The 107,173-nt window shown below is 66.8% G+C and carries 97 protein-coding genes, 1 tRNA gene and 1 pseudogene; 62 read left to right on the forward strand and 37 right to left on the reverse strand.

The genetic code is table 11. The features are described from left to right. Positions 1-207: 207 nt before the first annotated feature. From AAHH99_RS17230 to AAHH99_RS17240, 3 genes are all read right to left on the reverse strand, one after another. Positions 208-1,038, reverse strand: coding sequence for an SDR family NAD(P)-dependent oxidoreductase (locus tag AAHH99_RS17230; protein WP_418769816.1), 831 nt, complete (start codon positions 1,036-1,038; stop codon positions 208-210). Positions 1,039-1,151: 113 nt separating this feature from the next. Next, positions 1,152-1,994 carry a class I SAM-dependent methyltransferase gene (locus tag AAHH99_RS17235; protein WP_418769817.1) on the reverse strand — a complete coding sequence of 281 codons (843 nt, stop codon included), beginning with the start codon at positions 1,992-1,994 and terminating at the stop codon, positions 1,152-1,154. Beyond that, entirely contained in the window at positions 1,994-2,641 is a 648-nt protein-coding gene (locus tag AAHH99_RS17240; protein WP_418769818.1) for a hypothetical protein, read from the reverse strand. The genes AAHH99_RS17235 and AAHH99_RS17240 overlap by 1 nt, the downstream gene beginning before the upstream one ends. A gap of 62 nt (positions 2,642-2,703) precedes the next feature. Here AAHH99_RS17240 and AAHH99_RS17245 point away from each other — a divergent pair, with 62 nt between their 5' ends. After that, positions 2,704-3,315 (forward strand): TetR/AcrR family transcriptional regulator, encoded by a 612-nt coding sequence (locus AAHH99_RS17245; protein ID WP_418769819.1) that lies wholly within the window; start codon positions 2,704-2,706, stop codon positions 3,313-3,315. A gap of 100 nt (positions 3,316-3,415) precedes the next feature. Here the strand turns inward: AAHH99_RS17245 and AAHH99_RS17250 are convergent, their stop codons facing one another. Further along, complete coding sequence (locus tag AAHH99_RS17250) at positions 3,416-7,222, reverse strand: multifunctional oxoglutarate decarboxylase/oxoglutarate dehydrogenase thiamine pyrophosphate-binding subunit/dihydrolipoyllysine-residue succinyltransferase subunit (RefSeq protein ID WP_418769905.1); 3,807 nt, start codon at positions 7,220-7,222, stop codon at positions 3,416-3,418. 195 nt (positions 7,223-7,417) lie between these two features. Beyond that, positions 7,418-8,170: a hypothetical protein gene (locus AAHH99_RS17255; protein ID WP_418769820.1), complete on the reverse strand. Its 753-nt coding sequence runs from the start codon at positions 8,168-8,170 to the stop codon at positions 7,418-7,420. Positions 8,171-8,312: 142 nt separating this feature from the next. On the opposite strand from AAHH99_RS17255, the gene AAHH99_RS17260 reads away from it, so the two are divergent. Together AAHH99_RS17260 and AAHH99_RS17265 are read left to right on the forward strand one after the other, a co-directional pair. Beyond that, positions 8,313-9,605 (forward strand): multidrug effflux MFS transporter, encoded by a 1,293-nt coding sequence (locus tag AAHH99_RS17260; RefSeq protein ID WP_418769821.1) that lies wholly within the window; start codon positions 8,313-8,315, stop codon positions 9,603-9,605. 86 nt (positions 9,606-9,691) lie between these two features. Next, positions 9,692-11,563, forward strand: coding sequence for an MFS transporter (locus tag AAHH99_RS17265; RefSeq protein ID WP_418769822.1), 1,872 nt, complete (start codon positions 9,692-9,694; stop codon positions 11,561-11,563). Here the strand turns inward: AAHH99_RS17265 and AAHH99_RS17270 are convergent. Further along, on the reverse strand, positions 11,560-12,912 hold the full coding sequence (locus tag AAHH99_RS17270) for an FAD-binding oxidoreductase (protein WP_418769823.1): 1,353 nt from the start codon (positions 12,910-12,912) through the stop codon (positions 11,560-11,562). The genes AAHH99_RS17265 and AAHH99_RS17270 overlap by 4 nt on opposite strands. Continuing rightward, positions 12,912-16,337 (reverse strand): TM0106 family RecB-like putative nuclease, encoded by a 3,426-nt coding sequence (locus AAHH99_RS17275; protein ID WP_418769824.1) that lies wholly within the window; start codon positions 16,335-16,337, stop codon positions 12,912-12,914. The genes AAHH99_RS17270 and AAHH99_RS17275 overlap by 1 nt, the downstream gene beginning before the upstream one ends. 199 nt (positions 16,338-16,536) lie before the next feature. On the opposite strand from AAHH99_RS17275, the gene AAHH99_RS17280 reads away from it, so the two are divergent. Next, positions 16,537-17,442 (forward strand): hypothetical protein, encoded by a 906-nt coding sequence (locus AAHH99_RS17280; RefSeq protein ID WP_418769825.1) that lies wholly within the window; start codon positions 16,537-16,539, stop codon positions 17,440-17,442. A 121-nt stretch (positions 17,443-17,563) separates the two neighbouring features. On the opposite strand, the gene AAHH99_RS17285 is transcribed toward AAHH99_RS17280, so the two are convergent. After that, positions 17,564-18,142, reverse strand: a complete 579-nt coding sequence (locus AAHH99_RS17285) for an LppP/LprE family lipoprotein (RefSeq protein WP_418769906.1) — start codon at positions 18,140-18,142, stop codon at positions 17,564-17,566. A 93-nt stretch (positions 18,143-18,235) separates the two neighbouring features. Between AAHH99_RS17285 and AAHH99_RS17290 the strand changes: the two genes are divergently transcribed. The 3 genes from AAHH99_RS17290 to AAHH99_RS17300 all read left to right on the forward strand — a co-directional run bounded on the left by AAHH99_RS17290 (position 18,236) and on the right by AAHH99_RS17300 (position 21,914). Next, the gene (locus AAHH99_RS17290; RefSeq protein ID WP_418769826.1) at positions 18,236-19,921 is read left to right on the forward strand and encodes a DEAD/DEAH box helicase; all 1,686 of its coding nucleotides are present in this window, start codon (positions 18,236-18,238) and stop codon (positions 19,919-19,921) included. Next, complete coding sequence (locus AAHH99_RS17295; protein ID WP_418769827.1) at positions 19,918-21,057, forward strand: acyltransferase family protein; 1,140 nt, start codon at positions 19,918-19,920, stop codon at positions 21,055-21,057. Before AAHH99_RS17290 ends, AAHH99_RS17295 begins: the two co-directional genes overlap by 4 nt. Before the next feature lie 140 nt (positions 21,058-21,197). After that, on the forward strand, positions 21,198-21,914 hold the full coding sequence (locus AAHH99_RS17300) for a siderophore-interacting protein (RefSeq protein ID WP_418769828.1): 717 nt from the start codon (positions 21,198-21,200) through the stop codon (positions 21,912-21,914). A gap of 34 nt (positions 21,915-21,948) precedes the next feature. On the opposite strand, the gene AAHH99_RS17305 is transcribed toward AAHH99_RS17300, so the two are convergent. The 3 genes from AAHH99_RS17305 to AAHH99_RS17315 all read right to left on the reverse strand — a co-directional run bounded on the left by AAHH99_RS17305 (position 21,949) and on the right by AAHH99_RS17315 (position 25,251). Next, positions 21,949-22,533 carry a TetR/AcrR family transcriptional regulator gene (locus AAHH99_RS17305; RefSeq protein WP_418769829.1) on the reverse strand — a complete coding sequence of 195 codons (585 nt, stop codon included), beginning with the start codon at positions 22,531-22,533 and terminating at the stop codon, positions 21,949-21,951. Further along, a complete protein-coding gene (locus AAHH99_RS17310; protein ID WP_418769830.1) occupies positions 22,533-23,774 on the reverse strand; it encodes a cytochrome P450 in 1,242 nt (413 codons plus the stop codon). Before AAHH99_RS17310 ends, AAHH99_RS17305 begins: the two co-directional genes overlap by 1 nt. Before the next feature lie 112 nt (positions 23,775-23,886). Continuing rightward, positions 23,887-25,251: an FAD-binding oxidoreductase gene (locus AAHH99_RS17315; RefSeq protein WP_418769831.1), complete on the reverse strand. Its 1,365-nt coding sequence runs from the start codon at positions 25,249-25,251 to the stop codon at positions 23,887-23,889. 100 nt (positions 25,252-25,351) lie between these two features. Here AAHH99_RS17315 and AAHH99_RS17320 point away from each other — a divergent pair, with 100 nt between their 5' ends. Beyond that, the gene (locus AAHH99_RS17320; RefSeq protein WP_418769832.1) at positions 25,352-26,233 is read left to right on the forward strand and encodes a hypothetical protein; all 882 of its coding nucleotides are present in this window, start codon (positions 25,352-25,354) and stop codon (positions 26,231-26,233) included. Here AAHH99_RS17320 and AAHH99_RS17325 read toward each other — a convergent pair. After that, a complete protein-coding gene (locus AAHH99_RS17325) occupies positions 26,230-27,459 on the reverse strand; it encodes an MFS transporter (RefSeq protein ID WP_418769833.1) in 1,230 nt (409 codons plus the stop codon). The genes AAHH99_RS17320 and AAHH99_RS17325 overlap by 4 nt on opposite strands. A 74-nt stretch (positions 27,460-27,533) precedes the next feature. Between AAHH99_RS17325 and AAHH99_RS17330 the strand changes: the two genes are divergently transcribed. Continuing rightward, positions 27,534-28,361, forward strand: coding sequence for a uracil-DNA glycosylase (locus AAHH99_RS17330; RefSeq protein WP_418769834.1), 828 nt, complete (start codon positions 27,534-27,536; stop codon positions 28,359-28,361). Here the strand turns inward: AAHH99_RS17330 and AAHH99_RS17335 are convergent. Further along, positions 28,336-28,929 (reverse strand): TetR/AcrR family transcriptional regulator, encoded by a 594-nt coding sequence (locus tag AAHH99_RS17335; RefSeq protein WP_418769835.1) that lies wholly within the window; start codon positions 28,927-28,929, stop codon positions 28,336-28,338. The two genes, AAHH99_RS17330 and AAHH99_RS17335, sit on opposite strands and share 26 nt — an antisense overlap. Before the next feature lie 90 nt (positions 28,930-29,019). On the opposite strand from AAHH99_RS17335, the gene AAHH99_RS17340 reads away from it, so the two are divergent. Both AAHH99_RS17340 and AAHH99_RS17345 read left to right on the forward strand, forming a co-directional pair. Then, entirely contained in the window at positions 29,020-30,258 is a 1,239-nt protein-coding gene (locus AAHH99_RS17340) for an FAD-dependent oxidoreductase (protein ID WP_418769836.1), read from the forward strand. Between the two features lie 5 nt (positions 30,259-30,263). Continuing rightward, positions 30,264-31,301: an LLM class flavin-dependent oxidoreductase gene (locus AAHH99_RS17345; RefSeq protein WP_418769837.1), complete on the forward strand. Its 1,038-nt coding sequence runs from the start codon at positions 30,264-30,266 to the stop codon at positions 31,299-31,301. 7 nt (positions 31,302-31,308) lie between these two features. Here AAHH99_RS17345 and AAHH99_RS17350 read toward each other — a convergent pair whose 3' ends face one another. Next, positions 31,309-31,770, reverse strand: coding sequence for a nitroreductase family deazaflavin-dependent oxidoreductase (locus AAHH99_RS17350; protein WP_418769907.1), 462 nt, complete (start codon positions 31,768-31,770; stop codon positions 31,309-31,311). Positions 31,771-31,780: 10 nt separating this feature from the next. Then, positions 31,781-32,218, reverse strand: coding sequence for an HIT family protein (locus AAHH99_RS17355; protein ID WP_068194338.1), 438 nt, complete (start codon positions 32,216-32,218; stop codon positions 31,781-31,783). An 85-nt stretch (positions 32,219-32,303) separates the two neighbouring features. Between AAHH99_RS17355 and AAHH99_RS17360 the strand changes: the two genes are divergently transcribed. After that, the gene (locus AAHH99_RS17360; protein ID WP_418769838.1) at positions 32,304-33,683 is read left to right on the forward strand and encodes an amidase; all 1,380 of its coding nucleotides are present in this window, start codon (positions 32,304-32,306) and stop codon (positions 33,681-33,683) included. On the opposite strand, the gene AAHH99_RS17365 is transcribed toward AAHH99_RS17360, so the two are convergent. Next, positions 33,680-34,183: a DNA-deoxyinosine glycosylase gene (locus AAHH99_RS17365; RefSeq protein WP_418769839.1), complete on the reverse strand. Its 504-nt coding sequence runs from the start codon at positions 34,181-34,183 to the stop codon at positions 33,680-33,682. The two genes, AAHH99_RS17360 and AAHH99_RS17365, sit on opposite strands and share 4 nt — an antisense overlap. A 34-nt stretch (positions 34,184-34,217) precedes the next feature. Between AAHH99_RS17365 and AAHH99_RS17370 the strand changes: the two genes are divergently transcribed. Beyond that, the gene (locus tag AAHH99_RS17370; RefSeq protein WP_418769840.1) at positions 34,218-35,336 is read left to right on the forward strand and encodes an adenylate/guanylate cyclase domain-containing protein; all 1,119 of its coding nucleotides are present in this window, start codon (positions 34,218-34,220) and stop codon (positions 35,334-35,336) included. A gap of 103 nt (positions 35,337-35,439) precedes the next feature. Beyond that, positions 35,440-35,850 (forward strand): hypothetical protein, encoded by a 411-nt coding sequence (locus tag AAHH99_RS17375; protein ID WP_418769841.1) that lies wholly within the window; start codon positions 35,440-35,442, stop codon positions 35,848-35,850. Between the two features lies 1 nt (position 35,851). On the opposite strand, the gene AAHH99_RS17380 is transcribed toward AAHH99_RS17375, so the two are convergent. The 3 genes from AAHH99_RS17380 to AAHH99_RS17390 are packed head-to-tail and all read right to left on the reverse strand — an operon-like array spanning position 35,852 to position 39,181. Further along, a complete protein-coding gene (locus tag AAHH99_RS17380) occupies positions 35,852-38,065 on the reverse strand; it encodes a heavy metal translocating P-type ATPase (RefSeq protein ID WP_418769842.1) in 2,214 nt (737 codons plus the stop codon). Continuing rightward, positions 38,055-38,975: a hypothetical protein gene (locus tag AAHH99_RS17385; RefSeq protein WP_418769843.1), complete on the reverse strand. Its 921-nt coding sequence runs from the start codon at positions 38,973-38,975 to the stop codon at positions 38,055-38,057. Before AAHH99_RS17385 ends, AAHH99_RS17380 begins: the two co-directional genes overlap by 11 nt. After that, positions 38,975-39,181, reverse strand: a complete 207-nt coding sequence (locus AAHH99_RS17390) for a heavy-metal-associated domain-containing protein (protein WP_418769844.1) — start codon at positions 39,179-39,181, stop codon at positions 38,975-38,977. Before AAHH99_RS17390 ends, AAHH99_RS17385 begins: the two co-directional genes overlap by 1 nt. Positions 39,182-39,266: 85 nt before the next feature. Here AAHH99_RS17390 and dtd point away from each other — a divergent pair, with 85 nt between their 5' ends. Further along, on the forward strand, positions 39,267-39,698 hold the full coding sequence (dtd, locus tag AAHH99_RS17395) for a D-aminoacyl-tRNA deacylase (RefSeq protein ID WP_418769845.1): 432 nt from the start codon (positions 39,267-39,269) through the stop codon (positions 39,696-39,698). On the opposite strand, the gene AAHH99_RS17400 is transcribed toward dtd, so the two are convergent. Continuing rightward, positions 39,699-40,580, reverse strand: coding sequence for an AIM24 family protein (locus AAHH99_RS17400; RefSeq protein ID WP_418769846.1), 882 nt, complete (start codon positions 40,578-40,580; stop codon positions 39,699-39,701). A gap of 95 nt (positions 40,581-40,675) precedes the next feature. Between AAHH99_RS17400 and AAHH99_RS17405 the strand changes: the two genes are divergently transcribed. After that, positions 40,676-40,879: a hypothetical protein gene (locus tag AAHH99_RS17405; protein ID WP_064418846.1), complete on the forward strand. Its 204-nt coding sequence runs from the start codon at positions 40,676-40,678 to the stop codon at positions 40,877-40,879. 109 nt (positions 40,880-40,988) lie between these two features. Further along, entirely contained in the window at positions 40,989-41,555 is a 567-nt protein-coding gene (locus AAHH99_RS17410) for a hypothetical protein (protein ID WP_418769847.1), read from the forward strand. Here AAHH99_RS17410 and AAHH99_RS17415 read toward each other — a convergent pair. From AAHH99_RS17415 to AAHH99_RS17425, 3 genes are read right to left on the reverse strand one after another with little or no spacing between them, the layout of a single operon-like run. After that, the gene (locus AAHH99_RS17415; protein WP_418769848.1) at positions 41,552-43,720 is read right to left on the reverse strand and encodes a molybdopterin-containing oxidoreductase family protein; all 2,169 of its coding nucleotides are present in this window, start codon (positions 43,718-43,720) and stop codon (positions 41,552-41,554) included. The genes AAHH99_RS17410 and AAHH99_RS17415 overlap by 4 nt on opposite strands. A 19-nt stretch (positions 43,721-43,739) precedes the next feature. Continuing rightward, positions 43,740-45,644: an ABC transporter ATP-binding protein gene (locus AAHH99_RS17420; RefSeq protein WP_418769849.1), complete on the reverse strand. Its 1,905-nt coding sequence runs from the start codon at positions 45,642-45,644 to the stop codon at positions 43,740-43,742. Positions 45,645-45,652: 8 nt separating this feature from the next. Next, a complete protein-coding gene (locus AAHH99_RS17425) occupies positions 45,653-47,392 on the reverse strand; it encodes an ABC transporter ATP-binding protein (RefSeq protein WP_418769850.1) in 1,740 nt (579 codons plus the stop codon). A gap of 77 nt (positions 47,393-47,469) precedes the next feature. Here AAHH99_RS17425 and AAHH99_RS17430 point away from each other — a divergent pair, with 77 nt between their 5' ends. Further along, entirely contained in the window at positions 47,470-48,033 is a 564-nt protein-coding gene (locus tag AAHH99_RS17430) for a DUF3558 domain-containing protein (RefSeq protein WP_418769852.1), read from the forward strand. Next, entirely contained in the window at positions 48,030-48,587 is a 558-nt protein-coding gene (locus AAHH99_RS17435; protein ID WP_418769853.1) for a DUF3558 domain-containing protein, read from the forward strand. The genes AAHH99_RS17430 and AAHH99_RS17435 overlap by 4 nt, the downstream gene beginning before the upstream one ends. Before the next feature lie 3 nt (positions 48,588-48,590). On the opposite strand, the gene AAHH99_RS17440 is transcribed toward AAHH99_RS17435, so the two are convergent. After that, entirely contained in the window at positions 48,591-49,100 is a 510-nt protein-coding gene (locus AAHH99_RS17440) for a SixA phosphatase family protein (protein ID WP_418769854.1), read from the reverse strand. Between the two features lie 104 nt (positions 49,101-49,204). Here AAHH99_RS17440 and AAHH99_RS17445 point away from each other — a divergent pair, with 104 nt between their 5' ends. From AAHH99_RS17445 to AAHH99_RS17460, 4 genes are all read left to right on the forward strand, one after another. Then, a complete protein-coding gene (locus AAHH99_RS17445) occupies positions 49,205-50,353 on the forward strand; it encodes a metallophosphoesterase family protein (RefSeq protein WP_418769855.1) in 1,149 nt (382 codons plus the stop codon). Continuing rightward, the gene (locus AAHH99_RS17450) at positions 50,350-52,971 is read left to right on the forward strand and encodes an AAA family ATPase (protein WP_418769856.1); all 2,622 of its coding nucleotides are present in this window, start codon (positions 50,350-50,352) and stop codon (positions 52,969-52,971) included. Before AAHH99_RS17445 ends, AAHH99_RS17450 begins: the two co-directional genes overlap by 4 nt. A 100-nt stretch (positions 52,972-53,071) precedes the next feature. After that, entirely contained in the window at positions 53,072-54,607 is a 1,536-nt protein-coding gene (locus AAHH99_RS17455) for a GMC family oxidoreductase (RefSeq protein ID WP_418769857.1), read from the forward strand. A gap of 26 nt (positions 54,608-54,633) precedes the next feature. Continuing rightward, on the forward strand, positions 54,634-55,098 hold the full coding sequence (locus tag AAHH99_RS17460; protein ID WP_418769858.1) for a DUF309 domain-containing protein: 465 nt from the start codon (positions 54,634-54,636) through the stop codon (positions 55,096-55,098). Here the strand turns inward: AAHH99_RS17460 and AAHH99_RS17465 are convergent. The 4 genes from AAHH99_RS17465 to AAHH99_RS17480 are packed head-to-tail and all read right to left on the reverse strand — an operon-like array spanning position 55,095 to position 60,509. Further along, a complete protein-coding gene (locus AAHH99_RS17465) occupies positions 55,095-56,765 on the reverse strand; it encodes an ABC transporter family substrate-binding protein (RefSeq protein WP_418769859.1) in 1,671 nt (556 codons plus the stop codon). The two genes, AAHH99_RS17460 and AAHH99_RS17465, sit on opposite strands and share 4 nt — an antisense overlap. A gap of 11 nt (positions 56,766-56,776) precedes the next feature. Beyond that, on the reverse strand, positions 56,777-58,618 hold the full coding sequence (locus tag AAHH99_RS17470) for a dipeptide ABC transporter ATP-binding protein (RefSeq protein ID WP_418769860.1): 1,842 nt from the start codon (positions 58,616-58,618) through the stop codon (positions 56,777-56,779). After that, the gene (locus tag AAHH99_RS17475) at positions 58,615-59,535 is read right to left on the reverse strand and encodes an ABC transporter permease (protein WP_418769861.1); all 921 of its coding nucleotides are present in this window, start codon (positions 59,533-59,535) and stop codon (positions 58,615-58,617) included. Before AAHH99_RS17475 ends, AAHH99_RS17470 begins: the two co-directional genes overlap by 4 nt. Next, the gene (locus AAHH99_RS17480; protein ID WP_418769862.1) at positions 59,532-60,509 is read right to left on the reverse strand and encodes an ABC transporter permease; all 978 of its coding nucleotides are present in this window, start codon (positions 60,507-60,509) and stop codon (positions 59,532-59,534) included. Before AAHH99_RS17480 ends, AAHH99_RS17475 begins: the two co-directional genes overlap by 4 nt. A 623-nt stretch (positions 60,510-61,132) precedes the next feature. Here AAHH99_RS17480 and AAHH99_RS17485 point away from each other — a divergent pair. The 6 genes from AAHH99_RS17485 (at position 61,133) to AAHH99_RS17510 (ending at position 67,760) form a co-directional block, all read left to right on the forward strand. After that, positions 61,133-61,378 (forward strand): hypothetical protein, encoded by a 246-nt coding sequence (locus AAHH99_RS17485; protein WP_064418708.1) that lies wholly within the window; start codon positions 61,133-61,135, stop codon positions 61,376-61,378. Between the two features lie 120 nt (positions 61,379-61,498). Continuing rightward, positions 61,499-62,203, forward strand: a complete 705-nt coding sequence (locus AAHH99_RS17490; protein WP_418769908.1) for a response regulator transcription factor — start codon at positions 61,499-61,501, stop codon at positions 62,201-62,203. Next, a complete protein-coding gene (locus tag AAHH99_RS17495) occupies positions 62,181-63,782 on the forward strand; it encodes an ATP-binding protein (protein WP_418769863.1) in 1,602 nt (533 codons plus the stop codon). The genes AAHH99_RS17490 and AAHH99_RS17495 overlap by 23 nt, the downstream gene beginning before the upstream one ends. Before the next feature lie 215 nt (positions 63,783-63,997). After that, positions 63,998-65,278 carry a glycosyltransferase gene (locus AAHH99_RS17500; RefSeq protein ID WP_418769864.1) on the forward strand — a complete coding sequence of 427 codons (1,281 nt, stop codon included), beginning with the start codon at positions 63,998-64,000 and terminating at the stop codon, positions 65,276-65,278. Continuing rightward, on the forward strand, positions 65,275-67,185 hold the full coding sequence (locus tag AAHH99_RS17505) for an ArnT family glycosyltransferase (RefSeq protein WP_418769865.1): 1,911 nt from the start codon (positions 65,275-65,277) through the stop codon (positions 67,183-67,185). Before AAHH99_RS17500 ends, AAHH99_RS17505 begins: the two co-directional genes overlap by 4 nt. An 83-nt stretch (positions 67,186-67,268) precedes the next feature. Beyond that, a complete protein-coding gene (locus AAHH99_RS17510; RefSeq protein ID WP_064423409.1) occupies positions 67,269-67,760 on the forward strand; it encodes a beta-class carbonic anhydrase in 492 nt (163 codons plus the stop codon). A 92-nt stretch (positions 67,761-67,852) separates the two neighbouring features. On the opposite strand, the gene AAHH99_RS17515 is transcribed toward AAHH99_RS17510, so the two are convergent. Then, on the reverse strand, positions 67,853-68,278 hold the full coding sequence (locus AAHH99_RS17515) for a PaaI family thioesterase (RefSeq protein ID WP_418769866.1): 426 nt from the start codon (positions 68,276-68,278) through the stop codon (positions 67,853-67,855). 231 nt (positions 68,279-68,509) lie between these two features. Between AAHH99_RS17515 and cysD the strand changes: the two are divergent. From cysD to AAHH99_RS17535, 4 genes and pseudogenes are all read left to right on the forward strand, one after another. After that, a pseudogene (gene cysD, locus AAHH99_RS17520) lies at positions 68,510-69,480 on the forward strand (sulfate adenylyltransferase subunit CysD). Next, positions 69,480-71,360 carry a sulfate adenylyltransferase subunit CysN gene (gene cysN, locus AAHH99_RS17525; protein WP_418769867.1) on the forward strand — a complete coding sequence of 627 codons (1,881 nt, stop codon included), beginning with the start codon at positions 69,480-69,482 and terminating at the stop codon, positions 71,358-71,360. Before cysD ends, cysN begins: the two are co-directional and overlap by 1 nt. Next, positions 71,357-72,088 (forward strand): 3'(2'),5'-bisphosphate nucleotidase CysQ, encoded by a 732-nt coding sequence (locus AAHH99_RS17530; protein ID WP_418769868.1) that lies wholly within the window; start codon positions 71,357-71,359, stop codon positions 72,086-72,088. The genes cysN and AAHH99_RS17530 overlap by 4 nt, the downstream gene beginning before the upstream one ends. Positions 72,089-72,096: 8 nt before the next feature. Beyond that, entirely contained in the window at positions 72,097-72,573 is a 477-nt protein-coding gene (locus AAHH99_RS17535; RefSeq protein ID WP_064425764.1) for an Rrf2 family transcriptional regulator, read from the forward strand. 15 nt (positions 72,574-72,588) lie between these two features. Here the strand turns inward: AAHH99_RS17535 and AAHH99_RS17540 are convergent, their stop codons facing one another. After that, positions 72,589-72,981: a VOC family protein gene (locus AAHH99_RS17540; RefSeq protein WP_418769869.1), complete on the reverse strand. Its 393-nt coding sequence runs from the start codon at positions 72,979-72,981 to the stop codon at positions 72,589-72,591. A gap of 39 nt (positions 72,982-73,020) precedes the next feature. Here AAHH99_RS17540 and AAHH99_RS17545 point away from each other — a divergent pair, with 39 nt between their 5' ends. Beyond that, entirely contained in the window at positions 73,021-74,049 is a 1,029-nt protein-coding gene (locus AAHH99_RS17545; protein ID WP_418769870.1) for a nitronate monooxygenase, read from the forward strand. A gap of 4 nt (positions 74,050-74,053) precedes the next feature. On the opposite strand, the gene AAHH99_RS17550 is transcribed toward AAHH99_RS17545, so the two are convergent. After that, positions 74,054-74,467 carry a VOC family protein gene (locus tag AAHH99_RS17550; protein ID WP_094289532.1) on the reverse strand — a complete coding sequence of 138 codons (414 nt, stop codon included), beginning with the start codon at positions 74,465-74,467 and terminating at the stop codon, positions 74,054-74,056. 48 nt (positions 74,468-74,515) lie between these two features. On the opposite strand from AAHH99_RS17550, the gene AAHH99_RS17555 reads away from it, so the two are divergent. Both AAHH99_RS17555 and AAHH99_RS17560 read left to right on the forward strand, forming a co-directional pair. Continuing rightward, positions 74,516-75,400 (forward strand): LLM class flavin-dependent oxidoreductase, encoded by an 885-nt coding sequence (locus AAHH99_RS17555; RefSeq protein ID WP_418769909.1) that lies wholly within the window; start codon positions 74,516-74,518, stop codon positions 75,398-75,400. Between the two features lie 133 nt (positions 75,401-75,533). Then, the gene (locus AAHH99_RS17560) at positions 75,534-75,794 is read left to right on the forward strand and encodes a hypothetical protein (RefSeq protein WP_233151508.1); all 261 of its coding nucleotides are present in this window, start codon (positions 75,534-75,536) and stop codon (positions 75,792-75,794) included. 16 nt (positions 75,795-75,810) lie between these two features. Here AAHH99_RS17560 and AAHH99_RS17565 read toward each other — a convergent pair whose 3' ends face one another. After that, positions 75,811-76,254, reverse strand: coding sequence for a nuclear transport factor 2 family protein (locus AAHH99_RS17565; protein ID WP_418769871.1), 444 nt, complete (start codon positions 76,252-76,254; stop codon positions 75,811-75,813). 74 nt (positions 76,255-76,328) lie between these two features. On the opposite strand from AAHH99_RS17565, the gene AAHH99_RS17570 reads away from it, so the two are divergent. Continuing rightward, positions 76,329-77,219, forward strand: coding sequence for an SDR family NAD(P)-dependent oxidoreductase (locus AAHH99_RS17570; protein WP_418769872.1), 891 nt, complete (start codon positions 76,329-76,331; stop codon positions 77,217-77,219). Between the two features lie 361 nt (positions 77,220-77,580). On the opposite strand, the gene AAHH99_RS17575 is transcribed toward AAHH99_RS17570, so the two are convergent. Continuing rightward, positions 77,581-78,126, reverse strand: coding sequence for a TetR/AcrR family transcriptional regulator (locus AAHH99_RS17575; protein WP_418769873.1), 546 nt, complete (start codon positions 78,124-78,126; stop codon positions 77,581-77,583). 187 nt (positions 78,127-78,313) lie between these two features. On the opposite strand from AAHH99_RS17575, the gene AAHH99_RS17580 reads away from it, so the two are divergent. After that, entirely contained in the window at positions 78,314-79,522 is a 1,209-nt protein-coding gene (locus AAHH99_RS17580) for a cytochrome P450 (RefSeq protein ID WP_418769874.1), read from the forward strand. 26 nt (positions 79,523-79,548) lie between these two features. On the opposite strand, the gene AAHH99_RS17585 is transcribed toward AAHH99_RS17580, so the two are convergent. Then, positions 79,549-79,624: transfer RNA gene (locus AAHH99_RS17585), tRNA-Arg, on the reverse strand. 100 nt (positions 79,625-79,724) lie between these two features. Here AAHH99_RS17585 and argS point away from each other — a divergent pair. The 6 genes from argS (at position 79,725) to rho (ending at position 88,384) form a co-directional block, all read left to right on the forward strand. Beyond that, on the forward strand, positions 79,725-81,377 hold the full coding sequence (gene argS / locus AAHH99_RS17590; RefSeq protein WP_418769875.1) for an arginine--tRNA ligase: 1,653 nt from the start codon (positions 79,725-79,727) through the stop codon (positions 81,375-81,377). A 35-nt stretch (positions 81,378-81,412) separates the two neighbouring features. Further along, positions 81,413-82,792, forward strand: coding sequence for a diaminopimelate decarboxylase (lysA, locus tag AAHH99_RS17595; RefSeq protein WP_418769910.1), 1,380 nt, complete (start codon positions 81,413-81,415; stop codon positions 82,790-82,792). Positions 82,793-82,794: 2 nt separating this feature from the next. Next, positions 82,795-84,120: a homoserine dehydrogenase gene (locus tag AAHH99_RS17600; RefSeq protein ID WP_418769876.1), complete on the forward strand. Its 1,326-nt coding sequence runs from the start codon at positions 82,795-82,797 to the stop codon at positions 84,118-84,120. Then, positions 84,117-85,199 carry a threonine synthase gene (gene thrC / locus AAHH99_RS17605; RefSeq protein ID WP_418769877.1) on the forward strand — a complete coding sequence of 361 codons (1,083 nt, stop codon included), beginning with the start codon at positions 84,117-84,119 and terminating at the stop codon, positions 85,197-85,199. The genes AAHH99_RS17600 and thrC overlap by 4 nt, the downstream gene beginning before the upstream one ends. Positions 85,200-85,202: 3 nt before the next feature. Continuing rightward, positions 85,203-86,147 carry a homoserine kinase gene (gene thrB, locus AAHH99_RS17610; RefSeq protein WP_418769878.1) on the forward strand — a complete coding sequence of 315 codons (945 nt, stop codon included), beginning with the start codon at positions 85,203-85,205 and terminating at the stop codon, positions 86,145-86,147. Positions 86,148-86,443: 296 nt separating this feature from the next. Next, positions 86,444-88,384 carry a transcription termination factor Rho gene (rho, locus tag AAHH99_RS17615; protein ID WP_418769879.1) on the forward strand — a complete coding sequence of 647 codons (1,941 nt, stop codon included), beginning with the start codon at positions 86,444-86,446 and terminating at the stop codon, positions 88,382-88,384. A gap of 60 nt (positions 88,385-88,444) precedes the next feature. On the opposite strand, the gene AAHH99_RS17620 is transcribed toward rho, so the two are convergent. Further along, entirely contained in the window at positions 88,445-88,894 is a 450-nt protein-coding gene (locus AAHH99_RS17620) for a MarR family winged helix-turn-helix transcriptional regulator (RefSeq protein WP_418769880.1), read from the reverse strand. Between the two features lie 68 nt (positions 88,895-88,962). Between AAHH99_RS17620 and AAHH99_RS17625 the strand changes: the two genes are divergently transcribed. Then, positions 88,963-89,571, forward strand: a complete 609-nt coding sequence (locus AAHH99_RS17625; protein ID WP_418769881.1) for a maleylpyruvate isomerase family mycothiol-dependent enzyme — start codon at positions 88,963-88,965, stop codon at positions 89,569-89,571. A 10-nt stretch (positions 89,572-89,581) separates the two neighbouring features. Here AAHH99_RS17625 and AAHH99_RS17630 read toward each other — a convergent pair whose 3' ends face one another. Then, complete coding sequence (locus AAHH99_RS17630; protein ID WP_418769882.1) at positions 89,582-90,187, reverse strand: TetR/AcrR family transcriptional regulator; 606 nt, start codon at positions 90,185-90,187, stop codon at positions 89,582-89,584. A 101-nt stretch (positions 90,188-90,288) separates the two neighbouring features. Between AAHH99_RS17630 and fadD1 the strand changes: the two genes are divergently transcribed. The 16 genes from fadD1 to AAHH99_RS17710 all read left to right on the forward strand — a co-directional run bounded on the left by fadD1 (position 90,289) and on the right by AAHH99_RS17710 (position 104,973). Beyond that, positions 90,289-91,857, forward strand: a complete 1,569-nt coding sequence (gene fadD1 / locus AAHH99_RS17635; protein WP_418769883.1) for a fatty-acid--CoA ligase FadD1 — start codon at positions 90,289-90,291, stop codon at positions 91,855-91,857. 215 nt (positions 91,858-92,072) lie between these two features. After that, entirely contained in the window at positions 92,073-92,351 is a 279-nt protein-coding gene (rpmE, locus tag AAHH99_RS17640; RefSeq protein WP_066842455.1) for a 50S ribosomal protein L31, read from the forward strand. Positions 92,352-92,437: 86 nt separating this feature from the next. After that, positions 92,438-93,529 (forward strand): peptide chain release factor 1, encoded by a 1,092-nt coding sequence (gene prfA / locus AAHH99_RS17645; RefSeq protein ID WP_418769884.1) that lies wholly within the window; start codon positions 92,438-92,440, stop codon positions 93,527-93,529. Next, entirely contained in the window at positions 93,526-94,389 is an 864-nt protein-coding gene (gene prmC, locus AAHH99_RS17650; protein ID WP_418769885.1) for a peptide chain release factor N(5)-glutamine methyltransferase, read from the forward strand. Before prfA ends, prmC begins: the two co-directional genes overlap by 4 nt. Positions 94,390-94,411: 22 nt before the next feature. Continuing rightward, positions 94,412-95,065 carry an L-threonylcarbamoyladenylate synthase gene (locus tag AAHH99_RS17655; protein ID WP_418769886.1) on the forward strand — a complete coding sequence of 218 codons (654 nt, stop codon included), beginning with the start codon at positions 94,412-94,414 and terminating at the stop codon, positions 95,063-95,065. 2 nt (positions 95,066-95,067) lie between these two features. Further along, the gene (locus AAHH99_RS17660; protein WP_418769887.1) at positions 95,068-96,285 is read left to right on the forward strand and encodes a glycosyltransferase family 4 protein; all 1,218 of its coding nucleotides are present in this window, start codon (positions 95,068-95,070) and stop codon (positions 96,283-96,285) included. Positions 96,286-96,521: 236 nt separating this feature from the next. Continuing rightward, a complete protein-coding gene (locus AAHH99_RS17665) occupies positions 96,522-96,974 on the forward strand; it encodes an ATP synthase subunit I (protein ID WP_418769888.1) in 453 nt (150 codons plus the stop codon). After that, complete coding sequence (gene atpB, locus AAHH99_RS17670) at positions 96,974-97,729, forward strand: F0F1 ATP synthase subunit A (RefSeq protein WP_064397804.1); 756 nt, start codon at positions 96,974-96,976, stop codon at positions 97,727-97,729. The genes AAHH99_RS17665 and atpB overlap by 1 nt, the downstream gene beginning before the upstream one ends. A 65-nt stretch (positions 97,730-97,794) precedes the next feature. Further along, a complete protein-coding gene (locus tag AAHH99_RS17675; protein ID WP_064347125.1) occupies positions 97,795-98,043 on the forward strand; it encodes a F0F1 ATP synthase subunit C in 249 nt (82 codons plus the stop codon). A gap of 8 nt (positions 98,044-98,051) precedes the next feature. Further along, entirely contained in the window at positions 98,052-98,570 is a 519-nt protein-coding gene (locus tag AAHH99_RS17680; RefSeq protein WP_418769889.1) for a F0F1 ATP synthase subunit B, read from the forward strand. Positions 98,571-98,573: 3 nt separating this feature from the next. Beyond that, complete coding sequence (locus AAHH99_RS17685) at positions 98,574-99,905, forward strand: F0F1 ATP synthase subunit B/delta (protein ID WP_418769890.1); 1,332 nt, start codon at positions 98,574-98,576, stop codon at positions 99,903-99,905. A 79-nt stretch (positions 99,906-99,984) separates the two neighbouring features. Next, a complete protein-coding gene (atpA, locus tag AAHH99_RS17690) occupies positions 99,985-101,631 on the forward strand; it encodes a F0F1 ATP synthase subunit alpha (RefSeq protein ID WP_064397810.1) in 1,647 nt (548 codons plus the stop codon). A 13-nt stretch (positions 101,632-101,644) separates the two neighbouring features. Beyond that, on the forward strand, positions 101,645-102,571 hold the full coding sequence (locus AAHH99_RS17695; protein ID WP_064397811.1) for a F0F1 ATP synthase subunit gamma: 927 nt from the start codon (positions 101,645-101,647) through the stop codon (positions 102,569-102,571). A 21-nt stretch (positions 102,572-102,592) separates the two neighbouring features. After that, positions 102,593-104,119, forward strand: a complete 1,527-nt coding sequence (gene atpD, locus AAHH99_RS17700; protein ID WP_418769891.1) for a F0F1 ATP synthase subunit beta — start codon at positions 102,593-102,595, stop codon at positions 104,117-104,119. Between the two features lie 2 nt (positions 104,120-104,121). Then, complete coding sequence (locus AAHH99_RS17705) at positions 104,122-104,487, forward strand: F0F1 ATP synthase subunit epsilon (RefSeq protein WP_064397815.1); 366 nt, start codon at positions 104,122-104,124, stop codon at positions 104,485-104,487. 39 nt (positions 104,488-104,526) lie between these two features. After that, positions 104,527-104,973, forward strand: a complete 447-nt coding sequence (locus AAHH99_RS17710) for a DUF2550 domain-containing protein (protein ID WP_418769892.1) — start codon at positions 104,527-104,529, stop codon at positions 104,971-104,973. On the opposite strand, the gene AAHH99_RS17715 is transcribed toward AAHH99_RS17710, so the two are convergent. Continuing rightward, complete coding sequence (locus AAHH99_RS17715; RefSeq protein WP_418769893.1) at positions 104,970-105,548, reverse strand: cob(I)yrinic acid a,c-diamide adenosyltransferase; 579 nt, start codon at positions 105,546-105,548, stop codon at positions 104,970-104,972. The two genes, AAHH99_RS17710 and AAHH99_RS17715, sit on opposite strands and share 4 nt — an antisense overlap. 69 nt (positions 105,549-105,617) lie before the next feature. On the opposite strand from AAHH99_RS17715, the gene murA reads away from it, so the two are divergent. Continuing rightward, positions 105,618-106,871: a UDP-N-acetylglucosamine 1-carboxyvinyltransferase gene (murA, locus tag AAHH99_RS17720; protein ID WP_418769894.1), complete on the forward strand. Its 1,254-nt coding sequence runs from the start codon at positions 105,618-105,620 to the stop codon at positions 106,869-106,871. The last annotated feature ends 302 nt before the right edge of the window (positions 106,872-107,173 follow it).

The raw sequence follows: 107,173 nt of genomic DNA on the forward strand, positions 1-107,173 counted from the left end.
GCCCCGCCGCCCTGATGAACTCGATTGAACGCAGTCGGGAAGAACCCGTTTGACGAACTACGTTGAGACCAGGACCCAGCGGGCCACCCCAACCACCCTTGACATCAACCAGTTACGAAGGTGTCTGCCCACGACACGCCGCGATTCCTTGACAGTTTGCGCACGCTCGCGCGCGCTCGAGCGTGCACTTAGCGAGGGCGGCTCAAGTCAGTGGCTGTTGGGCACCAGACGCTTCATCACCGACAGGAACAGTCGCTGATAGCCCGAACCGGTGAGACGCACGATCGCGTCGAGGAATTTCGCGTCGGCCCCGACCAACACCCGCGCCCGGTTCTTGCGGACACCGTCGAGGATGATCTTCGCGGCCTCCTCGGGCGTGGTCCGCGTCAGCCTGGTGTCGAACGTCTTGGTCAGGCCCTCACGGTCGACGCCTTCAGCGGCCGTCGAATTGCGCATGATCGCGGTCTTGATCCCGCCGGGGTGGATGGTGGTGACCTTGACCGGATGGCCCGCGGCCTGCATCTCCTGGCGCAGCGCCTCGGTGAACCCGCGGACCGCGAACTTCGCCGAGTTGTATGCCGCCTGACCCGGAACCGAAAAGATGCCGAACAGGCTCGACACATTGACGACGTGCCCGTCGCCCGACGCGATCAGATGCGGCAGGAACGCCTTCGTGCCATTGACGACGCCCCAGAAGTCGACGTCCATCACCCGTTCGATGTCCTTGTACGGGGTCACCTCGACATCACCGACATACGCGATGCCTGCATTGTTGTAGATCTGATTGACCTTGCCGAAGTGCTCGACCACCGCGTCGGCGTACAGCTCGAAGGCCTCACGCTCGGTGACGTCGAGGCGGTCCGTCTTAACCGGCGCGCCGATCGCCTTGAGCCGCTCCTCGGTCGCCGCCAGACCTTCGGCGTCGACGTCGCTGATCGCGACGCTCGCGCCCGACTTGCCCAGCTCGATCGCCAGCGCCTGTCCGATACCCGACCCGGCACCGGTCACCACAGCGACCTTTCCGGCGAAGCCCTGCATAACCACATCCTTTGCTAATGCGCTCAGCGCACGGTTGTGACACACGAGTTGCGAGTAGACGGGTCAATAGCCGTACGTTCCTGGTCGAGGCTAGCCGGTACCGCAGGTCTCGACTACAGGGGGCTGTGCGGCCTCCTCGCGGTGTACAGCCATCCGTGGGCCGGAAAGAGCACCGCGTCGTCTTGCTCGTTGCCCCGTATCGATGCGATGACGGCCGCACGAGCGCAGCGACGACTCGGACTGTCGGCATGTTCGAGGATCGACCGAAGGGGTCCGTCAAACAGAAAGTCCGCGGCCTCCGCCGCGTCCCGACCGACGAAACTTTGAGCCTCAACCGGCGTCGCCGTCGCTCCAACGAAGCCCGCGGCGGACAGCAGCGGCCGAACTCGGTGCGGCTCAGAGAACAGATCCACGCCCGACTCGGTCAGGTGGTCTCCGGCAACGACATGCTCAGTCACGGCCGCGAGAACAGCCTCGAAGGGCCTGCTCGCCTGGCGATGCGTCAGGAACACCAGCCGGCCTCCGCGCTTCAGCGCTTGCTGGATGTTGACGAATGCTGCGAGCGGGTCGGCGAAAAACATCACCCCCGCACGGCTAATCGCCACATCGTAGAAATCCCGACAAAATGGGTGGGTCTGAGCGTCTCCTCGGATGAAGGTGACGTTGCCAATCCGCTCCTCACCGGCGCTCCGACGTGCGTGCTCCAGCATCGGTACCGACAAATCAATCCCCAGCGCGTGACCCTGCGGCGACTGCCGCGCGGCGAGCCGCGTGATTTGTCCGGTCCCACAGCCGATGTCGAGGACCTGGCTGGCTTGTGTCAGCGCCGCCGCGGCAAGAAGGTCGGCGTTGAAGCCCATCGCCATCGCGTCGTAACGGTCACAGTGGTTTGCCCAATGCATCCCGTCGGGGCCGTTCCAAACCTCGTTCTGCTCGGTGTTGACGATCTCCGACATCACTCGCCGGCGACCTTGTTGCGCTGGCGCTTCAGAAAAGTTCCACGGCATTGGGGGCAGCAGAATTGGAAAGTGACTCCGTCGACCTCTGCCGTGACGGCTCCCGGTTCCGTCATCGAAACCGTCGTGCCGCACACTGGGTCGACGCCCATCCCTTCCGGCACTTCAGCAATGCCACTGGTGGCGTCACTAATCATGTCCATCAGGATGGAGTCGTCGATGACGCGCCCGAAGGCGCCGTACCCACCGTCCGGAACCCCCAACACGTGGACTTCGCAGTCGGGTCGCTCGTAGAGCCGTCCCGGATCGCCTTGTGCGTCTGCGAGCGCGCGCGTGATCCGCGCGATGAGATGCTCGCTCAGCGGTTTTCGCCAGGGGCCGGGTACGTAGACGCGCACGACATAGCGAGGTACGGCGCCCGCATCCTGCCGGCGACCCCCGGCGATCCACACGTCGACCTCGTGCACGACCACATGGGTAATGCTTTCCAGAAACTCAAGAACTCCGGGATCGGCGCGTTCGGCGGCGGGTTCGCTCAGCGCATGCGGGCTGTCGTGCAATCCGTGCGTGGTGAGGCGTTGCGCGAGCTGATCCAACTCTTCTCGCGTGTGTGCGCCCTTCGGCACGAACAATTCGGTGAACATCATCTCGTGCTCCTTCCGGTCGCGTTGCTGCGGCACAGCTTAGGCGTACGTCGTAAACTTTCAAGATGCCACGAAGCCGAACGCTCACTCAAGGGGCGATCGCCGATGCAGCACTAGCGGTGCTTGATCACGGCGGCCTGGCCAGCCTGACAATGCGAGCCGTCGCCGCAGACCTCGGGGTTAGTGCGATGGCTCTATATCGATATGTCGATAGTCGCGAAGGACTCGAGAGGTGGATCGTCGATCGTGTCCTTGAACCAGTCGACGTCGCCGTGCCCGCCGATGAGCCATGGACGCAGCGGATCGTGAAACTGATGACACGTCTTCGAGGTGCGATCGTCGCCCATCCCGCGGCCGTTCCTCTCATGCTCATCCATCGCCATAGCTCGCCCACGTCGCTGCGCTGGATCGAAGCTGTGCTGAGCGCGCTGAGCGAGGGCGGATTGACCGGGGTAGATCGCGCGATTGCACAACGCAGCCTGCTCAACTACCTACTCGGCAGCCTTAATACCCAGCATCTCAGCTCTCTGTCGGGTTCGGGCACGGCAACGATGGCCACCCTCCCCAAGACTGACTTTCCCTATATCGCTGAAACTGCTCGAGTAGCGCGTCGCCTATCACCCGACAAGGAATTCCGCCTCGGCCTCGCCGTCGTACTGCGCGGCCTTGAGCGCTGAGTCTCCTCGCCCGTAGTACCGCGAGCGTGCGCAAAGTACTGACAGCGACCGACGTGTCGCGCGCAGACACGCACCTTCGCGCATGAAGGCGCAAAAAGGCTCAGGCGAACGCCTCGTCGATGATTTCCTGTTGCTCGACGGCGTGCACCTTCGACGAGCCCGACGACGGCGCCGACATGGCCCGCCGCGAGACGCGCGTGATGCCGCTCAACTTCTCCGGCAACACCTCCGGCAACGTCAGCCCGAACGTCGGCCACGGACCCTGGTTCGCCGGTTCCTCCTGCACCCACAGGTACTTCTCGACGTTGGGGTAGCGGTCCAGCGTCTCTGCCAGCCGGCGCCGCGGCAGCGGAGCGAGCTGCTCGACGCGCACGATCGCCACGTCGTCGCGCTGTTCCTTGTTCTTGCGGGCGGCCAGCTCGTAGTAGAGCTTGCCGCTGCACAACAGCATCCGCTTGGCCTCGTTGCGATCCCCGTCGCCGTCGGTGTAGGTCGGCTCCTCGAGCACCGAACGGAACTTCTGCTCGGTGAAGTCGCGGATGTCGCTGACGGCGGCCTTGTTCCGCAGCATCGACTTCGGCGTGAACACGATGAGCGGCCGGTGGATGCCGTCCAGGGCGTGACGCCGCAGCAGGTGGAAGTAGTTGGCCGGCGTGGACGGCATCGCGATCGTCATCGACCCCTCGGCCCACAACAGCAGGAACCGCTCGATGCGGCCCGACGTGTGGTCCGGGCCTTGACCTTCGTGCCCGTGCGGCAGCAGCAGCACGACGTCCGAACGCTGGCCCCACTTGGCCTCACCGGAGCTGATGAACTCGTCGATGATCGACTGCGCACCGTTGATGAAGTCGCCGAACTGCGCCTCCCACAACACCATTGCATCGGGGTTGCCGACGGAGTAGCCGTACTCGAAGCCGACGGCCGCGAACTCCGACAGCGGGGAGTCGTACACCATGAACCTGCCGCCGGTCGGGTTGCCGTCCTTGTCGACGGTCAACAGATCCAGCGGGGTGAACTCCTGACCCGTCTTGCGATCGATGATCACCGAATGGCGCTGGGTGAACGTGCCGCGTCGGGTGTCCTGTCCCGACAGCCGCACGGTCTTGCCCTCGGCGATAAGCGCGCCGAGGGCGAGCAGTTCGGCGAACGCCCAGTCCACCTTGCCCTCGTAGGCCATCTCGCGGCGCTTCTCCAGCACCGGCTTGACGCGCGGATGCACGCTGAAGCCCTCGGGCACCGACAGATGGGCATCACCGATCCGCGCCAACAACGACTTGTCCACCGCGGTGTTCGTACCGGCGGGCACCATCTGATCGGCTTCCACCGAGGCGCTCGGTTCGATCTCGTGTTTCTCGAGTTCGCGCACCTCGTTGAAGACCCGTTCCAGCTGGCCCTGGTAGTCACGCAGCGCGTCCTCGGCCTCTTTCATCGAGATGTCGCCGCGGCCGATCAGCGCTTCGGTGTAGCTCTTGCGCACACCGCGTTTGACGTCGATCGCGTCGTACATCGAGGGCTGCGTCATCGACGGGTCGTCGCCCTCGTTGTGCCCGCGGCGGCGGTAGCACAGCATGTCGATGACGACGTCCTTGTGGAACTTCTGCCGGAAGTCGACCGCGAGCCGGGCCACCCAGGCTGCGGCCTCGGGGTCGTCGCCGTTGACGTGGAAGATCGGCGCACCGACCATCTTGGCGACATCGGTGCAGTACTCCGAGGACTTGGCGTCGGACGGCGATGTGGTGAAACCGATCTGGTTGTTGACGATGATGTGGATCGTCCCGCCGACGCGATATCCCCGCAGCAGCGCAAGGTTCAGCGTCTCGGCCACCACACCCTGACCGGCGAACGCGGCGTCGCCGTGCAGCATCAGCGGCACGACGCTGAACGCTCCGGCTCCCTCGCCGTCGCCGTCGCCCCCGTCGATCACGTCCTGCTTGGCGCGCACCAAGCCCTCGAGGACTGGGTCGACGGCCTCGAGGTGCGACGGGTTGGCCACCAGCGACACGTCGATGTCGTTGTCGCCGAACATCTGGATGAACCTGCCCGACGCGCCCAGGTGGTACTTCACGTCACCGGAGCCGTGCGCCTGCGACGGGTTCAGATTCCCCTCGAACTCGGAGAAGATCTGCGAGTACGGCTTGCCGACGATGTTGGCCAGCACGTTGAGCCGGCCGCGGTGCGGCATGGCGATGACGACCTCGTCGAGCGCGTACTCGGCGCACTGGTCGATCACCGCGTCCATGGTCGGGATGACCGTCTCGGCGCCTTCCAGCGAGAACCGTTTCTGGCCAACGTATTTCGTCTGCAAGAACGTTTCGAATGCCTCGGCCGCGTTGAGCTTACTCAGGATGTACTTCTGCTCGGCGACGGTCGGCTTCTCGTGCTTCTTCTCGATGCGCTCCTGCAGCCACTGCTGCTGCTCGGGTTCGAGGATGTGGGTGTACTCGACGCCGATGTGGCGACAGTAGGAGTCACGCAGCAGACCCAACACGTCGCGCAGCTTCTTCTCGTCGGCGCCGGCGAACCCGTTGACCTTGAACTCGCGATCGAGGTCCCAGAGCGTCAGCCCGTGGGTGAGGATGTCCAGGTCGGGGTGGCTGCGGAAGCGGTTCTTGTCCAGCCGCAGCGGGTCGATATCGGCCATCAGGTGGCCGCGGTTGCGGTAGTCCGAGATCAGCTCGATGACGCGGGCGTTCTTGTCCTCGATCGAGTCGGGGTTGTCGGTGCGCCACCGCACCGGCTCGTACGGGATGCCGAGTTCGCGGAAGATCTCGTCGAAGAAGTCGTCGTCGAGCAGCAGTCGATGCACGGTGCGCAGGAAGTCGCCGGACTCCGCGCCCTGGATGATGCGATGGTCGTAGGTCGACGTCAGCGTGACCAGCTTTCCGACGCCCAACTCGGCGATGCGCTCCTCGCTCGCGCCTTGGAACTCGGCCGGGTACTCCATCGCACCCACGCCGATGATGGCGCCCTGACCGCGCATCAGCCGCGGCACCGAGTGCACGGTTCCGATGGTGCCGGGGTTGGTCAACGAGATCGTCACGCCGCCGAAGTCATCGGCGGTCAGCTTGCCGTTGCGGGCGCGGCGGACGATGTCCTCGTAGGCGGCGATGAACTGGCCGAACGACATGTTCTCGGCTGCCTTGATGCCCGCCACCACCAGTTGGCGGCTGCCGCCCTTGCCCTGCAGGTCGATCGCCAGGCCGAGGGTGACGTGCTCGGGCGTCACCGCATTCGGCTTGCCGTCGATCTCAGTGAAGTGGCGGTTCATGTTGGGGAACTCTTTGACCGCCTGCACGACGGCGTACCCGATGAGGTGGGTGAACGAGATCTTCCCGCCGCGGGTCCGCTTGAGGTGGTTGTTGATGACGATGCGGTTGTCGATCATCAACTTGGCCGGGATCGCGCGAACACTGGTCGCGGTCGGCACATCGAGCGACGCCGCCATGTTCTTCACGACGGCTGCGGCGGCGCCCCGCAGCACCTGAGCCTCGTCGCCGCCCGAATCCTTGTCCTCGGTGCCCTTGTCTCTGGGGTCCGATTTCTTGGCGGACTCCTTCGCGGGCTCCTTGGGCTTGGCGGGCGCCTTGGTCGGTGCCGACGACTTCGACGCCTTGCTCTCGGAGCCGCCGTCGGATTCCTTCGCCTCGGTCTCCTTGGCGGAAGACTCCTTGGCGGAAGACTCCTTGGCGCGGGTTTCCTTGGCGGGCCGGGCAGCGCCGTTGCCGTCGGACTGCTTGGGCGCCGGCGCGGGGGCAGGCTCCGGCGGGCTCACCGGCCCTGCGCTGCGTTGACCGTTGCCGCTGCGGGCCTGACTCTCGGAGGGGGTCGGCTCAGGGGAGTAGTCGACTAGGAATTCGTGCCAACTGGGATCTACCGACGAGGGATCCTCGCGGAACTTGCGATACATCTCCTCGACCAACCACTCGTTCTGTCCGAATGGTGAAGGTGAGCTCACGGTAGCTACTCGCCTCGATTCTTCGCTTCACGCGAGCGCATCTCAACGCTCGCCAGGTTCTGTACGGATTACCCGCAATCCGCCGACTAAAGGCTAGCGCCGAAGCATCGGCCAGACCACGACAACGACCTTCCCGGCCATGTGCCGCTAGTCCCTGGACGCGGGCAGCACGTGCACCACCGTCGGCCACCGCGGTGGCGGGGGGCCGAACGCGCCGTGCGCGTTGCCGATGATTCGCTTGCCCATCAGGCGGTTGCCCACACCGCCGACGACCGCGCCGACGCCGACGGGCAGCGTCTTGCCGAACGCGAGTGCGCCCCGCTTGAGGGTGTAGCGCTTGACGAAGTACCTCAGCAGGCGAGAGTTCAGCTGCGACAGCGCAGGCAGCGGGAGGGTGGCCGCCCCGTCGGCGACCCAGGCGCCTCTGGTGCGGCCGCGGCCGACCAGGTCGGCGATCGCCCGCTTACTGTCCTCGCCGACCAACACCGCTAGCACCAGCGCGCGTCGCCGCTCCTGATGCTCGGCCGGAATCCCGTGCACCTCGGCCACGGCGAGCACATACAACGCCGTCGCCTCCAGGAAGACGACCGTCTCGCCGGCCACCGACGCCATCGCGGTCAGCGTCCCGATGCCGGGGAACGCCGCAGCCGACCCGACGGCGGCGCCGCTGGCCATCACCGCGCTCAGATAGCGCTTCTCGAGTTTCTTGATCACCTCGGCCGGCGTCGCGTGCGGATCCTGTTCGCGCAACCGGTCGACGTACGCCTTGACCGCGGGAGCCTGTACGCGCGACCCGCGCTCGATAATGCGGGACAGCGCCTTGGCGGCGACGCTCGGATCCTCGGCGGAGCCATCGCTGACCGCCGGTAACTGGCTCTTGGCCTTCGACCGGGCACTCATGGGGCCTCCTGTCCGAACGACTCGTTTCAGGCTATCGCTTCGGCTAACGAACGCCGGCGTCGGTGAGTGCCCCGGCGGTGATCGCGCTCACCTTATGCCGGGCCGGGGAAGAAAAAAATGAGAAGCGACGCTCTTCATTTCCATGGCACCATCATCGGCTGTGGATTTGACGGCTGCCCCGACTCCGCTTTACGAGGGCACGCCTGTCAGCCGCATCCGGATGATCGTCGTCCTGGGCGTGATGGTGGCGCTGGGCCCGCTCACCATCGACATGTACCTGCCCGCCCTGCCGAGGATCGCCGAGGAACTCGGGGTGTCCTCCTCCATCGCGCAGCTGACGCTGACCGGGACCCTCGCCGGGCTGGCGCTCGGCCAGCTGGTCGTCGGTCCGCTCTCCGACTCGCTGGGCCGCCGCCGCCCGTTGATGGCTGGAATCGTGCTGCACATGGTCGCCTCGCTGATGTGCATGTTCGCGCCCAACATCGAGGTGCTCGGGCTGGCTCGGGCGCTGCAGGGGATGGGCGCCGCAGCGGCCTCGGTGGTGGCGGTCGCCGTCGTCGGTGATCTGTTCACCGGCTCGGTCGCCGCCACTGTGATGTCACGGCTGATGCTGGTGCTGGGCGTCGCGCCCGTCCTGGCCCCCTCGTTGGGCGCCGCGGTGCTGCTCAAGGCCTCCTGGCACTGGGTGTTCGCCGCTCTGGTGCTGTTGGCGGGGCTGTTGCTGGTGGTGGCGATGACGGCCCTGCCAGAGACGCTGCCCGTCGCGCATCGTCGCCCGCTGAAGGTGCGGGGCATCGCCGCGACGTACCTGGAGTTGCTGCGCGATACCCGCTTCGTTGTGTTGGTGCTGGTCGCCGCGCTGGGCATGTCGGGGCTTTTCGCCTACATCTCCGCAGCGCCGTTCGTCCTGCAGGGCCGATACGGTCTGGATCAGCAGGGGTTCGCGCTGGTCTTCGCCGCCGGCGCGATCGCGCTGATCGGCGCCACGCAGTTCAACGTCGTTTTACTGCGCCGGTTCCGGCCGCAGACAATCGTGCTTTGGGCCCTGACTGTGGCCTCCCTCGGCGGTGCGGTCTTCGTCGGCATCACGGTTGTCGACGTCGGCGGGGTAGCCGTATTCGTTGTACCGGTGTGGGTGCTGCTGGCCGCCGTGGGCTTCGTCATCCCGAACGCGCCGGCGCTGGCGTTGACCCGGCATCCGGATGCCGCGGGCACCGCGGCCGCTCTGCTCGGCGCGGGACAGTTCGGCCTGGGTGCTGCGATCGCCCCGCTCGTCGGTGCCCTCGGCAACGACGAGTTCGCTCTGGCCGCCGTGATGACGGTGGGTATGGTGATCGCGTTGCTCGCGCTCATGGCCGTCGGTGTGTCGGCGGCCGAACGCGCGGACGACTCCGAACGCGATGTCACCGCCGACGTCGTGCCCGAGCCGGCCTGACGCTTCGCAGCGCGTGGTCCCGCCTAGCCGGGATCGACCACGCTCCGTAGCGTCGGCGGAATCGCCGAGTGCTAGTCGACCCCAGAATGTTGTCAACGCTTTTCACCAGGCAGAACACGTCAACGAACCCGTGGCATGCGCTGTGGGCGATGATGGTCGGCTTCTTCATGATCCTGGTGGACGCGACGATCGTCGCGGTCGCCAACCCGTCGATCATGGCCAGGTTCGGCGCCAGCTACGACGCCGTCCTGTGGGTTACGAGCGCCTATCTGCTCGCATACGCGGTGCCGTTGCTGGTGGCGGGCCGCCTCGGTGACCGGTTCGGCCCCAAGAACCTCTACCTTCTCGGTCTCACGGTGTTCACCGTCGCCTCGCTGTGGTGCGGACTGTCCGACACGATCGGGATGCTGATCGCCGCCCGGGTCGTGCAGGGCGTCGGCGCGGCGCTGCTGACGCCGCAGACCCTGTCGACGGTCACCCGCATCTTCCCCGCTGAACGGCGCGGCATGGCGATGAGCGTGTGGGGGGCGACGGCCGGGGTCGCGACGCTGGTCGGTCCGTTGGCCGGCGGGATCCTCGTCGACGCCCTCGGGTGGCAGTGGATCTTCTTCGTCAACGTGCCGATCGGGGTGGTGGGCGTGGCGTTGGCGCTGCGACTGGTGCCCGAGCTTCCGAGGCAGAGGCAGCGACTCGACGTTGCGGGGGTGATCCTCTCGGCGGTCGGGTTGTTCCTCATCGTGTTCGCCCTGCAGGAGGGTCAGGCGAACAGGTGGACCCACTGGGTCTGGGGCCTGATGGCGTTGGGCACCGGGGTGGTGGCCGCGTTCCTGTTCTGGCAGGCAGCCAACCGCAAAGATCCGCTGCTGCCACTCGAGATCTTCCGCGATCGCGACTTCTCGCTGTCGACATTCGGCGTCGCAACGATCGGGTTCGTCGTGACCGGGATGATCGTGCCGGTCATGTTCTACGCGCAGGCGGTGTGCGGGTTGTCGCCGACGCAGTCGGCGCTTCTGACCGCGCCGATGGCGATCGCCACGGGTGTGCTCGCGCCCGTCGTCGGACGGATCGTCGACCGGTGGCACCCACGCCCGGTGGTCGGATTCGGGTTCTCTGTGTTGGCGATCGCGTTGACCTGGCTCTCGCTGGAGATGGCGCCCGCCACCGCGATCTGGCGGTTGGTGTTGCCGCTGACCGCGACGGGGATCGGTATGGCGTTCATCTGGTCTCCTCTGGCCGCGACGGCTACCCGCAACCTGCCGGCACGGTTGGCCGGTGCGGGTTCGGGCGTCTACAACACCACCCGCCAGGTCGGGGCGGTGCTGGGCAGCGCCAGCATGGCGGCGTTCATGACGTGGCAGGTCAACTCCGAGATGCCGCCGTGGGCCTCCGATCCGGCTCGGGGTGATGCGGGTGCGACGCAATTGCCGTCGTTCCTGCACACGCCGTTCGCGGCCGCCATGTCGCAGTCGCTGTTGTTGCCCGCGTTCGTCGCGCTGTTCGGTGTGCTCTCAGCGGTGTTCCTGGTCGGCTATGCGCGCCGCCCACTCGAGGAGTCTGCCGCCGTCGAACCCAACGACGAGGCCGACGACGACAAGGCGTTCGTCGACGACGATGACGACTACGTCGAGTACACCATCGACTGGGACGGCGGCTCTGCGTCGTGGGTCCCCGCCGAGCGAGAGCCGGCGACCGAGCCAATGCCCGCACGCGACGAGCGTCCGGCCGAGCGGGCCGACGACTCGTGGCGCGCGATTCTCGACCAACTGCTCGCCGACATTCCGCCCGTGCCGCCCGCTAAACCTGCAGCCGATCCGATCGGGTTGTCGCGCAACGGCTTACACGTCGAGAACGAGCGGCGACTCACATCGCTGGAATCGGCCCGGCCGGACGGCGAGGCCTATCGCCGCCGGACGGAGCCCCGTTCCAGCGGCAGGCATGCGCGCGACGACCACAACTAGTCGAACAGCACTGCGGGGTTGAGGTAGCCGGACGGGTCGAAGGCCGCCTTCACTGTCCGCATGGCCGCGATATCGGCGTCGCTGCGCGACATTGCGAGGTACGGGCGCTTGCGGGTGCCGACGCCGTGCTCGCTGCTGACGTTGCCGCCGAGGTGGGCGATGAGGTCCATCATCGCCGAGTACAGGGCATGTTCGGCTTGGCTGTCGAGCGTGCACCGCACGAGGTTCAGGTGCAGGCTGCCCTCGCCGACATGACCGAACAGCACCGGAATCGCTTCGGGCGCATGGCCGACGACGAGTTGGCCGGCATCGGCGGCGAACTGCGCGATGGCCGAAAGCGGAAGCGAGACATCGAACTTCAGCGGCGGGCCGTACACGCCGAGCACTTCGGCGATGGCCTCGCGCACCTGCCAGAGTCGCTGCTGTGTGGCGGTGTCGACGCCGACGGCGGGTTCGCCGCACAGGTCTGTGCCCCCGATCGCGTCGGCGAGCCGATCGGTCTGGTCGGTGTCGCCCGCCAGTTCGATCAGAAGCTGCCAGGCGCCGTCGACGGGCGCGGGCACCCCGGCGTGCTCGGCGGTCAACGCGCTGGCGCGCGCGTCGATCAACTCCAGTGCGGCGATGCCGTCCAGGTCGCGGAAAATCCGCCCGGCGGTGACGAGCGCGTCGAGGTCGGCGAACCCGCAGATCGCGGTCACCCGGTGTGGCGGCGTGGGGTGCAGCCGCAGATCGAGCGCGGTGATGACGCCCAAAGTGCCTTCCGCGCCGACGAACAGCGACGCCAGGTCGTAGCCGGTGTTGTCCATCCGCACCCGGCTGTGCCGGTGCACGACCGAACCGTCGGGCAGCGCCACATCCAATCCGATCACCTGCTCGCCCATGTTGCCGTAGCGGACGGTGCGCAGCCCGCCGGCGTTCGTCGACGCCATCCCCCCGACGGTCGCGGTGTCGCGCGCGGCCAGGTCGACGCCGAACACCAGTCCCGCCTCGCCGGCCGCCCGCTGCACCTCGGCCAGAGTCACGCCGGCCGCCACCGAGATTCGGCGTTCGGTGACGTCGACGTCACCGATGTCACGCAGTCGCTCGGTCGACAGCAGCACGTCGTCGTGCTCGGGAACGGCGCCCGCCACCAGCGATGTGCGCCCGCCCTGCACGGTGACGTAGGCACCGGCATCGCGGCAGGCCCGCAGCACCGCCGCGACCTCGTCGGCCGACCCCGGCCGCACCAGGGCGCTGGCCCGGCCACGGTATCGCCCGGTATGGTCGACGACGCGTGCGGCGAGCACGTCGGGATCGCTGCTGACGTAGGCCTTCCCGACGATCTCGGCCAGCCGCTCGGTCAGGCTCATCACGTCGGAGTGTCGCTCGCGCCCAGCGACAGGAACGCGCCCAACTCGATCAAGCGGTCCGGTGTGCTCGGCAGATACTCGGTGAGCGCCTCCGAACGGACGATCACGCTGAGATACTTCGCGCGGCTGACCGCGACGTTGAGTCGATTCCTGTTGAGCAGAAACGATATTCCGCGCGGCACATCGTCGATGGAGGACGCCGTCATCGATACGAACACCACCGGCGCTTGCCTGCCCTGGAACTTGTCCACGGTGCCGACCGCGACGTCGGGCAGCCCGGCGTTCTCGAAATAGTCGCGTAGCAGCAGTACCTGGGCGTTGTAGGGGGCGACGACCAGGACGTCCTTCTGGGTCAGCGCGCGGGTGCCGTGCTCGTCGGTCCAGTCGCCGCCGAGCAGCGTCAGTGCCGCCGCGACGATGGCTTCGGCCTCTTCGGGGCTGCTCGTGGAGTTGCCGTCGTGGGAGATGGACACCACGCGCACACCGGGAGCCTGGCCGTCAAGGCGGCGCGCTGCCGGCTGGCCCTCCGCGGACTGCAGCCTGCCCTCGTAGGCGAGCCGGGACACCCGGGCGCACACCGCCGGATGCATCCGGTGGGAGCGGTCGAGGAAGTAGCCGAATTGTTCGGGCAGCGTGCGGTTTTCCTGCACCAGCCAGCCTAGCGCCGATGCGTCGACCGGCTCGGGATGGTGGCCCTGGCTGACCTGAGGCAGCTGTTGCGGGTCGCCCAGCAGCATCAAATTGTCGGACGCCCTGGCCACCGCGATGGTGTTGGCCAGGCAGTACTGGCCCGCCTCCTCGATCACCAGTAGGTTCAGGCTGCGGGCCTCCACGCGGGTGTCGTTCGCGAAATCCCATGCGGTGCCGCCGATCACGCAGCCGGGGTGGTCGGCGATAAACGCGGCGTACTCCTCCTTATCGATCGCCTGACAACCGACGTCGTCGGAACAGTCCTTCTTGGCGATGTGCTCAGGGTCCACGCCTGCCTTGATCAGATCGCGAAAGAGGTTCTCCACCACCGCATGTGACTGCGCTACGACACCGACGCGCCACTGGTGGTCGTTGACCAGACGGGCGATGATCCGGGCGACCGTGTACGTCTTACCGGTCCCGGGTGGGCCGTGCACCGCCAGATACGACGAATCCAGGTCGAGCACCGCGGCGGCGATGTCGGCGGTGACATCGCCGGTGCGGGGCAGAAGGGCGCCGCTGCGGGTGCGCGGCGGCCGGCGCAGCAGGATATCGACCACCGCCGTGCGCGGCAGATCCGGTAGCGTAGCGGCGACCTCGGCGGCCGCGCTGTCGATGGCCTCACGTAACTTCTTGTTGGGCACGATGTTTCGCGGCGTCAGGGCGAACGGGGTTTGCGTGAACGTCCCGGCAGGGGTTTCGCGTTCGCAGATCACCACCCGGGTGGGCGGGTCGTCGACTTCGATGACGTCGGCGTTGCCGGCCGCGCGCCGGTCCGCGTTGTCCGCCATGCCCGCGGGCGACGGCGGTTCATACAGTGCGAACACCTCTCTGCTGACGTCACCGCCCTCCAGCGCCCCGGTCAATTCCAGCCAGCGCTGCTGTTTACGGGCCCGCGTCGACGGCAGATGCCAATCCTTGACGATGACCACACCGTCGGCGTCGACCAGGAACACGTCGCTGGTGTCGCCCCACTCGTCGACAGGACTGTTCAACCGGTCGAAATGCGCCCACCAGAACGGCTTGTCCTCGCGGCGGTGATATCCGCGCGCGGCGGCCATCAATGCCACGGCCGTCTGCTCCGGACTGCGCTGGGCCACACCGTCTCCGGCGAAGTCCATCAGCGTGCGCGCCAGTTGATCGGTGTCCTCGACCGCAACGCTCTGGGTGACCGGCTGCGGCCCGAGCGGCGGGACGCTCGACTCGATCGCGATCTTGATCAGCCAGTCGCGCAGCCGGTGTGTCGATCGGCAGTCGTAGCGGTTGTAGTCCTCGATCTTCTTGAGCATGTTGTCGGCTTCGTCGTGACGACCTTCGACACGCAGCTCGCAGAACCGCGCGTACATCGTGATCGATTCCGTGGCGGTGGTGACGTCGCCGGTGCGCAGTTCGGAGCCCATGTACAGCGGCTCCAGGGACTTCAGGCTGTAGTTCTCGGTGCCGACGCGAATGCTCTTGCGCACCAATGGATACAGGTCGACAAGAACACCGCTGCGCAGCAGATCGTCGACCTCGTCCTCGCCGATCCCGTAGCGGCCGGCCAACCTGAGAAGCGCCGTCTTCTCGTACGCCGCGTAGTGGTAGATGTGCATCTTCGGATACCGCTTGCGGCGCTGGCGCACCAGCTTGAGGAAGTCGACAAGGGCCTTACGCTCACTCGCGCGATCGTGCGCCCACAGCGGCCGGAAGCCGCCGCCGACCTCGAGCACTCCCCACATGTACTCCAGGCCCCACTCGTGGCCGTCGGCGCTCCACAGGGGATCGCCTTCGAAGTCGAAGAACAGGTCGCCCTTGTCGGGGTCGGGCAGGAGGGTCAACGGTTGAGCGTCGACGATCTGGTACGGCGGCTTGCCGTCCACCCGCGGCGCCAGCTGCAGCCTGGCCTGCTCGCGCAGCGCGGTAAGGGTCCGGGCCGGAAGCTCGGCGACTGGGCCCTCGTGTCGCGCGAGTTCGGCGACCGTGCTGATGCCCGCGTCGAGCAGGCGCGCCCGCTGGCTCACCCGCATGTTCGCCACCAGCAGCAGGTCGTCGCCGGCGCGGACCTGGGCCTCGCATTCCGGGCAGCGGAAGCACGCGCGCACGGTGTCGTCGGCCCAGTCGACCGGCTCGCCCGACGCGAAGTGGTCGTCGAGCAGCCGCTGCAGGGCTTCGCGCCGCGGGCGATAGACCGGGAGCAGTTCGTCGATGCGGTACCTCGCGGTGGCGCCGTCGCCCAGGACCAGCTCGACCTCCTCGGCCACCGGCACACCCGCGGCCGTGAGCGTTTCGGCGTAGGCGGCCAACTGCAGAAGCGCCTCCACCTTCACCGAGCGCGCGAGCTTGGTGTCGCGCAACCGATACCGCTCACCGTCGGCGTCCCGCTCCAGGATCAGGAAGTCGGCGAAGCCGACGAATCGGCCGTCGAACATCGCGGCCTGGTAGATCACCTCGGCGCGCCGCTCGACAGCGCGACGGGTCTGCTCGGCGGCGGCGGCGAGCCCTTCGACCGTGTACGGAGGCCTGCCGATGATCGCGACGTCGGCCCCGTCGCGCAGCAGATCGAGGTGCCGCTGTTCATGCTCATCGCCGAGCTGAGCCGTCCTGGCCAACAGCTCGTCCTCGCTCGCGACGGCAGGACCACGTCCGAGCTTGGCGTCGAACGCACGCAGCAGCGCGTACTCGCAGCGGGCCGCCGCTGCGAGATCGGATGCGCTGTATACGACGCGGGTTTCGGCGCCCTCGGAGGCCACGAACACGCTGCCACTGTATGTGACCCCGACGACACATCCGGTGCCTCAACCGCCGGCGAACGTGGGTTACCCGCACGCCTAATCGGGCTCGCGCGTGACACGAGGCCACACTCGCCGATTCACAACGACGCGCGTATCCACAGCCCGGGCGTTCAGTGGGCCGCTCCGACCGATTGTTGTGAGACCTCGTACTGACCGTGACCGCATGGATACGAGTTCATCGCCATTCATCGGCACCGAGGGGTTGGCGGCAGGCGGGGTGACCAGGCGAACACTGGTCAGCCGCCACAACATGATCTATCGCAATGTCTACCTGCCGAAAGGGGTGAAGCTGACGCCGGAGAGACGGGCGGTGGCGGCGTGGCTGTGGTCCCGCCGAAACGCCACGATCGCCGGACTATCCGCCGCGGCGTTGTACGGATCCCGATGGATTGACGAGAACCTGCCCGCCGAACTGATTCGTGGCGAGGCCTGTGCTGTCGACGGAATCACCATCCATCGGGCGAAACTGCGAGATGAGGAGTTCGGCATCGTCCACGGAATGCCGGTGACCACGCCGGTGCGAACGGGATTCGACCTCGGCCGCAGGGACAGCCTGGAGACGGCGATCATCAGGGTCGATGCGCTGGCAAACGCTACCGGTCTCAAGCCGGTTGACGTCGAGCGTCTCGCCGAAACGCGTCGTGGCGCCCGCGGCATCGTGCAGCTGCGACGGGTGCTCGAGTTGATGGACGGCGGCGCCGAGTCGCCGCAGGAAACCAGGACACGCCTGCTGCTGCTCGCCGCCGGATTCCCGAGGCCGCAAACGCAGATCCTCGTCGCTGACGAGTACGGCTCGTTCGTCGGCCGCGTCGACATGGGCTGGGAGGAGTTCCAGGTCGGCGTCGAATATGACGGTCCGCAGCATTGGGATGATCCCGCACAGCACGCGCGCGACATCGACCGGCTGGCGGAACTGGCGGCTCAGCGCTGGCTGATCATCCGGGTGAGTCGCGATATTTTGCGCACCCGCCCGCATGTCTTTCTCGCGCGTGTACGGGACGCGATGCAGTCGAGAGGTTGGCCGCATTCGGACGAGGTTCGACTCGACGCGCGAATTGCTTGGCTGTAGCCCGCCGAGCGTGGGCTCGACACACGTCCGCGCCACGAAAAGTGTGCGGGTAACCCACGTTCGGCGGGCGCGGATGGCGACCGGCGGCCCGCGCTCCGGAAGGCGGCCGCCCGCCGATCCCTCAGCCGCCGGTGTTCCCGATCAGCTCGACGCCGTTTCCGTTCCATCGGAACCTGACCACGCTGTCGAGGCCGGGCACGCCGTTCGAGTAGCGCAGCGCGACCGTATCGCCGGTGCTCTCCGAGGTGTCGACGCCGTTGAACCCGTAGGTGTCGGGCGCCCCGCTCGGGATGAACCTGCCGAGGTGGAACATCACCGCCCGCGTGTTCGGATTAGTGGCGTTGGTATTGGCCTTGACGATGACGACCGACAGCTGCGCGCACTCGTTGTAATTGCCTGCGATCGGCTCCGGATTCCAGCCCTGGTCGCTGCGCGGGTCGCGGGGCAACTCGGCCACCGCCCTGGTGATCTCCGGCGCGGCGAGGTTGACCGCGCACGGATCGGCCGCCGCGGGTGCGCTGGACGCCGCCGCGTTCGGAGCCGGCGCCGGTGGCGCGGCCGGGGGAGGCGCGGCGGGGGGCATCGCATCGGGCGTCTTGGAGACCGTCGAGTCGCTCGCTCCGCAGCCGACGGCGACCACCACCACCGCCGAGAGCGCCGCCGCCGATCGTATGAGGCCGTTGAGCCGAACCGTGCACATCACCTGAGCCACCCTTGCAAATCGCGTCGACCAGGTCGCGCCGACACACCGCGTGGCGAATCGGGCTGCTCGCGGGCACTAGACTCGACGCCGATGACCTCCGCCGAGTCGGATGCGAGCCACGACGGCTCGACCGGCGACCTGACCTTCGACGACCTGCAGATTCACCCTTCGGTGCTGCGGGCCGTCGTCGACGTCGGCTACGAGACACCGTCAGCTATCCAGGCGGCCACCATTCCGGCAATGATGACCGGTTCCGACGTGGTGGGTCTGGCCCAGACCGGCACCGGCAAGACCGCCGCGTTCGCGATCCCGATTCTGTCGAAGATCGACACCGACAGCCGGGCGACCCAGGCGTTGGTCCTGGCGCCGACGCGCGAACTGGCGCTGCAGGTGGCCGAGGCGTTCGGCCGCTACGGTGCGCACCTGCCGGAGGTCAACGTGCTGCCGATCTACGGCGGGTCGTCCTACGGTCCGCAGCTGGCGGGGCTCAAACGCGGCGCCCAGGTGGTCGTGGGCACGCCGGGTCGGGTGATCGACCACCTCGAGAAGGGCCGCCTGGACCTGTCGCGGCTCGACTACCTCGTGCTCGACGAGGCCGACGAGATGCTGCAGATGGGCTTCGCCGAGGACGTCGAGCGCATCCTGTCCGACACCCCCGAGTTCAAGCAGGTCGCGCTGTTCTCGGCGACCATGCCGCCGGCGATCCGCAAGATCACCAAGAAATACCTGCACGACCCGGTCGAGGTCACGGTCGAGGCGAAAACCGCCACCGCAGAGAACATTTCGCAGCGCTACATCCAGGTTTCCGGCCACCGCAAAATAGATGCGCTGACGCGCGTGCTCGAGGTGGAAGAGGGCGACGCGATGATCGTGTTCGTCCGCACCAAACAGGCCACCGAAGAGGTCGCCGAGCGGCTCAAGGCGAGGGGTTTCGCCGCAGCGGCGATCAACGGAGATATCCCGCAGGCGCAGCGCGAGCGCACCATCGCCGCACTGAAGGACGGCCGAATCGACATCCTGATCGCGACGGATGTCGCCGCGCGCGGATTAGACGTCGAACGCATCTCGCACGTGTTGAACTACGACATCCCCAACGACACCGAGTCCTATGTGCACCGCATCGGTCGCACGGGTCGGGCGGGCCGGTCCGGGTCGGCGTTGCTGTTCGTCACGCCGCGCGAGCGTCATCTGCTCAAGGCCATTGAGAAGGCCACCCGGTCCAAGCTGGTCGAGGCGGAACTGCCCACGGTCGACGACGTCAACGCCCAGCGGGTGGCGAAGTTCCGCGACTCGATCACCGAAGCGCTCAACGCGCCGGGCGCCGACGTCTTCCGCAGCATCATCGAAGAATACGAACGCGAGCATGACGTGCCGATCGCCGACATCGCTGCGGCGTTGGCCACGCAGGCGCACGGCGGTGACGAGTTCTTCATGGTCGAACCGCCGCCGGAGAAACGACGCGAACGCGAAGAGCGCCCTCGCCGCGACAAGCCCGACCGCAAACCGCGGGAAGGCCTGGCCACCTACCGCATCTCGGTGGGCAAGCGGCACAAGGTCGGACCCGGCCACATCGTCGGCGCCATCGCCAACGAAGGCGGTCTGCACCGCAGCGACTTCGGCCACATCACCATCCGCCCGGATTTCTCGTTGGTGGAGTTGCCCGCTGATCTGCCGAGGAAGACACTCAAAGCCCTTGAGAACACCCGTATCTCGGGGGTGAAGATCAACCTGCAGCCCGACCGACGGCCGGACAAGGGCCGGCACAAGCAGAAATGACGCTGTCGCGCGGCTTGGACGCGCAGGGCGGACTGGAATCCGTCAGCAGGGTCGAACGTGTCTCCTCGCTCACCGGTATCCGCGCCGTCGCCGCGTTATTGGTGATGCTCACCCACGCCGCGTACACGACGGGCAAGTATCCGCAGGGCTATGTCGGCCTGGTGTACTCCCGCGCTGAGATCGGGGTGCCGATCTTCTTCGTGCTCAGCGGGTTTCTGTTGTTCTCGCCGTGGGTGAAGGCTGCGGCGGACGTTAGGCCCGGACCGTCGGTACGCCGCTACGCCTGGCGCCGGGTGCTTCGCATCATGCCCGCGTACGTCGTCACGGTCCTTGCGGCATACCTCGTCTACCACTTCCGCACGGCGGGCCCGAACCCCGGACATACATGGGAGGGGTTGCTGCGCAACCTCACGTTGACCCAGATTTACACCGACAACTACCTGTATTCGTTTCTGCATCAAGGGCTTACGCAGATGTGGAGCCTGGCGGTCGAGGTCGCGTTTTATGCGGTGCTGCCGCTGCTGGCGTGGTTGCTGCTGGTGGTGCTGTGCCGACGGCGGTGGCGTCCGGGCCTGCTGATCGGCGGACTGGTCGCCCTGGCGCTGATCACACCCACATGGCTGATCCTGGTGCACACCACCGACTTTCTGCCCGACGGCGCGCGGCTGTGGCTGCCGTCGTACCTCGTCTGGTTTATCGGCGGGATGCTGCTTTCGGTGTTGCAACCGCTGGGGGTACGGGCCTACGGCCTGGCGTGCATACCGGTGGCGGTGGCGTGCTATTTCATCGCGTCCACGCCCATCGCCGGGGAGCCGACCACCTCGCCCGCCGAGTTGCGCGAGGCGTTGGTGAAGGTGTTCTTCTACACGGTGATCGCGACGCTGGCGGTGGCGCCGCTGGCGCTCGGTGATCGCGGCGTCTACGCCCGGCTGCTGTCCAGTCGGCCGATGGTGTTCCTCGGCGAGATCTCCTACGAGATCTTCCTGATCCACCTGATTCTGATGGAACTGGCGATGGTGGAGGTGCTGCACTATCCGATCTACACCGGTTCGATCGCGATGCTGTTCCTCGTCACCTTCGTGATGACGGTCCCGCTGGCGTGGCTCCTGCACCGGTTCACCCGGGTGCGATCCTGACGGCACCGCGCTGACGGGTTGATCGCACGCATCAGGTGCGTGGGATCAACCCGCTAAGGTCCGCCACGCGGTCTACCTGCCGATTCCGCACAGCCGAAATTAGGGTAGCCTAACCGAGACAGCGACACGGAAGGCTAGCTATGTCGGACAAGAAGCCAACACGAGGTTTCCAGGGCGCGGTGCTCAAACTGCTGCGCGCGGGCGACTACCAGCTGACCGTGACCGGTAAACGCGAGGTCAGCCCCCACTACATCCGCCTGAGTTTCGATGCCGGCGGAATGCTCGCGGACCGGCCCCTGCACCCGACGATGTGGATCCGGATGTGGTTCGCCGACGGCGAGAAGCTGCATCAGCGCGGCTACACGCTGGTCGACCCGAACCCCGCCGCCGACACCGTCGACATTGAGTTCGCATTGCACGACGGCGTCGCCTCGCACTGGGCGGAAAACGCGCAGCCCGGCGACACGATCGAGGTCACGGTGCTCGGCAGCAACTTCACTCTGCCCGAACCGCCGCCTGCCGGTTACGTGATCGTCGGCGACACCGCGTCGCTACCCGCCATCAACTCGTTGCTGACCGCCATCGGTGACACCCCGGCGCGCGTGTTTTTGGAGGCGGCACACGACGACGACCGGCAGCTACCGGTCGCCCGCAGCACCGACGTGATGTGGGTGGACCGCAAGAACGCCGGCGAGGCGCTGGTGGAAGCGGTGGCCGCAGCCGCGTTCGACGCCCCCGACCATTTCGGATGGGTCGCGTGCGACAACCGCACCACCCGCGCGGTGGCCAAGGTCTTCCGCGAGGAGTACAAGATCTCGAAGAAAGCGATCAAGGCCCAGGCTTACTGGGTGGCCTGACGACGGTCGTCGCGTTCACCCCCGGACGCTGAGCCTAGGGCGTCGGCTCCCGCTGGCCCGGCAGCACGATGGGAACGACGAACTCCTCGAGCATCGACCGCTCGTCGTCCTCGTCGTGGCCGGGGAACAGCATCAGCGACGTCATCACCCGCACCAGCCACCGCGCGCGGTGTGCGACCAACTCCGGTGCGTCGGGACCGAGTGAGATGACGAACGCCTCGGTCAGCGCCTTGATCACCTCGGACTCCTCGGCCATCTCCGCACCGATCGGTCGCTGGGTCGTGGCGAACCACGATGCCAGGGCCGGGCTTTCGCGCACGTTGCGCAGTGAGGCCAGCATCCCCTCGATCAACCGCTCACGCGGATCGGTCAGCGCGTTGATCTGTTCGGTCATCTCGCGGTACAGCCGGTAGCTCTCCCGGTGCACGTAAGCGGTGTAGAGCGCCTCGCGGTTCTCGAAGTAGCGGTACAGCGTGGCGCGAGAACATCCTGCCGCCGAGGCGATCTCGTTCATGCCGACGGTGGCGGCCTCTTTCTGGGTGAACAGCTCACCGGCCGCGTCGAGGATGCGGTCCGCGGCCACCTCGGTGCGCCGCGCGGCCAACCAGTCGCCGGCCATCAGGTGACCACCTCGAAAGGGACCGACAGCGGTCGTCGCACATAACTGCCACCGGCCCAGACGATTCCGCTCTCGTCGACCTTGAAGTCGGGGATACGCGTAAGCAGTTCGGTCAGAGCGACACGCGACTGCATGCGCGCGGCCGCCGCGCCGAGGCAGTGGTGTGCGCCGTGGCTGAAGGTCAGGATGTTGCGCGGTCTGCGGGTCACGTCGAGTTCGGATGCGTCATCGCCGAATTGGCGCTCGTCGCGATTGGCCGATGCGTACAGGAACAACACCCGCCTGCCCTCCGGGATGGTGGTGTCGGCCACCGTCACATCGCGGGTGACGGTGCGGGCCAGCCCCTGCACCGGCGAGGTCATGCGCAGGAACTCGTCGACGGAATCCGGTATCAGATCGGGGTTTTCGACGAGAAGGTGACGCTGGTCGGGTCGCTGGTGAAGCAACTGGACCGAGCCGCCGAGCATGCCGGTGGTGGTGTCGTTCCCGCCGGTGACCATGGTGAAGGTGAACGCGAGGATCGACAGCACACCTGCGATGTCGCCGTCGGCACCCACACCCGCGGCCACCAGATGCGACACGGTGTCGTCCTCCGGCTGAACCCGTCGATGCTCGATGAGATCGGTGAAGTAGGCCATCATCTCGCCCAGTTTGTCGCCCAGCGTCTCGAGCGCACCGCCGATCCCGCCGTCGGCGGTGTTGGCGGCGACGATCGCCTCGGTCCAGCCGTCGAACTTGTCGCGATCGGCCTCCGGTACGCCGAGGTAGTGGGCGACCACCATGGACGGCAGCGGTTTGAACAGTTCGGCGACGATGTCGCCGCCGCCGTTGCTCCGGATGCGCTCGATGCGCTCGATGACGTAGTCGCGGACCTTGGGCTCGACCGCCTCCACCTGCCGAGGCGTGAATCCCCGCGACACCAGCTTGCGGAACTCGGTGTGCACGGGCGGGTCCTGCATGACCATCGGCGGGTTGTCGGCCAAGCCGATCAGTTCGAGCTCCCCGTAGTTGACCGTGAGCCCCTGCGCCGAGGAGAACGTCTCGTGATCACGCGCGGCGGCCCAGATATCGGCATGGCGCGACATGACGTAGTAGTCGTGATCGGGCCGGTCACGCGGCACGACGTGGTGTACGGGATCATGGTCGCGCAGCGCCTGATACATCGGCCACGGATCGGCCCACGTGTCGGCGTTGGCGAGCTGGAATCGAACCGGCGTGTCATGAGACAGAGTAGCCGTCATGTCTCATTGGTACGACAGAACCGTGGGCGATGTCAATAGCCTCGACCTCGAAACCGACGAATTGGTCGAAGCCGGCAAGTGATTTCAGCCAAAACGCCGGTCTCGGCGCAAGCTAAATCGCGGCACCCGGGTTGAGGATGTTGTCCGGATCGAGCGCGGCCTTGATCCGCCGGTTGAGCTCCATCGCCTCCGGACCGATCTGGCCGGCCAGCCACGGCCGCTTCAGCCTGCCGACCCCGTGTTCGCCGGTGATCGTACCGCCCAAACTCACGGCAAGGTCCATGATCTCGCCGAACGCCTGGTGGGCGCGTTCGGTCATCGCGGGATCGGCGGGGTCGTAGACGATCAGCGGATGCGTGTTGCCGTCGCCGGCATGCGCGATCACCGAGATCAGCAATTCGTGGTTGGCCGCGATCTTGGCCACGCCGCCGACCAGATCGGCCAACGCGGGCAACGGAACTCCGACGTCCTCGAGCAGCAGCGAGCCCTTCAACTCCACGGCCGGGATGCAGAACCGCCGGGCGGCGACGAAGGCTTCGCCCTCCTCGGGGTCCGATGTCGAGAACACTTCCTTGGCGCCGTGTTCGGTGAAGACGTCGGCCATGAACCGGGCGTCTTCGGCGCCGGACGGACCACGGTCGTCGGAGGCGGCCACCAGCATCGCCGCGGCGCTGCGATCGAGGCCCATCTTCAGCTTGTCCTCGACGGCGTTGATGGCCGCCGAATCCATGAATTCCAGCATCGAGGGCCGGATCCTGGCCGTGATCGCGACGACGGCCGCAGCCGCCGCCTCCACCGAGCCGAAGGCTGCGACCACCGTGCACGCCGCCGACTGTGCGGGCAGCAGCTTCAGCGTCACCTCGGTGACCACCCCGAGCGTGCCCTCGCTGCCGACGAACAACTTGGTCAGCGGCAGTCCGGCGACGTCTTTGAGCCGCGGACCGCCGAGCCGCACCGCGGTGCCGTCGGCGAGCACCACCTGCAGTCCGAGCACGTAATCCGTTGTGACGCCGTACTTCACGCAGCACAGGCCACCGGCATTGGTGGCCACGTTGCCGCCGATGCTGCAGATCTCGAACGACGACGGGTCCGGTGGATACCACAACCCGAACTCCGCGACCGCCTCCTTGACCTCCGCATTGAGCAGACCGGGCTGGACGACGGCGGTGCGGGTCACCGGGTCGACGGTGATATCGCGCATCTTCTCGGTCGTCAGCACGATGGCGCCGTCGAGGGCCGATGCGCCGCCGGACAGGCCGGTGCCCATACCGCGTGGTACCACAGCGATCTTGTTGGCGGTGGCCCAGCGCAGCACGGCTTTTACCTCTTCGGTGCTGCGTGGACGCACCACCGCCAGCGGTGTGCCCGCGTTCGGGTCGAATGCCCGGTCCTGCCGGTATGACCCCAAGATGTCCGGATCGGTGACGACGGCTCCCTCGGGCAGCGCGTCGACCAGATCGGCCAGGGGTGACTCCACAGCGCCATGGTACGAGCCGGCGGGGTCGACAGGTCCGGAGCCGCGTGACGGCGGCTCGAAAGCACGCGCAGGTGGGAGAACTGCGGGATAGGGTTCCGCCGTGATCAGCGGGGATCCGCTGGCAGGACGTGACGGCGAACTGGCATTCATTCGCCGCGCGCTCAGCGGGGGCACATCCGGCGTCGTGATCGTCGGCGCTGCAGGGCTGGGCAAGACCCGGCTCGCACGTGAGGTGCTTCGGCTCGCCGACCGCGCGGGCGACCGTACGAGCTGGATCGTCGGCACCGAATCCGCGAAAGCGCTACCGTTGGGCGCGTTCACCGCCGTCATCGGCGAGGCCGTCGCCGAGCAGGTGCCGAACGTACGCCAACTAATCAATTTCCTTGTCGGGCAACATCATCACGGCCGCGCCCTGATCGGGGTCGACGACGCGCATCTACTCGACGGGCTGTCCGCCCATGTGGTGCACCAGCTTGCGCAGGCCCGGGCGGCTCGCCTGGTCGTCACCCTTCGCGCGGGCGCCGACGAACCCGATGCGATCACCGCACTGTGGAAGGACGGACTGCTCGTCCGCCTCGACCTCGCACCGCTGTCCGTCGATGCGGGCCGCGGAATGATCGAGCAGATCCTCGGTGGTGCGGTTGACGCCCGTAGTGCTCAACGGTTCTGGAAGCTGACCGGTGGCAACGCCCTCTTCCTGCGCCAGTTGGTCATGGACCAGATCGACGCAGGCCGGAGGCGGCAGACGGCTGGGGCATGGATGTGGGACGGCGGCGCGGCGGTGTCGCAGAGCATCAGTGACATGGTCGGGCGCCAACCGCGTGAACTGACCCCGGATGTCGCCCTCGTCGTCGACACCCTGTCGCAATGCGAACCGCTGGCGGTCGACGCCGTGTGCGACATGGTGGACCGAGTTGCGTTGGAGACCGCCGAGCGGTTGCGGCTGTGCGACGAATTCGGCGGCCGACCGTCACCCCGCTAAACCGTTGGCGGGCGGTCGAGTTCGCGCAGGCCGGGCAGGAACACGGCGATGATTCCCAGCAGCAGCATCGGCAGCGCGAGTGCGAGGAACGTGGTATGCAAGCCCGCCGAGTCGGCCAGCGGCCCGGCGATGATCAGTCCCAGCGGACCCGCCGCATACGCCAGCGATCCCATCACGCCCACCACCCGGCCGCGCAGATGCTGCGGTGCCCGCGTCTGCATGACGTAGTTGTAGATCGGTTGGATCGGCCCATAGACCAGCCCGACGATCGCCGAGAGCACCAGGATCAGCGGTAGCGGCGGCAGGAACGCGATGACCGTCATCGCGACTCCCAGCGTCAGGACCGCGGTCAACATCGTCACCCTCCGGTTGATGTACTTCGACGACACCGCATAGCCGAGCGCGCCCACCAGGCCGCCGATGCTCAATGCCATCAGCACCCAACCGAGTTGCACGGGTTCGTCGCGGTCGGTGAAGTACTTGGGGAACAGGACCGACTCCATCGGCATGTAGAGCCCGGTCACCACCAGGTCGACGATCGCCAGCGTGCGAAGGACCCTGTTGTGCCAGACGAACCTCAGCCCCTCCACGACGCCCGCCCATACCCCTTCGGGCAGCGAGGTGCGGTCGGGCGTGCCGGCTCCTTCCAGCCGTAGGACGGCGATCGCGGCGATCGAGAGGACGAACGCCGAGGCGGTGACCCACATCGTGTTGATGCCGCCGAGTGTGGCGATCAGCAGGCCGCCGATGCCTGGTCCGACGATGTAGGCGAGGTTGAACACCGCCTCGTAGACGCTGTTGGCGCGGTCCAGCGTCCACCCGGCGCGAACCGCCGCTTCGGGCAGCATCGTCTCGCGGGCGGTCATCCCCGCCGGGTCGAAGAAGGCGCCCAGCGCGGCCAATGTGGCGAGCACCGCGACGTTGACGGCCTCGACACCGAACGTCAGCGCCAGCACGGGCACGGCGGCCACCGACAGCGCGGAAAGGGCATCGGAGATCATCGAGACCAGCCGCCTGCCCAGATAGTCGACGGCGGCCCCTGCGATCAGCGTCGCTACGAGCAACGGCAGCGAGCCCGCCATCGCCACGATCGAAGCCTCGAGCGCAGAGCCGTTGCGTTGCAACACCAGCCATGGGAACGCGACGAGCGAGATACCGTTGCCGGCACCGGCCGTGAGCGCGGCGAAGAAAATCAGTATCAGGGGACCGCGCCGGCTATCCGTCATGAGTTATCGCGGCAGAATCTAACAGCGCGCAGGCCCGCTCGGCATCAGATTTCCTCACCAGGCACAGTGGTGCTGTGCAGCGCTTGCCTCACCCGCGGACCGGTGGGCGGTTCACGTCGCCGGTTCCTCCCGGCTCAGGCTGGCCGGGTGACCCCGCCACGCCTCGGACCGCCGTCGCGCAGACCGCCGTGCATGTCGTGTCGATGGCCGCGGCGACGCAGTCACTCGCAGAGCTCGACGCCGAGGTGTCGGTGTGCCGCGCCTGTCCCCGTCTGGTCGAGTGGCGTGAGGAGGCCGCCGTCGTCAAGCGCAGGTCATACGCCGACGAGCCGTATTGGGGTCGCCCGGCGCCGGGCTGGGGGTCGTCGCGACCCCGGGTGTTCGTCGTCGGTCTCGCGCCCGCGGCTCACGGGGCCAACCGCACCGGCCGGATCTTCACCGGCGACCGGTCGGGCGATTTTCTGTTCGCGGCGCTGCACCGGGTGGGCCTGGCAAACCAGGCGGTGTGTGTCGACGCGGCAGATGGCTTGGCGCTCAACGAGACCCGCGTGGCCGCCGCCGTGCGCTGTGCACCGCCGGCCAATGCGCCGACACCCACCGAACGCGCGACCTGCGCTCCGTGGCTGGACGCCGAATGGCGGCTGACCGCTGCGCACGTGCGCGTGGTCGTCGCGCTCGGCGGATTCGCCTGGCGCGCGGCGCTGCAGATGCTGCGCACGGGCGGTGTGCCGGTGCCGGTGCCCGCGCCGAAGTTCGGCCACGCCGCCACCGCCGAGATGGGCGGCGTCACGTTGGTGGGCTGTTACCACCCCAGCCAGCAGAACACGTTCACCGGCAAGCTGACCCCGCAAATGTTCGACGACGTGTTCCGCACGGCTAAGGCGCTAGCGTCCGTCGGATAGTCGCGAACTGGGCGATGGCCAACTCCTGCAGGGCCGAATCCGCGAAGTCGTCGTAGTGCGCGATGGTCCATTCGTCGAAGACCTGCAGAATTCGGAAGACGAGTTCGGCCTGCAACGGCTCGGGCAGGTCGGTGCGGACGGCACCGGATCGACGACCGACGTGCAGCACCTCGCGCACCCACTCCCGGACTGCTCCGAGCGCTCCACCGACCGCGGTTTTCGCCGGGTCGGGGGCCTGCAGGTAGAACATCCGTCCCAGGAGCAGGAACGTGTGCTCGCGCTGCGAAACCCTGATGAGCTTCGTGAAGTACAGTTCGATTTTCGACCAGAATTCCGTTCCCGCAAATTCCTGCGGCTCGACGACGTCGATTTCGGCCGCCACCTCAGCGATCAATTCCCCCACGACGAATTCGTAGAGTTCCGCCTTCGAAGACAAGATGTAGTAGAACGAACTCTTGCTCATCGCGCACTGCTCGATGATACGGTTGAGCGACGCGTTTTCATAACCGGCGGAACCGAATTCGAGGGCCGCCGTCTCCACCAAACGCCGCCGCCTCTCTGCGGGCATGCGGGCGATTCTTGCGGAGGTCACGATTCATCATAACAGAGTGGACCGCCCGGTCCACTTAATGGTAGCGTGGAAAACATGTTGAGTCCGATGAGCCTAGAAGAGCAATACCGGCAGGCGACCGCGGACGAATTGCGAGTTTTGGTTGTCGGCGCCGGGATCGCCGGTGTGACGGCTGCGCAACTGCTCCGCGGGGACGGCAGGCACCCGGTCCTGATCGAGCGCGCCGAAAGCGGACCCGCGCAGGGTTACATGCTCGCGTTGATGCCGATGGTCGACGCCGCACTCGACGACCTCGCCGTGCGCGACGCGTACCGCGCGGCGAGCGTGCCGCTGAAGCGGTACGCCGTGCACGGCCACACCGGCCGCATGTTGCGGACGGACTCGACCGTCGACCTGATGTCGCGGTACGGCGACTACCGCGGAATTGCCCGCGGTCGGCTGATCGACGTACTGGCCGATGCGGGCTGCCCGGTGACATACGACTCGGTGGTCACGGACCTGGCGGAGACGTCGGCGGGTGTCGACGTCCGCGTGAGGAGCCAAGGCGCCGATCACCGCATGCATTTCGACCTCGTCGTGATCGCCGACGGAATGCATTCGAAATCACGCGATTTCGTGCTCGACGGGCAATCGGTGCAATGGGTGGACACCGGCTGGGGCGGCTGGGTGGTGTGGGCGCCCGACGAAGGCGACTCCGATCTCGGTGAGGAGTTATGGGGAGCAGGCGGCATGGTCGCGATGTATCCGGTGGCCGGTGCGCTCGGGGTGTTCCTCGGCGGGCCGCGCGAGGACACCGCGGCAGGTCCGGCGTCCTTCGTCACGTCGATGCGCCGTGGCCTCAAGACGGTCAACCCCAGACTGAACCGCGCGATGGCCGCCGTCGCCACCGACCCCAAGCCCTACTACTGGTCGTTGACCGACTGCCGAGCACCGCGCTGGACCACCGAGCACACCGTTCTGCTCGGTGACGCGGCGGCCGGGTTCCTGCCGACCGCCGGCGTGGGTGCGGGCATGGCGATGGAGTCGGCGTGGGTGCTCAGTCGCGTGCTCCGCCACGCACCCCGCATCCGGATCGGTGAGCTTCTGCGCGCCTACGAACGCGGACAGCGTCCCCGCGTCGAGGCGGCCCAGGACAACTCGCGCCAACTCGCCGAGGTGATGTTCCGCCGCAGCCGGACGCTCGCCGTCGCCCGTGAGCTCGCGATGCGCGTGGTGAGCGTCGAACGCGCTCTGCGGCCGATCCAGCGGCTTCTGCAACAGCAGCCCGACCCGGAAGCGCTGGTAGACGCGGTACGGGGAACGTCAACGCGCTCAAACGCGTTGTGACTGCCATGCGTCTCTCAGTCCTCGATCTCGTACCGGTGCGCACCGACCAGTCGACCTCCGACGCGCTGGCAGCGTCGACGCGGCTCGCGCAGACCGCCGACCGCCTGGGCTACACCCGCTTCTGGGTCGCCGAGCACCACAACATGCCGTCGGTGGCGGCCACCAGCCCCCCGGTGCTCATCGCGCACCTGGCCGCGCACACCGAACACATGCGTGTCGGATCCGGCGGCGTGATGCTGCCGAACCACGCGCCGCTGGCCGTCGCCGAGCAGTTCGCACTGCTGGAGGCGGCCCACCCGGGACGCATCGACCTCGGCATCGGCCGCGCGCCGGGCTCGGACCCTGTGACGTCGATGGCGCTGAGAGGTGCCGCCGGTCGCGACGATCGCGACATCGAGGCCTTCCCCGACTATCTCGACGACGTGGTCGCTTTGATGAGCGCGCGCGGCGTGCGGGTGCCGATTCCGAATCAGCGTTACGTCCTCAAGGCGACACCCGCTGCGGTGAGCGAACCGAAGCTGTGGCTTCTGGGGTCGTCGATGTACTCAGCGCACCTGGCCGCCGCGAAGGGACTGCCGTACGTGTTCGCCCACCACTTCTCCGGCCAGGGCACCGCGGAGGCGCTGGAGGTGTACCGCTCGGAGTTTCGGCCCAGTGAGCTGGCGCCCGAACCCGTCACCTTCCTCACCGTCAACGCGGTCGTGGCCGAAACACGCGACGAGGCAGAGGCTTTGGGCTTGCCCAACCTTCAGATGATGGCGCGGCTGCGTACCGGTCAGCCGCTGGGCCCGTTGGATCTCGTCGAGGACGCTCAAGAGCAGGAGCTCGCACCGCAGGCGCAGCGCATCGCCGAAGCCGCCTTCGGACGCGCCGTCGTCGGCGATCCGACCGAGGCGGCCGAGCAGGTGCGTGCGCTTGCCGACCGGTTCGACGTCGACGAGGTCATGATCAACCCAGTGGCCTCGGCCCGCCGCGGCACCGATCCGGCGACCGCGCCCGCCCGCGACAAGACGCTGGAATTGCTGGCCAAAGAGTTGTTCTAGGCCGGCGTCAACCGGCGGGCCGGTTATCAGGCTTGAGCCTGACCACCGGGATCGGACGTGACGTCCGCTTCTGATAGCCGACGTAGCGGTCTTTGTTGCCGCGCATCTCGTTGACGATCTTCCACAGTCGCGGGAAGTCGGGATCATCATGAGTGACGGGAGTCGCGGTGACCTTGATCCGCTTCGGCCCGACGTTGATCTCGACGTTCGGATCGGCCTTGAGGTTGTGATACCACCCGGGCGCTTTCGGTTCGCCTCCCTTGGACGCCACCACCAGATAGTCGTCTCCGTCGCGCGTATAGGCGAGCGAATTGGACCGCTGCAAACCGGTTTTCGCGCCGACCGTGTGCAGGATCAGCATCGACGGTGCGCCAGGGACTGTGTGGCCGATACGGCCGTTGGTGCCCTTGTAGATCTTGTCGTGCAGCAACAGCATCGGGTAACCGATGTACTTCTCGTACCAGGGCATGCTCATGGGCTCAGTCTTGCGCAGCCGAGTCGAGTTCCGCCAGCGCCTCGCGCAGCAGCCGTCCCGACTCCTCACGATCCGGGTCGCGGCGAAGGAGCATGTTCTTGGCGAACGAGAGCTTGTCGCCCTGCTGCCGCGGCAGCACGTGCAGATGGATGTGGAACACCGTCTGAAACGCGGCCTTGCCGTCGTTGATCACCACGTTGTTGCCGTCGGCGTGCAAACCGGACCGGCGTGCGGCGCGCGCGATCCGCTGGCCCACCCGCGCCAAGGTGGCGACGGTCTCCGGCGGCGTGTCGGTCAGGTCCACCGTGTGCCGCTTCGGGATAACCAGCGTGTGTCCGCGGCTGAACGGGCGGATGTCGAGGATGGCGAGGACGTCGTCGTCTTCGTAGATGCGGATGGCGGGGGCCTCGCCGGCGACGATGGCGCAGAACACACAGGACATGCCGCCACGGTAGCGGTTCTCCGTCGGCCTCCGTGATCACGCTGTTCGCCGATCTGCTCACGTGCATCGCGGCTACGCTGCGGCCGTGGACACCAGCGAGCTTGTCTTCGCAGGCGCCGCTGAGCAGGCGCGGTTGCTCGCGTCCGGCGTCATCACCGCTCCGGAATTGCTCGGCCACTATCTCGAGCGGATCGCTCGACTTGACACGACGCTTCGCGCGTACCGCCTGGTGCTCGAAGCCGGCGCACGACGCGAAGCGGAGGCCGCGCAACGGCGGCTTGATGCGGGGGAGCGGGCACCGCTGTTGGGTGTGCCGATAGCGATCAAGGACGACGTCGACATCGAGGGTGAGACGACGACATACGGCAGCGCCGCACACGGGCCCGCCAAGACCCGCGACGCGGACGTGGTGCAGCGGCTACGCGACGCGGGCGCGGTGATCATCGGCAAGACCACGGTGCCGGAGATGATGCTGTGGCCGTTCACCGAGACGGTGACGTTCGGCGCCACCCGCAACCCGTGGAACGTCGACTTCGCGCCAGGCGGCAGCAGCGGCGGAAGTGGCGCGGCGGTGGCCGCGGGCCTGGCGCCGATCGCGCTCGGTTCCGACGGAATGGGTTCCATCCGCATTCCGGCGACATGGTGCGGACTGTTCGGCCTCAAACCGCAACGAGACCGGGTGCCGATCGCGCCGCACGACGACGCGTGGAACGGCCTGAGCGTCAACGGCCCGATCACCAGAACGGTGGAGGACGCGGCGCTGTTCTTAGAGGCGACGACGGGGGAGTCCGGATTCGTCGCGGCCGCCTCCGCGGAACCTCGACGCCTCCGAATTGCGTTGAGCAACAGGCTTCCTCCACTGCTGACGAGCCGGGTGGGACGTGCGCAGCGCGCGGCGCTGAAGGAGTCGGGTGAGTTGCTGCGGGAACTCGGGCACGAGGTGGTCGACCGCGACCCGGATTACCCGGCATCGGTGATGTTCGACCAGGCACTGCCGCGGTATTTCAGGGGTTGCTACGACGACGTCCAGACGCTGACCCATCCGGAGCGGCTGGACGCCAGGACACGCAGCTTCGCGCGGGTCGGCGGAATGATCTCCGATCGGAGGATGGCGGCCATCCGCGACGCGGAAGCCCGTACCGCCGACCGGATTCAGTCCATTTTCGACGACGTGGACGTGGTGGTCACCCCGGGGACGGCCAGGGGCCCCTCGCGCATCGGGGCGTATCAGCGCCGGGGGATGCTGTCGACGCTCTTGTCGGTCGCCTCGCGAGTGCCGTTCCAGGCGTTGTTCAACGTGACGGGTCAGCCGGCGGCGGTGGTGCCGTGGGGTTTCGACGGTGCCGGCGTACCGACGTCCGTGCAGTTGGTGGGCAGGCCTTTCGATGAGGCGACGCTGCTGTCGCTCGCCGGGCAGATCGAGCGCGTACGCCCGTGGGCGCACCGGCGTCCGCCCGTGTCCTAGGTCGCCGCCTCGGAAAGAGCTTCGCGCCAGATCGTGAATTTGTCAGCGAATGGCATGGTCTGCGCTGGGCTGGTCGACGGTAGTCGTCGGTACCGCAGATCATTCGCGACGTTGACGAGTCGCGTGAAGTTCTTCTCGGCCGCCGCGCCGTTGAACAGCACCACTTCGATGCCGCGGTGCTCATCGAAGAAGCGCTGAAAATCGTTCGGCACCATGCTTTCCGGCCGCACTGCAGAGTCGAGGCTGCCCTCGCGTTGACAGGAGTGCAAGACGTCCCAGGCGGCGATCCCGTGAGCCGTCACGGCAGTGCAACGCTGCTCGTACGGTGCGTCGGCCGCGAACCCGAAGACGTCGCCCATGATGCGCCAGAAGGCATTGCTTGGGTTGTCGTAGTACCGCTGGGCGGCGAGCGAGATGACGCTGGGCATATTGCCCAGGATCAAGGTGTGCGCATCATCGCCGACAATCGGCGGCAACCCGTACAGCACCGGTGAATCCATCCTTCGACTATCGCACGCGGTATACGTTGGGCCGGTGGCCGAAGACTTCGACGTCGAAGGGTCCGGTCTGCTCGACGGGCTCGAAGGTGACGAGCGCGCCGAGCGCGCCGAGCTGATCGAGTGGTTGGTGAGCAAAGGCATCGACGTCGAGGTGATCCGGGAGGCGTTCCTGCCGATGCTTCTCGGCGCGCGTCAGGCGCTCGGCGACGACGGGGTCTACGTCTCCGCGCGCGAAACCAGCGAGAAGACCGGTATCGATCTCGAACTGCTACAGCGAATTCAACGCGCAATGGGACTGCCCACAGTCGATGATCCCGATGCCAAGGTCTATCTGCGTGCCGACGCCGAAGCCGCGGCGTACGGTCAACGTTTCATCGAGATCGGAATCCTGCCGGACCAGATCATCCAGATCACGCGCGTGCTCGCAGAGGGGCTGTCGAAGGCCGCCGAGGTGATGCGCTACGCCGGGCTGGCTTTGGCGCTCGACCCGGGCGCATCGGAACTCGTCATCGCCAAGAACGCCGAGGCCGTGGTGCGTACCGCCGATCCGCTGCTCGGCCCGATGATCCAGGACATGCTGCGGTTGCAGCTGCGCCACCTGATGGAGACCGAGGCGATCACCGCCTCCGAACGCGCGAAAGGCCAACGGTTGCCGGGCGCCCGGCTGGTGACGATCTTGTTCGCCGATCTCGTCGGTTTCACCCGACTCGGCGAGGCGGTGCCGCCGGAGGATCTCGAACGACTCGCTCATCGACTCTTCGACCTCGCACACGAGGCGTCGGTCCCGCCCGTGCGGTTCGTCAAGACGATCGGAGACGAGGTGATGCTCGTGAGCCAGGATCCAGTGCCCCTGCTCGAGGCGGCGCTGAGCCTCGTCGAGCAGACCAGCGACGACGAGGACTTCCCGCGGCTGCGCGTCGGCCTGGCCACAGGAATGGCCGTGAGCCGCACCGGTGACTGGTTCGGCGGAGCGGTGAACCTCGCGAGCCGCGTCACCGGAGCCGCGCGGCCCGGCACGGTTCTGGTCTCGGAGTCGACGCGCGATGCCATCGGTGACGATGAGCGGTTTTCGTTCTCGTTCGCGGGGGCGCGGCATCTCAAGGGCCTCAAGTCAGACGTGAAGTTGTTCCGCGTGCGGCGCGCAGGCGACTGAAACTTGGCAGTCGTTTGAACCATTGTTCGAGACAGCGAAGGGCAGTTAGGCGACCGCCGGCATTTCAAGACGGCTGCTGGCGTAGGTGATCTACGATCCAGGAATGAGCCGCGTCGCAAAAGCCGTGCTGGTCACGCTGTTCGTCGCATCATCCGGTCTGCTCGGTGTGGGTCCGGCGAACGGGCAACCGCCGCAGCCGGCGTGCGGCTACACGCTGTCGCCGCCGCAGGTCGTGAACACCGGTGGCGTGAGCAAGGTGACGGCGACGGTCTCGTTCCTCGCTTGCGGCGCGCCGTTCCGGCCCGCGATGAGCGTTGCGTGTGTTCACCTCGCCGGCCCCGATTCGCAGGGGCAGTGCACGCAGGCGCGGGGACCGGGCGCGGCGCAGGTCTTCTTCGAGCCGTATCAGCCCGGCGGGACCTACATCGCGAGCGGACGTGGCTGCGGCAAGGTCTTCGAAGACGCGCTGGAGCCGAACTGCCAGATGCTCGGCCCGATCAACGTGACGCTATAGGTCAACGTGACGCTGTCGCGGTGAACCGGCGCAGCCGAAGGCTGTTGCTCACGACGAACACCGAACTGAAGGCCATTGCCGCACCGGCGATCATCGGGTTCAACAAGCCGGCCGCCGCCAACGGCAACGCCGCGACGTTATAGGCGAACGCCCAGAACAGGTTTCCTTTGATCGTGGCCAGCGTCCGACGAGACAGGCGGATCGCGTCGGGAACCGCGTTCAGGTCGTCGCGCACCAAGGTCAGATCGCTCGCCTCGATCGCGACGTCGGTGCCGCTTCCCATCGCGAGTCCGAGATCTGCCTGGGCGAGCGCCGCCGCGTCGTTGACGCCATCGCCCACCATTGCGACCACCTTGCCGTCGGCCTGCAGGCGCTGGACGGCATCCACCTTATCTTGCGGCAGGACTTCGGCGACGACATCCTCGATGCCTACTTCCGCGGCGATCGTGCGGGCCGCGGCTTCGTTGTCGCCGGTCACCATGATCGGCTTCAGCCCAAGCTCGCGAAGCCGCGAGATCGCTTCTGGTGACGTCGGTTTGATCGCATCCGCCACCACCAACACCCCGCGGGCCTCACCGTCCCACTTCACGACGACCGCGGTGCGACCCTGTGACTCCTCCTGCCGCACCGTGGCTTTCAGCGACACGGGAAGCTCGTGCGACGACAGCAGGCGTTGCCGTCCGACCGTCACATCGCGGCCGTCGACCCGTCCGCGCACCCCGAGGCCGCGCAGATTGGTGAAGTCTTCGACCGTCGGCAGCTCGCCCAGCTTCTCCCGCGCGCCCGACACGATGGCCCTGGCGATCGGGTGCTCGGAACCGTCCTCAACCGCGCCCGCTATCCGTAACACGTCGTCGGGCTGTTCAGCATCGGCGGCGACGACATCGATCAACGTCATCCTGCCGGTGGTGATGGTTCCCGTCTTGTCCAACACGATGGTGTCGATCCGCCGGGTCGACTCCAGCACCTCGGGCCCCTTGATCAGAATGCCCAGCTGCGCGCCGCGACCCGTACCGACCATGAGCGCGGTCGGCGTGGCCAACCCCAGCGCGCACGGGCACGCGATGATCAGCACGGCCACCGCCGCGGTGAAGGCCATCGCTGCTGACGCCCCGGTGCCCAACCAGAAGCCCAGTGTCGCAACCGATAACGCAATCACAATCGGCACGAACACACCCGAGATCCGGTCGGCCAACCGCTGTGCGTCGGCCTTCCCGCTCTGGGCGTCCTCGACCAGCCGCGCCATCTGGGCGAGCTGGGTGTCGGCGCCGATCCGCTTGGCCCGCACGACGAGTCGGCCATCGACGTTGACTGTCGCACCCACGACCTCGTCACCGGGTCCGACGTCCACCGGAACGGCTTCGCCGGTCAGCATCGACGCGTCCACCGCCGAGGCGCCCTCGACCACGACGCCGTCGGCGGCGATCTTCTCACCGGGCCGCACGACGAATTCGTCACCGACACCGAGCTGGTCGATCGGAATCCGTTGTTCGCCGGCATCTCTGCGGACCACGACGTCCTTGACGCCCAACTCCAGCAATGCGCGCAGCGCCGCGCCCGCGCGCCGCTTGGAGCGCGCTTCGAAATATCGCCCGGCCAGGATGAACGTGGTGACGCCTGCGGCGACCTCGAAGTAGACGCTGCCCGAACCGTCGGTGCGTGACAGTGTCAGCTCGAAGCCATGCGTCATTCCCGGGGTGCCCGCGGTGCCCCAGAACAGTGCGTAGACCGACCATCCCAGCGCGGCGAGCGTGCCCATCGAGATCAGCGTGTCCATGGTGGCGCTGCCGTGGCGCAGGTTCACCCACGCCGCACGGTGGAACGGCCACGCTCCCCACACCACCACCGGCGCCGTCAGCGTCAGCGAGAGCCACTGCCAGTTCGTGAACTGCAGAGCGGGGATCATCGCCATCGCGATCACCGGGACCGTCAAGGCGAGTGAGACCAGGAGCCGGTGCCGCAGTGTGGCGGTCGGATCGTCTTCGACGGCGGTCGCCTGTTCGGTGGACAGGTGCGCTTGATAACCGGCGTCCTCGACGGTGGCGACCAGCGCCTCCGGTGTCACGTCTGCGCCGTACTCGACGCGCGCCTTCTCGGTGGCGAAGTTGACGGTGGCCGTCACGCCGTCGATCTTGTTGAGCTTGCGCTCGATTCGGTTCGCGCACGACGCACAGGTCATACCGTCGATGGACAGCTCGATTGTGTCAGTGGCCATGGCCGGCCTCGCTGTGGTCGTGGGTGGGGACGTCCTGCCGCGCGGAGGGATCGACCGACACGGTGAATTCGGCTGTGTGCACGGCGTCGCGGTGTTGGAAGTCAAGGAAAAGGCGGTACTGCCCGGCGCTGGGGAACGTGGTGTGGAACTCGATGGCCGGGCCCGGGCGCGTACCCGCGTCGCCGGGTCCGCCCATCGGATGCACGTGCAGGTACGCGAGGTCGGCGGCCCGCAGCGCGACGAGATGACCGTAGGCCCCTAAGTACGGCTGCAGGTCGTCGACCGGAACGCCGTTGCGGTTGACCGTCAGCGTAAGAGTAGACGCCTCACCGGCTTTCGGCGTTCCGCTGAGCGCGACGGTGTAGTCGTCGACGGTCGCTGACATATCGGCCGCGGGCAGTGGAACGGGGGAGTAGCGTCCCGCGACGTGCACATTGGCACCGAGGGTGAGCGCGGGACCGCCGGTGGGCACGAAGTCGGCGAAGACGCGGTAGTCGCCCGCGCGGCCGAAGTCCACGGGAGTCCGCCATGTGCCGCGGTCGTCGAGCACGGGGTGAAGGTGCTGGAAGGCGGAAAGGTCGTTGCGGACCACGATCAGGTGCAACAGCTTCTCGTGAGTTTCGTCAAAATGCGTCACCGGAGAACCCTGCTGATCGAGGATCCTGAACTCCAGAGGAGACTCTCGGTTCGCCGACGGGAGCGGTTGAGTCACGTCAAGCGTGTAGCCGCTCTCGGTCACCTGTAAGCCGCCGGGAGCCTCGGCGGGCTGCACACGATCTTCGTGTGCGGCAGAGTGCTGCTCTGTAGCGGCATCGTCCTCGGGGCCGAACGAGCCGCCGACCCACATCGACGCCACGAACACCACCGCGAGTGCGGCGACGAAAGCGGCGATCCGAGGGGCGGTCCTCATCAGCTCGCCAACTTATAGCCGGCCTCTTCGACGGCGGCCTTGATCGCGTCGGCTTCGACGGGTGCGTCACTGTCGATGGTCACCGCTCCACTGGAGACGTCCACATCGACCGCTTTCACGCCTGGGATCTCCCCGAGTTCCTCCCGCACCGATGCGGCGCAGTGTTGGCAGGTCATTCCGGTGACTGTGACAGTGGTGGTAGCCATGACGCCAGGGTACCTGATACCCCCTAGGGGTATTGAAGTGGGCTGTGCCGGCCCCCGCGCGACCACCGTGGCAGCATCGGCATCCATGCGTGTTCTCACCCAACGGGTCACTTCAGCAGCCGTCACGGTGGACGGCGAGGTCGTCGGGGCGATCCAGCCCGAGGGGCAGGGTCTGCTCGCGCTGGTCGGCGTGACGCACGACGACGACGCGGCCAAGGCGCGGCGGATGGCCGAAAAGCTCTGGCAGCTCCGGATTCTCGATGACGAGAAGTCCGCCTCGGACGTCAGCGCCCCGATCCTGGTGGTCAGCCAGTTCACCCTGTACGCAAGCACCGCCAAGGGCCGGCGCCCGGCGTGGAACGCCGCCGCGCCGCGCGCGACGGCAGAGCCAGTGGTCACCGCGTTCGCCGATGCGCTGCGCGACCTTGGCGCGTCGGTGTCGACCGGCGTATTCGGCGCTCACATGCAGGTTCAGCTGGTCAACGACGGCCCCGTGACCGTACTGCTCGAACTGTGACTATGTCGTGGCGACCGGCGGGGCGCCCTCCGAGGGCTGCACGATCACGAAACCCTGCCCGTGGAACGCGACCTGGATCGCCTCGCCGGAGCCACGGCCGATGAGCGCGCCGGCCTTGAAGCTGGTCTTGAGCTGAGTCTGAAGATTCGCCGACCACGCCACCACCGCATTGGTGTCGGCGAACGTCGGCGCCTCCGCGGCATTGAGCACGACCGGGGGCCCGTCGGTCGTCAGCGCCACCCAACCGGTTCCGCGCAGGGTGGTGTTGAACAGGCCGCCGGTCGCGATGCTGCCGCCCCGTACGCGCTCGATGTTCCAGTTCAGGTTCGAGGAGAAGGCCAGCACATTCTTGCCGCTGATCGACAACCCGGAGTTGGTCAGCTGCAGTAGATGCACGTCGTACCCCCGCTCGGCGAGGAAGACGTCGCCCTGACCCTGGCAGCGCATCAGCGGGAGCCCTTCACCGGTCAGCGCCTTCTTGATGAATTTCGAGGCGCCGCCGCCCTCGAACGCGAAGTCGACGTTGCCCTGGTAGGCCACCATCGAGCCCTGCCGCGCCATGAACGGCTCCCCGAGGCGCACCCGCAACATCTTGGTGTTCTGGTTGGCGATGGCCTTGGCCTCTTTTTCGCTGAACCGGCCGTCCACCAGATCGCCGCTGATCCCTCCGAAGCCGTCGCCGACCGCCATGGCCTGCGGCGGTGCCGTCTGTTGCGGAGGTGTCTGGGGTGCCGGCGGCGGCCCACCGAGTGACGTCAGCGGTGCCCTGCCGACCTGCCCTTGGTGCGACACCTGGTCGGTCCAGTTGTGCCCGTCCCACCAGCGGTACTCATAGCGACCTTCGGGATCGGGTCGCCAGCTTCCGTTGCTCGGTGCTGTCATGGCTACAAACTAACCGGACGACCCTGATGCGGTGAGGTGCTTTTCGCGCTGATCCCCTCCGCCCGAAACCACTCGACGACTGGCATTCTTGTGCCATGGCAAAGGAAATCGACCGGGTCCGGGCGCAGAGCGCCTTCGCGGTCCTCAAGCAGCATCCGGGGATGGCGCTCTTCGTCGCCTCACCTGCACTCATCGCTGTCGGCCTGGTGTGGTGGTTGGTCAGCCCAACCCTGGCCGTGCTGCTGCTGATCGGTGCGATCGTGGGCGGCGGCGCGCTGCTGCTGCGCAAGCGCGGCTAGTTACAGACGTCATCCGTTTCGTCGGTGTCGACGGCCCGCGTCTGACCTGGATCGTTCGCTCTCAGCGAACAGTCACATCGTAAGGGTGTAACGGTGTAAGCATGTAATCATGCGACACAACATCCATGGCCGGCGCCGCCAAGGCGGCTGGCAACAGGCTCAGCAGCCCGATGCGGGCGACGCCGCCGACTGGTTCGCCGGTCGGCTTCCCGAGAGTTGGTTCGCCGGAGACCCGACGGTGGTGGTCGACCGCGAGGAGATCACCGTCATGGGACGGCTCGCGGAGCCCGAAGGCGACGAGAGCGAGGCCCGCGCATCCGGACGGGCCGCGCGGTTCCGTGAGGAAACCCGCGCCGAACGCATGCGCATCGCCGACGAGGCCGAAGCGCGCTACGGCCGCAAGGTCGCGTGGGGCATCGAGATCGGGGCGCCGGGCGCCGACAACTATGAGCGAATCATGTTCACCAACATGGCCGTTCCGGTGATGACGCGACTGCGCCAACCCGAGCGTCAGGTGCTCGACACGCTGGTCGGCGCGGGTGTGGCGCGGTCACGCTCGGATGCACTGGTGTGGTCGGTGCGGCTGGTCGGTGAACACGCCGAGGAGTGGCTGGGCAAGCTGCGCGAGGCGATGCGCAACGTCGACGAACTGCGCGCCGAGGGCCCGAACCTCTAGCTGGAAACCAGTTCCACGCCAACGTATTGCGAACTCAACGCCGCAGTCTGGGACAGCGGGTCCACCGGCGCGCCCTCGACCAACAGGTTGCGGTTCGCGCCGTAGGAGATCGGTGCGTTGTGTCCGCGTGGGTCGAAAACCCGTGAGCCCCAACCGTGGTCGATGATGATCACCCCTTGACGCGGACGGTCGTCCACCACCGCCGCCAACTCGACCTCGCCGACCGGGGAGAAGACCCTGACCAGGTCGCCGTCGCTCACCCCGAGATCGGCCGCGTCCTTCGGGTGAATGATCACGTCGTTGCCCTTACCGGCGGGATGGAGTCCGGGTAAGTCGTTGAGCCACGAGTTCATCGAGTGCCGGTGCCTGCGGTTGGCCAACTGGAACGGATAGCCGACGGGTGCCGCCGGAAGCGGATCGGCGAGCAGTTCGCGGGCCCGCGCGACGAACTCGGGCGGTGCCGCGTGCACCTTCTTGTCGTGGGTTCTCAGCGCCTCCCGGAAATGCCCGAACTCGCGGGGGCCCAACACCCAGCCGTGCGGGTGCGATATGACGTCTCGCCATTTGATCCTGCGCCCGTTGATCTTTCGTGAGGTCGCCACGACCAGGCGGTCGATCCAGTGCGGTCCGAACTCCAGGGCCGGCCTGCGCATCACACGCGCCGCGGCGCGGGTCGCCTTGATGAATCCGTTGAGGCCCTTGGCGCCGAACAGCGGTCTGCCCATCGCGATCGCGAGGTCGGTGAAGATGCGCCACTCCTGCCGGACTCCCGGCGGCGGCTCGACAACCTTGGCGCCGTACTGCAGATACGGCTCGTCGTGCATGTTGCTGGTGAACGCGAGCAGGTCGTTGCGCTCGAGCCAATGGGCCGCGGGCAGCAGCCAGTGTGCATGGCGGTGGCTCTCCCGCTGGACGAAGTCGATCGCGACCAACAGGTCCAGATCGGCCAGGGCACGGTCCAGCTTGTCGCCGTCGGGGCCGGAGATCACGGGGTTGCCGCAGTTGATCAACAGCGCGCGAATCTGACCGTGGCCGGGCGTGGTGATCTCGTCGGGCAACTCGCTGAGTGCGTGTGCGCCCGCGACCATCTCGCGGCCCAGCAGCCGGCTGTAGTGCGGTTTGGCCTTGACCATCGCCGACATCCTGATCGCGTCGACGTAGCCGGGTTCGAAGCGGCGTCCACCGGGGCGGTCCATTCGGCCGGTGATCACGTTGAGCACATGCCCGAGCCACTCGGCGACGGTGCCCGCCATGTGCAACGACACCCCGGTGCGGGTCACCACCATGGCCCCGCGCGCCGCGGCGAAGTCGCGGGCAACCCGCTCGATCTGGTCGCGGGGGATGTCGCAGCGGGCGGCGAGCTCGTCGAGATCGACGTCGGCGACCAGCGCACGCAGATCGTCGACTCCGGTGGCCAGTTCCGCGCAGTCCTGGCGATGTTCGAGACGCTCGTCGAGGATGACCTTCACCATCGCCAGCAGCAACGCCCAGTCCTGTCCCGGACGCACCGCGAGGTGCAGGTCGGCCTTCTCTGCGGATTCGGTGCGCAGCGGGTCGACCACCACGATCCTCGCGCCCTGTTGTTGGCGTGCCAGCGCACGTCGCCACCCGCCGGGCACCGTCTCGAGCCAATTCCACGCGCTCACAGCGGGATTCGTGCCGACCAGAAGAAAGTAGTCGCAATTGTCGACGTCGGACACGGGCACCATCAGGATCGAGCCGTACATCGCCTCCGCGACGACGTGCATCGCGTTCTGGTCGACCGAGCCCACGGCGTAGCGATTCTGGGTCCCGAGCGCGTCCAGCCAGCCGTTCATGAAGATGACGTTGGACGAGGAGAAACCCGCCGGATTGCCATAATAGATGCCGACCGCGTCGGGTCCACCCGCCTCGATCGCGGCGTTCATCCTGGCGGCGATGTCGGCGATGGCCTCGTCCCAGCTGGCCTCGACGTAGGAATCGCCGACGCGGCGCATGGGGTTGAGGATGCGGCGCGGATGCTCGACGAGCCTGTGTGCGGTGCGGCCCTTGGCGCAGAAGTCCCGCCAGCTGTGCGGATTCTGCTTGTCGGCGGCGATCTTGGTGACGCGGTTGTCCCCGACCGTCACCTCGAGCCCGCAGGAGGCCAGACAAATCCGGCAGAACGTGTAGACCGTTTCGCTCATCGCCTTGAGCGTACGACGCTTAGGCCTGCGTCATGGACCAATAAGCGCCATGCTTAGCGACCAACTCGGCATGGGTGCCGCGTTCGATGATCTCGCCTGCGTCCATCACCACGATGCGGTCGGCGTCCCGGATGGTCGACAGTCGGTGGGCGATGATGAAACTCGTTCGGTCGCGGCGCAACTCGGCCATCGCCTGCTGTATCAGCAGCTCGGTGCGGGTGTCGACCGAGCTCGTGGCCTCGTCGAGGATCAGTAGGCTGGGCTGGGCCAGCACCGCGCGCGCGATCGTGATGAGCTGTTTTTCGCCGGCGCTGATCGAGGCGCCGTCGTCGCTGACGTGGGTCTGATAGCCGTCGGGGAGCATGTGCACGAACCGGTCGACGTATGCGGCCTTGGCCGCCGAGATCACCTCGCCCTCGGAGGCGTCGGGCCTGCCGTAGGCGATGTTCTCGAAGATGGTGCCCGCGAACAGCCAGGTGTCCTGAAGCACCATCCCGATGCGGGATCGCAGCGAATCCCTGCTGACCGTCGAGATGTCCACGCCGTCAACCAGGATCCGGCCGGAGTCGACGTCGTAGAACCGCATCAGCAGGTTCACCAGCGTCGTCTTGCCCGCGCCCGTCGGCCCGACGATCGCCACCGTGCTGCCGGGTTCGGCGGTCAGCGACAGGTTCCGGATCACCGGTGTGTCGGGGTGGTAGCCGAACGTGACGTCCGCGAACTCCACCCGGCCGGCCGGCCGGCCCGTTCCCGGCGCTGCGACCGGCAGCCGATCCGCGGGATCGGGCGCTTCCTCGTCGGCGTCGAGCAGGTCGAAAACCCGCTCCGCACTGGCCACACCGGACTGCAGCGTGTTGTACATTCCGGCGACCTGCGTCAGCGGCTGGTTGAACTGGCGGACGTACTGGATGAACGCCTGGATGCTGCCGAGCGTGATCTGGCCGGTGGCCACCTGCAAGCCCCCCACAACGGCGACCGCGACATAGCTCAGGTTGCCGATGAACGTGGTGGCCGGCCCGACGAGGCCGGAGAAGAACTGGGCGCCGAAGGCGGCGTCGTAGACGTCCTGGTTGCACTCGCGGAACCGCTTCTGCGCCGCGGCGCGATGACCGAAGGTCTTGACGATGGTGAAGCCGCTGTAGGTCTCCTCGATGTGGGCGTTGAGCCTGCCGGTGTTCGCCCACTGCGCGACGAACAGGCGTTGCGACCGGCGTGCGATGACCCGGGTCGCCCACAGCGACAGCGGCACCGTCACCACGGTCAGCAGCGTGAGAAGCGGTGAGATGGTCAGCATCATCACCAGCACCGACAGCACCGTCAGCACGGACGTCAGCAGCTGGCTGATCGTCATCGACAACGAGCCCTGGATGTTGTCGACGTCGTTGGTGACCCTGCTGAGCACCTCGCCGCGCTGACGAGAGTCGAAGTAGGACAGCGGCATTCGGTGCAGCTTGTCCTCGACGTCCGAGCGTAGTGCCGCCATGGTCCGCTGCACCGCGACGTTGAGGAGCAGGGCCTGCAACCAGACCATCAGCGCAGCGACGAGATACAGGCCCAACGCGAGCAGCAGTGTGCGCCCGACGGCCCCGAAGTTCACACCCTGGCCGGGGACCACGTTCATCCCCGACAGCAGATCGGCGAACGTGCCGTCACCGCGCGCGCGGGCGGCGTCGATGGCCTGCTCCTTGGTGATCCCCGCGGGCAGCTGACGGCCGACCACGCCGTTGAACAGAAGATCGGTGGCGTGTCCCAGGATTCGCGGCCCGATGACACTGATCGCGATGCCCGCGACGCCCAGGAGTATCACGCATGCGGTCAGGCCGCGCTGCGGTGTCAGCCGTTTGACCAAGCGGATCGCGGAGCCGGTGAAGTCGCGTGAGCGCTGCGTGGGCGCCTGCTGCATGCCGCGGATGGGGCGGGCCATCGGGCCGCTCACTGGGCGTCCCCGACGATGGCGAGCGACTGCGATTCGGCGAATTCGGCGTACTGCGGGCAGTCCGTCAGCAGGGTTTCATGAGTGCCGATGCCGACGATCCGGCCGTCGTCGATCACCACGATCTGATCTGCCTGGGTGACGGTGGAGATGCGCTGGGCGACAACGATGACCGTCGCTTCTGCCGATGCCTCGCGCAGCGCCGAGCGCACGCGGGCGTCGGTGTGCACGTCGAGTGCGGAGAACGCGTCGTCAAACAGATAAACGGCGGGCCGGCGGATCACCGCGCGGGCGATGGCCAACCGCTGCCGTTGTCCACCAGAGAAATTGGCACCACCCTGGGTGACCTTCATGGCCAGGCCGTCGGGATGCGCGCGCACGAAGTCGTCGGCCGCGGCCACCCGCAGCGCGGCCCACATCTCGTCGTCATCCGCGTCGGCCTTGCCGTACCGCAGGTTGTCGGCGACGGTGCCCGAGAACAGGTATCCGCGCTGCGGCACCAGGCCGAGCGCCGACCACAGCTGCTCGGGGTCGTAGTCGCGCACGTCGACGCCGTCGAGGTACACCGATCCGCTCGTCGCGTCGTACATCCGGCAGATCAGCGACACCAGCGTCGACTTGCCCGACCCGGTGGAGCCGACTACCGCCGTCGTCGTACCCGGTCGTGCCGTCAGGGAAATATCCTGCAGGACAGGTCGTTCAGCGCCGGGGTAGCAGAACGTCGCGGCGTCCAACCGGATCTCGCCCCGGATCCTCGACGGCCGCACCGGATGTTCGGGGCTGACGATGTGCGGTGCGACCGACAGCACCTCGGAGATCCGCTCGGCGCACACCGACGCCCGCGGGATGATGACGAGAATGAACGTCGCCAGCAGGACGGCCATCAGGATCTGCATGAAGTAGGCCAGGAACGCGATCAGCGAGCCCACCTGCATCTGTCCGGCGTCGATGCGCAGCCCACCGAACCAGATCAACGCGACGCTCGAGACGTTGATCACCAGCGTCGTGGTGGGCAGCATCAGCGCCTGCCACCGTCCGGCTTCGAGCGCGGTGTCGGCCAGCGCGTGGTTGGCTTCGGCGAACCGGTTGCGTTCGAACGGTTCCCGCGCAAAGGCGCGGATCACGCGCAGGCCGGCGAGTTGGTCGCGCATCACCCGGTTGATGCCGTCGACCAGTCGCTGCATCCGCCGGAAGATCGGAAGCAGATGTCGCACGATCCAGTAATTGGACAGGGCCAGGATCGGCACGCTCACCAGCAGCAGCCAGGACAGCCCGGCGTCCTGGTGCAGCGCCATGGCGATCCCGCCGATCGACATGATCGGCGCGGTGACCAGCATCGTGCAGGTCAGTTGGACCAGCAGCTGAATCTGTTGCACGTCGTTGGTGGTGCGGGTGAGCAGTGACGCCGCGCCGAACCGTGCGGCGTCCTCGGCCGAGAACCCCGTCACGTGGTCGAACATCGCCGCGCGCAGATCGCGGCCGACACCCATGCCCGCCCTTGATCCGAAGTACACCGCCCCGACCGCGCACACCACCTGCAGCGCGGTGACCGCGAGCATCACACCGCCCAGTTCGACGATCCGGCGCAGATTCCCGACCGCGACGCCGTCGTCGATGATCGCCGCATTGACGGTCGGCAGGTACAGCGAGGCGAGCGTGCTGACCAACTGCAGCGTGGCGACGGTGACGAGCAACGCCCGATATGGCCGCGCGTACTGTCGCAGCAGCGCCCATAACATTCCGTTACTGTCGCACATCCGATATATGGGCAGGTCAACCGGCATGTCGGTGGTTGACCTCACAAGCTGCCGCTACAGTGCATGGCGTGACTCACAGCACGCGCGTGACCCGCTGCCTGGCCCTCGCGGCCGCGGTGGTCATCCCGCTGTCCGCATGCTCGGATTCCGAACCCGCCGGCCCGCAACTGCCTGAGGACACCCCAGCTCCCGCGGAGAACGTCTCGCACGGCCCGTTCTTCCCCCAGTGCGGTGGTATCAGCGACCAGGAGGTCATCAAGCAGACCCGGGTTCCGGGGCTGATCAACACCGCCAAGACCTCCGTGGGGTGCCAGTGGCTGGCCGGTGGCAGCATCCTCGGCCCGCACTTCTCGTTCACCTGGTTCCGCGGCAGCCCGATCGGCCGTGAGCGCAAAACCATGGAACTGTCCCGCACCGCCGTCGAGGACATCAGCATCGAAGGCCACGACGGGTTCATCGGGTACAGCGAGGACCCGATCAACGGCACCAACCTCTGCGAGATCGGCATCCAGTTCGACGATGACTTCATCGAGTGGTCGATCAGCTACGCCAGCAAGCCGTTCCCGGATCCGTGCGAGGTGGCCAAGGAACTGACCCGCCAATCGATTGTGAACTCCGAATGAAAACCGCGTCCGCTCGTCGGCTGATCGCGGGCACCTTCGCCGTGCTCGCTTCGTTGTCCGTGCTCACCGGTTGCACCCAGACGGTCGAAGGCACGGCGGCCAAGTCGGGGTCTGGTGGCGGGCCACGCAACGAAGACTCCGAGCGGCAGTACCCGAACCTGCTCAAGGAGTGCGAGGTGCTGACCGAGGACATCCTCGCCGAGACCGTGGGCGCCGACCCTCTCGACATCCAGAGCACGTTCGTCGGCGCCGTGTGCCGCTGGCAGGCGGCCAACCCGGGTGGCCTCATCGACATCACCAGGTTCTGGTTCGAGCAGGGCGATCTGGACCACGAGCGCGAGGTGGCCCAGCGGTTGGACTATCGGATCGAAGACCGCAGGGTCGCCGGCATCCAGTCCATCGTGATGCGGCCGAACGATCCGAACGGCGCGTGCGGTGTGGCCAGCGACGCGGCCGGTGTGGTCGGCTGGTGGGTCAACCCGCAGTCGCCGGGGATGGACGCCTGCGGTATGGCGATCAAGCTGATGGAGCTGACGCTGGCCACCCGCGCCTGACCGCTAGCGCGCGACGTGGAAGTCCACCAGCGCGGCGCCGTCGAGCGCCACGTCGGCCCACGCTTGCCGCGTGCGCAGCACCGCGATGGACGATGTCGGGAACTTCAGCGAGATCTGTTCGGCCGCAGCGACGTTGGTGCCGTCGGCGGTGGCCAGGCCGAGCGCGACAGCCGACATCGCCGGTTCGTGGCCGATCACCAGCAGGGTCCCCACCTCGAAGTCGAAGTGTGATTGCACTCGGTTGATCTCGTCGATCACCGTGCCCGCAGTCGCGTCGTAGAGGCGGTCCCGGTACTGGACCGGCGCGGCGACCCGGGTGCGCGCGAGCGTCTCGCGGGTGCGGGTGGCGGTGGAACACAGCACGGCGTCGACGGCGGGCACGTTGGCGCGCAGCCAGTCGCCGGCCAACCCGGCTTCGCGCACGCCTCTGGGCGCCAGCGGACGGTCGTGGTCTGCGACCCCTGGCGGATAGTCCGACTTGGCGTGCCGGAGCAACAGCAGCGTGCGGTACACCGGACTAACCGTAAGGCATGCCGCTGCACCTCCCGGGACTTGTCGGCGTCCCGCCCTACACTCGCGGTGCCCGGCAAACACGACGAGGGGAAGGGGGCGCTGAGATGCGATTCGTGCACACCGCCGACTGGCAGCTCGGCATGACGCGGTACTTCCTCAATGGTGAGGCGCAGCCCCGTTATTCGGCGGCGCGCCGCGACGCGGTGGTCGAATTGGGCCGGGTGGCCGCCGACGCGGGCGCGGAGTTCGTCGTCGTCGCCGGCGACGTCTTCGAGCACAACCAACTGGCGCCGCGCGACGTCAGCCTTTCGCTCGAGGCCATGCGCGCCATCGGCGTTCCGGTCTATCTGCTGCCGGGCAACCACGACCCGCTGGACGCCTCGTCGGTCTACACCAGCCCGCTGTTCGTCGCCGAGTGTCCCGGCAACGTGTCGGTGCTCGACCGCGCGGGGGTGCACGAGGTGCGGCCCGGCCTCGAGCTGGTCGCGGCGCCGTGGACCTCGAAGGCGCCGTCGTCGGACCCCGTGGCGGGCGTGCTCGAGGGTCTTTGCGCCGACGGGGTGACGCGGGTCGTCGTCGGCCACGGCGGTGTGGACATCTTCGTGCCGGACAAGGACCGGCCGTCGCTCATTCGGCTGGCGGCGTTGGAGGCGGCCGTCAACCGGGGCGCGGTGCACTATGTGGCATTGGGCGACAAGCACTCTCGTATGCAGGTGGGGTCCACCGGGCGGATCTGGTACTCCGGGTCGCCGGAGGTCACCAACTACGACGACATCGAGGTGGACTCGGGGCATGTGCTGATCGTCGACATCGACGAGGACGCCCCGGGGCGTCCGGTGACCGTGGAACCGCGGAAGGTGGGCCGTTGGCGGTTCGTCACGCTGCGCCGTGGGGTGGACAGCGACCGCGACGTCGCCGACCTGGACATCAACCTGGATCTGTTGCCGGACAAGGAACGTACCGTGGTCCGTCTCGCGTTGACCGGATCGCTGACGGTCACCGACAAGGCCGCGCTCGACGTCTGCCTGGACAAGTACGCCCGGCTTTTCGCCGCGTTGAGGGTGGACGAGAAGCAGAGCGACATCGCGGTCGTTCCGGCCGACGGTGAGTTCGACGACCTCGGTATCGGCGGCTTCGCCGCTTCGGCTGTCGACGAACTGGTCGCGACCGCACGGTCGGACGGTGAGGCGGCCGACGACGCCCGGGCCGCGCTGGCGCTGCTATTGCGGCTGTCGGATCGGGGTGTGGCATGAAACTGCACCGGCTGGTCCTCACCAATTACCGCGGCATCACCCGTCGCGAGATCGAATTCCCCGACCATGGCGTGGTGATCGTCAGCGGCGCGAACGAGATCGGCAAGTCGTCGATGATCGAGGCGCTGGACCTGTTGATCGAGGCCAAGGACCGGTCGGCGAAGAAAGAGGTCAAAGAGGTCAAGCCGACACACGCCGACGTCGGCGCCGAGGTCGAGGCCGAGATCTCCACCGGCCCCTATCGTTTCGTGTACCGCAAGCGCTTCCACAAACGCTTCGAGACCGAACTGACGATCATGGAGCCGCGCCGCGAACAGCTCACCGGTGACGAGGCGCACGACCGGGTCCGGGCCATGCTCGACGAGACCGTCGACACCTGCCTATGGCAGGCCCAGCGGGTGCTGCAATCCGGGTCAACGGCGGCAGTCGACCTGTCCGGATGCGATGCGCTCTCGCGTGCGCTCGACGTGGCTGCCGGTGAGGCCGTGCAGCTTTCGGGTGCCGAACCGCTGCTGGTCGACCGCGTCGAGGACGAATACCTGCGTTACTTCACCCGCACCGGCAGGCCCACCGGTGAATGGGCCGCTGCCACCACCCGGTTGCGCACGGCCGAGGAGGCGTTGGCCGAGGCGGCGGCCGCCGTTGCGCAGGTCGACGACGCGGTCCGCAGGCACGCCACGCTCACCGACGAACTGGCCCGGCTGACCGCACAGTGCACCGATGCGGCACGGCAGGTCGCCGTCGCGCAGCAGGCCGCCGAGGAGGTGGCCGCGTTGAAGGCACAGCTCAAGGAGGCGGAACTGGTTCTCGCGGCGGCGAAGGCCAACCACGACACGTCGCGCGCCGCGGTCGAGGAGCGGCGGCGCCTGCGTGCCGACATCGAGCAGCGGGCCGCCGCGATGGCAGACCTCGAGGCCGAGGCTGTCAAGGCCGACGAGAACCAGGCGACGGCCGCCGAAGTCGCCGAACTCGCCGAGGCGGCAGCCGAGCAGGCACGAAAAGCGTTGGAGGGCAACCAGGCTCGCGTCGAAGCGGCGCGAAGTACCGTTCAACGGCTGGCCGATCGCGACGAGGCAGACCGCATCGCCGCGCAACTGTCGAAGGTCGAGACCGCCCAGCGTGACCTCGAACGCGTGCAGGGCGAACTCGCCGAGATCCGGGTGACCGGCGAGAAGATGCGGGCCATCGACGCCGCCAAGGCGACGGTCGACGCCGTGACGGCACAGGTCGAGCTGGCGTCGGCACACATCGAGGTCATCGCATCGGCGGCCGTCGAGCTCCGCGTCGGGGGCCAGACGGTCACCCTCGGCGCCGGTCAGGCGTGGACGGCCAGCGTCAGCGCTGAGACCGCCATCGAGGTGCCCGATCTGCTGACCGCCCGGCTGGTACCCGGCACGCCGGCGTCGGAAACCCAAGCCAAACTCGATGCGGCACAGGATGTGCTGGCCAAGGCACTGACGGCTTGCGGCGTCGACGACGTCGACGAGGCGCGCGCTCAGGACCAGCGTCGGCAACAGTTGGTCACCACCAGGGACCGGCTCAGCGCGACGGTCGAGGCGCTGACGGGCGACGAATCGGCCGACCGGCTCAGGGGGCGGCTGGCTGACCTCGAGGCCCGTCAACCAGAGGTGGCCGATCTGTTCGAGGTCGACGCCGGCGCCGCGCGGGCCGAGCTCGACGCCGCGACAACCGCGCACAAGCAGGCGATCGCCGACTGCGACAAGCAGCGCAAGGTGGCCGAAGAGGCCGCTAAGCGCCTGGGGGAGTGCGACATTCGGCTGACCGTGCTGCGCGAGAAGCTGGCCGGCGCGCGGTCCGAGCTCACCCTGGCCCGTGAACGGTTGCAGGGGCAGCGTGCCACCGTCGGCGACGACGAGTTGGCGCACCGGGCTCAGATGCACGCCGAGGAAGCGTTGCGGGCCACCAGCCTGGTCGAGGAGTTGAGCGAGGAAGTGAACCGCGCGGCGCCCGATGCCGTGGCCGCGGCCCTTCGGGAGGCAACGCAACGGGCCGACGCCGTGTCGGCCGGGCACCACCAGCTCGCTGAGGAATTGCGGGAGGTCGGCACGCAGCTGAAGGTGTACGGCACCGAAGGCCGCAAAGGCAAGCTCGACGAGGCGGAAACGGAGCGGGAGCACACGCTCGCCGAGTACTCGAGGGTGCAGCGCCGCGCGCGGGCCGCCGAGCTCTTGCGGTCGGTGATCGCACGGCACCGCGACTCCACCCGGCAGCGTTACGTCGAGCCGTTCCGCGGCGAAGTGGAACGGTTGGGCCGCATGGTGTTCGGCGACAGCTTCGAGGTCGAGGTCGACAGCGCGCTGCGGATCTGCGCCCGCACGCTGTCGGGGCGCACCGTGCCCTACGACTCGCTGTCCGGCGGGGCCAAGGAACAACTCGGTATCGTGGCGCGACTGGCCGGCGCGGCGCTGGTGGCCAAGGAGGACAGCGTGCCGGTCGTCATCGACGACGCGCTCGGGTTCACCGATCCCGACCGACTGGTCAAGATGGGGGCGGTGTTCAACGCGGTGGGCGGCGACGGGCAGGTGATCGTGCTGACGTGCAGCCCGCAGCGGTACGCGGCCGTCGACGGAGCCCAGCACATCGCGCTCACCGCATAGCCGCTCGCGGGCGCGGACAGCCGTCCGGCGACCACGACTTTCCGTGCGGGTTCGCGCACTTTCCGGGTTCGCGCGTCTCGGAAAATCTAGACTCCGGCGGATGGAAGCCGACTACATCGTCGTGGGAACGGGCTCGGCCGGGTCGGTGGTGGCCGCCCGGCTCAGCGACGATCCGTCCGTGCGGGTCGTCGCGCTCGAGGCCGGTCCGCATGACAAGGACAAGTTCATCCGCATCCCTGCCGGCTTCGTCAAGTTGTTCCGCGGGCCCATGGACTGGGACTACCTGACCGAACCGCAGAAGGAGCTCGACGGCCGCGAAATCTATTGGCCGCGAGGCAAGATGGTCGGCGGGTCGTCGTCGATGAACGCGATGATGTGGGTGCGCGGATTCGCTGCGGACTACGACGAGTGGGGGCAGGCCGCCGGCGAGCAGTGGGACTACGCGCACCTCGAGCCGTACCTGCGTCGCATCGAAGCCGGTCCGCTCTCCATCAGCCCGCAGCGCAGCCCGCGCAGCGCCACCGCCAAATGGCTTGCCGCCGCCGAGCAGTGCGGCTACCGCATCGAGAAGCCGAACCAGGCGGCGCCGGAGGGGTTCTGCGAGACGCTGGTCACCCAGCGCCGCGGTGCCCGCTGGAGCGCCGCCGACGCCTACCTCAAGCCCGCCCTCAAGCGTGGAAACCTCACGCTCGAAACGGAGGCGCTGGCGACCAGGGTGGTGTTCGAGGGCCGTCGCGCCGTCGGCGTCGAGATCGACCAGAACGGCACCCGCCGCGTCATCAAGGCCCGGCGCGAGGTGGTGTTGTGCGGCGGCGCCATCAACAGCCCGCAGCTGTTGATGCTCTCGGGCATCGGTGACGGCGAACGGTTGGCCGAGCACGGCATCCAGACGCTGGTCCATGCCCCGAGCGTGGGAGCCAACCTTCTCGACCACTTCATCGCGGCACTCGGCTTCGACGTTCGGGGCGACAGCCTTTTCACCGCCGAGAAGCCGCTTCAGCTGCTCAACTACCTGCTGCGACGCCGCGGGATGCTCACCTCGAACGTCGGCGAGGCCTACGGTTTCGTCCGCAGCCGCCCCGACCTCGCGCTGCCAGATCTGGAGCTGATCTTCGCCCCGGCCCCGTTCTTCGAGGAGGGCATCGGCGACCCCTACGACACGCACGCCGTCGTCCTGGGGACGATCCTGCTCAAGCCGGCCAGCAGCGGCACCATCGAATTGCGTTCGGCCGACCCGGCGGAAAAACCGATCATCGACCCGCGCTATCTCACCGATCCCGACGGCGCCGACCGCGCGGCGGTGATGGCCGGCCTGCGAATCTGCGCCACCATCTCCCAGGCGCCCGCACTCGAGGGCGTCATCGGCAAGATCGCGCGGCCCCTCCACTCGGCTGCCCTCGATGAGGTGACGCTGGAACGCGCGCTGGCCACGTTCTCGCACACGCTGTACCACCCGGTCGGCACGTGCCGGATGGGCCGCGACGACGCGAGCGTGGTCGATCCGAACCTGCGCGTTCGCGGCGTCGACGGGCTGCGGGTTGCCGACGCGTCGGTGATGCCGGCGATTATTCGCGGGCACACCCACGCGCCCAGCGTGCTCATCGGGGAGAAGGCCGCCGAGCTGCTGCGTGCGTGAAAGCCGTGAGTGCCAAGATGGGTTCCATGGCCGAGCGCGACCGCGACGACGCCGGGCGTCCCCGCAACACCCGTCCCCGCGATGCTCTGGGGCGGCCGCTGCCCCACGGCAGCGAGGGTGTCGAGCGCATCCCCGACGACCTCGACCTGCCGCCAGCCGAGACCCTCTCCTACGCCCAGAAGCTCCTCGATGATGGCATGGCGTTCCACGCGCACGAGGTGTTGGAGGCGGCGTGGAAGAACGGCCCGGACGCCGAACGCACCTTCTGGCAGAGCCTCGCCCAACTCGCCGTCGGCATCACCCACATCCAACGCGGAAACACCCAGGGAGCGCTGGCGGTGTTGGACCGCGCACGCGCCGGTCTGGCCGACGCCTCGGTCGCCCACGACGTCGACGTCTCCGGGCTTGTCGTTTATGCCGAGAGTCTCATCGAGGATCTCGAAGCGGGAGCGGCGATCGACCCGCAGCGATTGCGGCCGCGGCTGCGCTAGGGCTTCATGAAGCCGATCTTCGTGTAGTCGGCATCGGCCAGGCCGAACGCACCGAAGTTCGCCAGATTGCTTCGCGTCGCGATGTTTCCCGGCGACTGGGTCAGCGGCAGGCTGAACACCTCTTCGAACAGCATCTTGTCCAGCTCGTTGGCCAGCACACGGGCTTTGGCGGGATCCAGTTCGCCGACGGTCTGTTCGATCTTGGCGTCGATCTCCGGGCTGCCGATCTGTCCGAAGTTGCTCTCGGCTCCCGTCCGGTAGATCTGCGTCAGGCTTGCGAGCGGGAAAGCGTCACCGCTCCAGGAGAATTGGGCGATATCGAAGTTGCCGACGGTGACGTAGTCGGTGAAGAAGCCGGCCGCCGGGCGGACGTCCAGCTCCAGTTTCACGCCGATTTGGGCGAGGTTGTTCTGCGCGATCTGCCCGTACTGCCGGGTGCTGAGGGAGTCGAACAGCACGTCGCGGATCACGAGTTGGCGGCCGTCCTTCTCGCGGAACTGGCCATTGAGCCGCCATCCCAGCGCGTCGAGTTCCTGCTTGGCTTTCTCCGGGTCGAAGGCGATCGCGCCGCTGTTGTCCTGGTAGCCCTCCTGGCCCGCGACGAAGATGTGGTTGTTCAGCGGTGCGGGGTTGTCGGCGAGCCCTCGCTGGGTGACTTCGGCGATGGTCTTGCGGTCGATTCCCTTGGCGATCGCCCGCCGCAGCGCGGGGTCGGCCAGGATCGAACCGGGAGAGCCGTTGAACGTGAAGTGATACCAGGCCAGGCCGGGCGCCCGCCGGATGGTCACCCCCTGCGTGCGTCGTGCGATCTCCATCTCGTCGAGCGTCGCCAGACCGGTGGCGTCGATCGTGTTGTTCTGCAGCGCGGGGATGCGTGCGGCGTCGTCGAGGACCAGGAAGGTGATGCTGTCCAGCAGCGGCTGCTCACCCCACCATTTGGGGTTGCGGGTCAACGTGATTCGTTTGGCGCCACGGTCGAGGTTGGAGACGATGAACGGTCCCGCCGACGGGCCGGGGCCGTTGAGCTGACCTTTGTTGAAGACCTCCGGGTTCTCCGTCGAACTCTTGGGCACCAGCATGCTGGTCCCTGCGAACATCCCGCGCCAGTCGGACCACGGCTCGGCGAACGTGATGACGGCCTGGCGGTCGTCGACGCCCCGCTCGACCTTCTCGACCCGGTCGCTGCCGTTGGTCGCGGCGATCGCGAACCGGTCGTCATTTCCGCTGGTGGCGTTGATCTGAGACTGGATGTCCTCCCAGGTGATCGGCGCGCCGTCGCTCCACACCGCTTCCGGGTTGATCGTGTACGTGACGACCTGCGGGTTGGTGCTGGTCAGCTCCACATCGGTGAAGTAGTCGGTGTTGACGGTGGCCGAGCCGTCGGGGCCGATCCGGAACGCGCGCGGCATCGCCGGCTTCATCAGCGAGTTGTTGTCACCGGTGTTGCCGTCGATGTGCAGCGGGTTGAAGTTCGGCGGGAACTCGTTGATCGACAGCCGCAGGTTGCCGCCCTGCTGCAGGTCGGCGACGTCCTGCGGGTTGATGTCGTTGGTGTTTCCCACCGTCGCCTCGCCGCCGGCGGAGGGGGCTTCCTCGGAACCTCCCGAGCACGCGGTAAGGGTCAGCGCGGCGATCATGGAAGCCGCAGCAAAGCGTCGCATCCTCATGCGGTCCGACTTTAGCGGCGATTCACCTGCGGTCGCGGCACCGCGGCCAGCAACCGCCGGGTGTAGTCGTTTTGTGGGTCGGTGAACACCTGGTCACCGTCGCCCTGTTCGACCACGGTGCCCTTGTACATCACCGCCACCTGGTGGGCCAGGTGCCGCACCACCGAGAGGTCGTGGGAGACGAACAGATAGGACAGCCCGAACCGCTGCTGCAGATCCAACAGCAGGTTGATGATGCCGGCCTGGGTCGAGACGTCCAGGGCCGACACCGGCTCGTCGAGTGCCAGGATCTTCGGCTGTAGCGCGAGCGCGCGCGCGATGCCGATGCGCTGCTTCTGCCCGCCGGAGAACTCTGCCGGATAGCGGGTGGCGTCTTCACGTTGCAACCCGACGATGCCGAGCAGCTCGCCGATCCGGTCGTCGCGTTGGCGCTTGTCGAAACCGTTGGCCTGCAACGGTTCGGCGAGCACTTCGAACACGGGCAGCCGCGGGTCCAGGGAGGCGACCGGGTCCTGGAACACCACCTGCAGCTCCCCTCGCAGCCCTCGACGGCCGCGCCGGTCGAGTGAGGCCACATCCTTGCCGAGCACCTCGATGGAACCGCGTTCCGGGGCGGTCAGCGCCAGGATCTGGTGCAGGGTTGTCGACTTGCCCGACCCGGACTCTCCGACGATGCCCAGCGTGCGGCCCTGGTGCAGTGCGAAGCTGATGCCGTCGACGGCGCGCACCTCACCGACCTGGCGGCGAAACACCACACCCTTGGTCAGTTTGTAGGTCTTGACCAGATCGTCGACGCGCAGCACCACCGGCGGCTCGGCCGAAGACGGTGTGCCGGACGGGGCCGTCGACACGCCGTAGATCTCGGCGGCGCTGCGGCCGACGACGTGTTCGGTGCGGATACACGCGGCGAAATGGCCCGGCCCGGAGTCCATCGGCAGCAGCTCGGGCTCGGCGGCGCGGCAGTCGTCGATCGCAAGCGGACAGCGCGGGGCGAACGGGCACCCGGGCGGCAGCGCGGCCATCGACGGCGGTGCCCCCGGGATGGGGATCAGGCGCGCGCCTTGTGCGGCGTCGAGGCGCGGCACCGAGCCCAGCAGCCCGACGGTGTAAGGCATCCGCCGGTCGCGATACAGCTGATCGACGTCAGCGACTTCGACCGCACGCCCCGCGTACATCACCAGGGCGCGGTCGGCGAATTCGGCGACCACCCCGAGGTCGTGGGTGATGATCAGAACGCCGGCGCCGGTCACGTCGCGGGCGGTCTTCAGCACTTCGAGGATCTGCGCCTGCACCGTGACGTCCAGAGCGGTCGTCGGCTCGTCGCAGATGATCAGGTCGGGATCGTTGGCGATGGCGATGGCGATCACGACCCGCTGGCGTTCCCCGCCGGACAATTCGTGCGGGAACGATTTGGCACGTTGATCGGGCTGGGCGATGCCGACCAGTCCGAGCAGTTCGACCGCGCGCTTCCTGGCGGCTTGTCGGCCGATGCCGCGCTGGTGAATTCCGATCGCCTCGGCGATCTGGTCACCGACGGTGTAGACGGGGGTGAGCGCCGACATCGGGTCCTGGAACACGGTGCCGATAGCCTTCCCGCGGATCGCCGACATCCGCTGATCGGACAGCCCGATCAACTGGTCGCCGTGCAACCGGATGGAACCGGACACCTCGGCGTACTCGGGGAGTAGGCCGACGACGGCCATCGCGCTGGCCGATTTACCCGCACCGGATTCGCCGACCAGCGCCACGACCTCGCCCTTGCCGACGTCGAAGTTCATGCCCCGCACCGCTTTCACCGGTGCCGAGTCCGTGGGGAACTCGACGGTGAGGTCGCGGACCTCGAGCAGGCTCATCGCTTGCGCCTCCGCAGCTGACGGGCACCCGGATCGAGCGCGTCGCGCAAACCGTCGCCGACGAGGTTGGCGCACAGGATGATCAGCACCAGTACACCGCCGGGGAACAGGAACAGCCAGGGGAAAGTCGTCGCCGACTTCGTGCCGTCGGCGATCAGCGTGCCGAGCGACACATCGGGCGGCTGGATGCCGAAACCCAAGAAGCTCAAGCCTGTTTCCGCCAGCACTGCCACACCGACGTTGAGCGCCGTGTCGATGATGATGATCGACGCGACGTTGGGCAGGATGTGGCGGACGATGATCCGCCAGTTACTGACACCCATATAGCGTGCGGCCGCGACGAATTCGCGGTCGCGAAGGCTCATCGTCATGCCGCGGACGATCCGGGAGCTGATCATCCAGCTGAACAACGACAGCAGCACGATCATCCAGATGATGTCACCCTTGGTGCGCTGCACCACGATAGAGATCAACAGGAAGCTCGGCACCACCAGCATCAGGTCGACCAGCCACATCAGGGCGGGGTCTCGCCAGTCGGCGAAGTACCCCGATATCGTGCCCACAGTCGCCGCGATGATCGTCGAGATGAACGCGACGCAGACACCGATCAGCATCGACTTCTGCATCCCGCGCAGCGTCTGGGCGAAGAGATCCTGTCCCAGCGCGTTGGTGCCGAACCAGTGCTCGAGGCTGGGCGGCTGCTGCAGCGCGAAGTAGTCGAGATCGTTGTAGCTGTAGGGCAACAGCGGCGGCAACGCGTAGCACCCGACGAACATGACCACCAACAGCACCAGGGAGATGACGGCCGGCTTGTTGCGCAGGAACCGGCGGAACACCAGCGACCGTCGCGATGCGAAGCCGTCCGAGACGCCGGACTGCGCGGCGGTCGATTTTTGTGTGGTGGCGGGTTCGGTCATGACGCCCGCACCCTCGGGTCGAGCGCCGCGTAGACCACGTCGGAGAGCAAGCCGGCCAACAGGATCATCGCGCCGGACAGCACGGTGATCGCCGCGACGATGTTGATGTCCTGGTTGCCGATGCCGGTGACGATCCATTCCCCGATGCCGTACCAACCGAATATCTTCTCGATGAACACCGCACCGGTCACCAATCCCGCGACGCTGTAGGCGAACAGCGTCGCCATCGGGATCAGCGCGGTGCGCAGCCCGTGCCTGATGAGCGCGCGTCGCCGGGTCAGGCCTTTGGCCCGCGCGGTGCGGATGAAGTCTTGACCGAGGACATCGAGCATCGCGTTGCGTTGGTAGCGGCTGTAGATCGCGATCGAGGAGATGGCGAGCGTCATGCTGGGCAGCACGAGGTGTTGTAACCGGTCGACGAACTGGTTCCACGCCCCCTCGATGGGGAAGGGCGAAGTCTCGCCGGTGTATTCGAAGATTCGCACGCCGAGCACGTTGTTCACGCCCAGCGCGGCCAGGATGAAGAGGTTGGCGAGAACGAACGTCGGCGTGCTGATCACCAGAAGGGACAGCACCGTCACGACGCGGTCGCTGAGCCGGTACTGCCTGATGGCGCCCCACGCCCCGGCGGCCACGCCGATCACGGTTCCGACGACCGAGCCGATCACCAGCAGACGAAGGCTGACACCCACCCGTCGCCACAGCTCGTCGGTCACCGGCTGCCCGCCGATCGTCATACCGAAGTCGCCGCGGACGGCGCCCGACACCCAGTGGGCGTACTGTTCGAGCACCGGCTTGTCGAGATTGAGTTCGACGCGTTTGGCGTCGATGACGCTCTGGGGCGGGCGCGGGTTGCGGCTCTCCAGGCTGTCGAGGGGATCGAACTGCCACGACGCAAGCAGGAAGACGAGGAACGACGCCAGCGCCAGCAACACGACGTAATTGAGCAGTCGGCGCGCCAAGAACCGCGTCATGCGGAGAGTCCGTCGGTCGGCTGCATGCGCTCAGGTTAGGAGATGACTGCCCCGATCGCCGTGACGTGGCCGTGGAGCGCGGCAAGCTGCGCGATTTGGCGAACACGCACTCAGGGTCCAGCACGCTCGCAGAAACGCCCTGTTCAGTGAATGCGCAACTGAGTTTCCGGTGGCCGCGCCGACGGGGCGACTGGGCAACCACGAATGGAGTGACTCGAGTGGGACGTGCCGGGAAGCGACGAACAATTCACTTCAAAGCTATCGCTGCGGTTCTCGGCGGCGGCGCGATCGTCGCGTTGACAGCGCTCGGCATGGCGGTCGACAAACCGTCCGGCCCGACTTCGATCGCGATTCCGAGGATGACCGTCGGCGTAACGGACACTCAGACCACACCGTCCGAGGCGCCCGGCGTGGGCAGGGCGGAGCCGACCATCAAGGGCCCTGCGCCGTTTGCCGTGAAGAGGTGAGCGGCCGCCCAGCACGTGGGGCCGTGTGACCGGCCCGTTTCGCCGGCCTCCCGTTCGGTTATCCAGCACCCAAGGGTTCGACGTCGAATCCTGTTTGCGCTGCTAGACGGGCCGCGACAGCGAGCGCGCCCCACGGGACCAACGAAGAGGTCGAAAGTGAACACGAAACAGCTCAAGCTTCTCTCGGCAGCAGCCGGGACCAGCGCCCTGCTCGCCATGGGCGCCTTCTCGGTCGCGTCCACCACGGCCGCTCAGGACGACGAACCGCCCGTGACCCCAGGACCGGTGACGACGTCGGAGATCACGACCGGCGAGACGAGCATCGATTCCGCTGCGCCGGAGACCCCCACGACGTCGGTGGCCACGCCTCCTGTGACCGCCGAACCGGCGCCGACCGGCTAACCGAATTCCGCCGTTTCACAGCCGGCACATAGGAAGCACACAGCCGCCGACCATGTCGGCCGCGATAATGGAGCCGTGGCGAGCCTCGGCGTGAGCGAGCAGGACCCAGGCCGGGTCGTCATGCGCCGCGCTGACGGCACACCGATACACGTACTGGTTGTCGACGACGAGCCGGTACTCGCCGAGCTGATGTCGATGGCCTTGCGGTACGAGGGCTGGGACATCACGACCGCCGCCGACGGCGCTTCGGCCATCGCCTCGGCGCGCGAAACCCCACCCGACGTCGTGGTGCTCGACGTGATGCTGCCGGATATGAGCGGCCTGGACGTGCTGCGCAGATTGCGCGAGCAGATCCCCGGGTTACCGCTGCTGCTGTTGACCGCCAAGGACTCGGTGGAGGATCGCATCGCGGGGTTGACCGCCGGCGGGGACGATTACGTCACCAAACCGTTCAGCATCGAGGAAGTGGTCCTGCGTCTACGGGCGCTGCTGCGGCGCACCGGCGTTGCCACAGAACCCGACGGCGCGAAGATCGTGGTCGGTGACCTCGTCCTCGACGAGGACAGCCACGAGGTGACGCGCGGCGGTGAGCTGATCACGTTGACCGCAACCGAGTTCGAGCTGCTCCGGTTCATGATGCGCAATCCGAAACGCGTGCTGAGCAAGGCGCAGATCCTCGACCGCGTATGGAGTTACGACTTCGGAGGCCGGTCCAACATCGTCGAGTTGTACGTCTCGTATCTGAGAAAGAAAATCGACAGCGGGCGAGAGCCGATGATTCACACCCTGCGTGGTGCCGGGTATGTCCTCAAGCCCGCGCGCTGACGGGCCGGCCGGAGCCGGACACGGGCCGTCGACGCGGATCCGCTCACCGCGGACGTGGTCGTTGCGCGCCCGGCTCCTCGCGTCCCAGGTCGTGCTCCTCGCGCTGGTGTGCGCCGCCGTCGGGGTGGGCACGGTGCTTGCGCTGCAGCACTTTCTGACGAATCAGCTCGACGAACGACTTCTGGAGACGGGACGGCGTTCGGCGGGCCTGTTCGAATTCGGTCCACCCCCGCCTCCCGGTTTTGCGCGGCCAGGTTTCCGTGACCGCATGATCATCCGCGGTGAGCAGGGACCCGGACCCGCCTTCCTCAACGCGCCGGGTCAGGCCGCTGGGACGGTGGGCGCGGTGGTTTTGCACGGCACCCCGGTCGATGCCGGGGTCATCACCGCCGACGGCACACGAAGCGAGATCAGTTCCACTGCGGCGCAACAGCTGGCGCAGGTCACCGACGGCGCGCCGACGACCGTCGACGTCGACGGGCTCGGCCGTTACCGGGTGCTCGCCCTTCACGTGCATCGCGCCGGTGAGGCGATCGTGACCGGCCTGCCGCTGTCCGACGTCGACGACACGCTGCTGACCGTCGCCATCATCTTCTGCGTGGTCGGCGCCACGGCGCTGGTCGGGGCGACCACTGCCGGAATACTGATCATCCGACGTCAACTCGCGCCGCTGGCAAGGGTTTCCGATGCGGCCCGACAGGTGGCCGACCTCGAACTGGAACGCGGTGAAGTGCAGCTGCCCACCCCGATCGTCAAGGTGGATCCGGCGAGCGCGCACACCGAGATCGGCCAGCTGGGCTCCGCATTGAACCGAATGCTCGATCGGATCGCGTCCGCGCTGTCCGCGAGGCACGCCAGCGAGACCCGGATCCGCCAGTTCGTCGCCGACGCCAGCCATGAGCTCCGCACCCCGCTGGCGGCCGTCCGCGGCTATACCGAACTGGCACAACGCAAACGCGATGACGTACCCGACGACGTCGCCCACGCTATGAACCGCGTGGAATCGGAGACGGCCCGCATGACGCAGCTCGTCGAGGACATGCTGCTGTTGGCGCGTCTCGACACCGGCCGTCCGCTCGAGCAGCAGCCGGTTGACCTGTCGCGCCTGATCGTCGACGCGGTCAGCGACGCACATATCGCCGGGCCGCAACACCAATGGACGTTGGATCTTCCCGAGGAGCCGGTGATGGCGGTCGGTGACCAAGCGCGGCTGCATCAAGTGCTGGGGAACCTGCTCGCCAACGCCCGCATCCACACTCCGCCCGGCACCTCCGTCACGACGTCGCTGAGCGTCGAGTCGGACGGGAGCGTGGTGTTGACCGTGGCCGACGACGGCCCCGGCATCCCAACCTGGTTGCAGCCCGAGATATTCGAGAGGTTCGCCCGCGGCGACTCGTCGCGATCGCGCCGCGGTGGCAGCACGGGCCTGGGCCTGGCGATCGTCGCGGCCGTCGTCAGGGCGCACCGCGGCACCATCGATGTGCACAGCGCCCCTGGCGACACACGCTTCATGGTCACCCTTCCCGATTCACAGCCGGCACACAGCGGGCCCAAGACAGGATCTGGAGCATCTCCGTGAGCGGGTGGGCGAACGCCCTATTCCGCTGCGGCGCAGGATGTTCGGTCGCCACGCGTTGAGCAGGAGTCGAAATCGGCTGAGATCACCGAATACGTCACGACCCACTACTCGCCGATGACCGTCGACGGCGTGGACATCTACGACCTCACCCGGCGGAGCAACTCATAGCTCAGACACAGGTTCGGCCAATCGGGGACACAACACGCGCCTCGACCATGGACGTCGTGACAGACATCGCCCTCGAGCGCCTGCGTTTCGAGTATCGGCCCAACGCTGCGGCGGCGGCCCGCGCGGCAGACGTGCCGGTTCTCGACGTCGTGGTCCCGGTGTACAACGAACAGGACGACCTGGCTGAGTCGGTGCGCCGGCTGCACCGGCACCTGCGTGAGGACTTCCCGTTCCCCTCCCGGATCACCATTGCCGACAACGCCAGCTGCGACAACACCCCGCGCGTGGCGGCCGAACTGGCCGCCGAACTGAGCGATGTGCGGGTGGTGCGGCTCGAGCAGAAGGGCCGCGGCCGGGCGTTGCACACCGTGTGGTCGGAATCCGACGCGCCGGTGCTCGCCTATATGGACGTCGACCTGTCGACCGATCTCACCGCGCTCGCACCGCTGGTGGCCCCACTGATTTCCGGACATTCGGATCTGGCGATCGGGACGCGGCTGAGCCACGGCGCGCGGGTCGTGCGTGGCGCCAAGCGCGAAGTCATCTCGCGCTGCTACAACCTCATCTTGAAGTCGACGCTCGCGGCCCGGTTTTCCGACGCGCAATGCGGCTTCAAGGCCATCCGCTCCGACGTGGCCCGGCTGCTGTTGCCGCATGTCGCCGACACCGGCTGGTTCTTCGACACCGAACTGTTGGTGCTGGCCGAACGGAGCGGCCTGCGCATCCACGAGGTACCGGTCGACTGGGTCGACGACCCGGACAGCCGCGTCGACATCATCGCCACGGCTGCCGCCGACCTGAAGGGAATTGGACGCTTGTTGCGCGGATTCGCCAATGGATCGATCCCGGTGCACGACATCGCCGCACAGCTGGCACCGGCGAAGGCCGCGGCTCCCGGTTCGCTGTTCCGCCAGGTCGTACGCTTCGGCGCCGTCGGCGTCGTCTCCACCGCGGCCTACGTCGCGCTGTTCATGCTCATGCACGGATGGGTGGGAGCACAGGCGGCGAACCTGATCGCGCTGCTGACCACCGCCGTGGCCAACACCGCCGCGAACCGCCGGTTCACCTTCGGAATCGGCGGTTTCGCCAACGCGACGCGGCATCACGTTGAGGGGCTGATCGTGTTCGCGATCGCCCTCACAATCACCAGCGGCTCACTCGCGGTCTTGCACCTGCTGGTCGCCCATCCGTATCACCTGGTGGAGCTGACCGTGCTGGTGCTGGCCAACCTGGCGGCCACCGTGGCGCGGTTCGTGCTGTTGCGCGGCTGGGTTTTCCATCCCCGGAGATCTCGAAATCACATGCAGAGCAAGGGAATCACACCATGATCGTCACAGACGAACTTCGGCTTGCGGCGTCGGCGCCCGGTGCAAAGGACGAACGAGTCGATGCCCGCTGGACCCGTCCGGCCCTGGCCGCACTGTTGCTGGCGACCGCGGTGCTGTATCTGTGGGGCCTCGGTTCGAACGGCTGGGCCAACGACTATTACGCGGCGGCGGCGCAAGCCGGCACACAGAACTTCACGGCGTGGCTGTTCGGCTCCCACGATGCCGGCAATGCCATCACCGTCGACAAACCGCCGGCCTCCCTGTGGGTTATGGCGTTGTCCGGCAGGCTGTTCGGCTTCAACGCGTTCACCATGCTGCTCCCGCAAGCGGTGATGGGCGTCGGCTCCGTTGCGGTGCTCTACGCGGCGGTCCGTCGCGTCAGCGGCCCCGCTGCGGGCCTGATCGCTGGCGCCGCACTGGCACTCACACCCGTCGCGGCGCTGATGTTCCGCTTCAACAATCCCGACGCGCTGCTGGTGCTGCTGATGGTGGTCGCCGCATACTGCGTGCTGCGGGCGACCGAGACGGCGAGCACCCGCTGGATGATGCTGGCGGGTTGTGCTCTCGGGTTCGCGTTCCTGACGAAGTTGTTGCAGGCCTTTCTCGTCGTACCCGGCCTGGCACTGGCGTTCCTGGTCGCCGCCCCCGTCGGGATGTGGCGGCGCATCGGCTCGTTGGCTGCGGGTGCGGCCGCGATGGTCTACTCCGCCGGGTGGTTCATCGCCCTGGTCGAACTGTGGCCGGCCGGTTCGCGGCCTTACATCGGCGGCTCCACCGACAACAGCCTGCTACAGCTGGCATTGGGCTACAACGGAATTGAGCGAATCGCCGGCGGTGGCGGGCCCGGGGGCGGCATGGGCCCCGGCCCGGGCGGGCCCGGCGGTGTACGGCCCCTGTTCTTCGGCGGCGAGCCCGGTATCGGCCGGATGTTCGGCGACTCGATGGGCACGCAGGCGTCGTGGCTGTTGCCCGCCGCGTTGATCGGTCTGGTCGCGGGATTGTGGTTCACCCGCCGGACACCGCGGACGGCCGGTGTGCGTGCCGCGCTCCTGATGTGGGGCGGCTGGGTCCTGGTGACCGGCGCGGTGTTCAGCTTCATGGACGGCACCATCCACCCGTACTACACCGTCGCGCTGGCGCCGGCCGTGGCAGCACTGTTGGGGATCTCGGTTCGAGAGTTGTGGCGTGGCAGGCGCTTTCCTGCCCCGCGGGTCGTGATGGCGATCATGTCGGCAGCAACCGGCGTGTGGGCGTTCATCCTGCTCGACCGGACGCCGGACTGGTGGCCGGCGGTGCGCTGGGTCGTGTTGGTGGGTTCGGTGGTCGTGGCTTCGATACTCGCGGTCGGCGCCCACCGGCTCGGCCGCGCGACGACCGTGTTGGCGGTCACCGCGGCGATGTTGGGGCTGGCCGGTCCGACCGCGTACACGTTGGCGACGGTGGCCAACGCGCACGGTGGTCCGATGGTCGTCGCCGGTCCGTCCGTCGGAGTGAGCGGTTTCGACGGGGACGGGCCCGACCGGCACGCGCCCCCCGACGGCCCCGGCCGGTTCGGCGCAGCCGCGGACAATCCCGCGCTCGAGAACATCGTGAGGGAGGCGTCGACCCGCTGGGCGGCGGCGACCGTCGGGTCGATGACCGCGAGCAGCCTCGAGTTGAAGACCGGCGCGTCGGTGATGGCGATCGGAGGGTTCACGGGATCGGACGACTCGCCGACGCTCGAGCAGTTCCAGGCGTACGTCGCGCACCGGGAGGTGCACTACTTCATCGCCGGCGGCCACGGCGGTCCTCCTCGCCGAAACCACGGCGAAGCCTCCGCGATCGCGACATGGGTGCAGCAGAACTTCACCCCGATCGACGTCGGCGGCGCAACGGTCTACGACCTGTTCGAGCCGATCGTCAGATGATCGGCGCAGCACGCTCGTCCATTATCTGATCTGCTTGATTTTCTTCGCTCCGTCAGGGCGTGGGCGGTTATAGGGTCGACCCCATGTCCGTGACCGACGAGTATCTGAAGAACAACGAGGAGTACGCCAAGACGTTCTCCGGTCCGCTGCCGTTGCCGCCGAGCAAGCACGTCGCGGTGGTGGCGTGCATGGACGCCCGGCTCGACGTCTACCGGATTCTCGGTCTGGGCGACGGCGAGGCGCACGTCATCCGCAACGCCGGCGGCGTCATCACCGACGACGAGATCCGCTCGCTGGCGATCAGCCAGCGGCTGCTCGGCACCAAAGAGATCATCCTGATCCACCACACCGACTGCGGCATGCTGACCTTCACAGATGACGGCTTCAAACAGCAGATCCAGGACGAGATCGGCATCAAGCCCGAGTGGGCCGCAGAATCGTTCATCGACCTCGAAGTGGACGTGCGGCAGTCACTGCGGCGGATCGAGGCGAGCCCGTTCGTCACCAAACACGAGTCGTTGCGCGGCTTCATCTTCGACGTCGCGACAGGCCGCCTCACGGAAGTCACCCTGTAGCTCCTTGTCCTTTCCCGCGAGCGGGCGCGTCTGCACACGACACGCCGCGGAATTGCGGCACTTTGCGCACGCTCGTGGCCCGCGAGCGCCCGTTAACCGACCTTGTAGGTCGCGATCGCCTTCGCCACGGCATCACCGTCGGCGGTCATGACGTCGACCTCGCAGTTCACCAACGTCTTGCCTCGCCGCAGCACCCGCCCGATCGCCACCAGATCACACGCGCGAGCGGGAGCCAGGAACTGCATCGACATCGACGTGGTGACCCCGCGCAGCGACTCCGGCACCGCGGCCTGCGACCACGCGGCGGCCATCACCGCGACGTCCGCCAACGCCGCAATCGCGCCGCCGTGCACCATGTCGCCGACGGTCACGTTCGATTCATCCCACGGCAGTCGCAACCGGACTTCGTCGCCGTCGAGTCGCTCGGCGACGATGCCGAGTTTGGCGACGAACGGGGACTGCGGGATGAACTGCGCCATGACATCGGCACCTGTCCGGGGCGGGGAAGTGGTGGTCATGGGTCGAGTATCGGCACTGGGCGCGCCGAAGCAATTACCTCGCGGGTAAGTGTGGAGCGCACGCTCGCGGCCCCTTGAGCGCGGCCAACTGTCGAATTTTGGCGGCGTGTTCTGCGCAAACACGCACGCTCGCGCGACGAAGGGGAGGCACGAGGGGGAGGCGCGAGGGAGAACGGGGCAGCGCCCGGTCGCGTTGACACTCCGGGCGGCAACGGTGTCTAATATCGGGTAATGGTCATAAATATGGTCATTCCTACCCACTTTACGAGGAAATGATGACGACCACGAGCGAACAGCTCAACGCGGGGCGCTACGAGCTCAGCCATCTGCGGTCCCTGGAAGCCGAAGCCATCCACATCATCCGTGAGGTCGCCGCCGAGTTCGAGCGGCCCGTGCTGCTGTTCTCCGGCGGAAAAGACTCCATCGTGATGCTGCATCTGGCGCTCAAGGCGTTCCGCCCGGGCCGGCTGCCGTTCCCGGTAATGCACGTCGATACCGGACACAACTTCGACGAGGTGCTGCAGACCCGCGATGAGCTCGTCGAGGAGTTCGGCGTTCGGCTGGTCGTGGCCAAGGTGCAAGACGACATCGACGCCGGCCGCGTGGTCGAGACGATCCCGTCACGCAACCCACTGCAGACGGTGACCTTGCTGCGCGCGATCCGCGAGAACAAGTTCGATGCCGCGTTCGGCGGCGCCCGCCGCGACGAGGAGAAGGCACGCGCCAAGGAGCGGGTGTTCTCCTTCCGCGACGAGTTCGGCCAATGGGATCCGAAGGCCCAGCGGCCCGAGCTGTGGAACCTCTACAACGGCCGCCACCACAAGGGCGAGCACATCCGCGTGTTCCCGCTGTCGAATTGGACCGAATTCGACATCTGGTCCTACATCGGCGCCGAGAAGATCAAGCTTCCGTCGATCTACTACGCCCATCGCCGCAAGGTGTTCGAGCGCGACGGCATGCTGCTGGCCGTACACAAGTACCTGCAGCCCCGCAAGGACGAGGAGATCGTCGAGAAGACCGTCCGATTCCGCACCGTCGGCGACGTCACCTGCACCGGCTGCGTGGAGTCGCACGCCGCAACGGTTTCCGAGGTCATCGCCGAGACGGCGGTCTCGCGGCTCACCGAACGCGGCGCCACCCGCGCCGACGACCGCATCTCCGAGGCCGGTATGGAAGACCGCAAGCGAGAGGGCTACTTCTGATGACTCGCACCACCGAGCGGCCCACCACCCGGCCCGCCGCGACGCTGCTGCGGATCGCCACCGCGGGTTCCGTCGACGACGGCAAGTCGACCCTCATCGGCCGGCTTCTGTTCGACTCCAAGGCCGTCATGGAAGACCAATTGGCCTCTGTCGAGCGGACTTCCAAGGAACGCGGTCACGGCTACACGGACCTGGCGCTGGTGACAGACGGCCTGCGGGCCGAGCGTGAGCAAGGTATCACGATCGACGTTGCCTACCGTTACTTCGCAACGCCCAAGCGCAAATTCATCATCGCCGACACCCCGGGCCACATCCAGTACACCCGCAACATGGTGACCGGTACGTCCACCGCGCAATTGGCGATCGTCCTGGTCGACGCGCGCCACGGGTTGCTCGAGCAGTCGCGGCGCCACGCGTTCCTCGCTTCGCTGCTCGGTATTCGGCACATCGTGCTCGCGGTAAACAAGATGGACCTGATCGATTGGGACAGAGAGCGTTTCGAGAAGATCCGCGACGACTTTCATGACTTCGCCGCCCGCCTGGACATCCACGACGTGACGACGATTCCACTGTCGGCGCTCAACGGCGACAACGTCGTCACCAAATCCGACAAAACCCCGTGGTACGAAGGTCCGCCGCTGCTGAACCACCTCGAAGAGGTCTACATCGCCGGCGACCGCAACCTCGTCGACGTGCGGTTTCCCGTTCAGTACGTGATCCGCCCGCAATCCCTGGAACATCACGACCACCGCAGCTATGCGGGCACCGTCGCCGGCGGCGTGATGAAGGTCGGCGACGAGGTCGTCGTGCTTCCCGCGGGCCTGACGTCACGGATCGCGGCGATCGAGGGGCCCAGCGGTCCGATCGATGAGGCCTTTCCTCCGATGGCGGTGGCGATCAGCCTCACCGACGACATCGACATCTCGCGCGGCGATCTCATCGCGCGGCCGAACAACCAGCCGCGGGTGGCGCAGGAGTTCGATGCCACCGTCTGCTGGATGGCCGACGGTTCCGCGCTGGAACCCGGCCGCGACTACGTCATCAAGCACACCACCCGCACCACGCGGACGCGGGTCACGGCGCTGGACTACCGCCTCGACGTCAACACGCTGCACCGGGACAAGGAAGTGACCGCGCTCAAACTCAATGAGCTGGGCCGCATCTCGCTGCGCACACAAAAGCCGCTGCTGCTTGACGAGTACAGCCGCAACGCCACCACCGGCTCGTTCATCCTGATCGACCCGAACACCAACGGCACGGTCGCCGCCGGCATGATCCTGCCGCAGGTGACCGCCCGCACCTCGAGCCCCAACACCGTCCGGCATGAGTCGCTGTGCAAGGCCGAGGACCGGCTGAGCAAGGGCAGGACCGTGTGGTTCACCGGCCTGTCGGGCTCCGGCAAGTCGTCGGTGGCGATGCTCGTCGAGCAGAAGCTGATCGAAAAAGGTGTTCCCGCCTACGTTCTCGACGGTGACAACCTGCGCCACGGTCTCAACGCCGACCTCGGTTTCTCGATGGCCGACCGCGCCGAGAACCAGCGCAGGTTGGCCCACGTCGCGGCGATCCTCGCTGACTCCGGACAGGTTGTGCTGGTGCCCGCGATCAGCCCACTCGAGGAGCACCGGGCCCTGGCCCGAAGGGTCACCACCGAGGCCGGACTCGACTTCTTCGAGGTCTTCTGCGACACCCCGCTGGAGGACTGTGAGCGACGCGATCCGAAGGGCCTGTACGCCAAGGCTCGTGCCGGTGAGATCACCCACTTCACCGGTATCGACAGCCCCTACCAGCGGCCGAAGGATCCTGACCTGCGCCTGACGCCCGAACGCGATCCCGAGGACCTGGCTCAGATGGTTATCGAGCTGCTGGAAAGTCGGCAGTGAGCGATCATGATCTCGCGGCTCGGCTGGCCACGGCGGCCGGAAAGCTTCTGCTCGACGTCCGGGACGAGCTCGCCGGCGCGACCGCAGCTGAGCGAAAGGCCGCCGGGGACAAGCGCTCCCACGACTTCCTGATCGAGGCGCTGGCGACGGAGCGGCCAGACGACGCAGTGCTGTCGGAAGAGGGCGCCGACGACCCGGTGCGCCTGACCGCCGAACGTGTCTGGATCGTCGACCCTCTCGACGGCACCCGGGAATTCTCCGAACTCGGACGCGACGACTGGGCGGTGCACGTTGCGCTTTGGCAGGCAGGGGGATTGGTAGCAGGGGCCGTAGCGCTTCCGGCGCAGGGCACGACGCTGGCCACCCCGACGGTCACGCCGCCCCCGCCGCAACCCGAGACCCCGCGGATCGTCGTGTCCCGCACGCGGCCCCCGGCCATCGCGCTCGCGGTGCGCGACGCGCTGGGCGGCACGCTGGTCGAGATGGGTTCGGCCGGAGCGAAGGTCGCTTCCGTCGTGCAGGGACGCTCGGATGTCTATGTGCATGCGGGAGGCCAGTACGAGTGGGACTCGGCAGCCCCGGTCGCCGTCGCCCGCGCCGCCGGGCTGCACACCTCACGAATCGACGGTTCGCCGCTGTCTTACAACCGGCGCGATCCGCTACTGCCCGACTTGGTGGTGTGCCGGCCCGAGCTCGCCGAGGCGGTGCTCGCGGTCACGCGTGATTGACTGGGTTCATGCGTATGTCGGCCAAAGCGGAGTACGCCGTCCGCGCGATGGTGCAACTCGCCACTGCCGACACCGGTGTCCTCGTCACCACCGACGACCTGGCCAAGGCGCAGGGCATTCCTCCGCAGTTCCTCGTCGACATCCTGTCCGCCTTGCGCACCGACCGACTCGTGCGCAGCCACCGCGGCCGCGAAGGCGGCTACGAGTTGGCCCGCCCAGCGAAAGACATCAGCATCGCCGATGTGCTGCGCTGCATCGACGGTCCGCTGGCCAGCGTTCGTGACATCGGCCTGGGAGACCTGCCCTATACGGGCCCGACGACGCCGCTGACCGACGTCTGGCGTGCACTGCGCGCGAGCATGCGCTCGGTGCTCGAGCAGACGAGCATCGCCGACGTGGCCGCCGATGCGCTGCCCAAGCACGTCCGCAAGCTCGCCGACGACTACCGCGATCAGGAGACCAAGCGCGGACACTCGCTGAACTAGTGGCGTCGTCGCGGGTCAGTTCGCGCCGTATCCGTAGGGCCGGGTGATGATCTCGAGATAGTGGCCCGCTGGGTCCTGGAAGTAGACACCGCGACCGCCGTCATTGTGGTTGATCTCGCCGGGGCGCATGCCCCGCGGATCTGCCCAGTGCTGCAGGCCTCGCGCCAGGACGCGGTCGTAGATATCGGAGAACTCGTCTTCGGACACCAGGAATGCGTAGTGCTGCGGACGGATGTCCTCGTCCGGGCCGACTTGGGCGTAATCGAGGCTGGCGTCGTGCGCCAGGTCCACGACCAGAAAATGACCGAACTCTTTGGCGGGGGGCAACCCGAACAAATCGGTGAAGAACCGGGCCGATTCCTCGCGGTCTTTCGACGCCACGATGGTGTGGTTGAACGTGATGGCCATACCGATTCAGTCAACCACCGCGATGGCGCGCCGACAACGATGCACGATGGACGCGTGACGGTCGACTTCAGGGACCTTGAGCATCCCGTCATCGTGGCCCCGATGGCGGGCGGCCCCTCCACGCCGCAACTCGCCGCCGCGGGAACCAATGCGGGCGGCTTGGGTTTCGTCGCCGCCGGTTACCTGACCGCCGAGGCGTTCGGCGAACGCCTCAGTGCGACACAGCGGCTGACAACCGGCCCGGTGGGTGCCAATCTGTTCGCATCGCAGCCCAGCGCGGCCGATCCCGAGACGATCGCGCGTTATGCGCAGGCGCTCACCCGTGACGCCGAACGGTACGGCGCCACGCTCGGTGAGCCCCGGTCCGACGACGACGCCTGGGCGGCCAAGATCGATGTCCTGCTCGACCTCAAGCCCGCGGTGGCGTCGTTCACCTTCGGTCTGCCCAGCGCCGAGGAGATACAGCGGTTGCGCGCGGCCGGCATCACCACCGTCGGCACCGTGACCACGCTCCGCGAAGCGCAGCAGGCGGTGGCCCGCGGCGTGGATGCGGTCGCCGTGCAGGGCCCCGGGGCGGGTGGCCATCGCGGCACCTTCGACCCGACCGCGCAGCCGTCGGACCTTCCGCTGGACGAGTTGTTGGAAGCGGTGGTCGCAAGCGTTGACGTGCCAGTCGTCGCCGCGGGAGGCCTCATGAGCGCCGACGACGTCGCGCGGGTGCGACGTGCGGGCGCGGTGGCTGCACAACTCGGGACCGCATTTCTGCTCGCGGAGGAATCGGGCAGCAGCGCCGTGCACCGCGCCGCGTTGCAGGACCGCGCATTCACCGAAACCGTTGTCACGAAGGCGTTCTCGGGCCGTTACGCGCGTGGTCTGCGGAACCGGTTCGTCGACGACCACGAAGGCCAGGCGCCGTTGGGCTACCCCGAGGTGCACTACCTGACCAGCCCACTGCGCGCGGCGGCCGTGCGCGCCGGCGATCCGCACGGTGTCAACGTGTGGGCGGGAACCGGCTTCCGTGACGCCGCGCCGGGTTCGGTGGCCGACATCATGAGCAGGCTCACTTAACGGATCACTTTGGGGCGCTCAACTCCAGCGCGATGTTGTCCGGATCGCGGAACTCGAGGATGTACATCGGGCCGATGTCCTTGATCGGTTCATGGGCGATGCAGAGTTTGTCGAGATGGGCCTCCGCGGAATCGAGTTCGTCCTTGCTGGTCAGGCGGAACGCGACGTGGTCGAGGCCCGTGCGGTTCTCGTCGAAGCGATCGTCGCCCACGGGCCGCAGTGCCACCAGGACACCACCGAGGTCGTAGATGACGCCGCCGTACAGAAAGCCCAACGCCTCACGGGTCGCCGCGTCGGCGCCCTCCGGTAGCTCGATGAACACCCGCCAGCCGAACACCGACTCGTAGAACTCCCGGGACCGTTCGATGTCGGTGACCGTCAGCCGGAGGTGCGCGATGGACGCGGTGGTGATCGCCATGACCCTCATGCTGCCAGCCGTGCCAGAATCACCGTCGTGCAAATCGGGATGACGCTGCCTGTCATGGAAGCCGACCTTGATGCCGAGACACTCCAGACGTGGGCTCGGGTGATCGACGGCGGACCCTTCTCGTCGCTGTGCTGGGGCGAGCGCATCGCGTTCGACAATCCGCACTCGCTGACGCTGCTCGGCGCGGTCGCCGCGTGGACCGATCGGGTCCGTCTGGTGACCACCGTCGTGGTCCCGCAACTGCACGACCCCGTGATGCTGGCCAAAGCGCTGGCCACCGGCGACATGCTCTGCGGTGGACGGTTGACGGTCGGTTTCGGTGTGGGCGGCAGGGAAGAGGACTACCGCGCGGTCCGCGCCGACCCGGCAAGCCAGACCATGCGGGGGATGGCCGATCGCGTCGCGGTGATGCGGAGGGTCTGGGCGGGGGAGAAGGTCACCGAATCCGTCCTCCCGGTCGGGCCGACGCCGGTGCAATCCGGCGGGCCTCGACTGTTGGTCGGCACGATCGGGCCGAAGACGGTGCGCAGCGCGGCTTCATGGGCGGATGGGCTGGCAGGCACGACGCTCGATCTCGATGTCGACCGGCAGAACGAACTGTTCGACGTCGCGCGCGGCGCCTGGGCCGAGGCCGGCAAGCCTGCACCGCACCTTGCGACGTCGTTCTGGTTCGCGATCGGCGAGGGCGACCAACCGCGCGAGCAGGTGCATCGCCATCTGCGGCGCTACATGAACTGGATTCCCGCCGACGTGGTCAATGCGATGGCGCCCATGACCGGTTGGGCGGGCACTGAACGGGAACTGCTCGACGTCTTGCGTCGGTTCGAGGACATCGGCACCGACGAAATTCATCTGATCCCAACGAGTTCGGACGTCGACCAGGTGCGCAAAATTGCCGACGTCGTCAACGAATTCAAGCCGTAGGGCGGTTGGCGGTCGTACCCACCGCAGTGGCAATATGGAGCCGTCGGGGAAGTCGTGAGGGTCGCGTCGTGTTGGACAGCAATACCGAGCGTCCATAGCAGCGGCGGGGGCAGATCGCCGAAAGGAAATCACGATGACGATGACAGGATTCAAGAGGTTTGCGGCCGGAGCCGTGTTGGCCGGTGCTCTGGGAGTCGCCTCTGCCGGCCTCGGGGCGAGCCAGGCCGCCGCCGACGACTGGCGCTGGGATCCGCCAGGACCCGGCCATGTCCACATTCCGGGACCGCCGCCAGTGCATGTCCATGTCCCGAAGGTGCCACCGGGGCATATCGCCCACATCCCCGGCGTGCCGCCGCCAGGACACTGGGACAAGCCCTGGAAGTGGTGGAGGTAATCCGGGGCGTCCCCGCCTAGAACTTCAGGTGGTGACTGGTGTCGCCGACCTGGTCGATGAACATGGTGCGACTTTCGAACCACCAGGTGCCGTCGACGCGGTGGAAAGTGTCGCGGTAACGGCCGGTCACGATGACCTGCAGAGGTAGTTCGGGTGTGGACTGCGTGACGCAGTAGTAGGCGCTGCCGTGGCCCGTCCCGGCGTCTTCGTCGACGCGAACCGTCACGTTGGTAGTGAGGTGCTTGGTCTTGGGAGTGCCGTCGTCGTAGAGGCGCACCGCCATCTCGAACATCTGCCGCACCCGGGTCGCGCCCTCGAAAACCGTTTCTGGCGGCCCGTTCTCGACGCCGTGGATCCGGCCGTGCGTGAACAGTGCGCCGACACCGTCGAAATCGCCGGCGTCGATCCGATCGGCGTAGGCGTAGACGAGATTTTCGATCTCGCGCGCGGAGTTGCTCATCGGCGAGTAGACAACCAGCACCGATGTGTGGTGTCAACGATCACGCGCGTAGGCCCCGTCGCTAACCTCATGCGGTGGCTACGAATTGGTCGCCGAGCCGGCTCGGCAATCTGAGCGGAAAGCGGATCATCGTCACGGGGGCCACCAACGGCGTCGGCCTGGCGACGACGCGGGCGCTGGTCGGCGCTGGCGCACATGTGATCCTCGCGGTGCGCAACCTCGAGTTGGGTGCACAACGGGCCGCCGAGATGGGCGGCGACACGACGGTGGTCAAACTCGACCTGGCCGACCAGTCGTCGGTGCGCGCCTTCCCCGACCTGCTCGACGGCGACGTCGACATCCTCATCAACAACGCGGGCCTCGTCGCGCAGAACCGAGGCGAAACCGTGGACGGGTTCGAAACCACACTCGGCACCAACTTCCTGGGACCGTTCGCGTTGACTAACCTGCTCTTCGAGCGCGTGCGGTCGAAGATCATCAACGTGGGCTCGGATGCTCACAAGTCGGCCAGCATCAACCTCGCCGACCCGCATCTGCGCTCCAGCAGATGGTCGGCGTTCCCGGCGTACGCCCGCTCGAAGCTGGCCGTGATGCTGTGGGGACTCGAACTCGATCGTCGGTTGCGCGAGGCGGGCTCGCCGATCACCAGCTTCCTGACCCACCCCGGCTGGGTTGCGTCCAATCTGTCGAACGTCTCGGAAAAGCCCGCGATGGCAGCGTTTCACGCCGTGGTGAAGGTGGCGGCGCGGGTGCTCGCCAACGATCTCGACGCGGGCGCGGCGCCGACGCTGTACTGCATCACCGAACCGATTCCTCCCGGCAGTTATGTCGGCATCGACAGCAGGTACGGCTTGAAGGGTGCGCCGACGTTGAGCGGCCGGGGCGCCGTCGCATGCGATTACGACGACGCCAGAAGGCTCTGGGAGTTCGCCGAGAAGGAAACCGGTACGAGCCTGCCGATCTGAACCGTTCGGCCGATAATCCTCCCTGCGCCGCAAATGAGTTGGCGCAGCAGATGGTCGCGTTGAACGAGCTGTTCGCGCAGGTGTCACAGCCGGTCGAAGAGGTGAGCAAGCCGCTTCCGCCTGCGGCACCTGCGTCGCCGCCACCGGTCCCAGCCCTTCCGAGCGCCCTGCCGCCGCCCCGGCACCGGTCGTATCGAACGCCACCGCCGCGGTGGCAGATGTCGCGGAAAATCTGAACATTCCTCCGGCCGAGGACTCGGGACGACGGACACGTCCGCGGCTCAACGTCATCACCGGCGCGGGGAACCCGGGTGGGCCGACGACGATCGGGAACGGGCGCACTTCCGGTGGTCCGGACTCGTCAGTTGAATGCTGGTGCGACGAAGCGCTCCACCATCTGGCGTTCCACCTCGGTGTCGCCGATCGGCCAGACCGCCAGCGACATGACGACGCGGACGATCCATTGAGCTGCCTGGGGGTCGTCGTGCGTGATGCCGGCGAGGTCCGCGGCGAGACGGCCCAGCACCGGCGAGGAGGGGAGCCCTGTCAGATCACCACCAGCGCTCAACCCGACCATCATCTGGCGCATCGGGTCTGATCGCATGTGTTCGAGGGCGACTGTTATTGCCGTTACCACTCGCTCCGCGCCACTCAAGTTGTTCACGGCGCGTCGCACCGAGTCGACGATATGGGCCGCCAGGCGGATTAGAACGGCGTCGCGGATCTGTGCTTTGCCTCCGGCGTAGCGGTAGATGGTCGCCCGTGAACAGTGCACTCGCGCGGCCAGGGCATCCATGTCGAGGGCGTCTAGGCCATCCCGCAAGACGAGGTCGGTCGCCGCGGCATAGATGCGGTCTGCCGCTGCCGTACGGCGCTCGCCTCCAAGGAGCCAATCGTCTCGGGCCACGATGATCTTCCTCTCGAATGTAGAAGGTCAATCGTCTCAAGGTTGAGACGAAGTAGACGGTTAATCTCAGAGTTGGTGCAGGTACGGAGTGCAGCGTGCGACGGATGTCGCCCGGCCGGCCGAGCGGGGATTTCAACTTGTGCGAAGACGGTTGACGTGCGCAGACGACTCCGATCAGCGTGGAGCAATGACGCGGCTTGGCATCGAGTTGTTCGACGATGAGTGGCTACAGGACCCCTACGCTCTCTACCGACGGATGTTGTCCACGGCGCCGGTGCATCGGATCGGCGATTCTGGGTTCTACGCGGTGTGCAGTTGGGACGCGGTCAACGACGCCATCGCTCGACCCGAGGACTTCTCCTCGAATTTGACCGCGACGATGACGTATCAGCCTGGTGGCGAGGTCGGCACCTTCGAGATGGAGGGATTAGGCGGAAAGAGCCATGTGTTGGCCACCGCCGACGAGCCCGCGCACGTGGTGCACAGGAAAGCGTTGCTGCCGCAGCTGGCGGCCAAACGTATTGCTGCCTTCGAACCGTTCATCGCTGAAACGGCCGAGTTGCTCTGGAATGCCAACGTGCGAGATGGGCGCATCGAATGGATGAGCGCCATGGCGAATCGACTGCCAATGATGATCGTGGGTCGCATCATCGGTGTCCCGGACGCCGACATCGACAACCTCGTGCGATGGGGATATTCGGCGACCCAGGTGGTGGAAGGGCTTGTCAGCCAAGATCAACTCGCCGCTGCTGGCGTCGCGGTGATGGAACTCGCGGGATACATCACCGATCAATTTCGACAGGCTGCCGCCGACCCGCAGGACAACTTGCTCGGCGACCTGGCCATCGCGTGTGCATCGGGTGAGCTGGAAGAGCTGACCGCGCAGGCGATGATGATCATCTTGTTCAGCGCGGGAGGCGAATCCACGGCATCGTTAATCGGTTCCGCGGCCTGGGTTTTGGCGACTCGTCCAGATATCCAAGAGCAGGTGCGCGATCACCCGGAGTTGCTGGGTGCGTTTCTTGAAGAGGTATTGAGATACGAGCCGCCGTTTCGGGGCCATTATCGTCACGTCGTCCACGACACCACCCTGTGTGGTGTCGAGCTTCCTGCGGATTCGCGCCTTCTACTGTTATGGGGCGCGGCCAACCGCGATCCTTCGCACTTCGACGATCCCGACGAATTCCGACTCGACCGGCCGACCGGGAAGAACCACATCGCATTCGGCAAGGGCGCGCACTTCTGCGTCGGGGCGGCGCTCGCTCGATTGGAGGCCCGGATCGTGCTCGGTCAACTCCTTGAACGGACGTCGAAGATCGAGGTAGCTGAGATTGGGCGGTGGCTGCCGAGCCTCCTCGTGCGCCGCCTCGAGCGACTCGAATTGGCCTGCGAGTAAACCGTCGCACCAGTTTGTTCGCGGAGTGGTGCCCCCGGCAGGATTCGAACCTGCGGCCTTCTGCTCCGGAGGCAGACGCTCTATCCCCTGAGCTACGGGGGCGCGTGAGAAACAGCGCCGATGGGCCTGCACAGCCTAACGCATTCAGCTCATCGGAAACGGATTCGGGGCCTGACCACCCGAGACCATAGGATGGACCCCCGTGACCCCCGCCGACCTGGCCGACCTGCTCAAGTCCACCGCTGCCGCGGTGCTGGCCCAGCATGGGCTCGACGCGTCAGCGCTGCCGGAGACCGTCACCGTCGAACGCCCGCGCAATCCCGAGCACGGCGACTATGCCACCAACCTCGCCCTTCAACTGGGCAAGAAGGTCGGCGTCAACCCGCGGGAACTGGCCGGCTGGCTGGCCGAGGCTCTAGCCGACACCGCAGGGATTTCCGCTGCGGACGTTGCCGGCCCCGGCTTCGTGAACCTGCGCCTGGAGGCGTCGGCGCAGAACGTCATCGTCACCGACGTCCTCACAGCCGGCGCGGCCTACGGTCACTCCGAGGCGCTCGCAGGACGCAACGTCAACCTCGAGTTCGTATCCGCCAACCCCACCGGGCCGATCCACATCGGCGGCACCCGCTGGGCGGCCGTCGGCGACGCGCTCGGCCGGCTGCTGTCGACCCAGGGCGCCGCGGTCACCCGCGAGTACTACTTCAATGACCACGGTGCCCAGATCGACCGGTTCACCAGCTCCCTGATCGCCGCGGCGAAGGGCGAACCGGCGCCCGAGGACGGCTACGCGGGCGATTACATCAAGGACATCGCCGCGCTGGTGCTCGCCAAGGAGCCCGACGCGCTGGGCCTGCCCGAAGACGATATGCGCGAGACCTTCCGCGCCATCGGCGTGGATCTGATGTTCGCCCACATCAAGCAGTCCTTGCACGACTTCGGCACCGACTTCGACGTCTACACCCACGAAGACTCGATGCACACGTCCGGACGGGTCGAGCAGGCCATCGCCCGGCTCCGCAATGCGGGCAGTATCTACGAGAAGGACGGCGCAACCTGGTTGCGCACCACCGACTACGGCGACGACAAGGACCGCGTCGTCATCAAGAGCGACGGCGCGCCTGCCTATGTCGCCGCCGACATCGCCTACTACCTGGACAAGCGCGAGCGTGGATTCGACCTGTGCATCTACATGCTCGGCGCCGATCACCACGGTTACATCGCCCGGCTCAAGGCGGTGGCGGCCGCGCTGGGCGAGGACCCGGCCACGGTCGAGGTGCTCATCGGTCAGATGGTCAATCTGGTGCGCGAGGGCCAGCCTGTCCGGATGAGCAAGCGGGCCGGCACGGTGATCACCCTCGATGACCTGGTCGAGGCGATCGGCGTCGACGCCGCCCGCTATTCGTTGATCCGGTCCTCGGTTGACAGCCCGATCGACATCGACCTCGAGCTGTGGTCGTCGGCGTCCAACGAAAACCCGGTCTACTACGTGCAATACGCGCACGCGCGGCTGTCGGCGCTGGACCGCAACGCCGCCGAACTGGGTGTCGTTCCCAGCACCGAGAACCTGCAACTGCTCAACCACGACAAGGAAGGTACGCTGATCCGCAACATCGGCGAATTCCCGCGCGTGCTCAAAACGGCTGCGGCACTGCGAGAACCGCACCGCGTCTCGCGATACCTCGAGGACCTGGCCGGTGACTACCACCGGTTCTACGACTCCTGCCGTGTGCTGCCGCAGGGCGACGAGGCACCCAACGAGCTGCACGGTGCGCGCCTGGCGCTCTGCCAGGCCACCCGTCAGGTGATCGCGAATGGCCTTGACATCCTCGGTGTCTCCGCTCCGGAGCGCATGTGATCGCCCATCCCGCCGGCCCCCGGCACGCCGAAGAGATCCACCACGGTGGTGCACCGCCACGCCCGCAGTCGCCGTCGGAGCTTCTGTTGTTGGCGCCGAATGTGTGGCCTCGCAGCACTGTTCGTGATGACGACGGCCTGGTGTCGATCGGTGGTGTGCCGGTCACCGATATCGCCGCAGAGTTCGGAACGCCGACATTCGTGGTGGACGAGGACGACTTCCGGTCGCGCTGCCGTGAGATCGCCGCGGCGTTCAGTGGGGGTGACAACGTCCGCTACGCCGCCAAGGCCTTCATGTGCACCGAGGTCGCCGGCTGGATCGCCGAAGAAGGCCTCTCGCTCGACGTGGCCAGCGGGGGTGAGATGGCCGTCGCGCTGGCCGGTGGCTTCCCGGCCGAGCGGATCGCGTTGCACGGCAACAACAAATCGGTTGCCGAGCTGACCGCTGCCGTCAAGGCCGGTATCGAGCATGTGGTGGTCGACTCGATGATCGAGATCGACCGACTCGACCAGATCGCCGGCGCCGCGGGTGTGGTCCAGGACGTTCTTGTCCGCGTCACGGTCGGTGTCGAGGCGCACACGCACGAGTTCATCTCGACCGCGCACGAGGACCAGAAATTCGGGCTCTCGCTGGCTTCGGGTGCCGCCATGGATGCCGTCCGCCGGGTGTTCGAGGCCGATCATCTGCGCCTCAAGGGTCTGCACAGCCACATCGGCTCTCAGATCTTCGACGTCGGCGGCTTCGAGATCGCCGCGCATCGAGTGATCGGGTTCCTTCGCGACGTGATCGCCGAGTTCGGCGTCGACAAGACCTCGCAGATGTCCATCGTCGACTTGGGCGGTGGCCTCGGCATCTCGTATCTGCCCCAGGACGATCCACCACCGATCGCTGACCTGGCCGCCAAGCTGACCGCGATCGTGCGCGACGAGTCGGCGGCCGTCGGGCTACCCACTCCACGGTTGGTTGTCGAGCCCGGTCGGGCCATCGCGGGTCCCGGCACGATCACGCTCTACGAGGTCGGCACCGTCAAGGATGTCGCCGTGAGCCCGACCGCACATCGCCGCTACGTCAGCGTGGACGGCGGTATGAGCGACAACATCCGCACGTCACTCTACGGTGCGGAATATGACACGCGGCTGATATCGCGCAACACCGACGCGGCGCCCACCATCGGTCGTATCGTCGGAAAGCACTGTGAGAGCGGCGATATCGTCGTCCGTGATACCTGGGTGCCCGACGATATCCGGCCCGGCGACCTGCTGGGAGTCGCGGCGACCGGCGCCTACTGCTATTCGATGTCGAGCCGTTACAACCTGATCGGCCGTCCCGCCGTGGTGGCCGTGCGCGACGGGCGAGCCCGCCTGATCCTGCGCCGGGAGACGGTCGACGATCTACTGAGTCTGGAAGTGAGGTAATGATGACTGACTCGCAAAAGCCCATCGGCGTAGCGGTCCTCGGCTTTGGAAACGTCGGTAGCCAGGTTGTGCGCATCATCGAGCAGAGCGCCGACGACCTCGCTGCACGCATCGGCGCGCCGTTGGTGCTGCGCGGCGTCGGCGTCCGTCGGGTGGCCGACGACCGCGGAATCTCCATCGACAAGCTCACCGACAACATCGAAGAACTCGTCTCCCGCGACGACGTCGACATCGTCGTCGAGTTGATGGGGCCAGTGGAACCCGCGCGCAAAGCGATCCTTGCCGCTCTGGAGCAGGGCAAGTCCGTGGTCACCGCCAATAAGGCGCTGATGGCGGTCTCCACAGGGGAGTTGGCCCAGGCGGCCGAAAATGCTCGGGTCGACTTGTATTTCGAGGCTTCGGTCGCCGGCGCGATCCCCGTGATCCGGCCCTTGACCCAGTCGCTGGCTGGGGACTCGGTCGTCCGGGTGGCGGGTATCGTCAACGGCACCACCAACTACATCCTCTCGGAGATGGACAGCACGGGCGCCGACTACGCCAGCGCGCTGGCCGACGCGAGCGCCCTCGGCTACGCCGAGGCCGACCCGACGGCCGATGTCGAGGGCTACGACGCCGCGGCGAAGGCGGCGATCTTGGCCTCGATCGCCTTTCACACCCGCGTCAGCTCCAACGACGTGTACCGGGAGGGCATCACCAAGGTCAGCAGCGTCGACTTCGAATCTGCCAAGGCGCTCGGCTGCACCATCAAACTTCTGGCCATCTGCGAGCGGCTCACCAGCGATGAGGGCCAGCAACGGGTTTCGGCGCGGGTGTACCCCGCACTGGTGCCACTGGATCATCCGCTGGCCGCCGTCAACGGAGCGTTCAACGCGGTGGTGGTCGAGGCCGAAGCCGCCGGCCGCCTGATGTTCTACGGGCAGGGCGCCGGTGGCGCGCCGACGGCCTCAGCGGTGATGGGTGACCTCGTGATGGCGGCTCGCAACCGCGTGCAGGGCGGCCGCGGACCGCGCGAATCGAAATACGCCAAGTTGCCGATCGCGCCGATCGGCTTCATCCCCACTCGTTACTACGTGAACATGGACGTCGCCGATCGCACCGGCGTGTTGTCCGCTGTGGCAGCCGAGTTCGGTAAACGTGATGTCAGCATCGCCGAGGTGCGTCAGGAGGGCATGGTCGACGAGGGTGGTCAGCGCCGCGGTGCGCGCATCGTGGTGGTGACCCATCAGGCCACCGACGCGGCACTGTCGGAGACGGTGTCGGCGCTGGCCGACCTCGATGTCGTGCAGAGCATCAACAGCGTGCTGCGCATGGAAGGAACCACCGAATGAGCGCCTCCGCGCAGACCGTGCACCAGCCCTGGCCCGGGCTGATCGCCGCATACCGCGACCGGCTGCCGGTCGAAGACAGCTGGACGCCGATCACCCTGCGCGAGGGTGGGACTCCGCTGCTGCCCGCGCAGCGGCTGTCCGAAGTCACTGGGTGCACAGTGCATCTCAAGGTCGAGGGGCTCAACCCGACAGGCTCGTTCAAGGACCGCGGCATGACCATGGCGGTGACCGAGGCAGTGGCGCGCGGCCAGCAGGCGGTGTTGTGCGCGTCGACGGGCAACACGTCGGCATCGGCGGCGGCCTATGCGGCCAGGGCGGGGATCACCTGCGCAGTGTTGGTGCCGCAGGGCAAGATCGCGATGGGCAAGCTGGCCCAGGCCGTCATGCATGGCGCGAAGATCATCCAGGTCGACGGCAACTTCGACGATTGCCTTGAACTCGCGCGCAAGCTGACTGCCGACTTCCCGACTATATCGCTGGTCAACTCCGTCAATCCGTACCGGATCGAAGGACAGAAGACCGCGGCCTTCGAGATCGTCGACGTGTTGGGTGTCGCGCCCGATGTGCATTCGCTGCCCGTGGGCAACGCCGGCAACATCACCGCCTACTGGAAGGGTTACACCGAGTATCACCGCGACGGCGTCTCGGATCGTCTTCCTCGCATGCTCGGCACGCAGGCGGCCGGCGCGGCGCCGCTGGTACACGGCGAACCCGTCAAGAATCCGGAGACCATCGCAACGGCCATCCGGATCGGTTCGCCCGCGTCGTGGACCACCGCCGTGGCCGCAGCGCAGCAGTCCGACGGTCGATTCCTGGCCGCCACCGATGAGGAGATCCTCGAGGCCTACCACCTGGTGGCCAGCAGCGAGGGTGTGTTCGTCGAGCCCGCATCGGCGGCCAGCATCGCCGGTCTGCTCAAGTCGGTCGAAGACGGTTGGGTGGCCAAGGGTTCGACGGTCGTGTGCACGGTGACGGGCAACGGGCTCAAGGATCCGGACACCGCGTTGAAGGGCATGCCGTCCGTGGTCGCGGTGCCTGTCGATCCGGTGGCTGTCGTCGAGCAGTTGGGGCTGGGATAGTTGGTGACTCACGTACTGCCGCCGGGACTGAGGGCCACCTCCGTGGTGGCGGCATCCAGCGCGAACCTCGGCCCCGGTTTCGACAGCCTGGGCATCGCCTTGAGCCTTTACGACGAGATCGTCGTCGAGACAACGGATTCCGGGCTGACGGTTGAGGTCGAAGGTGAGGGCCAGGGCCAAGTGCCGCTGGATGAGGGCCATCTCGTGGTGCGGGCGATTCGGCGAGCGCTCGAGGCGCTGAACATCAGCGCTCCCGGGATGGCGGTGCGCTGCCGCAACGACATTCCACACTCGAGAGGCCTCGGATCTTCGGCGGCAGCGGTGGTAAGCGGACTCTCGGTCGTCAACGGCCTTGCGGCGCAAACTTCTTCGGAGATCCTTTCCGAACACGACCTCATCCAGCTGTCCTCGGAGTTCGAAGGGCATCCGGACAACGCCTCGGCGGCGGTGCTGGGCGGCGGGGTGGTGTCCTGGACCGAAGGACCGGAGTCGGCGCCCCGATTCGACGCCGCGCCGATCCGGGTGCACCCCGACATCCGCCTTTTCGTCGCGATACCGGACGAGCGCTCGTCGACTGCAGAGACGCGCGTGCTCCTACCGGAGAAGGTCAGCCACGCCGACGCGCGCTTCAACGTGAGCAGGGCCGCCCTGCTGATGGTCGCGTTGACAACACGGCCCGACCTGCTGATGCCTGCGACCGAAGACGTTCTGCATCAGCCGCAACGGGCGTCGGCCATGCCGGCTTCTGCGGAATACCTGGAGATTCTGCGACGTTGTGGCGTAGCAGCGGTGCTCTCAGGAGCGGGTCCTTCGGTACTTGCACTGTGCACGTCACCGGAGTTGCCCGCAGAAGCTCTTGAGTGCGGCACCGCAAACGGGTTCACCGTCAAAGCCATGATGATCGGTGACGGCGCGAAGTGGATGTCAGGCGCAGCAGCACGACGCTGAAAGCGGTCGGAACAGGAATCACAGGAGCAACACGACACCCATGTCTTTCTTGCTTCCCGTCCCAATGCGGGATATTCTCGCTGTCGTCAGGCAATCGCAGCGTCTCTACCTGCGCCGACAATAGGACACCACCCATTTTCCCCGTGGTCTACTCGTGGATTGACGGTTCGCCGTATACCGGCGAGGCCCGGCCATCACCGTTGCAGGGGCAATGGTGGGGCCCTTGCGTTCAGTGGATCGACTGATCGCACCGAATCCCCGCACGACTCGTTCTGCGAGGGAAAGAAAGGACATCCGTGACTGAAACGGACCTGATCACGGCTGGGGGCAGCAGCGAAAACGGTGAGCTGCCAAATGCCGTGAGTTCAGACTCTTCAACTTCTGCGGCGGCGGACGCGCCGAACGCCACGCCGACCGCGGAAACCGCACCGACCGCCGAGGTCGCTTCCGGCAACCGCGGAGGCTCGCTGTCGACCATGGTGCTGCCCGAACTGCGCGCCTTGGCCAAGGAGATTGGCGTCGAGGGCGCTTCCGGTATGCGCAAGAGCGAACTGGTCGCCGCCATCCGTGAGCGGCGCGGCGATTCGAACGGCCGCGGAAAGGCTTCCGCCGGTGGCGAGACTCCTGCGACCAGCGAAGACAAGACCGCCGAACCGGCCAAAGACGCTCCGAACGCCGAGCAGGGCACCGAGAGCGGCGACGACCGTGGTTCGAACGCCGACGCCGAGCAGCAGCCCCGGCGCCGTGAGCGTCGTGGCGCGTCGCGCGGAGCCGGCACCCCCGACGCCTCGGGTAACCAGCCGGACAACGCCGCTGCGGACGCCAAGACCGGTGACCGCCAGAACGACCAGTCCAACAAGAGCGACCAGTCCAGCAAGTCGGACAGCAAGTCCGACGGCGGCCAGCAACAGGGCGACCAGCAGGGTGGCCAGAACCGCGGAGGCGGCGGAGGCGGCAACAACAACGACGACGACGGCGAAGGCCGTGGCGGTCGTCGCGGTCGCCGGTTCCGGGACCGCAGGCGCCGTGAGCGCGGTGGCGGTGACGGCGGCGGTGACCGCGACACCGAACTGCGCGAGGACGACGTCGTTCAACCCGTCGCCGGCATCCTTGACGTTCTCGACAACTACGCGTTCGTGCGCACCTCCGGTTATCTGGCCGGCCCGAACGACGTGTATGTCTCGATGAACATGGTGCGCAAGAACGGCCTGCGCCGCGGTGACGCCGTGACCGGCGCAGTGCGCGTGCCCCGAGACGGCGAAGGTGGCGACAAGAATCCGCGGCAGAAGTTCAATCCGCTGGTGCGCCTGGACACCGTCAACGGCAAGCCGGTCGAAGAGGCCAAGAAACGGCCCGAGTTCAACAAGCTCACGCCGCTTTACCCGAACGAGCGGCTGCGCCTGGAGACCAACACCGAGAAGCTGACCACCCGCGTCATCGACCTGATCATGCCGATCGGCAAGGGGCAGCGCGCGCTGATCGTGTCGCCGCCGAAGGCCGGTAAGACGACGATCCTCCAGGACATCGCCAACGCGATCACCACCAACAATCCGGAATGCCACCTGATGGTGGTGCTCGTCGACGAGCGTCCGGAAGAGGTGACCGACATGCAGCGCTCGGTCAAGGGCGAGGTCATCGCCTCGACGTTCGACCGGCCGCCGTCCGATCACACCCAGGCCGCCGAATTGGCGATCGAGAGGGCCAAGCGGCTCGTCGAGCAGGGTAAGGACGTCGTCGTGCTGCTCGACTCGATCACCCGCCTCGGCCGCGCGTACAACAACGCGTCACCGGCCTCGGGTCGCATCCTGTCTGGTGGTGTCGACTCCACTGCGCTGTATCCGCCAAAGCGGTTCCTCGGCGCGGCCCGAAACATCGAGGAGGGCGGCTCGCTGACCATCGTCGCCACCGCGATGGTGGAGACCGGCTCGACCGGTGACACGGTGATCTTCGAGGAGTTCAAGGGCACCGGCAACGCCGAGCTCAAGCTCGACCGCAAGATCGCCGAGCGACGCGTCTTCCCGGCCGTCGACGTCAACCCGTCCGGCACCCGTAAGGATGAGCTGCTGCTTTCGCCGGACGAGTTCGGGATCGTGCACAAGCTGCGTCGCGTGTTGTCGGGGCTGGATCCGCACCAGGCCATCGACCTGTTGATGAGTCAGCTGCGCAAGACCAAGAACAACTACGAGTTCCTGGTGCAGGTCTCCAAGACCGCTCCGGGCTCGATGGACGCCGACTGACCGAGTGCTGATTTCGGTGCCGCCGGTTGCGCTGAGCGCGACGAGCGGCACCGAAACCGGTCATTGGTAGGGATCGGTGATCTCGCGCAGCGCCGTCAGTGCGTCGCGAAGTTGCTGAAACCGGCGCTCGCCGAGGAAGCGTCGCCACTCATCCTCGACTCTGGCGATCTCCTCGCCCGCGGCCCGGCACACCGCCATGCCCTTGTCGCTCAATGTGACGAGTCGAGCGCGCGCATCCGTGGGGTCCGTCGTGCGCACCACATAACCGGACCGCTCCAGCTGATCGATCAGCGCGCCTGCGGTCTGCTTGGTCACGCGTGCCTGCTCCGCGAGGTCGGTGAGCCGCATTCCGCTTGAATTCACCTGCCGCAGGTCGAGGCGTTGCATGAGCCTGGACTGCGCGAGCGTGATGTCGTCGGCACCCGCCGCGACCAACGCCTCCATGACGCGTGCCTCGGCAGCGCGATGGCCGATGAACATCAACGTCGCCGTGCTGACCCAGTCGCTCACCCCATTGACCTTAGTACGGGAACCTGACTATATTCGTCAGGATACCTGACTAACTGGAGGAGACGATCGTGGAGTCCGACACCGTTTGGCGGCATATCGACGAACAGCGCGCGGGCCTTGCCGACATGCTCGACGGCCTCGAACCCGAACAATGGTCGACACCGACCCTGTGCGAGGGATGGACCGTTCGTCATGTGGCCGCGCACATCACACACTCCGCATCAGGTAAACCGAGACTGCTGTTCGAACTGCTGCGATCCGGCTTTCGGATCAACGCGATGATTTATCGAGTAGCGGTGCAGGACAACCGATCTCCTGCAGCGCTCACCACGGCGCTGCGCGCCATGCGGGGATCGCGTAAACGCCCGCCGGGCACCGCCGAACTCGACCCGTTGATGGATGTGTTGGTGCACACCGAAGACATCGCGGTGCCTCTTGGAATCGACCGTCCCATGCCCGTGGACGCGGCGGTCGCTGCGGCGGAACGGGTGTGGACGATGGGCTTTCCCTTCCAGGCGCACCGACGCTTTCGTGGCGTGCAACTCGCCGCGACGGACGCCGAATTCCAGGCCGGCGAGGGCCGACGCGTCGAGGCGCCGATCCGTGACATCCTCATGACGCTCGTCGGCCGGCCCACGGCGATTTCCGGGCGTATCCAGTCGCTCAGCGATCGGTAGCGCACCGAATTCACTCGGCGGGGTCGGCTCGCAGGCCCGGCATGACGTAGCGGCGCAGATGTCGCAAGACCGCGTCGCCGTCGCTGGGGTCGAGCGTCTTTCCGGGTACCGTGGCAAGCGAAATCAGCACGCGGGCAAGCCATTCCGAGGCTTCGGCAACGTCCGTGTCGGGGTGGATCTCGCCCGACTCGCGCGCGGTAACCAGGTAGCGAGACCAGAAGTCGGCCAGGTCGGGCACCAGGCCCTGCACACCGGCGCCCGCGCACGCGGCGAACTCCTCGGGCTCGTCGATGCGCAGCTTCATCAACAACGTGCCAGGGTCGTCATAGGCCGTGCGCCCGTGCAGGACGCCGGCAGCGAGCTGCCGGTCGAAGCCGTCGACACGCTCGAGCATCTCGTGCGCCTCGGACCAATAGGCCTCGTTGAGCCGCACGATCGCCGCCCCCAGCAGCGACACCTTGTCGGGAAAGTGGCGATACAGCCAACCGCGGGAGACGCCCGCCACCTCAGCCACCTCGGACACGGTGGTCGAGCGGATTCCCTTGGCGCGCAGGCAGACCTCAGCCGCGTCGATCAGTCGATCGCGGACGCTCTTGGTGGCGGCATCGCTCGTCACCAGGTGGGCTCCTCCGTTAACCTCGCCCTCAAGTGGGCCGATCGGAGCATTGTGTCATGGTAGACACAATCGCGAATCTGTTCACTGTCGGAAGGTGAGCCATGGCGGACACGCTCCAGCAGCTGCTCAACGAGCACGCGGACCGCGACACCGTCGCCATCCGCCACGGGGACCGAACCTGGACCTACCGCCAATACGTCGCCGAAGCCAAGACGCAGGCCGCCGCGCTCATCGGGGCCGCCGACCCGGACCGTCCCCTGCATGTCGGGGTCCTGCTCGGCAACACCCCGGACATGCTGTTCGCGCTCGCGGCCGCAGGGCTCGGGGGCTATGTGGTGTGCGGTATCAACACCACGCGCCGCGGTGCGGCCCTGGCACGCGACGTCACCAAGGTGCACTGTCAGATCTTGATCACCGACGCCGAGCACCGTCCGCTGCTCGACGGGCTGGACCTTCCCGGCGTCACGGTGCTCGACACGTCGAGCACAGCCTGGACCGACTTCCTGGCCACCGCGACGACCTTCGTCCCGCACCGGGAAGCCGCCGTCGACGACACATTCATGATGATCTTCACCTCCGGCACCAGCGGTGAGCCCAAAGCGGTCCAGGTCGCCAACCTGATGGTGCTATTCGCGGGCAACGCCCTGGCCGAGAAGTTCGAACTGACCGAGCGCGACGTCTGCTACCTCTCGATGCCGATGTTCCATTCGAACGCCGTGGTGGGCGGATGGGCGCCCGCGCTGGTCGCCGGGGCCGCGATGGTGCCCGCCAAGTTCTCCGCGTCCAGATTCCTGGCCGACATCCGACGCCACGGCGTGACCTACATGAACTATGTGGGCAAACCGCTGGCCTACGTGCTGGCCACACCCGAGCAACCCGACGATCGCGACAACCCGCTACGCGTCGCGTTCGGCAACGAGGCCACCGACCGCGACATCGAGCAGTTCAGCCGACGCTTTGACGTCACCGTCGACGACGGCTTCGGCTCGACCGAAAACGCCGTGATCATCACCCGCACGCCCGACACCCCGAAAGGCTCGATCGGACAAGGCTTTCCAGGCGTGGCGATCTACAACAGCGACACGATCACCGAATGCCCGGTGGCGGAGTTCGACGAGAACGGCGCGTTGACCAACGCCGACGTGGCGATCGGTGAACTCGTCAACACCGACGGCAGCGGCCTGTTCCGCGGCTACTACAACGACCCGGACGCCACCGACGAGCGGATGCGCCACGGCATGTACTGGTCGGGGGATCTCGCCTACCGCGACGCAGACGGCTATATCTATCTGGCCGGGCGTACGGCCGACTGGATGCGGGTCGACGGCGAGAACCTCGCGACCGCGCCTATCGAGCGGATCCTGCTCCGGTTGCCGGCGGTCAACCGCGTCGCGGTCTATCCGGTGCCCGACGAACTCGTCGGCGACCAGGTGATGGCAGCCCTGGTGCTGCAGGACGACACCGAACTCGATCAGGAGACGTTCGAGCGGTTCCTGGCGGCCCAGCGGGACCTCTCGCCCAAGGCCTGGCCGCGCTACGTGTGGGTCGCCGACGACCTGCCCAGCACCGCGACCAACAAGATCCTCAAGCGCGAGCTCGTCGCGCGAGGAGTCACACCCGACGGCAGGACGCTGTGGCGGCGCGACGGCAGCAGGTACCAGCCTGTCTAGGCGCGAATGTGGGGATATGCACGCCAAACCGGCCCCGCCGCGTGCCGGTAACCCACGTTCGGCCGAACGTGGAAGCGGAATACGGCCCGGTGCGCACGCGTTTAGGCACTTGGTGGCCCTAGCTGGCATAATGGGCCGCCGACCCTCGGTTCCGGTTCACGCCCGTCACCTCCAGCACGGAGGGGCGACCCGGGGCCACGATCGAAGAGGAAACCATGAAAACGGGTATTCACCCTGATTACGTAGAGACCACCGTGCACTGCGGCTGTGGGCACACGTTCACCACGCGCAGCACCAAGCAGAGCGGACAGATCCACGTCGAGGTCTGCTCGCAGTGCCATCCCTTTTACACCGGCAAGCAGAAGATCCTCGACAGCGGCGGCCGGGTGGCGCGCTTCGAGAAGCGCTACGGCAAGCGCACCGGGGCGAGCGCAGCGACGGGAAAAACCGAGGCCGCGGCCGACAACGCCGACAAAGGCTCAGCGGACAAGTAGCGTCCTTTCCGGCGCCCGTTCTGCCGCATCAGCGGCCAGGCCGGGCGCCGGTTTGCGTTCGCGAGGGGCTACGGAGAGGAGGTCGCATGGCTCGCACGCAGTCCCCGACTCAGTCGGGAGGAGCGATAGACACGCTGCTGGCCGAGCATGCCGACCTCGAACGCCAACTCAGCGATCCGGACCTGCACGCCGACGCCGCCCGCGCCCGAAAGGTAAGTAAGCGCTTCGCGCAGGTGTCGCCGATCGTGGCGACGTACCGCAAGCTCGAGGCAGCCCGCGGCGACCTGGAGGCGGCACGGGAGCTGGTCGCCGATGACCCGTCGTTCGCGGCCGAGGTCGATGAGCTGGTGGGCACCGTCGAGCAACTCGACACCCAGCTGACCGACCTACTGGCGCCCCGCGACCCGCACGACGCCGACGACATCGTCCTCGAGGTCAAGTCGGGGGAGGGAGGCGAGGAGTCCGCGCTGTTCGCCGCCGACCTGGCCCGGATGTACATCCGCTACGCCGAGCGCCACGGCTGGACTGTCACCGTGCTCGACGAGACCTTCTCCGACCTCGGCGGCTACAAGGACGCCACGCTGTCCATCAGGCAGAAGGGAACCCCAGCCAACGGCGTGTGGTCGCGCTTGAAATATGAAGGCGGCGTGCACCGGGTGCAACGCGTCCCGGTCACCGAGTCGCAGGGCCGCGTGCACACCTCCGCGGCCGGAGTGCTCGTCTACCCCGAACCCGAAGAGATCGAGGAGGTGCAGATCGACGAGTCGGATCTGCGCATCGACGTCTACCGGTCGTCGGGCAAGGGCGGCCAGGGCGTCAACACCACCGACTCCGCGGTGCGCATCACCCACCTGCCCACGGGCATCGTCGTCACCTGTCAGAACGAGCGGTCGCAGCTGCAGAACAAGGCACGTGCGATGCAGGTGCTCGCCGCGCGCCTGCAGGCGATGGCCGAGGAGCAGGCGCAGTCCGACGCGTCGGCCGACCGCGCCAGCCAGATCCGCACCGTGGACCGCAGCGAGCGCATCCGGACCTACAACTTCCCGGAGAACCGGATCGCCGATCACCGGATCAACTTCAAGGCGCACAACCTCGACCAGGTCCTCGACGGCGACCTCGACGACCTGCTCGACGCGCTGGCCGCCGCCGACAAGCAATCGAGACTGCAGGCCACATGATCCGGCCCAGCCCGGCGCCGGCATCCACCACGCTGAGCCATACCATCGACGCCGCCGCGAGGGTGCTGGCCGAAGCGGGTGTTGCCACGCCGCGCGTCGACGCCGAACTGCTGGCCGCGCACGTGTTGGGCACCGACCGGGGCCGTCTGCGGTTCATTGAGGCCGGACCCGTGTTCGCGGAACGATACGACGATCTCATCGCCCGGCGCGCCCGGCGCGTCCCGCTGCAGCACCTGGTCGGTACCGCCGCGTTCGGACCGGTCGACGTGCACGTCGGCCCTGGTGTGTTCATCCCGCGCCCCGAAACCGAAGCGTTGCTGGAATGGGCTCTGGCGCAACGGTTGCCCGATGCCCCGGTGATCGTCGACCTGTGCACGGGCAGCGGTGCGCTGGCGCTCGCACTGTCGCATAACCGGCCCGACGCGCGCATCGTCGCCGTCGACGACTCCGACGCGGCGCTCCAATACGCGCGACGCAACCTCGCCGCCGCGGCCGTCGAGGTCGTCTGCGCCGATGTGACCGAACCCGCGCTGCTGCCCGAACTCGACGGTTCGGTCGACCTCGTCGTCGCGAACCCGCCCTACATTCCCGACGGTGCGCAGCTGGAACCCGAAGTGGCCGAACATGATCCGGCCCACGCATTGTTCGGGGGACCGGACGGGATGCGAGTGATCGAGGCGATCGTCGGTCTCGCGGGCCGGTGGCTGCGCACGGACGGGCTTGTGGCCGTCGAGCACGACGACACGACACCGGACCGCACCGTCGAGTGTTTCCGACGCGCAACGCGTTTCGACGACGTCACCGCCCGGCACGATCTCACCGGGCGGCCACGCTTCGTGACTGCGCGGAGGACCAGATGACGCCCGAAGGAGATGTCGCGGCATGAGTCAGTTGTTCGACTGCTCCGAGGCCGACCAGCGTGAGACCGGTATCGCGTCGGCGATCAGCGCGCTCAAGGGCGGCCGTCTGGTCGTGTTGCCCACAGACACCGTCTACGGCGTCGGCGCCGACGCATTCGACGGTGAAGCCGTCGCCGCGCTGCTCGCCGCCAAGGGGCGCGGCCGCGACATGCCGGTGCCCGTCCTGGTCGGTTCGTGGCACACGATCGAGGGCCTGGTCTACAACGTGCCGAACAGCGCACGCGAACTCATCCGCGCCTTCTGGCCGGGCGCGCTGAGCTTGGTGGTCCGCCAGGCGCCGTCGCTGCATTGGGACCTCGGCGATGCACACGGAACCGTGATGCTGCGCATGCCGTTGCATCCGGTGGCCATCGAACTGCTGCGCGCAGTCGGGCCGATGGCGGTCTCGAGTGCCAACGTCTCCGGACAACCCCCGGCCGTCACCGCAGAAGCGGCGCGCGAACAACTGGGCGAGCAAGTCGAGGTGTACCTCGAAGCAGGCCCATCCGAGCGACAGGCCGCGTCGACGATCGTCGACCTCACCGGCGCACACCCCCGCGTGCTCCGCGAAGGCCCGGTCGGTGTGGAGGCGATCGCGACCGTGCTCGGTGTCGAGCCGACGACTTTGACGGACTGAGATTGGCTTTCGTGCAGTACGGTTCACCGGTGGTCTACGCCACCGACACGCTGCTGGCACTCAACGATCGCGGTGCGGGCGTACCGATCCGGGAGCTCGTGCTGGTCGGTCTGACGGCCGCGATCATCACCTACTTCGCGACCGGGTGGGTCAGGGTCATGGCGCGTCGCTTCGGTGCCGTCGCGATCCCGCGCGACCGCGACGTGCACGCGCAACCCATCCCGCGGATGGGCGGGCTCGCCATGTACATCGGCGTCGCGTTCGCCGTCCTGCTGGCCTCCCAGCTGCCGGCGCTGACGCGGGGGTTCGTCTACTCGACGGGCATGCCCGCGGTCGTCGTCGCCGGCGGGCTGATCATGGTCGTCGGCCTGATCGACGACCGCTGGGGCCTGGACTCGTTGACCAAGTTCGCCGGTCAGATCACCGCGGCGAGTGTGCTCGTCACCATGGGGGTGGCGTGGAGCGTGCTCTACATCCCGATCGGCGGCGTCGGCACCATCGTTTTGGATCAGGTGTCGTCGATCCTGCTGACGCTGGCGCTGACGGTGTCGATCGTCAACGCGATGAACTTCATCGACGGGCTGGACGGGCTCGCCGCCGGCCTCGGGCTGATCACCGCATCGGCGATCTGCATCTTCTCGGTCGGGCTGCTGCGCGACCACGGCGGCGACGTCCTGTTCTATCCGCCCGCGGTGATCTCGGTGGTGCTGGCCGGGGTGTGCCTCGGGTTCCTGCCGCACAACTTCCATCCCGCCAGGATCTTCATGGGCGACTCCGGGTCGATGCTGATCGGCCTGATGCTGGCGGCGGCGGCCACCACCGCCGCAGGCCCCATCTCGCAGACGGCGTACGGGGTGCGCGACGTCTTCGCACTGCTGTCGCCGTTCCTGCTCGTAGTGGCGGTGATGTTCGTGCCCGCGCTCGACACCCTGCTGGCAATCATCCGGCGTACCCGGGCGGGCGTGCATTTCACGACACCGGACAAGATGCACCTGCATCACCGGTTGCTCCAGATCGGCCACTCGCACCGGCGAGTGGTCTTAGTGATCTATCTGTGGGTGGCCATCGTCTGCTTCGGTGCGGCCAGCACGATCTTCATCGATCCGCGCTACAGCGGAGCCGTCATGCTGGCCGCGATTCTCGTCGCCGTCGTGGTGACCCTGATCCCTCTTCTTCGTCGGCGAAACGGCCAATTCCAGCCGATGTACGACGAAAAGTAGTAGACCCCCTTTTATGCCTCCCACCATGTGTTAGGGTTCACTCAGAACCCGAAAAAACCTCACGGGTTGCCGGCCCCCGGGCCATCGGTACACCACCGATCGGAACGGAACCACGACCGACAAAGGGAGCTGCCCCGTGGGTGATTCCAGCGAGCCAAACGCCCTCCGATACGCTCAGGGCGCATGCACGCAAATCATCGGGGCAGCCACCGTGAACCGCGGATAGAGGTGAAGTTGTGACGACGCCAGCGCAAGATGCGCCATTGGTGTTGCCATCCGTTGCGTTCCGCCCCTTACGGCTTTCGCTGATCTGCTTTGCGCTGACCGTGCTCGCCACGGTGGCGACCGCCCTGCTCGGCCATCCGATGGTCGGAATCTTCTTCGGCATCGGCCTTGGCCTCGGCTTGTTCAACGCAATTCTGGTACGACGGTCTGCCCTGCGGATCACCGCCCACGCTCACCCGTTGAAGAGCAAGATGGCCGTGAACTCCGCCATCCGCTTGATGGTCCTGACGGTGATCGGTCTGGTGATCGCGTTTGCGTTCCGGCCCGAGGGACTGGGCGTGGTCTTCGGAATGGCGTTGTTCCAGATGTTGCTCGTGTTCACGACCGCCGTGCCCGTCGCGCGGAAACTGCGCGCAGGCAGCCCGACTGACACCGTTGGACCCCAAGGGGAGGCCACCCAGTAATGACCGAAACCATCCTCGCCGCCGACTCCGGAATTCACGTCGGCACGCATACCGAGGCCAATTGGTTTGGGCTGACTGTCAATACCGATACGTTGCTCTCCGCGTCTATCGCCGCTGTGATCGTGCTGGCGCTGGCGTTCTACCTGCGCGCGAAGGTGACGTCGAGCGGTGTGCCCAGCGGAGTGCAGCTCTTCTGGGAAGCCATCACCGTCCAGGTGCGAAACCAGGTCGAGTCCGCGATCGGTATGAAGATCGCGCCGTTCGTGCTGCCCCTCGCAGTGACGCTGTTCGTCTACATCCTGATCGCGAACTGGCTGTCGGTCTTTCCCTGGCAGTACAGCGACGAGACCGGGATTCACGAACTGCTCAAACCTGCGGCTGCCGACATCAACTTCGTCTTGGCGCTCGGCCTGTTCGTATTCATCTGCTACCACGCCGCAGGGTTCTGGCGCCGCGGTCCGCTCGGCCACCCCGTGCGACTGCTCAAGGGGCACGTGTCGTTCCTCGCCCCGATCAACCTCGTCGAAGAGCTCGCCAAGCCAGTCTCGTTGTCACTCCGACTTTTCGGCAACGTCTTCGCCGGCGGCATCATGGTCACGATCATCGCCCTGTTTCCGGCATACATCCTGTGGGCACCGAATGCCCTATGGAAGTCGTTCGAATTGTTCATCGGTGCCATCCAGGCGTTCATCTTCGCGCTGCTGACGATCTTGTACTTCGGTCAGTCGATGGAGCTTGAGGACGAACATCACTGACCACGCGTAAATGCTCGATAAAACCACCTGGTAGGACTGCTACCAGAAATCAAGGAGGATAAGGAATGGATCCCACTATCGCTGCCGGAGCGCTCATCGGCGGTGGACTTCTTCTGGGCGGCGGCGCGATCGGTGCCGCGATCGGCGACGGTGTCGTCGGTAGCGCTCTGGTCAACGGCGTAGCCCGCCAGCCCGAAGCTCAGGGTCGGCTGTTCGTGCCGTTCTTCATCACGGTGGGTCTGGTGGAGGCCATGTACTTCATCAACCTGGCGTTCATGGCGCTGTTCGTGTTCGCCACGCCGGTCGGAGGTTAAAGCCGGCCATGGTTGACTCGAACGTCGTTCTGTTGGCGGCTGAGGGAGGCGGTCAGAGCAACTTCCTCATCCCCAACGGCACCTTCATCTTCGTGCTGCTGATCTTTTTGATCGTGCTCGGAGTGATCGCCAAGTGGGTCGTGCCCCCGATTTCCCGGGTCCTGCACGAGCGCGAGGCGATGGTGTTCAAGACGGCCGAGGACAATCGACGGGCAGCCCAACTGAGGGCAGCTGCGGACGCCGACTATCGCAACGTGATGGCGGACGCCCGCCGCGAGGCGACGTCGGTCCGTGAAGAGGCCCGTGCAGAGGGTCGCAAGATCGTCGACGACGCGCGGGCCCGCGCCAACGCGGAAGTCTCGACACTTCTGCAGCAGGCGAACGAACAGCTCACGCAGCAGTCGCGGGCTCTGACGACCGATCTCCAGTCGTCGGTGGAGACGTTGGCCGCCAACCTCGCAAGTCGGGTGCTCGGCGTCGACGTGGCTACCCGCACGGTGCCGGTCGCGACAGGACGGGAGCGCTGACGAATGTCGACCTTTATCGGCCAGCTCATCGGCTTCGTCCTCATTGTGTTCCTGATCGTGAAGTTTGTCGTGCCGCCGGTGCGCAATATGATGAGGACCCAGCAGGAGACAATCCGCGATCAGCTCACCGAACACGCCGAGGCCGAGAAGAAGGTTGCCGACGCCGACACCGAGCACGCAAAAGCTCTGGAACAGGCCAAGGCCGAGGCCGCACATGTGATCGAAGAGGCCCGCAGGGACGCGGAGATCATCGCCGAGCAGCTGCGCGCGCAGGCCGACGTCGAGCTGGAGCGCATCAAGACGCTAGGGGCGCAACAGGTTCAGCTTCTGCGCCAACAGCTCGTTCGCGAGCTCCGGCAGAGCCTCGGTGCCGAATCGGTGCAGCGGGCAGGCGACATCGTGCGCGACTTCGTCTCCGATAGCTCCGAACAATCCGCGACTGTCGACCGCTTCCTCGCCGAGCTCGACGAGATGGCCCCGTCGACGACGACGTTTACAGACGTCGTCACGGCGAAGCTTCGTGCCGCCAGCCGCGACTCCCTGGCCCAGCTGGTCGAGCGGTTCGACGGGGTGGCCGACGGTCTGGATGGGGACGCGCTGACGCGGTTGGCCGACGATCTGGCGTCCACGTCGAAACTGTTGCGCCGCGAGCCCGTGCTCTCCCGGCATCTGGCCGATCCCTCCAGCGCTGATGAGCCCAAGGTTCGGCTCGTCGAGCGGCTGCTCTCGGGCCAGGTCTCAGACTCCGCGCTCGACCTGATCAAAACCGCTGTGTCGCAGCGGTGGTCGGCCACGTCCGATCTGATTCACAGCATCCAGCACCTCGCCCGGCTGGCACTTCTGGTGCGGGCCGAGGGGGAGGGCCAGATCGAGGACGTCGAAGATCAGCTGTTCCGGTTCAGCCGCATCCTCGATTCCGAGCCACGTCTGATCTCGCTGCTGGGCGAGTACACCGCCCCGCTCGAGGGTCGAATCGGGTTGCTGAACAACGTGCTTGGGCGCAGGGCGAGCAAGAACACCGCCGACCTGCTGCGTCAGACGCTCGATCTGCTGCACGGGGAGCGCGCCGACGAGGCCGTTCGCGAACTCGCGAACCTGGCCGTCTCACGGCGCGGCGAGGTCGTCGCGCAGGTTCGCGCGGCCGCTGAGCTAAGCGACACCCAGAGTGAGCGGCTCACCGAACTGCTCACCCGTATCTACGACCGTCCGGTGTCGATTCAGCTCGACGTCAACCCCGAACTGCTCGGCGGCTTGACAATCGCCGTCGGCGACGAGGTGATCGACGGGTCGCTGGCCTCGAAGCTGGCGGCGGCCGAGACCCGGTTACCCGACTGACCCACCACACCAAGACCCACACACGAAGTAGGAAAGCGAGAAAGCCACCGATGAGCGCTCGCGCGAAGAGGAGAAGACCATGGCAGAGTTGACGATCTCGGCGGATGAGATCCAGGGCGCTATCGAGGAGTATGTCTCCGGCTTCGAGGCGGACACCGAGCGCGAAGAGATCGGCACCGTCATCGACGCCGGTGACGGTATCGCTCACGTCGAGGGTCTCCCGTCGGTGATGACCCAAGAGCTGCTCGAGTTCCCCGGCGGCGTGCTGGGCGTGGCACTGAACCTCGACGAGCACAGTATCGGCGCCGTCATCCTCGGTGACTTCGAGAAGATCGAAGAAGGCCAGCAGGTGAAGCGCACCGGCGAGGTCCTCTCGGTGCCGGTGGGTGACGCCTTCCTCGGTCGCGTGGTGAACCCGCTGGGCCAACCGATCGACGGCCGCGGCGAAATCGAAACGACCGAACGTCGCGCGCTCGAGCTCCAGGCGCCGTCGGTGGTGCAGCGCCAGGGCGTGAGCGAGCCGCTGCAGACGGGCATCAAGGCGATCGACTCGCAGACCCCGATCGGTCGCGGCCAGCGTCAGCTGATCATCGGCGACCGCAAGACCGGTAAGACCGCGGTGTGTGTGGACACCATCCTCAACCAGCGGCAGAACTGGGAGTCCGGCGATCCCGATCAGCAGGTCCGCTGCGTGTACGTAGCGATCGGGCAGAAGGGCACCACGATCGCCAGCGTGCGCCAGACCCTCGAAGAGGGCGGCGCCATGGAGTACACGACGATCGTCGCCGCGCCGGCGTCGGACTCGGCCGGCTTCAAATGGCTTGCGCCGTACACGGGCTCGTCGATCGCTCAGCACTGGATGTACGACGGCAAGCACGTGCTCATCGTCTTCGACGACCTGACCAAACAGGCCGAGGCGTACCGCGCGATCTCGCTGCTGCTGCGTCGCCCGCCGGGCCGCGAGGCGTACCCGGGCGACGTGTTCTACCTGCACTCCCGGCTGCTGGAGCGCTGCGCGAAGCTTTCCGATGAGCTCGGCGGCGGTTCGTTGACCGGTCTGCCGATCATCGAGACCAAGGCCAACGACATCTCGGCGTACATCCCGACCAACGTCATCTCGATCACCGACGGTCAGTGCTTCCTGGAGACCGACCTGTTCAACCAGGGTGTGCGGCCGGCCATCAACGTCGGTGTCTCGGTATCGCGTGTCGGTGGCGCCGCGCAGATCAAGGCAATGAAGGAAGTGGCCGGGTCGCTGCGTCTGGACCTGTCGCAGTACCGCGAACTCGAGTCGTTCGCTGCGTTCGCCTCCGATCTCGACGAAACCTCGAAGGCGCAGCTCGACCGCGGCGCCCGGCTCGTCGAGTTGCTCAAGCAACCGCAGAGCAGCCCGATGCCGGTCGAGGAACAGGTGGTCGCGATCTTCCTCGGTACCAGGGGCCACCTGGATTCCGTTCCCGTCGAAGACGTTCAGAAGTTCGAGCGCGAATTCCTCGACCACGTGAAGGGGTCGCAGGAGGGCATCCTCAAGGAGATCCGGGAGAGCAAGAAGCTCTCCGAGGAGCTGGAGGAGAAGCTCGAAAAAGTCGTCAACGACTTCAAGAAGGGCTTCGCCACCACCGACGGCAGCTCGGTCGTGCCCGACGAGCATGTCGAGGCGATGGACGAGGAAGACGTCGAAAAGGAATCGGTGAAGGTCCGCAAGCCCGCACCGAAAAAGAAGTAAGGCCTGAACACAGATGGCTGCCACACTGCGCGAATTGCGCGGCCGCATCCGCTCCGCGGGCTCGATCAAAAAGATCACCAAAGCCCAGGAGCTGATCGCGACGTCGCGAATCGCCAAGGCGCAGGCCCGAGTCGAGGCGGCTCGGCCCTACGACCGCGAGATCACGAACATGCTCACCGAACTCGCGAGCGCGAGCGCACTGGATCACCCGCTGCTCGTCCCGCGTGAGAATCCCCGGCGGGCCGCCGTGTTGGTGGTGTCGTCGGACCGAGGTCTCGCCGGTGCGTACAACGCGAACATCTTCCGGAGGTCCGAGGAGCTGTTTGCCCTTCTTCGTTCGGAGGGCAAGGAACCGATCCTGTACGTCGTGGGCCGAAAAGCTCTCGGGTATTACAGCTTCCGCAACTGGGACATCCAGGAGTCGTGGACTGGCTTCTCCGAGCGGCCCGACTACGAGAACGCTCAGGAGATCGCGAGCACACTGGTCGACGCGTTCACGGCCGGCATGGACGACGAAGGCGACGACCCCGGTGCCGACAACGTCCTCGGAGTCGACGAACTTCACATCGTATTCACCGAATTCAGGTCGATGCTGTCGCAGTCGGCGATCGCACGCCGGATCGCACCGATGGTGGTGGAGTACAGCGAAGAGGACCCCGGGCTGCAGACGCTGTTCTCCTTCGAACCGGATGCCGAGACCCTCTTCGGCGCGCTGTTGCCCCGGTACATCTCCACCCGCATCTTCGCCGCGCTGCTCGAGGCGGCGGCGTCGGAGTCGGCTTCTCGTCGGCGCGCCATGAAGTCGGCGACCGACAACGCCGACGATCTCATCAAGGACCTGACCCTGATGGCCAACCGCGAACGGCAATCTCAGATCACCCAGGAAATCAGCGAAATCGTCGGTGGCGCGAACGCGCTTGCGGACGCCGCCAAGAAGTAGCCCCAGAAAGCGAAGAAGACAATGACTGCTACTGCTGAAAAATCGACCAGCACCGACACCGCGGGTCGCGTCGTACGGGTCACCGGCCCAGTCGTCGACGTCGAGTTCCCGCGCGGTTCCGTGCCGGAACTGTTCAACGCGCTGCACGCCGAGATCGGTTACAAGGACCTGGCCAAGACGCTGACCCTCGAGGTCGCCCAGCACCTCGGCGACAACCTCGTGCGCTGCATCTCGATGCAGCCCACCGACGGTCTGGTGCGTGGCGTCGAGGTGACCGACACCGGCAGCTCGATCTCGGTGCCGGTCGGCGACGGCGTCAAGGGCCACGTGTTCAACGCGTTGGGCGACTGCCTTGACGAGCCCGGCTACGGCAAGGATTTCGACCGCTGGTCGATCCACCGCAAGCCGCCCGCGTTCGATCAGCTCGAACCCAAGACCGAGATGCTGGAGACCGGCCTGAAGGTCGTCGACCTGCTGACCCCCTACGTCCGCGGCGGCAAGATCGCCCTGTTCGGTGGTGCCGGCGTCGGCAAGACCGTTCTGATCCAGGAGATGATCAACCGCATCGCCCGCAACTTCGGTGGTACCTCGGTGTTCGCCGGTGTGGGTGAGCGCACCCGCGAGGGCAACGACCTGTGGGTCGAGCTCGCCGACGCCGACGTGCTCAAGGACACGGCGCTGGTGTTCGGCCAGATGGACGAGCCGCCGGGCACTCGTATGCGAGTCGCGTTGTCCGCGTTGACGATGGCTGAGTTCTTCCGTGACGAGCAGGGCCAGGACGTGCTGCTGTTCATCGACAACATCTTCCGATTCACCCAGGCGGGTTCGGAGGTCTCGACGCTGCTGGGCCGCATGCCCTCGGCGGTCGGCTATCAGCCGACGCTGGCCGACGAGATGGGCGAGCTGCAGGAGCGCATCACCTCGACCCGAGGCCACTCGATCACCTCGATGCAGGCCGTGTACGTGCCCGCCGACGACTACACCGACCCGGCGCCGGCGACGACGTTCGCGCACCTCGACGCGACCACGGAGTTGAGCCGTTCGGTGTTCTCGAAGGGCATCTTCCCGGCGGTGGACCCGCTGGCGTCCAGCTCGACAATCCTCGATCCGAGCGTGGTCGGCGACGAGCACTACCGCGTCGCCCAGGAGGTCATCCGAATCCTGCAGCGCTACAAGGACCTTCAGGACATCATCGCGATCCTCGGTATCGACGAGTTGGCCGAAGAGGACAAGCAGCTGGTGCAGCGCGCCCGCCGGATCGAGCGCTTCCTGTCGCAGAATATGATGGCGGCCGAGCAGTTCACCGGTCAGCCCGGCTCGACGGTTCCGCTGAAGGAAACCATCGAGGCGTTCGACAAGCTGACCAAGGGCGACTTCGACCATCTGCCAGAGCAGGCGTTCTTCCTCATCGGTGGTCTCGAGGATCTGGAGAAGAAGGCAGAAAGCCTCGGCGCCAAGATGGATGCCGGCGGCGGTGACGGCGCCCCGTCTCAGACGGACTCGGACAACGACGCCGGCAAGGGCGACGATTCCGACAAGGACGAATAGCGATGGCGGATCTGGACGTCGACATTGTCGCCGTCGAGCGGGAAATCTGGTCGGGCAAGGCGACGTTCGTGTTCACCCGCACCACTGCGGGTGAGATCGGCATCCTGCCCCGCCATATCCCGTTGGTTGCTCAGCTCGTCGACGACGCCATGGTGCGCGTCGAGCGAGAGGGCGAGGAGGATCTGCGCATCGCCGTCGACGGTGGATTCATGTCGGTCACCGGTGAGGGCGTGATCATCCTTGCGGAGTCCGCCGAACTGGAGTCCGAGATCGATAGCGACCGTGCGCGGCAGGACTCCGAATCCGACGATCCCGCAGTCGCCGCAAAAGGTCGAGCCAGGCTCCGCGCCCTGGGCCAGATCGACTAGCGGTCGGCACCTGGGCGAGCGGAGCGACGGGATAGACAGATGAGCGCGCTCATGTTCATCATGGTCGCGCTGATCTGCGTGCTGCTATTCGTCGTCATCGCGCTGTCCTACCGGCTGTGGAAGCTACGGCAGGTAGGCGGTACCGCAGCGATTCTGCGGGACGTGCCGGCTGTCGGTGGCCAGGGCTGGCGTCACGGTGTAATGCGTTATCGCGGTGGCGAAGCCGGCTTTTACCGGTTATCGAGTCTGCGCTGGTGGCCCGACCGTCGGCTGAGCCGCCGCGGCCTGGAGATCGTGTCGCGGCGCGGTCCGCGCGGCGACGAGTACGACATCATGACCGACGAAATCGTGGTGCTGGAGTTGCGCGATACCAGCCCCGAACGTCGTCGCGGCTACGAGATCGCGCTGGATCGCGGTGCGCTGACGGCGTTTCTGTCCTGGTTGGAGTCCCGACCGTCGCCTCGCGCGAGACGCCGAAGCTTCTAATCCGTTGCCGGACCGCCCGGTTGCCACAGCACGTCGCCCTGTGGGTTGGCGGCCCGGGACAGGATGAAGAGCAGATCCGACAGCCTGTTCAGGTATTTCGCGGGTAACACGGTGATCGAATCGCCGTGATACTCGATCGCTGCCCAGGCAGATCGCTCAGCGCGGCGGGCAACCGTGCGAGCCACGTGCAATAACGCGGATAGGGGGGTACCGCCGGGCAGCACAAACGAATTCAGCGCGGGCAGCGACTCGTTGAACTCGTCGCACCACGCTTCGAGTCGGTCGATGTAGGTTTGGGTGATCCGCAGCGGCGGGTGTTCGGGGTTCTCGACCACCGGAGTCGAAAGGTCAGCGCCCGCATCGAAGAGGTCGTTCTGAATTTGCTTGAGTACCTTCGACGTTTGCTCGCTGGGATTTCCCAGCGCGATGGCAACGCCGATGGTGGCGTTGACTTCGTCGCAGTCGGCATACGCCACGAGGCGGGCGTCATTCTTTGACACCCTACTGAAATCGCTCAGGCCCGTGGTGCCGTCATCGCCCGTACGCGTGTATATCCGGGTGAGATGGACCGCCATGGTCAAACCGTACCGGAACCCGTAGCCGAGGAAACTGACATGGCCCGCGGCGCTGTTTAGACTTACCCCGTGAGCGAGCGATTCGTGGTGACCGGCGGAAACCGGTTATCTGGCGAAGTTGCCGTCGGGGGAGCAAAGAACAGCGTCTTGAAGCTGATGGCCGCGACCCTGCTGGCTGAAGGTACCAGCACGATCACGAATTGTCCGGACATCCTCGACGTACCCCTGATGGCCGAGGTACTCCGGGGCCTCGGGGCCACCGTCGAACTGAACGGCGACGTCGTCCGGATCACCTCGCCCGACGAACCCAAGTACGACGCCGACTTCGCCGCCGTGCGGCAGTTCCGTGCCTCGGTCTGCGTCCTGGGCCCGCTCGTCGGTCGCTGTAAGCGGGCCAAGGTCGCGCTGCCGGGAGGTGATGCGATCGGCTCACGGCCGTTGGACATGCACCAGGCCGGCCTCCGCCAACTGGGTGCGCGGTGCAACATCGAGCACGGTTGTGTCGTGGCCGAGGCCGACCACCTCCGCGGCGCTGAGATCCAGCTGGAGTTTCCGTCCGTCGGGGCGACCGAGAACATCTTGATGGCGGCAGTCGTCGCCGAGGGCGTCACGACCATTCACAACGCCGCGCGGGAACCCGACGTCGTCGATCTCTGCGCGATGCTCAACCAGATGGGCGCCCAGATTTCGGGCGCGGGCACCCCGACCATGACGATCACCGGCGTTGACCGGCTCCATCCGACCGAGCACCGGGTGATCGGCGACCGGATCGTAGCCGCGACGTGGGGGATCGCCGCCGCGATGACGCACGGCGACATCTCGGTCACCGGCGTGGACCCGCAGCATCTGCAGCTGGTCTTGCACAAGTTGCACGACGCCGGTGCCACCGTGACGCAGTCCGACGACGGGTTCCGGGTGGTCCAGTACGAGCGTCCGAAGGCGGTGAACGTCGCGACGCTTCCGTTCCCCGGTTTCCCGACCGACCTGCAGCCGATGGCCATCGCCCTGGCGTCGATCGCTGACGGCACGTCGATGATCACCGAGAACGTCTTCGAAGCCCGCTTCCGATTCGTCGAGGAGATGGTGCGCCTGGGAGCCGATGCCAGGACCGACGGCCATCACGCGGTGGTCAGGGGTATCCCGCAGCTCTCCAGTGCGCCGGTCTGGTCGTCCGATATCCGGGCGGGTGCCGGGCTCGTCCTTGCCGGACTGGTCGCCGACGGCGATACCGAGGTCCACGACGTCTTCCACATCGACCGCGGTTATCCGCTATTTGTCGAGAATCTCAAGAGCTTGGGCGCCGAAATCGAGCGCGTGGCCTGATCGGCGCCGCCGGGCTGCCGCGCACTTTGCCCCTGTCCCTGGAGCCCGCTTTGGGGTTTGTCCGGAACTGGCGTATCCTCTTGTGAGAAGCCCACGGCCCCAGGCCAATCGGACTGGCGGACGGGGTTTGACGTCTCTGTCCAGATCGGTATAGACTGGCAGGGTTGCCCCAAAAGCGGGTGTGTTGTTTGAGAACTCAATAGTGTGTTTGGTGGTTTTTGTTTGTTGTTGTTTTTTGCCATGCCCTGTTTTCCCGTTTGTGGGTGTGGTGTTTTTTGATGCCAGTTTTTGGTGTCTGTTTG

This window comes from Mycobacterium neumannii (assembly GCF_048452905.1).
GTDB lineage: Bacteria > Actinomycetota > Actinomycetes > Mycobacteriales > Mycobacteriaceae > Mycobacterium > Mycobacterium neumannii_B.

Bases quoted from the DNA above. Each gene is read 5' to 3' on its own strand.
- AAHH99_RS17375 (WP_418769841.1), top strand. From the start codon at position 35,440: ATGAGCCGCGTCGCAAAAGCCGTGCTGGTCACGCTGTTCGTCGCATCA.
- AAHH99_RS17425 (WP_418769850.1), bottom strand. From the start codon at position 47,392: ATGTTATGGGCGCTGCTGCGACAGTACGCGCGGCCATATCGGGCGTTG.
- AAHH99_RS17305 (WP_418769829.1), bottom strand. From the start codon at position 22,533: ATGGCCGGCGACTGGTTGGCCGCGCGGCGCACCGAGGTGGCCGCGGAC.
- AAHH99_RS17515 (WP_418769866.1), bottom strand. From the start codon at position 68,278: ATGACCACCACTTCCCCGCCCCGGACAGGTGCCGATGTCATGGCGCAG.
- atpB (WP_064397804.1), top strand. From the start codon at position 96,974: ATGACCGAAACCATCCTCGCCGCCGACTCCGGAATTCACGTCGGCACG.
- AAHH99_RS17420 (WP_418769849.1), bottom strand. From the start codon at position 45,644: ATGGCCCGCCCCATCCGCGGCATGCAGCAGGCGCCCACGCAGCGCTCA.
- AAHH99_RS17310 (WP_418769830.1), bottom strand. From the start codon at position 23,774: ATGACGGCTACTCTGTCTCATGACACGCCGGTTCGATTCCAGCTCGCC.
- AAHH99_RS17470 (WP_418769860.1), bottom strand. From the start codon at position 58,618: ATGAGCCTGCTCGAGGTCCGCGACCTCACCGTCGAGTTCCCCACGGAC.
- AAHH99_RS17280 (WP_418769825.1), top strand. From the start codon at position 16,537: ATGGATACGAGTTCATCGCCATTCATCGGCACCGAGGGGTTGGCGGCA.
- cysN (WP_418769867.1), top strand. From the start codon at position 69,480: ATGACTCGCACCACCGAGCGGCCCACCACCCGGCCCGCCGCGACGCTG.
- AAHH99_RS17380 (WP_418769842.1), bottom strand. From the start codon at position 38,065: ATGGCCACTGACACAATCGAGCTGTCCATCGACGGTATGACCTGTGCG.
- AAHH99_RS17290 (WP_418769826.1), top strand. From the start codon at position 18,236: ATGACCTCCGCCGAGTCGGATGCGAGCCACGACGGCTCGACCGGCGAC.
- AAHH99_RS17675 (WP_064347125.1), top strand. From the start codon at position 97,795: ATGGATCCCACTATCGCTGCCGGAGCGCTCATCGGCGGTGGACTTCTT.
- AAHH99_RS17390 (WP_418769844.1), bottom strand. From the start codon at position 39,181: ATGGCTACCACCACTGTCACAGTCACCGGAATGACCTGCCAACACTGC.
- AAHH99_RS17435 (WP_418769853.1), top strand. From the start codon at position 48,030: ATGAAAACCGCGTCCGCTCGTCGGCTGATCGCGGGCACCTTCGCCGTG.
- AAHH99_RS17410 (WP_418769847.1), top strand. From the start codon at position 40,989: ATGCGACACAACATCCATGGCCGGCGCCGCCAAGGCGGCTGGCAACAG.
- AAHH99_RS17685 (WP_418769890.1), top strand. From the start codon at position 98,574: ATGTCGACCTTTATCGGCCAGCTCATCGGCTTCGTCCTCATTGTGTTC.
- AAHH99_RS17250 (WP_418769905.1), bottom strand. From the start codon at position 7,222: ATGTATCGCAAGTTCCGCGAGGATCCCTCGTCGGTAGATCCCAGTTGG.
- thrC (WP_418769877.1), top strand. From the start codon at position 84,117: ATGAGCGCCTCCGCGCAGACCGTGCACCAGCCCTGGCCCGGGCTGATC.
- AAHH99_RS17565 (WP_418769871.1), bottom strand. From the start codon at position 76,254: ATGAGCAACTCCGCGCGCGAGATCGAAAATCTCGTCTACGCCTACGCC.
- dtd (WP_418769845.1), top strand. From the start codon at position 39,267: ATGCGTGTTCTCACCCAACGGGTCACTTCAGCAGCCGTCACGGTGGAC.
- AAHH99_RS17655 (WP_418769886.1), top strand. From the start codon at position 94,412: ATGAGTCAGTTGTTCGACTGCTCCGAGGCCGACCAGCGTGAGACCGGT.
- AAHH99_RS17270 (WP_418769823.1), bottom strand. From the start codon at position 12,912: ATGAGCCTGACCGAGCGGCTGGCCGAGATCGTCGGGAAGGCCTACGTC.
- AAHH99_RS17560 (WP_233151508.1), top strand. From the start codon at position 75,534: ATGACGATGACAGGATTCAAGAGGTTTGCGGCCGGAGCCGTGTTGGCC.
- AAHH99_RS17355 (WP_068194338.1), bottom strand. From the start codon at position 32,218: ATGTCCTGTGTGTTCTGCGCCATCGTCGCCGGCGAGGCCCCCGCCATC.
- AAHH99_RS17580 (WP_418769874.1), top strand. From the start codon at position 78,314: ATGACGCGGCTTGGCATCGAGTTGTTCGACGATGAGTGGCTACAGGAC.
- AAHH99_RS17460 (WP_418769858.1), top strand. From the start codon at position 54,634: ATGGCCGAGCGCGACCGCGACGACGCCGGGCGTCCCCGCAACACCCGT.
- AAHH99_RS17490 (WP_418769908.1), top strand. From the start codon at position 61,499: ATGCGCCGCGCTGACGGCACACCGATACACGTACTGGTTGTCGACGAC.
- AAHH99_RS17705 (WP_064397815.1), top strand. From the start codon at position 104,122: ATGGCGGATCTGGACGTCGACATTGTCGCCGTCGAGCGGGAAATCTGG.
- atpA (WP_064397810.1), top strand. From the start codon at position 99,985: ATGGCAGAGTTGACGATCTCGGCGGATGAGATCCAGGGCGCTATCGAG.
- AAHH99_RS17500 (WP_418769864.1), top strand. From the start codon at position 63,998: ATGGACGTCGTGACAGACATCGCCCTCGAGCGCCTGCGTTTCGAGTAT.
- AAHH99_RS17695 (WP_064397811.1), top strand. From the start codon at position 101,645: ATGGCTGCCACACTGCGCGAATTGCGCGGCCGCATCCGCTCCGCGGGC.
- AAHH99_RS17545 (WP_418769870.1), top strand. From the start codon at position 73,021: ATGCACGATGGACGCGTGACGGTCGACTTCAGGGACCTTGAGCATCCC.
- AAHH99_RS17495 (WP_418769863.1), top strand. From the start codon at position 62,181: ATGTCCTCAAGCCCGCGCGCTGACGGGCCGGCCGGAGCCGGACACGGG.
- AAHH99_RS17340 (WP_418769836.1), top strand. From the start codon at position 29,020: ATGAGCCTAGAAGAGCAATACCGGCAGGCGACCGCGGACGAATTGCGA.
- AAHH99_RS17510 (WP_064423409.1), top strand. From the start codon at position 67,269: ATGTCCGTGACCGACGAGTATCTGAAGAACAACGAGGAGTACGCCAAG.
- AAHH99_RS17265 (WP_418769822.1), top strand. From the start codon at position 9,692: ATGTTGTCAACGCTTTTCACCAGGCAGAACACGTCAACGAACCCGTGG.
- AAHH99_RS17505 (WP_418769865.1), top strand. From the start codon at position 65,275: ATGATCGTCACAGACGAACTTCGGCTTGCGGCGTCGGCGCCCGGTGCA.
- atpD (WP_418769891.1), top strand. From the start codon at position 102,593: ATGACTGCTACTGCTGAAAAATCGACCAGCACCGACACCGCGGGTCGC.
- AAHH99_RS17325 (WP_418769833.1), bottom strand. From the start codon at position 27,459: ATGACGGATAGCCGGCGCGGTCCCCTGATACTGATTTTCTTCGCCGCG.
- AAHH99_RS17235 (WP_418769817.1), bottom strand. From the start codon at position 1,994: ATGTCGGAGATCGTCAACACCGAGCAGAACGAGGTTTGGAACGGCCCC.
- AAHH99_RS17345 (WP_418769837.1), top strand. From the start codon at position 30,264: ATGCGTCTCTCAGTCCTCGATCTCGTACCGGTGCGCACCGACCAGTCG.
- fadD1 (WP_418769883.1), top strand. From the start codon at position 90,289: ATGGCGGACACGCTCCAGCAGCTGCTCAACGAGCACGCGGACCGCGAC.
- AAHH99_RS17230 (WP_418769816.1), bottom strand. From the start codon at position 1,038: ATGCAGGGCTTCGCCGGAAAGGTCGCTGTGGTGACCGGTGCCGGGTCG.
- AAHH99_RS17240 (WP_418769818.1), bottom strand. From the start codon at position 2,641: ATGATGTTCACCGAATTGTTCGTGCCGAAGGGCGCACACACGCGAGAA.
- AAHH99_RS17465 (WP_418769859.1), bottom strand. From the start codon at position 56,765: ATGAGGATGCGACGCTTTGCTGCGGCTTCCATGATCGCCGCGCTGACC.
- AAHH99_RS17350 (WP_418769907.1), bottom strand. From the start codon at position 31,770: ATGCCCTGGTACGAGAAGTACATCGGTTACCCGATGCTGTTGCTGCAC.
- AAHH99_RS17550 (WP_094289532.1), bottom strand. From the start codon at position 74,467: ATGGCGATCACCACCGCGTCCATCGCGCACCTCCGGCTGACGGTCACC.
- AAHH99_RS17480 (WP_418769862.1), bottom strand. From the start codon at position 60,509: ATGACGCGGTTCTTGGCGCGCCGACTGCTCAATTACGTCGTGTTGCTG.
- AAHH99_RS17415 (WP_418769848.1), bottom strand. From the start codon at position 43,720: ATGAGCGAAACGGTCTACACGTTCTGCCGGATTTGTCTGGCCTCCTGC.
- rpmE (WP_066842455.1), top strand. From the start codon at position 92,073: ATGAAAACGGGTATTCACCCTGATTACGTAGAGACCACCGTGCACTGC.
- AAHH99_RS17400 (WP_418769846.1), bottom strand. From the start codon at position 40,580: ATGACAGCACCGAGCAACGGAAGCTGGCGACCCGATCCCGAAGGTCGC.
- AAHH99_RS17535 (WP_064425764.1), top strand. From the start codon at position 72,097: ATGCGTATGTCGGCCAAAGCGGAGTACGCCGTCCGCGCGATGGTGCAA.
- AAHH99_RS17295 (WP_418769827.1), top strand. From the start codon at position 19,918: ATGACGCTGTCGCGCGGCTTGGACGCGCAGGGCGGACTGGAATCCGTC.
- AAHH99_RS17245 (WP_418769819.1), top strand. From the start codon at position 2,704: ATGCCACGAAGCCGAACGCTCACTCAAGGGGCGATCGCCGATGCAGCA.
- AAHH99_RS17335 (WP_418769835.1), bottom strand. From the start codon at position 28,929: ATGCCCGCAGAGAGGCGGCGGCGTTTGGTGGAGACGGCGGCCCTCGAA.
- AAHH99_RS17680 (WP_418769889.1), top strand. From the start codon at position 98,052: ATGGTTGACTCGAACGTCGTTCTGTTGGCGGCTGAGGGAGGCGGTCAG.
- AAHH99_RS17715 (WP_418769893.1), bottom strand. From the start codon at position 105,548: ATGGCGGTCCATCTCACCCGGATATACACGCGTACGGGCGATGACGGC.
- AAHH99_RS17255 (WP_418769820.1), bottom strand. From the start codon at position 8,170: ATGAGTGCCCGGTCGAAGGCCAAGAGCCAGTTACCGGCGGTCAGCGAT.
- AAHH99_RS17600 (WP_418769876.1), top strand. From the start codon at position 82,795: ATGACTGACTCGCAAAAGCCCATCGGCGTAGCGGTCCTCGGCTTTGGA.
- AAHH99_RS17475 (WP_418769861.1), bottom strand. From the start codon at position 59,535: ATGACCGAACCCGCCACCACACAAAAATCGACCGCCGCGCAGTCCGGC.
- AAHH99_RS17455 (WP_418769857.1), top strand. From the start codon at position 53,072: ATGGAAGCCGACTACATCGTCGTGGGAACGGGCTCGGCCGGGTCGGTG.
- AAHH99_RS17710 (WP_418769892.1), top strand. From the start codon at position 104,527: ATGAGCGCGCTCATGTTCATCATGGTCGCGCTGATCTGCGTGCTGCTA.
- AAHH99_RS17260 (WP_418769821.1), top strand. From the start codon at position 8,313: ATGGCACCATCATCGGCTGTGGATTTGACGGCTGCCCCGACTCCGCTT.
- AAHH99_RS17445 (WP_418769855.1), top strand. From the start codon at position 49,205: ATGCGATTCGTGCACACCGCCGACTGGCAGCTCGGCATGACGCGGTAC.
- AAHH99_RS17365 (WP_418769839.1), bottom strand. From the start codon at position 34,183: ATGGATTCACCGGTGCTGTACGGGTTGCCGCCGATTGTCGGCGATGAT.
- AAHH99_RS17405 (WP_064418846.1), top strand. From the start codon at position 40,676: ATGGCAAAGGAAATCGACCGGGTCCGGGCGCAGAGCGCCTTCGCGGTC.
- AAHH99_RS17555 (WP_418769909.1), top strand. From the start codon at position 74,516: ATGACGCTGCCTGTCATGGAAGCCGACCTTGATGCCGAGACACTCCAG.
- prmC (WP_418769885.1), top strand. From the start codon at position 93,526: ATGATCCGGCCCAGCCCGGCGCCGGCATCCACCACGCTGAGCCATACC.
- prfA (WP_418769884.1), top strand. From the start codon at position 92,438: ATGGCTCGCACGCAGTCCCCGACTCAGTCGGGAGGAGCGATAGACACG.
- AAHH99_RS17285 (WP_418769906.1), bottom strand. From the start codon at position 18,142: ATGTGCACGGTTCGGCTCAACGGCCTCATACGATCGGCGGCGGCGCTC.
- AAHH99_RS17540 (WP_418769869.1), bottom strand. From the start codon at position 72,981: ATGGCCATCACGTTCAACCACACCATCGTGGCGTCGAAAGACCGCGAG.
- AAHH99_RS17300 (WP_418769828.1), top strand. From the start codon at position 21,198: ATGTCGGACAAGAAGCCAACACGAGGTTTCCAGGGCGCGGTGCTCAAA.
- AAHH99_RS17385 (WP_418769843.1), bottom strand. From the start codon at position 38,975: ATGAGGACCGCCCCTCGGATCGCCGCTTTCGTCGCCGCACTCGCGGTG.
- AAHH99_RS17450 (WP_418769856.1), top strand. From the start codon at position 50,350: ATGAAACTGCACCGGCTGGTCCTCACCAATTACCGCGGCATCACCCGT.